Annotated in this window: 95 protein-coding genes; 45 read left to right on the forward strand and 50 right to left on the reverse strand. The window is 62.6% G+C overall.

Going from position 1 to position 115343, the window contains the following annotated elements; genetic code table 11:
* Positions 1-103 precede the first annotated feature (103 nt).
* Both AB4037_RS10945 and AB4037_RS10950 read right to left on the reverse strand, forming a co-directional pair.
* Positions 104-865: an ABC transporter permease gene (locus tag AB4037_RS10945; protein ID WP_434959868.1), complete on the reverse strand. Its 762-nt coding sequence runs from the start codon at positions 863-865 to the stop codon at positions 104-106.
* Entirely contained in the window at positions 865-1815 is a 951-nt protein-coding gene (locus AB4037_RS10950) for an ABC transporter ATP-binding protein (protein WP_441771537.1), read from the reverse strand. The genes AB4037_RS10945 and AB4037_RS10950 overlap by 1 nt, the downstream gene beginning before the upstream one ends.
* Before the next feature lie 93 nt (positions 1816-1908).
* Between AB4037_RS10950 and AB4037_RS10955 the strand changes: the two genes are divergently transcribed.
* The 11 genes from AB4037_RS10955 (at position 1909) to AB4037_RS11005 (ending at position 15860) form a co-directional block, all read left to right on the forward strand.
* On the forward strand, positions 1909-3720 hold the full coding sequence (locus AB4037_RS10955; protein ID WP_441771538.1) for an amidohydrolase: 1812 nt from the start codon (positions 1909-1911) through the stop codon (positions 3718-3720).
* Positions 3721-3874: 154 nt separating this feature from the next.
* Complete coding sequence (locus AB4037_RS10960) at positions 3875-4936, forward strand: ABC transporter ATP-binding protein (RefSeq protein ID WP_441771539.1); 1062 nt, start codon at positions 3875-3877, stop codon at positions 4934-4936.
* 240 nt (positions 4937-5176) lie between these two features.
* Positions 5177-6847 (forward strand): substrate-binding domain-containing protein, encoded by a 1671-nt coding sequence (locus AB4037_RS10965; RefSeq protein WP_434959872.1) that lies wholly within the window; start codon positions 5177-5179, stop codon positions 6845-6847.
* Between the two features lie 219 nt (positions 6848-7066).
* Positions 7067-8173, forward strand: coding sequence for a carbohydrate ABC transporter permease (locus tag AB4037_RS10970; protein WP_434959873.1), 1107 nt, complete (start codon positions 7067-7069; stop codon positions 8171-8173).
* 16 nt (positions 8174-8189) lie between these two features.
* Positions 8190-9110: a carbohydrate ABC transporter permease gene (locus AB4037_RS10975; RefSeq protein ID WP_441771540.1), complete on the forward strand. Its 921-nt coding sequence runs from the start codon at positions 8190-8192 to the stop codon at positions 9108-9110.
* Positions 9111-9250: 140 nt separating this feature from the next.
* Positions 9251-9556: a cupin domain-containing protein gene (locus AB4037_RS10980; RefSeq protein ID WP_434961305.1), complete on the forward strand. Its 306-nt coding sequence runs from the start codon at positions 9251-9253 to the stop codon at positions 9554-9556.
* A 179-nt stretch (positions 9557-9735) separates the two neighbouring features.
* Positions 9736-10902 (forward strand): phosphoserine transaminase, encoded by a 1167-nt coding sequence (locus tag AB4037_RS10985; RefSeq protein WP_441771541.1) that lies wholly within the window; start codon positions 9736-9738, stop codon positions 10900-10902.
* 115 nt (positions 10903-11017) lie between these two features.
* Positions 11018-12607, forward strand: coding sequence for a phosphoglycerate dehydrogenase (gene serA / locus AB4037_RS10990; RefSeq protein WP_434959876.1), 1590 nt, complete (start codon positions 11018-11020; stop codon positions 12605-12607).
* Between the two features lie 73 nt (positions 12608-12680).
* A complete protein-coding gene (locus tag AB4037_RS10995; RefSeq protein ID WP_441771698.1) occupies positions 12681-13022 on the forward strand; it encodes an ADP-ribosylation/crystallin J1 in 342 nt (113 codons plus the stop codon).
* A gap of 165 nt (positions 13023-13187) precedes the next feature.
* The gene (locus tag AB4037_RS11000; protein WP_434959878.1) at positions 13188-14045 is read left to right on the forward strand and encodes a type 1 glutamine amidotransferase; all 858 of its coding nucleotides are present in this window, start codon (positions 13188-13190) and stop codon (positions 14043-14045) included.
* Between the two features lie 183 nt (positions 14046-14228).
* The gene (locus AB4037_RS11005; RefSeq protein WP_441771542.1) at positions 14229-15860 is read left to right on the forward strand and encodes a mucoidy inhibitor MuiA family protein; all 1632 of its coding nucleotides are present in this window, start codon (positions 14229-14231) and stop codon (positions 15858-15860) included.
* A gap of 218 nt (positions 15861-16078) precedes the next feature.
* Here the strand turns inward: AB4037_RS11005 and AB4037_RS11010 are convergent, their stop codons facing one another.
* Positions 16079-17563 (reverse strand): mannitol dehydrogenase family protein, encoded by a 1485-nt coding sequence (locus tag AB4037_RS11010; protein WP_441771543.1) that lies wholly within the window; start codon positions 17561-17563, stop codon positions 16079-16081.
* A gap of 640 nt (positions 17564-18203) precedes the next feature.
* Here AB4037_RS11010 and AB4037_RS11015 point away from each other — a divergent pair.
* From AB4037_RS11015 to AB4037_RS11050, 8 genes are all read left to right on the forward strand, one after another.
* On the forward strand, positions 18204-18977 hold the full coding sequence (locus tag AB4037_RS11015; protein WP_434959881.1) for a ferredoxin--NADP reductase: 774 nt from the start codon (positions 18204-18206) through the stop codon (positions 18975-18977).
* A 37-nt stretch (positions 18978-19014) separates the two neighbouring features.
* Complete coding sequence (locus AB4037_RS11020; RefSeq protein ID WP_434959882.1) at positions 19015-19428, forward strand: MarR family winged helix-turn-helix transcriptional regulator; 414 nt, start codon at positions 19015-19017, stop codon at positions 19426-19428.
* A gap of 182 nt (positions 19429-19610) precedes the next feature.
* Positions 19611-20567, forward strand: coding sequence for a sugar-binding transcriptional regulator (locus tag AB4037_RS11025; protein WP_434959883.1), 957 nt, complete (start codon positions 19611-19613; stop codon positions 20565-20567).
* Between the two features lie 393 nt (positions 20568-20960).
* Complete coding sequence (locus AB4037_RS11030; protein WP_434961306.1) at positions 20961-22217, forward strand: ABC transporter substrate-binding protein; 1257 nt, start codon at positions 20961-20963, stop codon at positions 22215-22217.
* A 247-nt stretch (positions 22218-22464) separates the two neighbouring features.
* Complete coding sequence (locus AB4037_RS11035) at positions 22465-23331, forward strand: carbohydrate ABC transporter permease (protein ID WP_434959884.1); 867 nt, start codon at positions 22465-22467, stop codon at positions 23329-23331.
* Between the two features lie 3 nt (positions 23332-23334).
* Entirely contained in the window at positions 23335-24165 is an 831-nt protein-coding gene (locus AB4037_RS11040; RefSeq protein WP_441771544.1) for a carbohydrate ABC transporter permease, read from the forward strand.
* 35 nt (positions 24166-24200) lie between these two features.
* Positions 24201-25202 (forward strand): ABC transporter ATP-binding protein, encoded by a 1002-nt coding sequence (locus tag AB4037_RS11045; protein ID WP_441771545.1) that lies wholly within the window; start codon positions 24201-24203, stop codon positions 25200-25202.
* Between the two features lie 233 nt (positions 25203-25435).
* Positions 25436-26218: an SDR family NAD(P)-dependent oxidoreductase gene (locus AB4037_RS11050; protein WP_434961307.1), complete on the forward strand. Its 783-nt coding sequence runs from the start codon at positions 25436-25438 to the stop codon at positions 26216-26218.
* A 217-nt stretch (positions 26219-26435) separates the two neighbouring features.
* On the opposite strand, the gene AB4037_RS11055 is transcribed toward AB4037_RS11050, so the two are convergent.
* Together AB4037_RS11055 and AB4037_RS11060 are read right to left on the reverse strand one after the other, a co-directional pair.
* Positions 26436-27857, reverse strand: coding sequence for a mannose-1-phosphate guanylyltransferase/mannose-6-phosphate isomerase (locus AB4037_RS11055; protein WP_441771546.1), 1422 nt, complete (start codon positions 27855-27857; stop codon positions 26436-26438).
* Between the two features lie 188 nt (positions 27858-28045).
* Positions 28046-29563 (reverse strand): helicase HerA domain-containing protein, encoded by a 1518-nt coding sequence (locus tag AB4037_RS11060; RefSeq protein WP_434959886.1) that lies wholly within the window; start codon positions 29561-29563, stop codon positions 28046-28048.
* 89 nt (positions 29564-29652) lie between these two features.
* Here AB4037_RS11060 and AB4037_RS11065 point away from each other — a divergent pair, with 89 nt between their 5' ends.
* Positions 29653-31185: a hypothetical protein gene (locus tag AB4037_RS11065; RefSeq protein ID WP_441771547.1), complete on the forward strand. Its 1533-nt coding sequence runs from the start codon at positions 29653-29655 to the stop codon at positions 31183-31185.
* 60 nt (positions 31186-31245) lie between these two features.
* Here AB4037_RS11065 and hexR read toward each other — a convergent pair whose 3' ends face one another.
* Genes hexR through AB4037_RS11090 form a run of 5 tightly spaced genes read right to left on the reverse strand, consistent with a single transcriptional unit; the run spans position 31246 to position 35616 of the window.
* Positions 31246-32139 (reverse strand): transcriptional regulator HexR, encoded by an 894-nt coding sequence (gene hexR, locus AB4037_RS11070; protein WP_434959888.1) that lies wholly within the window; start codon positions 32137-32139, stop codon positions 31246-31248.
* Positions 32140-32182: 43 nt separating this feature from the next.
* Positions 32183-33058 (reverse strand): MBL fold metallo-hydrolase, encoded by an 876-nt coding sequence (locus AB4037_RS11075; RefSeq protein WP_441771548.1) that lies wholly within the window; start codon positions 33056-33058, stop codon positions 32183-32185.
* A gap of 1 nt (position 33059) precedes the next feature.
* Entirely contained in the window at positions 33060-33992 is a 933-nt protein-coding gene (locus tag AB4037_RS11080; protein ID WP_441771549.1) for a phosphoglycerate dehydrogenase, read from the reverse strand.
* 17 nt (positions 33993-34009) lie between these two features.
* The gene (locus AB4037_RS11085; protein ID WP_441771550.1) at positions 34010-34963 is read right to left on the reverse strand and encodes a shikimate dehydrogenase family protein; all 954 of its coding nucleotides are present in this window, start codon (positions 34961-34963) and stop codon (positions 34010-34012) included.
* Positions 34960-35616, reverse strand: coding sequence for a bifunctional 4-hydroxy-2-oxoglutarate aldolase/2-dehydro-3-deoxy-phosphogluconate aldolase (locus AB4037_RS11090; protein ID WP_441771551.1), 657 nt, complete (start codon positions 35614-35616; stop codon positions 34960-34962). The genes AB4037_RS11085 and AB4037_RS11090 overlap by 4 nt, the downstream gene beginning before the upstream one ends.
* A 242-nt stretch (positions 35617-35858) precedes the next feature.
* On the opposite strand from AB4037_RS11090, the gene AB4037_RS11095 reads away from it, so the two are divergent.
* Positions 35859-37367 carry a xylulokinase gene (locus AB4037_RS11095; RefSeq protein WP_441771552.1) on the forward strand — a complete coding sequence of 503 codons (1509 nt, stop codon included), beginning with the start codon at positions 35859-35861 and terminating at the stop codon, positions 37365-37367.
* A 143-nt stretch (positions 37368-37510) separates the two neighbouring features.
* Complete coding sequence (locus AB4037_RS11100; RefSeq protein WP_434959894.1) at positions 37511-38269, forward strand: SDR family NAD(P)-dependent oxidoreductase; 759 nt, start codon at positions 37511-37513, stop codon at positions 38267-38269.
* A gap of 197 nt (positions 38270-38466) precedes the next feature.
* Here AB4037_RS11100 and AB4037_RS11105 read toward each other — a convergent pair whose 3' ends face one another.
* Both AB4037_RS11105 and AB4037_RS11110 read right to left on the reverse strand, forming a co-directional pair.
* A complete protein-coding gene (locus tag AB4037_RS11105) occupies positions 38467-41271 on the reverse strand; it encodes a caspase family protein (protein ID WP_441771553.1) in 2805 nt (934 codons plus the stop codon).
* A gap of 176 nt (positions 41272-41447) precedes the next feature.
* Positions 41448-41810, reverse strand: a complete 363-nt coding sequence (locus AB4037_RS11110) for a hypothetical protein (RefSeq protein ID WP_434959896.1) — start codon at positions 41808-41810, stop codon at positions 41448-41450.
* A 101-nt stretch (positions 41811-41911) separates the two neighbouring features.
* Between AB4037_RS11110 and AB4037_RS11115 the strand changes: the two genes are divergently transcribed.
* The 4 genes from AB4037_RS11115 to AB4037_RS11130 all read left to right on the forward strand — a co-directional run bounded on the left by AB4037_RS11115 (position 41912) and on the right by AB4037_RS11130 (position 46065).
* Complete coding sequence (locus AB4037_RS11115; RefSeq protein ID WP_441771554.1) at positions 41912-42376, forward strand: MarR family winged helix-turn-helix transcriptional regulator; 465 nt, start codon at positions 41912-41914, stop codon at positions 42374-42376.
* The gene (locus AB4037_RS11120) at positions 42369-43541 is read left to right on the forward strand and encodes an HlyD family secretion protein (protein WP_434959898.1); all 1173 of its coding nucleotides are present in this window, start codon (positions 42369-42371) and stop codon (positions 43539-43541) included. The genes AB4037_RS11115 and AB4037_RS11120 overlap by 8 nt, the downstream gene beginning before the upstream one ends.
* Before the next feature lie 97 nt (positions 43542-43638).
* The gene (locus AB4037_RS11125) at positions 43639-45213 is read left to right on the forward strand and encodes a DHA2 family efflux MFS transporter permease subunit (RefSeq protein ID WP_441771555.1); all 1575 of its coding nucleotides are present in this window, start codon (positions 43639-43641) and stop codon (positions 45211-45213) included.
* Positions 45214-45312: 99 nt separating this feature from the next.
* On the forward strand, positions 45313-46065 hold the full coding sequence (locus tag AB4037_RS11130; RefSeq protein ID WP_441771556.1) for a response regulator transcription factor: 753 nt from the start codon (positions 45313-45315) through the stop codon (positions 46063-46065).
* Between the two features lie 20 nt (positions 46066-46085).
* On the opposite strand, the gene AB4037_RS11135 is transcribed toward AB4037_RS11130, so the two are convergent.
* From AB4037_RS11135 to AB4037_RS11145, 3 genes are all read right to left on the reverse strand, one after another.
* Positions 46086-47189 carry a polyamine ABC transporter substrate-binding protein gene (locus AB4037_RS11135; protein WP_441771557.1) on the reverse strand — a complete coding sequence of 368 codons (1104 nt, stop codon included), beginning with the start codon at positions 47187-47189 and terminating at the stop codon, positions 46086-46088.
* Positions 47190-47297: 108 nt separating this feature from the next.
* Entirely contained in the window at positions 47298-48404 is a 1107-nt protein-coding gene (aguA, locus tag AB4037_RS11140) for an agmatine deiminase (protein ID WP_441771558.1), read from the reverse strand.
* A gap of 194 nt (positions 48405-48598) precedes the next feature.
* Positions 48599-49930, reverse strand: coding sequence for a glycoside hydrolase family 15 protein (locus AB4037_RS11145; protein ID WP_441771559.1), 1332 nt, complete (start codon positions 49928-49930; stop codon positions 48599-48601).
* A 266-nt stretch (positions 49931-50196) separates the two neighbouring features.
* Between AB4037_RS11145 and AB4037_RS11150 the strand changes: the two genes are divergently transcribed.
* On the forward strand, positions 50197-52326 hold the full coding sequence (locus AB4037_RS11150) for a glycoside hydrolase family 3 N-terminal domain-containing protein (RefSeq protein ID WP_441771560.1): 2130 nt from the start codon (positions 50197-50199) through the stop codon (positions 52324-52326).
* Between the two features lie 119 nt (positions 52327-52445).
* On the opposite strand, the gene AB4037_RS11155 is transcribed toward AB4037_RS11150, so the two are convergent.
* Both AB4037_RS11155 and AB4037_RS11160 read right to left on the reverse strand, forming a co-directional pair.
* Positions 52446-53594, reverse strand: coding sequence for an alpha-hydroxy acid oxidase (locus tag AB4037_RS11155; RefSeq protein WP_441771561.1), 1149 nt, complete (start codon positions 53592-53594; stop codon positions 52446-52448).
* A gap of 134 nt (positions 53595-53728) precedes the next feature.
* Positions 53729-54157, reverse strand: a complete 429-nt coding sequence (locus AB4037_RS11160; RefSeq protein WP_441771562.1) for an RES family NAD+ phosphorylase — start codon at positions 54155-54157, stop codon at positions 53729-53731.
* Positions 54158-54415: 258 nt separating this feature from the next.
* Between AB4037_RS11160 and AB4037_RS11165 the strand changes: the two genes are divergently transcribed.
* Complete coding sequence (locus tag AB4037_RS11165) at positions 54416-54817, forward strand: DoxX family protein (RefSeq protein WP_441771563.1); 402 nt, start codon at positions 54416-54418, stop codon at positions 54815-54817.
* A gap of 13 nt (positions 54818-54830) precedes the next feature.
* On the opposite strand, the gene opgC is transcribed toward AB4037_RS11165, so the two are convergent.
* Positions 54831-56327: an OpgC domain-containing protein gene (opgC, locus tag AB4037_RS11170; RefSeq protein WP_434959908.1), complete on the reverse strand. Its 1497-nt coding sequence runs from the start codon at positions 56325-56327 to the stop codon at positions 54831-54833.
* A 567-nt stretch (positions 56328-56894) separates the two neighbouring features.
* On the opposite strand from opgC, the gene AB4037_RS11175 reads away from it, so the two are divergent.
* Positions 56895-57935 carry an alpha/beta hydrolase-fold protein gene (locus AB4037_RS11175; protein WP_434959909.1) on the forward strand — a complete coding sequence of 347 codons (1041 nt, stop codon included), beginning with the start codon at positions 56895-56897 and terminating at the stop codon, positions 57933-57935.
* Positions 57936-58012: 77 nt separating this feature from the next.
* Here AB4037_RS11175 and AB4037_RS11180 read toward each other — a convergent pair whose 3' ends face one another.
* Both AB4037_RS11180 and AB4037_RS11185 read right to left on the reverse strand, forming a co-directional pair.
* Positions 58013-58798 carry an SDR family NAD(P)-dependent oxidoreductase gene (locus AB4037_RS11180; RefSeq protein WP_441771564.1) on the reverse strand — a complete coding sequence of 262 codons (786 nt, stop codon included), beginning with the start codon at positions 58796-58798 and terminating at the stop codon, positions 58013-58015.
* Positions 58791-59303: a hypothetical protein gene (locus tag AB4037_RS11185; protein ID WP_441771565.1), complete on the reverse strand. Its 513-nt coding sequence runs from the start codon at positions 59301-59303 to the stop codon at positions 58791-58793. Before AB4037_RS11185 ends, AB4037_RS11180 begins: the two co-directional genes overlap by 8 nt.
* Positions 59304-59348: 45 nt before the next feature.
* Between AB4037_RS11185 and AB4037_RS11190 the strand changes: the two genes are divergently transcribed.
* The 4 genes from AB4037_RS11190 (at position 59349) to AB4037_RS11205 (ending at position 65907) form a co-directional block, all read left to right on the forward strand.
* Positions 59349-60473 (forward strand): efflux RND transporter periplasmic adaptor subunit, encoded by a 1125-nt coding sequence (locus AB4037_RS11190; RefSeq protein WP_434959912.1) that lies wholly within the window; start codon positions 59349-59351, stop codon positions 60471-60473.
* Between the two features lies 1 nt (position 60474).
* Positions 60475-63669 (forward strand): efflux RND transporter permease subunit, encoded by a 3195-nt coding sequence (locus AB4037_RS11195; protein ID WP_434959913.1) that lies wholly within the window; start codon positions 60475-60477, stop codon positions 63667-63669.
* A gap of 853 nt (positions 63670-64522) precedes the next feature.
* Positions 64523-65584 (forward strand): hypothetical protein, encoded by a 1062-nt coding sequence (locus AB4037_RS11200; RefSeq protein WP_441771566.1) that lies wholly within the window; start codon positions 64523-64525, stop codon positions 65582-65584.
* Positions 65585-65697: 113 nt separating this feature from the next.
* Positions 65698-65907: a hypothetical protein gene (locus AB4037_RS11205; protein WP_441771567.1), complete on the forward strand. Its 210-nt coding sequence runs from the start codon at positions 65698-65700 to the stop codon at positions 65905-65907.
* 207 nt (positions 65908-66114) lie between these two features.
* Here AB4037_RS11205 and AB4037_RS11210 read toward each other — a convergent pair whose 3' ends face one another.
* The gene (locus AB4037_RS11210) at positions 66115-66933 is read right to left on the reverse strand and encodes a chorismate mutase (RefSeq protein WP_441771568.1); all 819 of its coding nucleotides are present in this window, start codon (positions 66931-66933) and stop codon (positions 66115-66117) included.
* Between AB4037_RS11210 and AB4037_RS11215 the strand changes: the two genes are divergently transcribed.
* A complete protein-coding gene (locus AB4037_RS11215) occupies positions 66887-68290 on the forward strand; it encodes an amidase family protein (protein WP_441771569.1) in 1404 nt (467 codons plus the stop codon). The two genes, AB4037_RS11210 and AB4037_RS11215, sit on opposite strands and share 47 nt — an antisense overlap.
* 96 nt (positions 68291-68386) lie before the next feature.
* On the opposite strand, the gene AB4037_RS11220 is transcribed toward AB4037_RS11215, so the two are convergent.
* Both AB4037_RS11220 and AB4037_RS11225 read right to left on the reverse strand, forming a co-directional pair.
* Complete coding sequence (locus AB4037_RS11220) at positions 68387-69499, reverse strand: branched-chain amino acid ABC transporter substrate-binding protein (protein WP_441771570.1); 1113 nt, start codon at positions 69497-69499, stop codon at positions 68387-68389.
* A 23-nt stretch (positions 69500-69522) separates the two neighbouring features.
* Complete coding sequence (locus AB4037_RS11225; protein WP_441771571.1) at positions 69523-70722, reverse strand: DmpA family aminopeptidase; 1200 nt, start codon at positions 70720-70722, stop codon at positions 69523-69525.
* 436 nt (positions 70723-71158) lie between these two features.
* On the opposite strand from AB4037_RS11225, the gene AB4037_RS11230 reads away from it, so the two are divergent.
* Positions 71159-71971 carry a response regulator transcription factor gene (locus AB4037_RS11230; RefSeq protein WP_441771572.1) on the forward strand — a complete coding sequence of 271 codons (813 nt, stop codon included), beginning with the start codon at positions 71159-71161 and terminating at the stop codon, positions 71969-71971.
* A 363-nt stretch (positions 71972-72334) separates the two neighbouring features.
* Positions 72335-73417 (forward strand): LacI family DNA-binding transcriptional regulator, encoded by a 1083-nt coding sequence (locus tag AB4037_RS11235; protein WP_434959921.1) that lies wholly within the window; start codon positions 72335-72337, stop codon positions 73415-73417.
* A gap of 15 nt (positions 73418-73432) precedes the next feature.
* On the opposite strand, the gene AB4037_RS11240 is transcribed toward AB4037_RS11235, so the two are convergent.
* From AB4037_RS11240 to AB4037_RS11270, 7 genes are all read right to left on the reverse strand, one after another.
* On the reverse strand, positions 73433-74509 hold the full coding sequence (locus AB4037_RS11240) for an extracellular solute-binding protein (RefSeq protein ID WP_441771573.1): 1077 nt from the start codon (positions 74507-74509) through the stop codon (positions 73433-73435).
* Between the two features lie 105 nt (positions 74510-74614).
* Positions 74615-75481, reverse strand: coding sequence for an ABC transporter permease (locus AB4037_RS11245; protein WP_441771574.1), 867 nt, complete (start codon positions 75479-75481; stop codon positions 74615-74617).
* 4 nt (positions 75482-75485) lie between these two features.
* Positions 75486-76355, reverse strand: a complete 870-nt coding sequence (locus AB4037_RS11250; RefSeq protein WP_434959924.1) for an ABC transporter permease — start codon at positions 76353-76355, stop codon at positions 75486-75488.
* 5 nt (positions 76356-76360) lie between these two features.
* Positions 76361-77437, reverse strand: coding sequence for an ABC transporter ATP-binding protein (locus tag AB4037_RS11255; protein ID WP_441771575.1), 1077 nt, complete (start codon positions 77435-77437; stop codon positions 76361-76363).
* A 77-nt stretch (positions 77438-77514) separates the two neighbouring features.
* Positions 77515-78594: an extracellular solute-binding protein gene (locus tag AB4037_RS11260; protein WP_441771576.1), complete on the reverse strand. Its 1080-nt coding sequence runs from the start codon at positions 78592-78594 to the stop codon at positions 77515-77517.
* 129 nt (positions 78595-78723) lie between these two features.
* Positions 78724-80205, reverse strand: coding sequence for an aldehyde dehydrogenase family protein (locus AB4037_RS11265; RefSeq protein ID WP_441771577.1), 1482 nt, complete (start codon positions 80203-80205; stop codon positions 78724-78726).
* Positions 80202-81305, reverse strand: coding sequence for a mandelate racemase/muconate lactonizing enzyme family protein (locus tag AB4037_RS11270; protein WP_434959928.1), 1104 nt, complete (start codon positions 81303-81305; stop codon positions 80202-80204). The genes AB4037_RS11265 and AB4037_RS11270 overlap by 4 nt, the downstream gene beginning before the upstream one ends.
* A gap of 375 nt (positions 81306-81680) precedes the next feature.
* Between AB4037_RS11270 and pdxR the strand changes: the two genes are divergently transcribed.
* Positions 81681-83174 (forward strand): MocR-like pyridoxine biosynthesis transcription factor PdxR, encoded by a 1494-nt coding sequence (gene pdxR, locus AB4037_RS11275; protein WP_441771578.1) that lies wholly within the window; start codon positions 81681-81683, stop codon positions 83172-83174.
* Between the two features lie 27 nt (positions 83175-83201).
* Here pdxR and AB4037_RS11280 read toward each other — a convergent pair whose 3' ends face one another.
* The 11 genes from AB4037_RS11280 to AB4037_RS11330 all read right to left on the reverse strand — a co-directional run bounded on the left by AB4037_RS11280 (position 83202) and on the right by AB4037_RS11330 (position 96203).
* Positions 83202-84818: a GMC family oxidoreductase gene (locus tag AB4037_RS11280; RefSeq protein ID WP_441771579.1), complete on the reverse strand. Its 1617-nt coding sequence runs from the start codon at positions 84816-84818 to the stop codon at positions 83202-83204.
* Between the two features lie 736 nt (positions 84819-85554).
* Positions 85555-86199 carry a LuxR C-terminal-related transcriptional regulator gene (locus AB4037_RS11285; RefSeq protein WP_434961309.1) on the reverse strand — a complete coding sequence of 215 codons (645 nt, stop codon included), beginning with the start codon at positions 86197-86199 and terminating at the stop codon, positions 85555-85557.
* 472 nt (positions 86200-86671) lie between these two features.
* Complete coding sequence (locus AB4037_RS11290; RefSeq protein ID WP_434959931.1) at positions 86672-87499, reverse strand: alpha/beta hydrolase; 828 nt, start codon at positions 87497-87499, stop codon at positions 86672-86674.
* A 79-nt stretch (positions 87500-87578) separates the two neighbouring features.
* A complete protein-coding gene (locus AB4037_RS11295; protein WP_441771580.1) occupies positions 87579-88031 on the reverse strand; it encodes a cupin domain-containing protein in 453 nt (150 codons plus the stop codon).
* Positions 88032-88093: 62 nt separating this feature from the next.
* Positions 88094-89257 carry an aminotransferase class V-fold PLP-dependent enzyme gene (locus AB4037_RS11300; protein WP_441771581.1) on the reverse strand — a complete coding sequence of 388 codons (1164 nt, stop codon included), beginning with the start codon at positions 89255-89257 and terminating at the stop codon, positions 88094-88096.
* Positions 89258-89480: 223 nt separating this feature from the next.
* Positions 89481-90452 carry a 2-hydroxyacid dehydrogenase gene (locus AB4037_RS11305; RefSeq protein ID WP_441771582.1) on the reverse strand — a complete coding sequence of 324 codons (972 nt, stop codon included), beginning with the start codon at positions 90450-90452 and terminating at the stop codon, positions 89481-89483.
* A gap of 292 nt (positions 90453-90744) precedes the next feature.
* Positions 90745-91641: a succinate--CoA ligase subunit alpha gene (gene sucD, locus AB4037_RS11310; protein ID WP_434959935.1), complete on the reverse strand. Its 897-nt coding sequence runs from the start codon at positions 91639-91641 to the stop codon at positions 90745-90747.
* 12 nt (positions 91642-91653) lie between these two features.
* Complete coding sequence (locus AB4037_RS11315; protein WP_434959936.1) at positions 91654-92838, reverse strand: malate--CoA ligase subunit beta; 1185 nt, start codon at positions 92836-92838, stop codon at positions 91654-91656.
* A 13-nt stretch (positions 92839-92851) separates the two neighbouring features.
* A complete protein-coding gene (locus AB4037_RS11320) occupies positions 92852-93817 on the reverse strand; it encodes an HpcH/HpaI aldolase/citrate lyase family protein (RefSeq protein WP_441771583.1) in 966 nt (321 codons plus the stop codon).
* A 215-nt stretch (positions 93818-94032) separates the two neighbouring features.
* Complete coding sequence (locus AB4037_RS11325; protein WP_441771584.1) at positions 94033-95223, reverse strand: aminotransferase class V-fold PLP-dependent enzyme; 1191 nt, start codon at positions 95221-95223, stop codon at positions 94033-94035.
* A gap of 227 nt (positions 95224-95450) precedes the next feature.
* Positions 95451-96203, reverse strand: a complete 753-nt coding sequence (locus AB4037_RS11330; RefSeq protein ID WP_434959939.1) for a DUF899 family protein — start codon at positions 96201-96203, stop codon at positions 95451-95453.
* Positions 96204-96787: 584 nt separating this feature from the next.
* Here AB4037_RS11330 and AB4037_RS11335 point away from each other — a divergent pair.
* From AB4037_RS11335 to AB4037_RS11345, 3 genes are all read left to right on the forward strand, one after another.
* The gene (locus tag AB4037_RS11335) at positions 96788-97564 is read left to right on the forward strand and encodes a LuxR C-terminal-related transcriptional regulator (protein WP_441771585.1); all 777 of its coding nucleotides are present in this window, start codon (positions 96788-96790) and stop codon (positions 97562-97564) included.
* Between the two features lie 104 nt (positions 97565-97668).
* On the forward strand, positions 97669-97932 hold the full coding sequence (locus AB4037_RS11340) for a hypothetical protein (RefSeq protein WP_434959941.1): 264 nt from the start codon (positions 97669-97671) through the stop codon (positions 97930-97932).
* 606 nt (positions 97933-98538) lie between these two features.
* Complete coding sequence (locus AB4037_RS11345; RefSeq protein ID WP_441771586.1) at positions 98539-99813, forward strand: porin; 1275 nt, start codon at positions 98539-98541, stop codon at positions 99811-99813.
* Positions 99814-99995: 182 nt separating this feature from the next.
* Here the strand turns inward: AB4037_RS11345 and AB4037_RS11350 are convergent, their stop codons facing one another.
* Positions 99996-100604 carry a CGNR zinc finger domain-containing protein gene (locus tag AB4037_RS11350; RefSeq protein ID WP_441771587.1) on the reverse strand — a complete coding sequence of 203 codons (609 nt, stop codon included), beginning with the start codon at positions 100602-100604 and terminating at the stop codon, positions 99996-99998.
* An 80-nt stretch (positions 100605-100684) separates the two neighbouring features.
* On the opposite strand from AB4037_RS11350, the gene AB4037_RS11355 reads away from it, so the two are divergent.
* From AB4037_RS11355 to AB4037_RS11375, 5 genes are all read left to right on the forward strand, one after another.
* Positions 100685-101494: an alpha/beta fold hydrolase gene (locus AB4037_RS11355; RefSeq protein ID WP_434959944.1), complete on the forward strand. Its 810-nt coding sequence runs from the start codon at positions 100685-100687 to the stop codon at positions 101492-101494.
* Positions 101495-102314: 820 nt separating this feature from the next.
* Positions 102315-103526, forward strand: a complete 1212-nt coding sequence (gene repA / locus AB4037_RS11360; protein ID WP_434959945.1) for a plasmid partitioning protein RepA — start codon at positions 102315-102317, stop codon at positions 103524-103526.
* Between the two features lie 79 nt (positions 103527-103605).
* A complete protein-coding gene (gene repB, locus AB4037_RS11365) occupies positions 103606-104598 on the forward strand; it encodes a plasmid partitioning protein RepB (RefSeq protein WP_434959946.1) in 993 nt (330 codons plus the stop codon).
* A 154-nt stretch (positions 104599-104752) separates the two neighbouring features.
* A complete protein-coding gene (gene repC, locus AB4037_RS11370) occupies positions 104753-105979 on the forward strand; it encodes a plasmid replication protein RepC (RefSeq protein WP_441771588.1) in 1227 nt (408 codons plus the stop codon).
* Positions 105980-106345: 366 nt separating this feature from the next.
* Positions 106346-107440: an RHE_PE00001 family protein gene (locus AB4037_RS11375; RefSeq protein WP_434959948.1), complete on the forward strand. Its 1095-nt coding sequence runs from the start codon at positions 106346-106348 to the stop codon at positions 107438-107440.
* Positions 107441-107490: 50 nt separating this feature from the next.
* Here the strand turns inward: AB4037_RS11375 and AB4037_RS11380 are convergent, their stop codons facing one another.
* From AB4037_RS11380 to AB4037_RS11415, 8 genes are all read right to left on the reverse strand, one after another.
* Complete coding sequence (locus AB4037_RS11380) at positions 107491-107928, reverse strand: acyl-CoA thioesterase (protein ID WP_434959949.1); 438 nt, start codon at positions 107926-107928, stop codon at positions 107491-107493.
* Entirely contained in the window at positions 107921-108664 is a 744-nt protein-coding gene (locus AB4037_RS11385) for a glutathione S-transferase family protein (RefSeq protein WP_434959950.1), read from the reverse strand. The genes AB4037_RS11380 and AB4037_RS11385 overlap by 8 nt, the downstream gene beginning before the upstream one ends.
* Positions 108665-108848: 184 nt before the next feature.
* The gene (locus AB4037_RS11390; RefSeq protein WP_434959951.1) at positions 108849-109802 is read right to left on the reverse strand and encodes a LysR family transcriptional regulator; all 954 of its coding nucleotides are present in this window, start codon (positions 109800-109802) and stop codon (positions 108849-108851) included.
* Between the two features lie 188 nt (positions 109803-109990).
* Positions 109991-111160 carry an acetylornithine deacetylase gene (argE, locus tag AB4037_RS11395; RefSeq protein WP_441771589.1) on the reverse strand — a complete coding sequence of 390 codons (1170 nt, stop codon included), beginning with the start codon at positions 111158-111160 and terminating at the stop codon, positions 109991-109993.
* 62 nt (positions 111161-111222) lie between these two features.
* Positions 111223-111900, reverse strand: a complete 678-nt coding sequence (locus AB4037_RS11400) for a DUF1028 domain-containing protein (RefSeq protein WP_434959953.1) — start codon at positions 111898-111900, stop codon at positions 111223-111225.
* An 11-nt stretch (positions 111901-111911) separates the two neighbouring features.
* Complete coding sequence (locus AB4037_RS11405) at positions 111912-112331, reverse strand: RidA family protein (protein ID WP_210249950.1); 420 nt, start codon at positions 112329-112331, stop codon at positions 111912-111914.
* A 23-nt stretch (positions 112332-112354) separates the two neighbouring features.
* A complete protein-coding gene (locus AB4037_RS11410; protein WP_441771590.1) occupies positions 112355-113809 on the reverse strand; it encodes a 4-hydroxyphenylacetate 3-hydroxylase family protein in 1455 nt (484 codons plus the stop codon).
* Between the two features lie 186 nt (positions 113810-113995).
* Positions 113996-115129 carry a branched-chain amino acid ABC transporter substrate-binding protein gene (locus AB4037_RS11415; protein ID WP_441771591.1) on the reverse strand — a complete coding sequence of 378 codons (1134 nt, stop codon included), beginning with the start codon at positions 115127-115129 and terminating at the stop codon, positions 113996-113998.
* Positions 115130-115343 lie beyond the last annotated feature (214 nt).

A 115343-nucleotide genomic window follows, 5' to 3' on the forward strand; every position in this document is an offset into this window, starting at 1 on the left:
CGGGCTTGCGCAAGAGCAGGCGCGGCGTCTCAATCATCGTAAAATCTCGCTCTTCTATGAAATCACCCTGTGACGCCACTGCCGACCGGCGCCCGAAAACCCGTCAAACCTTGATCCGCCACCCGGTACGGAAGATCACCGCGATCGCGACCAGGCACAGCAGCATGAAGACCAGCGTCATGCCGAGGCTGAGCCCGAAGTCGACATCCGAGACACCGTAGAAACTCCAGCGAAAACCGCTGACGAGATAAAGAACCGGATTGGAATGGCTGACCCCCTGCCAGAAGTCAGGCAGCATCTTGATCGAATAGAAGCTGCCGCCCAGAAAGGTCAGAGGCGTGATGATCAGGGTCGGCACGATCTGCAGCTTTTCCCAGCCATCCGCCCAGATGCCGATGAGAAAGCCGAACAGGCTGAAGGTCACCGAAGTCAGCACCAGAAAGGCCAGCATCCAGAACGGGTGCTGGATGGAATAATGCGAAAAGGGCCAGGCGGTGATCAGGATGATGCAGCCCAGCAGGATGGATTTGGATGCCGCCGCGCCGACATAGCCGATGACGATCTCCACCACCGAGACCGGGGCCGACAGCACCTCGTAAATGGTGCCGATGAATTTCGGCATGTAGATGCCGAAGGAGGCGTTGGAAATGCTCTCGGTCAGGATCGCCAGCATGACCAGGCCGGGCACGATGAAGGCGCCGTAATTCACGCCGCCCACCGTGGGCATGTGGCTGCCGATGGCCGAGCCGAACACGATGAAATAGAGCGAGGTCGAGATCACCGGCGAGGCGATCGACTGCAGAAGCGTGCGGAAGGTGCGCGACATCTCGAAGACGTAGATCGCGCGAATGGCGTGAATGTTCATCAGTGCGCCCCCACCAGGCTGACGAAGATGTCCTCGAGCGAGGACTGGCTGGTCTGCAGGTCCTTGAAGCCGATGCCGGCTTCGCCGACGTCGTGGAGCAGGCGCGAGAGCACTTCCGGATCGTCCTTGGCATCGAAGGTGTAGATGAGCTGGTTGCCATTGTCGGCGATATCGAGGCGATAGGCGGCGAGATCAGCCGGCACCGCATCGAGAGGCTGCTGCAGGCTGAGGGTGAGCTGCTTCTTGCCGAGCTTGCGCATCAGCTCGGCCTTGTCCTCCACCAGGATGATCTCGCCCTTGTTGATCACGCCGATGCGATCGGCCATCTCCTCGGCTTCCTCGATATAGTGGGTGGTGAGGATGATGGTCACGCCGTTCTCGCGCAGCCCGCGCACCATCTCCCACATGTCACGGCGCAGCTCGACGTCGACGCCCGCCGTCGGCTCGTCGAGGAAGAGGATGGTCGGCTCGTGCGAGAGCGCCTTGGCGATCATCACGCGGCGCTTCATCCCGCCCGACAATGCCATGATCTTGCTGTCTTTCTTCTCCCACAACGAGAGGTCACGCAGGATCTTTTCCAGGAAGGCGGGGTTGGGTGGCTTGCCGAACAGGCCGCGCGAGAAATTCACCGTCGCCCACACCGTCTCGAAGGCATCGGTCGACAGTTCCTGCGGCACCAGGCCGATCTTGGTGCGGGCGGCCCTGTAATCTCTGACGATGTCGTACCCGTCGGCACGGATCGTGCCGCCCGAGGGATTGACGATACCGCAGATGATCGAGATCAGCGTGGTCTTGCCCGCCCCGTTCGGGCCGAGCAAAGCGAAGATCTCGCCGCGGCGCAGGTCGAGATCGATCCTTTTCAGGGCCTGGAAGCCGGACTTGTAGGTCTTGCTGACGCCGGACACCGCGACGATGACGTCCGCAGCGGACGGTGAATTGTTGGCTTTCATGAGTGCCTCCCTGCGGGGAAATGGCGCCTTTCCAAACCAAGCGCAACCATGTTTCTTGAAAGATAGTGCGGAGTGGGAGGGGTCTTAGGGGGAATGAAGATGGTTAGCCATGGCCTGAAGGCAGGCTTGTTCGGCGCGGCTTTCACCGCGATTTCAGTGTTCGGCTCAGCGGGCGCCCGCGCCGAGGGGAGCGCCCCTGCCGACACGGTTTATCTCAACGGCACGATCTATACGGCGGACAACAAGGACAGCGTGGCCGGGGCCCTGGCCGTGCGCGAAGGGCGCATCGTCTTCGTGGGCAGCGGCGGGGATGCCAAGCCCCATATCGGCCCACAGACCAAGGTGATCGATCTCGGCGGGCGCATGGCCATGCCCGGCCTGATCGACGGCCACATGCATCCCCTCGGCGGCGGCAAGAGCCTGACGGGCTGCAATCTCGCCTATGCCGCCCTCACGCTGGAGCAGACCCTGGCGGCCATCCAGGCCTGCCTCGACCAGGAGACCAAAGCGGGAGACGATGACTTCCTGATCGTCAACAACTGGTTCCGCCAGAAGATGCTGCCCGCAGGCACCGACATGGCCCACGGCGAGCTCGACAAGCTCAAGACCAAGCGTCCCATCCTGGTGATCAATTTCGACTATCACTCCAAGCTCGCCAACAGCCGGGCCCTGTCGCTCGCCAAGGTTAGCAAGGACACGCCGGATCCCAAGGACGGCAAGATCGTCCGTGACGCCGCCGGCGAGCCGACGGGCATGCTGGAGGATGGCGGCGACGCACTGGTGATGGCGGCGATGCCCAAGCTCTCGCCCGAACAGGAGGCGGAGCAGAATCTCGCTTTCGGGCGCACCGCCCTCGACGCCCTGCGCAAGGGTGGCATCACCAGCTTCCTCGAAGCGGCGGCCGAGCCGGGTGAGATGAACGCCTGGGCCACCTTGCAAAAGCGGGGCGAACTGACCGCGCGTGCCCATCTGGCCCCGAAAATTGCTACCGATACCGACCAGACGGCCGAAGCCCTGGTCAAGACCGTCAGCGACTACGCGGCTCGCTTCGATCAAGGACCGCTGCGGCCAGAACCGGGTATCACGCTGCGCAACGCCAAGATCTTCATGGACGGCGTCATCCAGGCGCCGGCGCAGACGGGCTATACGTTGGCTCCCTACTTCGTCAACAAGGGCAACGCCGACAAGCCGGACTGGCAGCCGGGCACGGTGAGCGGTTCGCTCTATGTCGCGCCCGACCGCCTCTCGCCTTTGCTGATCGGCCTCGCCGAGGCGGGAATCGATCCCCATCTGCATACCGATGGCGATGGCGCCGTCCATGTCACGCTCAATGCGATCGAGGCGATGCGCGCCAAGGTGCCCGGCAAGGACATCCGGCCGGCGCTGGCGCATAACGAAATGGTCGACCCGGCGGACCTGCCGCGTTTCGCCAAGCTCGGCGCCATTCCCGTCCTCTCCTTCCAATGGGGTGCGGCTTCGCCCGACCAGGTGGCCTCGATCAAGGAACAGGCCGGGCCGAAGCGCCTGCCCTTCGTCGAACCCTATGGGCAGATCTACAAGGCGGGCGCCCGCGTCGCCTTCGGCAGCGACTGGCCGGTCGATCCGCTCAACGAATGGTATGCCTTCCAGATCGCCGTCACCCGCAGCGACCCCAGCAATCCGGGCCGGCTCAATGCCGATCCCGGCCTGACCATCGGCCAGGCGCTCAGGGCGGCCACCATCGACGCCGCCTATGAGCTGCATCAGGACGAGGTCACCGGCTCGCTGGAGCCGGGCAAGTTCGCCGATTTGATCGTGCTCGACCGCAATCCGCTCAAGATCGCGCCGGAGGAGGTCTCCAAGACCAAGGTGCTGCTGACGGTGGTCGGCGGCAAGGAAGTTCATCGGGCAGAGGAGTTCAAATAGGCGGCGGTCGTGGCGGATTAGCCAGGCAGCTCCCGCAGGGAATGGTGCCATTCTCTCCCGCACATGGGAAAGAATGGCACCGACCTTGCCGAATGGCGAAGCATTCGGCTACCAATCTTCGTCCGACAAATCCAGGCAGAGGAAACCCCGCCGCATGGCCTCCGTTGATGTCATCGACGTCAAGAAATCCTATGGCACCCAGAAGGTCATTCATGGCGTGTCTGTCAGCATCGAGGACGGCGAATTCGTCACCTTGGTCGGGCCTTCCGGCTGCGGCAAGTCCACGCTGCTGCGCATGATCGCCGGCCTCGAGCCGATCACCGAGGGAAGCCTCAAGATCGGTGATCGCTTCGTCAACGACCTGCCGCCGCGCGATCGTGACATCGCCATGGTATTCCAGAGCTATGCGCTCTACCCGCATAAGACCGTGGCCGAAAACATGGGCTTCGCGCTCAAGATCCGGAAGACGCCGAAGACCGAGATCGACGAACGGGTGAAACGGGCGGCTGAGATCCTCGATCTCGGCCCCTATCTGGCGCGCTATCCACGCCAGCTCTCCGGCGGCCAGCGCCAGCGCGTTGCCATGGGCCGTGCCATCGTGCGCGCGCCCCAGGTGTTCCTGTTCGATGAACCGCTTTCCAATCTCGACGCCAAGCTGCGCGTGCAGATGCGCGCCGAGATCAAGGAACTGCATCAGCGCTTGAAGACCACCACCATCTATGTCACCCACGACCAGATCGAGGCCATGACCATGGCCGATCGCATCGTGGTGCTGCATGACGGCATCATCGAGCAGATCGGCTCACCCCTCGAGCTCTATGACCGGCCGGCAAACCTGTTCGTTGCCGGCTTCATCGGTTCGCCCGCCATGAATTTCATCAAGGGCCGGCTGGAAACCAGCCCGACGCCACGCTTCGTCACCGATGACGGCATGGAGTTGCCCGTATCAGCCGTTCCGGCGGGGAGCGAGGGCCGGCGTGTCGTCTACGGCATCCGCCCCGAGCATTTTTCCCTCGGCGGCAGCCTGCAGGCCAGGATCAGCGTGGTGGAGCCCACCGGTGCCGAAACCCAGGTCTTCGCCCAGCTCGGCGAACAGCGGGTGCTCGGCGTCTTCCGCGAACGGGTGACGGCCGGCTCGGGCGAAATCCTGGCGCTCCAGCCCGATCTTGCCGCCGTGCATCTTTTCGATGCCGAGACCGGTTTGAGGCTGAACTGAGATTTCCGGGTGCACGGACGTCCCGTCCGTTCTTGGAGCGATCGCGCTCGTTGCAGAAAAAGAACGGGCAAGATGCCCGTGCACCCGGAATGGTCTGACCTTTTTGTTGACGAGCAAACGAGGCCTTCCTAGCATCCGCACACTTCGCCACAACCAAGCGTTGTCGGAGCGGTTCGAAGAAACGTCCCTGCTGCGAAACAGCCAAGAATAAAACAAGCCATTCAGAACGGGAGAATCGACGTGAGAACGGAAGACTACAAGAATCTCCTCGCCCTGCAGGCGAGCCGCCGCGGGCTGCTCAAGGGCGCCGCCAGCGTCGGCGCTCTGGCTGCGATGGGCAGCCTGGGCGTCACCGCCGCCATCGAGCCGGCCCTGGCGGACGAAGCCAGCGACCTGCGCGCCAAGATCCTGCAGATCCCAGGGGTCGGCAAGGGTTCGCCCACCGATGCGGACTGGCAAAAGGTCGGCGAACTTTGCCTCAGCGCCACCAAGGCCTCCATCAAGGAAGGCGAGTTCAAGGGCGTCGAGCTCTCCTTCATGGGGCTCAACAACCAGAACCTGCACAACCTCCTGTTCCGCGGTTTCCTCAAGCCCTGGGAGGCCTATACCGGCGCCAAGATCAACTGGATCGATCTCGCCCAGGCCGACTACAATCCTCGGCTGCAACAAGCCATCGCGACAGGCACGGTCGATTTCGACCTGCTCGAGATGGGAGCGCCCTTCGAAGGCGACGTCTGCGGCAAGGGCCTTGCTTCAGAAATGCCTGACTGGGTGAAGAAGCAGATCGACATGGACGATCTGGTCTCTTACCTCAAGCCGCCCGTCGGCACCTGGGACGGCAAGCAGTATCGCGTCACCATCGACGGCGACACCCACAATTTCAACTACCGCACCGACTACTTCAAGGACGAGGCCCTGGCCAAGGCCTGGAAGGAAGCCGGCAACACCACTGAATGGGCCGCGCCCCGCACCTGGCAGCAGGTGCAGGCGGTGACCAAATTCCTCAAGGGCAAGCAGGTCGACGGCCAGGATGCCTATGGCTATCTCGACGCCTGCAAGGCATGGGGCGGCTTCGGCTTCTATTTCCTCGGCAGCCGCGCCACCGCCTATGCCAAGCACCCCGACGACAAGGCCTGGCTGTTCGATATCGACACCATGAAGCCGCGCATCAACAACCCGGCCTGGGTGCGCGCCATCCAGGACGTGCTCGACGCCCTACCCTCCGAGCCCGCCGACCAGCTCAACGCCGACCCCAACACCACCGGCTTCCAACAGTTCCTCGGCGGCACCGGCTCGATGTGCGTGTGGTGGGGCGATATCGGTTCCAACGCCAAGACCAATGATTCCTCGGTCATCGGCGACAAATGCGGCTTCGACATCCTGCCGGGCTCGGACGATGTCTACAATGCCAAGACCGGCAAGTGGGACAAGCTGGCAAGCGGCCCGAACTTCGCACCCAACCTCGCCTATCTCGGCTGGGGCGTCTATGTGATGGCGCGCGTCGACAAGGACGAAAAGAAGCACAAGGCCGCCTGGAGCGCCGCCGCCCATCTCGGCGGCAAGGACCTGGCGCTGTGGACGGCGGTCTATCCCTCCGGCTTCCAGTGCTACCGCAACAGCCAGCACAATATCGAGGAGTGGGTGGCGGCCGGTTACGACAAGACCTTCATCTCCAACTATCTCGACTCGCAGTTCAACTCCTACAACCACCCCAACGGAGCGATCGAGCCGCGCATCCCCGGCATCTTCCAATATTACAGCCTGGCCGAGGACATCCTCGCCAAGATCTATGCCGGCCAGCTCAAGGCCCAGGAAGGCGCCGACCAGATCGCCGCGGCCTGGGAAAAGCTGACCGACCAGATCGGCCGCGAGAAGCAGATCAAGCTCTACAAGGCCTCGCTGGGACTGTAGGGTTAAGCACCCCCACGCCGATAAGGTACCTTCTCCCCTTGCGGGACCTGGCACTTTCCATGAAAGTGCCTTGGGTCCCGGCAGGGGGATGAAGGGTCTTACGACCAATCCTGAGTCTGGCGGAGCTACCCCTCATCCGGCGCTTCGCGCCACCCTCTCCTGCGAGGGGAGAAGGCGGGAATCGCGCTTTTCAATCTCGTTTCGCGTCCTGGGGATCTGATGCCGCCGACCTCGTCTGCAACCGCCACACGCGCCTCCTCCTCCATCTCAGGCAGCCGCATCCTGCTTGGCCGGCTGCTGATCGGCCTGGCCTCCGTTCTCCTGGTCGTTGCCGCCCTGGTGCAGTTCCTGCATGAAAAACAAGGCTTGGCTTTCGGCTTCGACAATTGGCGGCCCGTGCTCTACGCCTTCGTGCTGTGGTCGATGGCGCTCGGCGTCGGGCAGGTACTGATGCGAGGGGAAGCGGGCGAGCGCGCTTTGTTCATCCTGCCAGCCGTGCTGTTCACCGTGGCGATGGTGATCTTCCCCACCATTTTCGGCTTCTACATCGCCCTGACCGACTGGAACCTCTCCTCCTTCGCCGGCCAGCGCTTCAACGGCCTCGACAATCTCGTCGCGCTCTTCCACGACGCCGATTTCTGGAACGCCCTCGCCAACATGGTGTTCTACGTGCTGATGGTGCTGGTGGAATATGCCATCGCCTTCGGCCTCGCCCTCCTGCTCAACGCCGAGATCAAGGCCCGCAAATTCTTCCGTGTCGCCTTCCTCCTGCCTTTCATGCTCAGCCCCGTGGCGGTGAGCTGGATGGTCGGCAAGTCGATGATGGAATATCGCTACGGCCCGGTAGCCAAGCTGATGCGCGAACTGGGCTGGAAGAGCCCCTCCTTCTTCACCGATCCCTGGATCGCCCGCCTCTCGATCGAGGCTATGGACGCCTGGGTTTCGATTCCTTTCCTGATGATCCTGCTGCTGGCTGGCCTGCAGGCCCTGCCCAAGGAAGTGATGGAAGCCTCCAAGATCGACGGCGCCTCCGGCTGGCAGCAGTTCAAGGAGATGATCTTCCCCCTGATGCTGCCCGTCTCGATCACGGCGATCGTGCTGCGCATCATCTTCAAGCTCAAGCTCGCCGATATCGTGATCAACACCACCTCCGGCGGGCCCGGCGGGGCAACGGACACGGTATCGAGCTTCATCTACCGCGAGTATCGGGACCGCTCGAATGTCGGCTACGGCACCATGCTGGCGATGTTCTATCTGGTGGCGATCATCGTCTTCGTCACCCTGCTTTTGAACGTCGCCAACCGCTTCATACAGCGCAGCAGTTGACCGGGAAGAGACCGACATGACGACGACAGCCATCCCGACCACCGCGCCCCGCGACACCGCCTTCCGCCTGACCACCGTGCTCAGCCGCGTGCTGATCTATGGCGCGCTGATCGCCTGGGCCTTCATCTGCCTGTTTCCGATCTACTGGACGCTGACCACCTCGATGAAATCGGCTGTTGATGTCACCCAGGGGCATCTCATTCCCTGGCTCGACTTCCAGCCTGATTGGAAGGGCTGGCGCTCGCTCGGCCTTTCGCCTGATACGCTCGGCTCGACCTCGACGGTGCGCTCGGAATTCCTGTCGCGCTTCTTGAACAGCGTGATCACCTCGCTCGGCGCCTCGCTGCTCGCCGTGGTGATCGGCTCCCTGGCCGCCTATGGCCTCAGCCGCTTCCAGTACAAATTCGGCTGGATGCGCAACCGCGACATCTCCTTCTTCTTCCTGTCTCAGTTGATCCTGCCGCCGGTGGTGCTGGCCCTGCCCTTCCTGGTGCTCTACCGCGAGCTCGCTTTGCTCGACACCCGCATCGGCTTGATCCTGCTCTACACCCTCACCGTGCTGCCGATCGTGATCTGGATCATGCGAGACCAGTTCGACACCATCCCCACCGAACTCGACGAGGCCGCTTTGGTCGACGGCCTGTCGCTCTGGGGGGCCTTTTGGCACATCATCCTGCCGATCGCCCTGCCCGGGATGGTAGCGGCCTTCATCCTCGCGCTGGTGCTGACCTGGAACGAATATTTCTTCGCGGCCTTGCTGACCTCCTCGGATGCCAAGACCCTGCCGGTGATGGTGGCGAGCCAGACCGGCTCGCAGGGCATCAACTGGTGGTCGATGGCCGCGCTCGCCACCACGGCGATCGCCCCGCTCGCTTTGATCGGCATCTTCCTGGAGCGCTACATCGTCAAGGGCCTGACGGCCGGCTCGGTGAAGTGACGGGCAGTGCCCGGCCGAAATCCGTCGCTTTGCGATAAGGGCGTCACCGGTGGTCTGGTAGCTTCCGACCATCCACAACAGGAGTAATCGATTTGGCCCATCCCACCGTTTTCAAGTTTCCCGCTCCCGGCGCCGACCCCATGACCACCGACCTCGAAGGTTGGGTCGTGCGCGCCGGCTCGCCGACGATGAAGACCTGGGTGCAGCACACCTCGGCGGATGGAAAGATCATTTCCGGCACCTGGGCGGCGACACCGGGCACCTATCACGCCACCTATTCGGCCTATGAGTTCGTCCATCTCATCGAGGGCGAGATCATCATCACGCCCGACGGCGGCGAGGCAGTCACGCTCCGTCCCGGCGATGCCTTCGTCATCGAGGCCGACTTCAAGGGCGTGTGGGAGATCACCAAGCCCGTGCTGAAGCATTTCGTGGTGCAGGTCTGACAATACCAGGCGCGACCGCGGCGTTTCTGCCACGGCCGCGCCGTCGAAAGGCTTACGTCAAAGTTTCCTGTATCCGACCATCAAAAGTCTCTTGACGCCATCCTCGCCGCAGCGCATACGGGCTGCGGGACATTCCTCCCCAACGAGGAACGCCCATCTGCGAGGATGGAGACATCGCGATGACACTACCAGTGCCAGCGGCCAAGCCCGCTGTAGTCAACTTTTCGTCCGGCCCCTGCGCCAAGCGCCCCGGATGGAGCCCCGACTCCCTCAAATCCGCCGCCCTCGGCCGTTCGCATCGTGCGAAGCTTGGCAAGACCAAGCTGGAACAGGCGATCGAACTGACCCGTGACGTGCTCGGCGTGCCGGCGGACTACCGCATCGGCATCGTGCCGGCTTCCGACACGGGTGCTGTCGAGATGGCGCTGTGGTCGCTGCTCGGCGCACGCGGCGTCGACGTGGTGGCCTGGGAATCCTTCGGTGCCGAATGGGTCACCGACGTCGTCAAGCAGCTGAAGCTTGAAGATGCCCGCATCTTCAAGGCCGGTTATGGCGATATCGTCGACTTCCGCGAGATCGACGCCAGGAATCGCGACATCGTCTTCACCTGGAACGGCACCACCTCCGGCGTGCGCGTACCGAACGCCGACTGGATCCCGGCCGATCGTGAAGGCCTCACCATCTGCGATGCCACCTCGGCCGCCTTCGCCCAGCGCCTCGACTGGGCCAAGCTCGACGTTACGACCTTCTCCTGGCAGAAGGCCCTCGGCGGCGAGGCTGCCCATGGCATGCTCGTCCTCTCCCCTCGTGCCGTCGCCCGGCTGGAGAGCTATACACCGGCCTGGCCGCTGCCCAAGATCTTCCGCCTGACCAAGGGCGGCAAGCTGATCGAGGGCATCTTCAAGGGCGAGACCATCAACACGCCGTCGATGCTCTGCGTTGAGGATTACCTCGACGCGCTGAACTGGGCCAAGGCCACGGGCAGTCTCGACGGGCTGATCGCCCGCGCCGACGCCAACCTCGCCGCCATCGAGCGCTTCGTCGAGAAGACGCCTTGGATCGACTTTCTGGCCAAGGATCCGGCCACCCGCTCCAACACCTCGGTGTGCCTGAAGGTGGTGGACGAGAGGGTGGCGGCGCTCGCTCCGGACGGACAGGCTGCCTTCGCCAAGGCGCTTTCTTCGGCCATCGAGGCGGAGAAGGCCGGGCTCGACATCGGCTCCTATCGCGACGCCCCTCCGGGCCTGCGCATCTGGTGCGGCGCCACGGTGGAGGCCGCCGACGTCGAGGCCCTGATGCCCTGGCTCGACTGGTCGTTCCACAAGGCGATCGCCACACTCGGCTGATACTGGAGCGCGGACATCTCAGCGACATGCTGGCATGTCGTGATATCCGCTCTTCCTTGGACCCTCTCCGTTTCAAAATGCGGACAAGATGTCCGCGCTCCGCAGGAGCCTCCCCATGACCGCCCCCAAGGTTCTCATCTCCGACGCCCTGTCCCCCGCCGCCGTCCAGATCTTCAAGGATCGCGGCATCGAGGTCGATTTCCAGCCTGCCCTCGGCAAGGACAAGGACAAGCTCGCCGAGATCATCGGCAATTATGACGGCCTCGCCATCCGCTCGGCCACCAAGGTCACCGCCGCCATCCTCGCCAAGGCCACCAATCTCAAGGTGATCGGCCGCGCCGGCATCGGCGTCGACAATGTCGACATCCCGGCCGCCACGGCCCGCGGCGTGATCGTCATGAACACGCCCTTCGGCAATTCCATCACCACCGCCGAGCACGCCATCGCCATGATGTTCGCGCTGGCCCGCGAGATTCCCGCCGCCGACGCCTCCACCCAGGCCGGCAAGTGGGAGAAGAACCGCTTCATGGGCGTCGAGATCACCGGCAAGGTGCTCGGCATCATCGGCTGCGGCAATATCGGCTCGATCGTCGCCGATCGCGCCGTCGGCCTGAAGATGCGCGTGATCGCCTTCGATCCCTTCCTGAGCGCCGAGCGTGCGCTGGAGCTCGGCGTCGAGAAGGTCGAGCTCGACGACCTGCTCGCCCGCGCTGAAATCATCACTCTGCACACGCCGATGACGCCGCAGACCCGGAACATCCTGTCGCGCGAGGCGCTGGCCAAGACGCGCAAGGGCGTGCGCATCATCAATTGCGCCCGCGGCGGCCTGGTCGACGAGGAGGCGCTGGCCGAGCTCCTGAAATCGGGCCATGTCGGTGGCGCTGCCTTCGATGTCTTCATCGAGGAGCCGGCCACGGCGAACCCGCTATTCGGTCTGCCCAACGTGATCTGCACGCCGCATCTGGGCGCCTCCACCTCGGAAGCCCAGGAGAACGTCGCCTTGCAGGTCGCCGAACAGATGTCGGACTATCTGTTGCGCGGCGCCATCTCCAATGCCGTCAACTTCCCCTCGATCACGGCGGAAGAGGCCCCGCGCCTGAAGCCCTATATCTCGCTTGCCGAAAAGCTCGGCTCCTTTGCCGGCCAGCTCACCGAGACCGACATCAAGACCATCCGCATCGTCTATGAGGGCGATGTCGCCCATATGAAGATCAAGGCGCTCACCTCCGCCGCGGTGGCGGGTCTGCTGCGTCCCGCGCTGGCCGACATCAACATCGTGGCTGCTCCCAGCGTGGCGCGCGAACGCGGTATCGTCATCGAGGAAACCACGCGCGAAAAGACGGGCGACCACGACAGCCTGATCACGCTCGAGGTCGAGACCGAGAACCTGACCCGAGCCGTGGCCGGCACCATCATCGCCGGCACCAAACCGCGCATCGTGCAGATCAAGGGCATCAATGTGGAGGCGGACCTCCTGCCGCGCATGCTCTACATCACCAACCATGATCGCCCCGGCTTCATCGGCCGCATCGGCACGCTGCTCGGCGAGAACGGCATCAACATCGCCCATATGCAGTTCGGGCGCGATTTCGAGGGCGGCAATGCCATCGCCCTGGTCGGTATCGACCAGGTGGTGAGCGAAACCCTGCTCAAGGAAATCAACACCATCCCGAACGTGGTGCAGGTGAAGGCGCTGACCTTCTGAGGCTACGATAGCCATCTACGATCGGCCGGTGCCCACTGTGTTGAACGGGGGCATCGGCAAGGATGGGGACGACATGGCTGGGGTAACATTGTGGCGTCCCGTCGGTCCGGCGGAATTGGCGCTGATCCAGGCGAGCGGCATGAAGACGTTTCCTCCGCGCCTGCCCGATCAGCCCATTTTCTATCCGGTAACGACGCGGGCCTATGCCGTGAAAATAGCGCGAGACTGGAATGTGCCGGCCAGCGGGTCCGGCTTCGTGACCCGTTTTGAAGTCGACCAGGCCTTCCTTGAACGCTATGCGATCCAGGATGCCGGCGGCAAGGATCATCAGGAATACTGGATCCCGGCGGAGGATCTTCCCGCCTTCAATGCCGCCATCGTCGGTGGAATCGAAATCGTCGACTCCTTTCCCTGAGCGAAGCCCCGCTCAGGCGGGTTCGTGCCGAGAAATGTTCGAGGCACGCATACCAAACGCTTCATTTTGCCGCCCCAATCCCCATCTTGTATGGATCATTACTCTTTCCCGCCGGCCCGCGGACTGCTAAACCCGGTCGCGGCAAAATGTGATCACAGGTGAGCGATGCGTCTCCTCGTCGTCGAAGGCAATGTCCGTGCAGCGCGTGAACGTCACCGCGCGACCTACGGCCTTACGCCGTCGGAATCCTATGCGGCAGTGCTGAAGAGCCTGGCACCGGATGCAGTCTGCGACATCGCTATGCCCGCCGACGAAGGCACCAACCTGCCAGATGCCGCAGGCCTGGAAAGCTATGACGGCGTCGTCATCACCGGCTCCGGCCTCAACATCTGGAAGGCCGAGCCGGAATCGATGCGCCAGGTCGAACTGGCCCGCGAGGTCTACAAATCCGGCACGCCCTTCTTCGGCTCTTGCTGGGGCCTGCAGGTCGCCACCGTCGCCGCCGGCGGTTCGGTGCGGGCCAATCCCAAGGGCCGCGAGGTCGGCATCGCGCGCGACATCACGCTGACCGCCGAGGGACGCGACCACCCTCTCTACACCGGTAAGGCACCTGTTTTCACCAGCCCCTGCGTGCATGGCGACGAAGTCGAAGCCCTGCCCGAGGGCGCTATTGTGCTCGCCAGCAATGCGGTGAGCGACGTGCAGGCTGTTGACATCAGCCATGACGGCGGCCGCTTCTGGGGCATCCAGTACCATCCCGAATTCTCGCTCAACGAGTTGACGGTGATCATGCGGCGCTACAAGCCGACTTTGCTCGCCGAAGGCTTCTTCCGCGACGACGAGGCTGTTGATCGCTGGGTGGCCGATCTGGAGGCGCTGGTCTCCGACAAGCGCCGCACCGATATTTCCTGGCGCTACGGCATCGGCCCCGACATCCTCGACGCCCGCCGCCGGCTGAGGGAGATCGAAAACTTCATCGAGCTGCGCGTGAAGCCGGTGATTTCCGAGCGCGGTCGCGGCTGACCTGAAATTACCGCATTCGATCGGTGCTGTGTCTCCGATCGCAATGCAACTTTGGTGTGCCGATCTCCTGATCGGCACACCATGCTTCCGGCGCCCTTGTTCCCGTCGATACAGCCTAACGTTGCGGCCGCCATCGCGCCGCAATCCTGCTTTCCCATGGCGGTCCCGCAATGGAGATCCGCCATGTCCGCCGTCCCTCGCCTCGCTCTTACCGCCTTTCTGCTACTGGGCACCACGCCGGTCTTCGCGGGAGATCTGGGGGTGCAGTCGAAGATCGATGCCGTGGCTGTCTATCCCGACGGCGCGACGGTGACGCGCATCATCGAGTTCGACATTCCGGCAGGCGAAACCGTGCTGGTTACCAAGGACCTGCCCGTCGGTCTCGATGCCGCCTCGATCCGTGCCGACATGCGCGAGGCCGCCGGCGTCTCGCTCTCGGGAACCGATCTCGCCGACGCTCTGCTTGACGGTCCCGTTCCCGATGCCGCTGCCACCGGGGCCCTGCGCGATCTCAAGGACAAGCGCGAAGGCCTTGCCGGGATCGGCAAGGCTCTGCTGGCCAAGCGCGGCCTCATCGAGCGTTTTGCCAATGGCGCCACCTTCAATGCCACAAAGGAAGGCAGCAATGTCACCGCCCTGCGCGGTGCCTGGAATGCGGTCGGCGACGATATGACGGAGGTCAACGAGGCGCTACGCCAGAATGCCGTCAAGATCCGCGACCTCGACGAGGAGATCGCCAAGCTCCAGAGCCAGCGCGACGGCCGCCCGGAGGGCCAGAAGCGCACGCAACTTCGCCTCTCAGTCAATGCCGAGCAGGCCGCGAAAGGCCGCATCGCCGTCTCCTATCTGATCGGCAATGCCGGCTGGTCACCGCTCTACGATGCCCGGCTCGACAGCGAGAAGGGTGAGCTCGAACTCGTCAGGCGAGCCAAGGTCACGCAAGCGACCGGCGAAGATTGGAGCGACGTTGCGCTCACCATCTCGACCGCCCGAGCCACTTCGGGCGCCGCGCCTCCCAAACTCGCCAGCTATGTCCTCAATTTCCAACCCGACTATTTTGCACTGCCGGTCGACGCCCTGGCCCGCAATCGCGCTGAAGAGAGCGAGGCGCGCCCAGCGCCGCCGGCTGCCGTGGCAAAGCAAGCCCAACCGAGGCCGGGACGGGAAACCGAGGCGAAATTGAACACGGCCGGCTACCAGAGCGTGTGGACCCTTCCCGCCCGCGCCAGCGTGCCCTCGGGCCCCGGCTCGAAGGCGCTGCCTCTCGCCTCCGCCAAGCTCACCCCGGACATCGTGGCGCGAGCCGTGCCCTCCCTGCAGCAGACGGCCTTCCTCGAAGCCAGTTTCAGCAACGGCGAGGACACGCCGCTCTTCCCGGGTTCCGTCTCGATCTATCGTGACGGCCTCTATGCCGGCCAGACCGCCATGCCGCTCGCCACCAAGGGAGAACCCGTCCGCCTCGGTTTCGGCGCCGACGATCGCATCAAGGTGGAACGGGCCGTGATGCGCAAGGTGGAAAGCAATACCGGCATCACCCGCCCCACCACCAGCGAAAGGCGCGACTACAAGATCAGCCTGCGCAATGGCCGCCCCAACGCCATCAAGCTCTCGATCGAGGAAGCCCTGCCGGTGGCCGAAAACAAGGACATCAAGGTGGAGGCCTCAGCCCAGACGACGCCGCCGACCCAGCGCGATGCCGACAATCGTCGCGGCGTGCTGGTATGGACGGTGGATCTCGCCGCTGGTGCCACCAAGGATATCAATTTCGGCTACAAGGTCACCTGGCCGGGCGCCGAAACGATCAACCTGGATTAGGCCCTATAAGAATAGAGCGCGGACCAGCCTTCTCCCCTTGCGGGTATCGTCCACTCCACTTGGAGTGGACCGGGTGCCCCGAAGGGGCGGATAAGGGGAGATACACCACTTTGCAGAGGACGAGCTGACACCCCCTCATCCCCCTGCCAGGATCCAAGGCACTTCCGCCGGAAGAGCCAGGTCCCGCAAGGGGAGAAGGAGAACGCCATAATTTACTCTCAAGCCGTCTCGACCAGCAGCGCGTCCAGGGTCTGGCCGGCGGAGGTCGCCTGGATGGAGGCGACATAGCCGGCATAGAGCTTGGCGAATTCCATATGCTCGGCAAGGCCAAGCTTGGCGAAGGGGCTGGTGCGCAGGAGGTCGAGCGGATTGCCGCCGCGGACGAGCTCCCAATCTTGCTCGCTGAGGCGCGGCTCCACCACATCAAACGCCTCGCCCCTGTCGTCCTTGCCGGTCAGATAGGCCCCGAAACAGGCAAGGAAAAAGGCTTCGCGCCGGAGATCGCCGCCGTCGGCCAGCAGCATCTCCAGCGTCCTGGAGTGGAAGACCGGGATCTTGGCCGTGGTGTCGAAAGCGATGCGCAGCAACTGATCGTTGATCGCTGGATTCGAGAAGCGCTCGAGTACCGCGTTCTTGTAGTCCTCCAGCGAAACGCCCTTCGGCCCCTCGATGCGTGGAATGGCATCGCGGTCGAGGAAAGTCTCGAGCAACCGATGGAGGCGCTTGTCGCCGAGCGCCTCATGCACGATGCGATAGCCCATGAGAATGCCGGGCATGGCGAGCAGGATGTGCGAAGCGTTGAGCATGCGCCCCTTCATGAATTCGAAGGTCGGCACGTCGTCGCGCATTTCCACCCCGACTTCCTCGAAAGGCGGGCGTCCGGCGCGGAAGTCGTCCTCCAATACCCATTGGCTGAAGGTTTCACCCAAGGCCGGCACGGCGTCGTCGATACCGCTGCGCTGGTTGAGGCGATCCTTCACCTCGGGCGGGATCTGGGGCGCGATGCGATCGACCATCGAGTTGGGGAAGTCGACCTCGGCCTCGATCCAGGCCGCGAGTCCGGCATCACGGGCGCGGGCGAAGGAAACGATCGCCTTGCGCGCCGTATCGCCATTGTGCCGGAGATTGTCGCAGGACATCACCGTGAAAGGTCCTGTCCCCTGCTCGCGCCGGCGGCGCAAGGCCTCGACGATGAAACCGAAAGCCGTGCGCGGGGCGCCACCGGCCAGGTCGAGGGCGACCTCCGGGGTATCGAGCTTGAACACACCGGTGGTCTCGTCGAGATTATAGCCGCCCTCCGTGATCGTCAGCGAGGCGATGCGAGTATCGGCATGGGTGAGGCGCATCAGCACCGCTTCGGGATCGTCGGGCGCATGCAGATAATCCACCATGGCTCCAACAACCCGAGTGTTCGCCGAACCGTCGGGTGCATATTCGGTGACGGTATAGAGGCAGTCCTGGCCACGATAGGCCTCGGCCTTGGCACGGGTGGCCGGGGCGTCGATCAACTCGACGCCGCAGATGCCCCAGCCCTCATTGCCGGGCCGATGCAGGCAGCGATCGACATAGACGGCCTGGTGGACCCGATGGAAATTGCCGAGGCCGAAATGCACGATACCCGGGCGCACGGCGGAACGATCATACCCGGGAACGGCGATGGCAGCGCCGAGGTTTCCAAGGGTTTTCAAGGAAAGCTTCTTCAAGATCGTCTCCATGATGGCGGCGGCAGCCGCGACCCGGCGCCGTCTGACGTGAGGTCGAGCCGGCAAGACGAGCCTGCCCGAGCCTCCATGCTGGGGTTGGTGGATCCCGGATCGGGAACGGGGCTGCCCCTCCTGTTCTCGTCCGGCCGTAGCGTTTTGCGATTTGGTGGAATCACCAAGAATCGCAAAGATGCGTTCAAGCAAAGAACTAGGGCAAACCAGCGTTTCCGCCGAAACGCCCCTTGCTCTAGGAGCGGCAACGCCTGACCGCAATTCGAAGGCGTGCCTGCAACAACGCCATACTTGGCCTTGCTTCCCAGATTTTGGCAAGAGCTTGTTGCAGGCAATCACTTTATCCGTGTCGAAAATTCGTTTGCACACTAACGAATTTTCCCTAAAATTATCACCTCCACCGTGGATCGGTTCTAATTCACGCAATTCCTTGTTTATTTATTTGATTGCCAGATTATTTGCGGATATCTCCACGGTGAGAATGAGTGACGACCTAGGCAGAGTTTCCTGGCGAGGCCCCCGGATGGGCCTCGCCAGGAAACTCTGCAGATGTTTGATACCTTGCAGCTCCTCCTGATCGTGGCCATGCCCGATCTGGAGAAAGCTGCTTAGCGGCGAGGCAGCCAGGATGAGCAATTTCAACGAAGAACGGGTTCTGAGCGTTCATCACTGGACCGACAAGCTGTTCAGTTTCACCACGACGCGTGATCCGGGCTTCCGCTTCGAGAATGGTCAGTTCACCATGATCGGCCTGCCGGTCAATGGCCGCCCGCTGCTACGCGCCTATAGCCTGGTCAGTGCCAATCACGAAGAGACGCTCGAATTCTTTTCCATCAAGGTGCAGGACGGGCCGCTCACCTCCCGCCTGCAGCATCTCAAGGAAGGCGATGCCATCATCGTCGGCCGCAAGGCCACCGGCACGCTGCTGCTCGACAACCTCAAGCCCGGCCGCCACCTCTATCTCGTCGGCACCGGCACCGGCCTTGCTCCCTTCCTCAGCCTGATCAAGGATCCAGAGACCTATTCCCGTTTCGAGAAGATCGTGCTGATCCATGGTTGCCGCCAAGTCCAGGAACTGGCCTATGGCGAACGCATCACCCATGAGCTCCCCGCCCATGAATTCCTGGGCGAGTCGGTCCGCGAGCAACTGATCTATTACCCCACGGTGACGCGCGAGGCCTTCCGCAACACCGGCCGCATCACCGACCTGATCAAGTCCGAAAAGCTGTTCGAGGATATCGGCTTGCCCCCGCTCGACATCGAGCAGGATCGCGTGATGATCTGCGGCAGCCCCGAAATGCTGCGTGATCTCAAGGTCCTGCTGGAGGAGCGCGGCGCTGTCGAAGGCAATCATGGCGAGCCAGGCGATTTCGTGATCGAAAAGGCCTTCGTGGACAAGTAGGCTCGGCGTCCGACACCCGATTCGCCGCCAGGATGCCATGACCGATTACAGACTGGACGATCAGATTGGCTTCATTCTGAGGCAAGTCTACCAGAGGCATGCCGTTCTGTTTTCCGATGGTCTGGGTGAGGATCTGACGCCGATGCAATGGGCGGTGCTGGCCAAGCTCGCCGAGCTCGGCACCTCCTCCCAGAATCTCCTGGGCCGGCTCACCGCCATGGATGTCGCCACCGTCAAGGGGGTGGTGGAGCGGCTGTCTCGTCGCGGCCTGATTGAAACCAGGCCCGACGCCGAGGATCGCCGCCGCCTCGTCGTCTCCCTGTCGGCCTCCGGGCAAGCCCTTTATGCCCAATTGGTAGCCCGGGCAGCAAAGGTAACCGACCAGACCCTGGCACCCTTGAGCGAAACCGAGCGGGACGCCCTGCTCGGCCTGCTGGGTAAACTGCGCTAGGCCGCCGCCCGCCCGCCAACACTGCCTGCACGCATGCCAAGGCTCGCTTCCATCGCCGCCGGAATCAAAATCGTACCTCTGAGCGACAGCAAGCTTGCGTTGGTGGGCGATGAATGCATTCTAGGTTATAAAACTGGGCGTTCGCAACCAGCCTGGGCAAATACTCGGAGGTATGGGACATCATGAGCGACCTGGGAGACCTGCAAAACCGCAAGCTCGACCTCGCCACCCGCGCCGCCTGGCTCTATTATATCGACGGAGCGACCCAGGACGAGATCGCTACCCAATTCGACATTTCCCGCCAGAGCGTACAGCGTCTGGTCGCGCTCGCGGTCTCGGAACGGGTGATCGAGTTCCGCATCCAGAGCCCCATCGCCGAATGCACAGCCCTGGCCAAGCAATTGCGCGAACGCTACGGACTGACCATCTGCGAGGTCGTGCCGAACGGCCTGCACGATCCCCTGGCGGCCGTGGGCCTGGCCGCCGCGCAGATCCTCGAGACCCAGTTCGGTCAGCGCGGTTCGGGTGTTTTCGGCTTTTCGACCGGCCGTACTCTGCTGCGCATGGTCCGCGAGATCTCGGCCAAGCCGCGCCCCGATCTCAAGATGGTGTCTATCGTCGGCAACGCCGCCCGTGATGGCTGTGTCAGCCCCTTCGAGATCGCCATGCGCCTAGCCGACAAGCTCGACGCCAAATGCTACCCGCTGCAAATGCCGGTGCTCGCCGACACCATCGAGCATTGCCAGTCCCTGCGAAGCCAGCCGGTACACACTTTGCTGCAGGAACTGGTGGAGACGGCGCGGGCCGTCTATGTCGGCGTCAGCGACGTCAGCTATGGCTCTCCGATTCACCAGGACGGTTTCGTCCTGGAATCGGAGATGCATTATCTGCTTGAGAACGGCGCAATCGGCGAAATCGCCGCCTGGCCCTTCGATCGTAACGGCCGCATCTTGCAGAATGATTATACCGAGCGCCTCCCCGGTTTCCGTCCCGACCGGCTCGCCCGCCTCGTGCCGGTGGTCGGCGTCGCCGCCGGCCAGCGCAAGATCGCCCCGATCCGCGCCGCCCTGAACGGCGACTTGCTTTCCGGCCTGATCACCGATGAACAGACGGCCGCTGCCCTGCTCGAGCAGTCCTAAAGCAAATCGCGTTCAGGCTTAACGCTTTTTCGCGCTACCCCTGCTTCCAAGCCAAGCCAACGGATTGGCTCGAGCGTCTTTACGATTCTTGACGATTCCGGCACATCGCCAGCCCCCCCTGCTCCCACCCAACACCAGCGACAGCACGAGCGCACGGAACGCTTCCGCGCCCGCTGGCACCTGTCTGCCCACTAGGTGCGATCCTGACGCATGAGGCGGCTTGACATTAAGCTGCGTCGCTGAGAATATGCCCTCGTATTGGGCGTCTGCCCACGCCCACAAGCCGTGACAAGCGGCGCGCATTTTTTACGGGAGGTTCTGGTGCAAACGGCAAAATCACTGATTGCGCTTGCAGGCGCGCTGGCCTGCGGCGTTTCCCTCGCCTGGTCCCCAATGGCCGGGGCCGCCGAGACGTTGACGATCGCCACGGTGAACAATGGCGACATGGTTCGGATGCAGAAGCTTTCGGAGGATTTCACCAAGGCCAATCCGGACATCACGCTGAACTGGGTCACGCTCGAAGAGAATGCCCTGCGCGAGAAGGTGACGACCGACATCGCCACCAAAGCGGGCCAGTTCGACGTCCTCACCATCGGTACCTATGAAGTGCCGATCTGGGCCAAGAAGGGCTGGCTGGTTGCGCTCGACAAGCTCGGCGACGGCTATGACACCAATGACCTGATCAAGCCGATCCGCGACGGCCTGACCTATGAAGGCAAGCTCTACGCCGCTCCCTTCTACGGCGAATCCTCGATGATCATGTATCGCAAGGATCTGTTCGAGAAGGCCGGGCTGAAGATGCCCGACAGCCCGACCTGGGACTTCGTGGCCGATGCCGCCAAGAAGCTGAAGACCGCCGACACCTACGGCATCTGCCTGCGCGGCAAGGCCGGCTGGGGCGAGAACATGGCCTTCCTCACCGCCATGTCCAACTCCTTCGGTGCCCGCTGGTTCGATGAAAGCTGGAAACCCCAGTTCGACCAGCCCGAATGGAAGGCGACGCTCACCTTCTATGTGAACCTGCTCAAGGAGGCCGGCCCGCCGGACGCTTCCTCCAACGGCTTCAACGAGAACCTGACCCTGTTCAACCAGGGCAAATGCGCCATGTGGATCGATGCCACGGTGGCGGCCGGCTTCGTGACCGATCCCAAGCAATCGACCGTGTCCGACAAGGTCGCCTTCGCCCTCGCCCCCAATACGGGCATGGGCAAGAATGCCAACTGGCTGTGGGCCTGGTCGCTCGCTGTCCCCGCCGGCTCGCAGAAGGTGGAAGCCGCCGAGAAGTTCATCGCCTGGGCGACCAGCAAGGACTACTCGGCCCTGGTCGCCAAGGTCGAGGGCAATTGGGCTGCGGCACCTCCCGGAACCCGCGCCTCGCTTTACAACAATGCCGATTACCAGAAGGCTGCGCCCTTCGCCAAGCTGACGCTGGATTCGATCATGTCGGCTGATCCGACCCATCCCACCGTCAAGCCAGTGCCCTATGTCGGCGTACAGTTCGTCGCCATTCCCGAGTTCCAGGGCATGGGCACCTCGGTGGGTCAGCAATTCTCCTCCGCCCTGGCCGGCTCGACCTCGATCGACGACGCCCTGGCCGCTGCCCAGAAACTGGTGACCCGGACCATGACCAAGGCCGGCTATATCAAATGACCCGTTCCTCCCGGGACGGGGCTCATCGCCCCTCCTGAAACTTGGCTGTCCCGGCTCTTCGTCACCGGGACAGCCACCTTCAAGACTTGAACGAAGCGTCTTGCGATTCGAAGAGATCACCATGTTTTGCGGGATTGCCGAGAATCGCCGGGACGTCGCAGCAAAGTACCCGATCAAATAGGCGTTCGGGCTTGAACGCGCTTTGCTCAGGAACATTCAAGATTTGGTCTGTGGGGAGGACCTCAAGATGGCAACGCAGCAGACGCGCGTGCTGGCCAGGGTGGCTGTCGCGCCCTCGGTCATCATGCTCTTCATCTGGATGATCGTTCCACTCATCCTGACGATCTACTATTCATTGAACAACTACACGCTCGACGACCCGACGAATTTCTACTGGAACAGCTTCGCGAACTATACCTATTTCCTGACGGACCCCACCTTCTTCAAATCGCTGGGCGTCTCGCTGCTGATCGTCGGCTCAGTGCTCGCCATCACCATCGTCGGCGGCATCCTGATCGCCCTTCTGATGGATCAGCCCTTCGCCGGCCAGGGCATCGTGCGCCTGATGGTGTTGGCGCCCTTCTTCGTGATGCCGACCGTGGCGGCGCTGATCTGGAAGAACCTGTTCATGAACGCCGATTCAGGCCTGCTGACCTGGGTCTCGCAGACGCTGCATCTGCCGGTGGTCATCTGGTTCACCAACTGGCCGCTCCTGTCGATCATCATCATCGTCGCCTGGCAATGGCTGCCCTTTGCCACCCTGATCCTGCTCACCGCCATCCAGTCCCTGGACGAGGAGCAGAAGGAAGCGTCCCAGCTCGACGGCGCCAAGCCGCTCTCCTTCTTCTTCTACATCGTGCTGCCGCATCTTTCGCGCGCCATCACGGTGGTGATCCTGATCGAGACCATCTTCCTCCTCAACATCTTCGCCGAGATCAAGGTCACCACCAATGGCAGCCTGAATACCGCCAACCTGCCCTTCCTGGTCTATCTCACCGAAGCGGGCGACCACGATATCGGAGCGGCCTCGGCCGGCGCACTAGTCGCCGTGGTGCTGGCCAATATCGTCGCCTTCTTCCTCGTCCGCATGATCGGCAAGAACCTGGAGGCTTGAGCCATGGCACGCGCAGTTTCCACCCGGCGCAAGGTCGCCGTTACAACCGCCGCCTGGATCGTCGGCTTTCTGATCTTCTTCCCCATCCTGTGGATGGTGATCACCAGCTTCAAGACGGAGGGCGAGGCTGGCATTCTGCCTCCCAAATTCGTCTTCTTCGAGTGGACGCTGGAGAATTATCGCAACATCTTCACCCAATCCAATTATGGCAGGGCCGCACTCAACTCGATCTTCCTGTCGGTCGGCTCGACCCTGCTCGGCCTGATCTTCGCGGTTCCCGCAGCCTGGGCCATGGCCTTTGCGCCCGGCAAGCGCACCAAGGACCTGTTGATGTGGATGCTCTCCACCAAGATGATGCCGGCTGTCGGCGCCTTGATGCCGATCTTCCTGCTCTTCAACCGCTGGGGCCTGCTCGACAGCCGCTGGAGCGTGATGGTCGTCTTGTTCCTGCTCAACCTGCCGATCGTGGTGTGGATGCTCTACACCTACTTCAAGGAGATCCCCGGCGAGATCCTGGAAGCGGCCCGCATGGACGGGGCTTCGCTCTGGCGCGAGATCGTCTATGTGCTGACGCCGATGGCCATTCCCGGCATCGCCTCCACACTCTTGCTCAACACCATCCTGGCCTGGAACGAGGCGTTCTGGACCCTGAACCTGACCACTTTCGATGCCGCGCCGCTGCCGCAGTTCATCGCGGGCTATTCGGCCAAGATGGGGCTGTTCTGGGCGACACTGTCGGCCGCTTCCACCCTCGCCATCCTGCCGATCGTGGTGCTCGGCTGGTTCTCGCAAAAGCAACTCGTGCGCGGCCTTACCTTCGGCGCCGTGAAATGACGAGCCAAAACACTTCAGAATGGGGAGCTGCGTAAATGGGGCGCTTCAATCTTCGCAATGTGCGCAAGGCCTTCGGTGAAGTCGTGATCATTCCCGATCTCGACCTCGACATCGAGGATGGCGAGTTCGTGGTCTTCGTCGGCCCCTCAGGCTGCGGCAAGTCCACTTTGCTGCGCCTGATCGCCGGCCTGGAGGACACCACCTCCGGCGAGATCAAGATCGACGGCGTCGACATGGCGCAGGCGCCGCCCTCCAAGCGGGGTCTGGCCATGGTGTTCCAGTCCTACGCGCTCTACCCGCATATGAGCGTGCGCAGCAATATCGCCTTCGCCCTCAAGATGGCGGGCGAAAGCAAGGACGTCATCGACCAGAAGGTCTCCAAGGCCGCCGCCTCGCTCAACCTCACCAATTACCTCGACCGCAAGCCGCGCCAGCTCTCGGGCGGCCAGCGCCAGCGCGTCGCCATCGGCCGCGCCATCGTGCGCTCGCCCAAGGCCTTCCTGTTCGACGAGCCCTTGTCGAACCTCGACGCGGCGCTCCGCGTCAACATGCGCATCGAGATTTCCCAGCTCCACAAGGACCTGAAGACCACGATGATCTACGTCACCCACGATCAGGTCGAGGCCATGACCATGGCCGACAAGATCGTGGTGCTCAATGCCGGCAATGTCGAGCAGGTCGGCTCGCCGCTCGAGCTCTACAACAAGCCCAGGAACCTGTTCGTCGCCGGTTTCATCGGCTCGCCCAAGATGAATTTCCTGAAGGATGCTTCGGCAGCAAACTACAACGCCACCACCATTGGCATCCGCCCCGAGCATCTCAACCTGTCTCCCACCGAAGGACAGTGGAAAGGCAAGATCTCGATCTCCGAACACCTAGGCTCGGACACCTTCTTCTACATCGATCTTGACGAAGGCACCCGGGTCACCGCGCGAGCACCGGGCGAATTCAGCCTGAGCACCGGTGACACCATCTATCTCACGCCTCAGCCAGATCGCCTCCATCGCTTCGACGACAAGGGCTTGTCCCTGGCCTGAGCATGGGTCTACCATCTGCGAGGCGGGTCCCCGGACCCGCCTCGCAGCCCGGCGCCTGCAGGGCAGCCGGTCGCGTCCGAATTCCCGCAAAAATGCCCGTCAATTGTAGGGCCAATGCAGGATTGACTTCGTCGAATCAGCATGCCGCATTAGATTGACCGTAGCTGCACGGGCTTTTGTTCCGTTTGCAAAATCGATGCAGCAAACGGGAGCGACGCATGAAAGGATCCGCGATGTACAAGAAGAAACTCGATCTCACGGGCCGCCACGCCCTCGTCACGGGCGGGGGGCGCGGCATAGGCCTGGCCTGCGCCGAAGCATTGGCCGAATTCGGGGCCGAGGTCGTCATCGCCGATTTCGACATGAAGGTCGCGGCCGAAGGACAGGCAGCCCTGGCGGCCAAGGGCTACAAAGCCGAAACGGTGCAGATGGATGTCACCAAATCCGATCAGGTGACCCAGGTCGCCGATGAACTCGCCGCCAAGGGCCGCACCGTCGAGATCCTGGTCAACAATGCCGGCATCGCCCGCTCGATGACGCCGGCCGAGGACGTCGCCGACGAGCATTGGCTCAACGTGCTCGACGTCAACCTGAACGGCGTGTTCTGGTGCTGCCGCGCCTTCGGCAAGCATATGCTGGCGGCCAAGAAGGGCTCGATCATCAATATCGGCTCGATGTCCGGCATCATCGTCAACAAGCCGCAGGAACAGTCCTACTACAACGCTTCCAAGGCCGGTGTGCATCACCTCACCAAGTCCCTGGCGGCCGAATGGGGCCTGCGCGGCGTGCGGGTGAACTCCGTCGCTCCTACCTATATCAACACGCCGCTGACCGCCTATGCCGCGACGGACCCGGCCAATACGGCGATGTTCAAGACCTGGCTCGAGATGACACCGCAGGGGCGGATGGGCGAACCGGAAGAAATCGCCTCCGCCGTGCAGTTCCTCGCTTCGGACGCCGCGAGCCTGATGACCGGCTCGATCGTCGTCGTCGATGGCGGCTACACCTGCTGGTAGGAGCAGCACGCAAAGACGGACCTTAACCTTCTCCCCTAGCGGGAGAAGGTGTCCCGAAGGGACGGATGAGGGGTCTTACGGCCCATCCCAGAGCTACCTCCTGAGAGGCCACCAAGAGTTGTGAGGTTCCGTCAACCGCTCATCCGGCGCTGCGCACCACCCAAGGCACTTCCCTTGGAAGTGCCAGGTCCCGCAAGGGGAGAAGGTTTTTCGCGCCTCAAGACGCGGCGCGGTTGTAGATGTCCTCGATCCGGATGATGTCGTCCTCGCCGAGATAGGAGCCGGTCTGCACTTCGATCAGTTCGAGCTCGATCTTGCCGGGATTCTCCAGCCGGTGGGTGGAGCCGATCGGAATGTAGATCGACTCGTTCTCATGCAGCGTCTTGATCTGGCCATTGATGCTGACATTGGCGACGCCGCGCACCACGATCCAGTGCTCGGAGCGGTGATGGTGCTTTTGCAGCGAAAGCTGCCCGCCGGGCTTGACCACGATGCGCTTGACCTGGTGGCGCGCACCGAGATCCAGCGATTTGTAATGCCCCCAGGGCCTGTAGGACTGCAGGTGGTCCTGCGTCAGCCCGTTATGGCTCTGCTTGAGTTTCTCGACCAGCGCCTTGATGCCGGCGGCATCGTCGCGGCGGGCCACCAGCACGGCGTCGCCCGTGGTGATGACGGCAAGGTCGTCCAGGCCGACGACACAGACGAGTTGGCGTTCCGAGGACACCAGATTGTTGCGGGCATTGACGAACAGGGCCTCGCCGAGCTTGGCATTGCCGGCCTCGTCTTGCGGCGAGAGCTCGCGCACCGCGCCCCAGGAGCCGACATCCGACCAGTCGAAGCTGGCCGGAACCACGGCGGCGGCCTGGGTCTTTTCCATCACGGCATAGTCGACCGAGCGCTTGTCGCAACGGGCAAAGGCTTCGGCATCGAGACGCAGGAAGCCGAGATCGAGCGTGGCCTTGGCGACCGCCTCGTTCACAGCTTCGACCGTTTCGGCATCGCAACGGGCATATTCGGCAAGAAAGAAGCCGGCCTCGAACAGGAAATTGCCGGAATTCCACAGATAGCCTTCGCGCACATAGCGCGTGGCGGTCTCGGCGTCGGGTTTTTCGACGAAGCGGCGCACCTTCATGACGCCCTCGACCAAGGGCTCTCCGGCCTCGATATAGCCATAGCCGGTGGCGGGCTGGTTGGGCACCACGCCGAAAGTCACGATGCTCTTCTTGGCTGCCCCGCGACGCGCCGCCGCGCAGGCGGCCCGGAAACCTTCGATATCGCGCACGCGGTGATCGGCGGCGAGGGTGAGGACCGGCGTCCTGGCGCCGTCCCGCGAGGCAATGAAGGCCGCACCGGCCGCAATGGCCGGACCGGAATCGCGCGCCTCGGGTTCGAGCACGATATCGGCCTCGACGCCGATCGACAGCAATTGGTCGGCAACCAGGAAGCGATGGTCCTGGTTGGTGACGATGACGGGGCGACCGAACAGCTCGGCGCCGCTCACGCGCCGCATCGTTTCCTGGAAGGTGGAGAGATCGCCGAACAAAGGCAGGAACTGCTTGGGCCGGCTGGCACGCGAGGCCGGCCACAACCGCGTTCCGGAGCCGCCGCAAACGATCAGGGGAACGATCTGGGTAGACATCATCCGCTCATATTTGAATTGGAGGAGCCATCGACTGAATAGCTCTATGCCACGATTATACGGGCAGAGGCAGGTGATTTTCAGGCCTGCTTTGGTTTATTTCGCTTCTCTTAGAGGGGGCATCGCCACCGCGACGCTAATGCTTCCGGATAGGGCGAGGTCTCCTGCGGCTGATGCAGCGCCCATCCTCATTCCGCGGCAGCCAGGCCGTCCCTGTCCAGCACCGGGCCATTGGGGTCGCCCGGCGCCGTTTCCCAGCCGAGGTCCGGAATCACCGCGATGCGGGCGCCGCGCATGTCGACGCGCGTCATCACGAAGTCGGCATTCTGCAGATGGCGGATCTGGCTGCGGGCGCGCCCAGCCGAATGACTGCCGCAGCGCCTGGCGATCTCGGCGTCCGGCGGACATGGCAGCCCCGTCATCGCAGCAGCGGCAAGGATCAGGAACACGGCCTGGAGATCGGCGGGAACCAGGCGGGCATGGTCGAGCGCGCCCCGCCACTGTTCCTGGTCGACGCTATCGGGATCGAGACCTGCCCGGGCGGCGTTGAGCAGGAACTTGAACTCGGCCATGGCCGGCGGCGAACCGCCCAGCCGCTCGATGCGGCAGCGCACGATGAAGTCCTGATAGAGCACGGCATCGGTGCGGAAACTGGCATCCGGCTCCTCCATGATCGCAAAGGCGATACGGGCATGAGCCTGCTGCAGTTCGGCTGGCGCTATGGCGGGCAAGGCCTCCTCGCCGGCAGCCTCGGCTGGCCTGTCGCGCACGAGCTGTTCGAGAATCTCCGTGGTCGACATCGGCGGCGGCGTCACCACGCGGCGCTCGGGACGGGCGCGCGGCGCTGCCACGGGTACGGGCGCCAGGATGAGATCGCGCGCGGCATCGCCCCCTTCCGGCAGCGGCGTCAGCTTCGGCGTTGCCACCTTGGGCCGCGTCTCCACCGGGCCGACCTTGATCGGCAGCGGGCGGCGCGACAGGGCCGGTCCCAGCGCCACGAACTGGCCGCGCTGCAATTCCCGGAAGGTCTCGGCCTGGCGCCGGTCGAGGCCGAGCAAATCGGCGGCACGGGCCATGTCGATATCGAGGAAGGTGCGCCCCATCAGGAAGTTGGACGCTTCGGCAGCGACGTTCTTGGCGAGCTTGGCCAGGCGCTGGGTGGCGATGATGCCGGCGAGGCCGCGCTTGCGGCCGCGGCACATCAGATTGGTCATCGCCCCGAGCGAGACCTTGCGCGCCTCTTCGCCGACATCGCCGGAAGCGGCAGGCGCGAAGAGCTGGGCCTCGTCGACCACCACCAGCATCGGGAACCAATGGTCGCGCTCGGCATCGAACAAGGCATTGAGGAAGGCCGCCGCCGCCTTCATCTGCATTTCGGCATCGAGGCTCTCCAGCACCAGCACGGCCGAGACCCGGTGCTGGCGCACGCGTTGGGCGATGTGTTCGAGTTCGGCCAAGCTGCGTTCGCCGTCGATGACGACATGACCGTAACGATCCGACAGGCTGGCAAACTCGCCCTCGGGATCGATGATGACCTGTTGCACATGCGGCGCGCTCTGTTCGAGCAGCCGACGCAGGAGATGCGACTTGCCGGAACCCGAATTGCCCTGCACGAGCAGGCGCGTGGCCAGCAACTCCTCGATGTCGAGCATTGCAGGCGCACTGCCGGCGGCAGACGCGACGCCCATCTCGATTTCGATCTTCATCTCAAGCAGTGATTCCGGTTTCGCCCCAGCCATAGCGCCCCTGAGGGGCTGCTCACAACCCCCACCCACCCCTCAGCAGGGATTTCCACATGCGTGGCACGGTGGGGTTTGAAATCCGTTCCGTCACACCCCGGGTGACTCTTGCTTTCGTCCTCACTCTACGGAAGGATGAACGTGGGCGGGCTTTCTCCAACAAAATTTGTGCGATGAAGACATTGTTGCTCATCGTCGGCCTTCTGGCTGCCATACCGCATTCGGCAAGCGCCGCCGCGAACCATCCTTGGCGTCTCGAACCGGAGATACCCGCGTTTCCGGCATTCACACTGCCGAATGCCCTGCCCGATCCTCCGTTTCTTCCTGCCGAGCCGCCTTCGTTCTGGACATCGACCGGCCTTGCCAATCTGATCGACTACCCGGCCCCCATGCTCGACACGCATCCCAGCAGGGAGCCGATGCAGATCACGGTCGTCCACAGCAGCACGCCAAATTGTGACGATCATTGCGCCGAATGGATTTCGGCCGAGGGGATGATCACCGACGACACCCCGCTCCTGTTTCGTATGACCTTGGCGCTTCTGGGAAAGCGCAAGCTGCCTGTGGTGATCTCCTCGCCCGGCGGGTCGGTTCGCGCTTCCTTTGCAGTGGGACAAATGATCCGCATCAGGGGGCTTGACGTTATAGTGGGCAGGACGGTGAAGGAGGCCTGCCCGGAAGGAGACAAGGCCTGCAACGGCCAATCCGCTGATGCGCGTCGCGGCACAGCCGTGGGCTTCGACGCGATCTGCGCCTCAGCGTGCGTCTACGTCCTGTCGGGGGGAGTCCAGCGCATCGTGCCTCCTCTCGGTGCACAGATCGGCGTACATGAGACCGTTCAAACTGGAACTTCGGTATGGATCGAGAGATCCCCCGTCAAAGATTCATTCGGGCGGGTCATCGGCTTTCGTTCGCAAATGCATGCGGTCGCCAACACCCTTCAGCAGGCCGCACCGCCCGCCGCCTATGTAAAGGCTGAGTCCTACCTGACTGCGATGGGCATCAGCAACGAGTTGATCAGCCTCATGCATCAAGCGGCTTCCAACCAGGTACGCTTTCTCACTGGCAAGGAGCTCGCAGATACCGGCCTTGCTACAAAGAGGCTGACGATCGACGAGTACTTTGCAACGGCAGGCCGCCATGGGGCCGATGCCGTTGCACCGGCAATGGAGCGTTTGCCATCCACCCCACTTCCCTTGGCCGTTGGCGCGAACGACAAGGCCCCTACAGCCTCCCAGGACGGGCAACGGTCCGCAACCCCTTGCCCGGCATCCTTCGAGGCCCTTCCTGTCGACGGAAAGCGGGCAACCGGCCTGGTGGATGCCGTGATGCCGCCAGACGCTGCTTCCGTGATCCTGCATGGCGTGGAAGAAACCTCGCATCTGCAAACACAGGCGAAATATTTCGAATTCAAGCGTATCGGCCTGCGTGTTTTCGCAAGAGGCAGAACTTTTGCGCCATCTGTGCTGGTCCCATCCGGCATGGCGGTGAAACCTGGTGACATCGTGACTTTTATCACCCGCCACCGAGATTCTACCCATCGGTGCCAGTTCGTGCCCAACCTGGCGGTCGCCGTTCGGCATTCCTGACGAACCGCTATGTAATGGCGCCTTGGAATATCCGAGCGTTCAGCCTCACAGGTACGGCGACTACTCGCCGATGCGATATTCGGCGAGCTTGCGCTTCATCGCCTGGAAACGCCGGACATGGGCCTCGTCGCGACGCAGGGCGACCGCGGTCGACAGCACGTCGATCACCACCAGAGCGGCAATGCGCGAGGTGGTGGGCGTATAGATGTTGGTATTGTCGAGCGTCTCCACCAGCAAGGCCACGTCGCAATGGCTGGCAAGGGAAGTCTCGAATCCGGTCAGGCCGATGACCTTGGCCCCGTTCTCGCGCGCGGTACGCGCCACCTCGATGATCGAGCGGCTGCGCCCGGTGTGGGAGATCACCACCGCAACATCGCCCGGCTTCATCATCGAGGCGACCATGATCTGCTGGTGAGTGTCGTGCTGGGCCCCGCAGGGCACGCCGAACAGCGGGAATTTTTGCTGGGCGTCACGGGCCACCACGCCCGAAGCACCCAGGCCGAAGAATTCGATGGCCTTCGCCTTTTCCAGAATGTCGATCGCCCGGGCCAGGGCCGCCTTGTCGAGGTGATGGCGCGCCCAGTCGAGGCTGGTGATGGTGTAGTCGAAGATCTTCTCGACCACGGTTTCCGGCGTATCTGTATCGAGCAGCACCGAATGGGTGGCCGGGGTGCCCAGCGCCAGGCTCTGGGCCAGGCGCAGCTTAAAATCCTGGAAGCCGGTGCAGCCGATCGCAGCGCAAAAGCGGATGACCGTCGGTTCGCTCACCCCGGCGGCCAGCGCCGTCTCCGCCACCGTCGCGTTCAGGATACGCTGGGGATCGGCCAGGATGAGGTCGGCAACCTTGCGGTCGGACTTGCGCAATTCGCCCAATGTCAGCCGGATCACCTCGAGCACGTTCTGGATCGTGGTCCGAGGCGCGGGCTGCGATGCGGTATGATCCGGCAAGGTCATGGGCGGCTTCCCTTTTTCTGGCTCCCTCTTCGGGTCGGAGGGCTCAGACCGTCATCTCGGACGGACCTGCCAGCCTATACTCGATTCCCGTCCCGGCCCGAAGCAGACGGGTCGGCCCCGTCATCGCGGCGACCCTGGCGTCAATCGTTTCAGGTGCGAGCGTGTTGAAGGCAAACAGGCCGTAGTGGTGGGCGAGCACGGCACAGATACCGCAGGACGATGCCAGTTCGACGGCCTCATCCAGGGTGAAATTGCCGGCAATGCCGGCCGCAGCCAGGGCTGGCGAACGGCCATTGACCGGCAGCAGCGCCAGATCGGCGGCCAGTGCCCGCACCTCTTCAACCTGTCCAGCATAGGGGATGGTGTCACCGGAGTGGAAGACGCGGATGCCGTTCACTCCAAGACCATAGCCGAGGAAGAGATGATGCCCCTGCCCATCCCGCTGCAGATCTTCGTGAGCGGCCCGCACGGCCTGCACTTCGATCGCATCGTCGAGGATCAGGGTCTCGCCGGCATCCATGCCGATGAAACGCTCCGGGTCGAGGCCGGTCCTGTCCTGCGCCAGTTCGAGCGAGGCCCTGGGCACCACCAGGCGCAGTTGCGCAAAGCGCCGGGCAAGCGGACCCAATGTCGCCGCATCGAGGTGATCGGTGTGATGATGCGTGCACAGGATGAAATCGAGCGGCGGCATTTCGTCGATCTCGATTGGCACCGGCATCATGCGTTCATGTGAAGGGCCGCGATCGCGATATTTCTGGGCCAGGGAATCCGAGAGATAGGGATCGATCAACAGGCGATGCCGGCCGCTGTCGAGGAGGAAACCGGCCTGCCCGAGCCAATAGAGCGAGAGACCGGTTTCAGGCCGGCTCGCAAGCTTTCCGGCCAGCAGGCCGGCAAAAGGCAGGACTTCCAGCGTCACCTCATGCCCTCCCCCGCAAGGCGTCCATCAAATTGGCGATGGCGACCTCGGCGGCCCTGTCGACGCTTTCCTGGGTGAAGCCGCCGATATGGCTGGTGGCAATCACCCGGGGATGGCCGGCGAGAGCGAGGTTTGCCGGCGGCTCTTCCTCGAAGACATCGGTGGCGTAGCAGCCGATATGCCCGTCTTCGAGCGCTTGGCGCAGGCCCTTCTCGTCGACCAGCGACGACCGGGCCGTGTTGACCAGCACCGCGCCACGCCGCATCGCTGCGAATTCGCTGGCGCCGAGGAGCGGGCGGCCATCCGCCGGCGCCGGGCAGTGGAGGGTGACGACATCGGCCTCAGCCAGTATGTCCGATATCTCGACCCAGCGCAGGCTGTTCGCCTCGACATTCACGGCAGGGCGCTGCGGATCGTAGGCGAGAATCTCGGCCCCGAGCGCGGCAGCCAGGCGCGCGACCTCGGCACCGATGGCTCCGCAGCCGACCACGCCCACCTTGCGCCCGCGGATCTCGGCACCGATCCGGCGCGGCCAGGTTCCCTGCTTGATACCGGCATCGCAAAGCGGGATCTGCCGGAGCGCTGCGAAGATCAGGCCGATGGCAAGCTCGGCCACCCCGGCTGCATTCGCACCGGCTGCGATGCGCACGGCGATCTTGCGCGCGAGCAGCGTGTCGATCGGCAAATTGTCGGTTCCGGTGCCGTTGCGGCTGATCGCCCGGAGCGAGCCCGCCGCGGCGATGACGCGCGGCGAGATCTTTTCCACGCCCGCCAGCCAGCCGGTCACGCCGGGCACCAGAGCGAGCAAATCCTCCTCGTCGGGCAATTTGCCGGGCGCCGGCATGACGATCTCATGGCCCTCGGTCCTGAGGCGCTCGACCAGGGGATGGGCCGTCGACGTCAGCGAGCGCGGCGTGACCAGAATGCGTTCCATATCTTCGGCTCTTCTCCCTACCCCTTGGAAGCGGCGATGGCGATCTCGCCCAGCCGCTCGAAGGAGGGACCGGAGGTGGGGATCTTGATGTCGAAGACCTCGGCGATTACCTGGGTCCAGCCATGCAGGAAATAGGTCCAGCCATCCTCGATCTGGAGATGCCGCACCGCCTGCTGGTGCCGGGCCTGGTCGAGGAAGACCAGATCGCCGCGATAGTTGAGATCCCACACGATGGCGCGCTCCGGAAAGACCGCCGCATAGGTGAGGGGCGAACCAGGAGCGTCCTTGCCAAGGCCGGTGGCATTGATCACCACCGAGCCCGGCTTGAGCGCGGCGGTGACCGCATCATTGTCAGCAGGATCGGGGGCGAGCACATAGTCGACCGGCACGGGCATGCCAATCTCTTCATGAATGCGCCGGATCTCGTCGAGGCGCGGCTGGCTGCGATTGGAGACCACGATGCGCGACGGCCGGTCGGCGCCGCGCTCCTCACGCACCATGTGCCAGGTCAAGGCAATGGTGGAGCCACCCGCCCCCATCGAGAAGAGTTCGGCGCCGGTGCGTTCGAAATGTCCCTTGGGAATGAAATTGTCGAGGGCAAGCCCGGAAGAGATCGGGTCCTTGGCGTGGCAGATCAGGCGCCCGTTGCGTTTGGACAGGCAACTCGTCTCCTCCATGCGCAAGGCAAAATCGTCGACTTCGTCGAACAGGTCCCGGCAGGCTTTGTAGAGGTCTATCTTGTGGGTGGTGACCAGCGCCCCCAGTGAGAAGGGATCGGCCTTGATGAAGGCGACCGCTTCGCGATAGGCGGCCGGGTCGGCATGAAGGGTAAAATCGATGCCCTTGATCACGGCATCCTTCAGGCCCAGGTGCTCTGCCCAGGCCGGGAAGACGCGCATGATCGAGCTTTTGGTCGTGGTCACGCCAATGAAATAGAGCGTCGGCTGCGTCGCCGGCTGGTAGCCGCTCATGCTGCACCCGCCCGGATCGCTTTGACACGCTCGACGGCAGCCTTTGCCTTGGCGGTGATCTCCGCGAATTTGCCGCCATTGATGTCTTCGGGCTTGGCGATCCAGGTCCCGCCGACGGCCGCGACGAAGCGATGCTTGAGCCAGTCGCTCATGGTCTCCAGCGTGACGCCGCCGGTCGGGATGAAGCGAACGCCGAGATGATTGAAGGGAGCGGCGATCCCCTCCAAGGCCTTCGGCCCCCCCGCGACACCGGCCGGGAAGAACTTGCACAGGCGAAGGCCGGCACGCGTCGCCAGCGTGAGATCCGTCGGCGTCATGATGCCGGGGGCGAAAGGCAGGCCGATGGCCTTGGCGGCAACGACGATCTCGGCATCGAAGCCGGGAGACAGGGCGAAACTCGCGCCATTGTCCTTGCAGGCCTGGACCGACTCCAGATCCAGCACCGTTCCGGCGCCGGCCAGGAAATCCGGCCTCTGGTCGCGCAGGATGGCCAGCACTTCTGCAGCGGCCCTGGTGCGGAAGGTGATCTCGGCGATCGGCAAGCCGCCAGCGGTCAAGGCGTCGGCCAAGGCAACCGCATGGGCGGGATCGTCGATCGCGATGACCGGCACCACGCCGATCGCCTCGATCTGCTCAATGGGATTGTTGGCCATGTCCGCGCTCTCCTCAGGGCTTGCCGACGATATCAGCATAAGTGGCAATTTTGTAGCAATGCTACATATTTCATCTCGCCTCGGCAAGATACCTGGGATATTTTGCTGCAGCGCAGCATGAATTTGTCGGAATTTTCGGTTGACCCGCCGAAAAACGTGTAGCATCACTCCCAAAAATGCACAGGCGATGGCCGCGCCATATCCCGCCCGTCCCTTTTAAAAAGCGAGCCGAGGACACACCCATGACGCAGGATCTCATCCTGGCCATCGATGTCGGAACCGGCAGTGCCCGGGCTGCCCTGGTCGAGGCCGGCAATGGTGCCATCCTGGAGATCGCCGCCAGCGAATATGACCAGATCGTACCGGCTTTCGGCTGGGCCGAACAGCGCCCCGCCGATTGGTGGGCCGGCACCGTCTCCGCCATCCGCACCGTGCTCGAACGCCATGCTGGCGCCGCCGCCAGGATCCAGGCCGTCGCCGCCTGCGGCCAGATGCATGGCACCGTGCTGGTCGACGGCCACGGCAACCTCACCCGCGACACCGCGCCCTTGTGGAACGACAAGCGCACGGCAGGCCTGGTGGCGGCCTTCGAGCGGGACAACCCGCCCGCCTCCTATCTTTCCGAAAGCGGCAATCCACCGACGCCGGCTTGGCCCGGCTTCAAGCTCGCCTGGCTGCGCGACAACGATCCGGATGCCTATCGGGCGGCTGCCACCGTGCTGATGCCGAAGGACTACATCAATCTGCGGCTCACTGGCGAAATCGCCATGGACGAGGGCGACGCCTCCTGCAGCTTCCTGATGAATCCGACAAGCGGGACCTGGTCGAACGCGATGATCGATCGCCTCGGCCTCGACGCCGCCAAGTTGCCGCCGATCCGTTCGCCGCTCGACATTCTCGGGCATGTCACCGAGGGCGCCGCCCTGGAGACAGGCCTTGCCGAGGGAACGCCCGTCCTGGTGGGCGGGGCCGACTATCCCGTGGCGGTGCTCGGCTCGGGCGTCGTCCATCCCGGTACGGCATCGGACGTGATGGGCACCTCCTCCATCATCACCCTGGTGACGGGCGAGCCGCTGCTCGATCCAGAGATCTGCAATGTCCGCACCGTCGAGGGTCATTGGGGCCCTTTCACGCTGCTGGAGACCGGCGGCGATGCCATGCGTTGGGCCCGCCGCGCCTTCCACGAGAAAAGCCTGTCCTATGGCGACATCGTCGCCAAGGCAGCCGAGGCCCCGGCCGGTGCCGAAGGCTTGTTCTTCCTGCCCTTCCTCGCCGGCGAGCGGCTCGGCGCGCATCGCAATGCCCGCGCCCAGTTTTTCGGCATCGGCGCCAAGCATGGCCTTGCCCATCTCCATCGCGCCACGCTCGAAGGTGTGGCTTTCGCGGTCAATCGCCATATCCGCGTGATGGAGGCCTCCACCGGCCAGAAGCTCGAGCGCGTGGTCGCTTCCGGCGGCGGTGCCAAGACCGAACTCTGGCTCAAGATCAAGGCGAGCGCCTATAACGTGCCGATCCTGGTACCCGAGGAAACCGAATGCGGCCTCGTCGGCTGTGCCGCGATGGCGGCAACCGCCCTCGGGCGTTTCGGCAAGGTCGAGGACGCCGTCGCCCATTTCGTACGCTATGGCGCCGAGGTCCTGCCCGACCCGGCCTGGGCGGAAACCTATGCCCGCATGCAGCCGATGTTCGACCGCCTCTATCGCCATTCCCAGGCGCTCTACGACGATCTCGACCGGCTGCAGCAAGGCTGAACCGCCGCCTGGTCCCCCCTCCCCAGAGCAAAATGACTTTTCTCCAATCGTCATTTTTCTCTAACTCTTTGTTTTGACGCGTTTTCTTAATCGAAAAGTCGATCAACTTTTCTGGAAAACTCTCTGGCTTGAAGGAAACAATCATGCAGGACGTGCTCTCCGCCTTCCGTCCCGGCCTATTCGAAGGCAAGACCGTCGTGGTCTCCGGCGGCTCCAGCGGCATCGGCCTGGCCATCGCCCAGGGCTTTGCCGGCCTCGGTGCCAATGTCATCGCGACGGGGTCCACGCAGGCGCGCCTGGCGGCGGCCAAAGCCGCCAATGGCGACCGCTCCATTCGTTTCGAACAGCTCGACGTCCGCGACAAGGCGGCGGTCGACCGCTTCTTTGCGGCCCTGCCGGCGCTCGACGTGCTGGTCAATGCCCAGGGCATCGCCCGCCCCGAAGCCGAATGGACCGAGGAAACCTATCTCGAAGTCATCGACGTCAACATGAACAGCGCCATGCGCCTCGCCATGGCGGCCCACCCCCTGCTGGTGAAATCACAAGGATCCATCATCAACTTCGCCTCGATGCTGAGCTATCTCGCCGATGACAGCGTGCCAGCCTATTGCGCCAGCAAGACCGGCATCATGGGGCTCACCCGGGCCCTCGCCCACAAATTCGGGCCCGAAGGCATCCGAGTCAACGCGATTGCGCCCGGCTATCACCGCACCGACATGACCAAGCCCCTGTGGTCCGACCCGGTGCCGGCCGGAAAGATCGCCAATAAGGCGGCGCTCAAGCGCTGGGGCACCGTCGACGATCTCGTTGGCACCGCCCTGTTCTTTGCCTCCCCCGCCTCGATCTTCGTGACCGCTACTACGCTGCCGGTCGATGGGGGCTATGTCGTCAGCGGCTTCTGATGCCAAGAGTTCGATGACCCTTGGTTCCGTCTGATGGTTTTCGCCAAATCTTTGATTTGGTATCGAAAATCATCAGGTGTCCAAGGCCAGGGCGCACCAGTATCTTCGAGACTTGGCATGACAAGGCTGCATCGCAAGACGCATTGGCCAGAAGCAAAACCGCCCGGCGCGAGCCGGGCGGTTTTCCTTGTCAGGCTTCATTCACAGGGCGGCGCCCCTGGCGTGCCGCACCGACGCTGGCGCCCGCCGCCGGCGGGAGCCGGGCCGCGTTCGCCCGGCGGCGGCCGCATCTGTTGCATCGGCCGGGGGGCCTGCCCGCCGAATTCCGGCTGGGCGCGCGGTGCGGGCGGCTGCCGGTTCATGCGAGGCTGCGCATTCATGGCCGGTGCCATTTCAGGCGCGGATGCCGGATTCAGGCGCTTCTGGCGCGGTGGCGGCGCGCCATTGTCACCAGACCCGCCATCCGGCTGGGTCTGAAGGCGCGGGCGGCGGCCAGCCGGCTGGACCGGCGCATCCGGCTGGCCGGGACCGGCATCGGGTTGCCGGTTCTGCGGACGCCGACGCCCCGGCAGCGGCTGCATCTGCCCGCTGCCATCCGGCAAGGCTTGGCCAGCGGGCGGTAGCGGCTGGCCGAAGCCCTGACCGTCCTGCGCTGGACGACGCTTGCGGCCGGCCGGCTGCGGCGGCGCACCGCCTGCATTGGGCAAGGCCTGCCCGTCGGGTGCGGCACCAGGCACCGGCGCCGGCGCGCCGCCATCCTGGGGCTGGCGCCCTTGTGGCTTCTTGCGGCCGGGACCCGGCTGCTGCTGACTGCCTGCCTTCGGCAAAGGCTTGCCGAGCTGGTTCTCATCGGTGGCCGGTGGCTGTCCCGCGGGCAAGGCCGTGCCATCAGGCTGTTGCCGGCCGCCGGGACGCAGGCGCCCCTTCTGTCCGGGGAGAGGCTGGCCGGGCTGCGCCTGGTCAGGCTGTCCTTCGGGCTGGGTGCCCGGCAAGGGCTGGCCCAGCTGGCCGGGTTTGGCCGCCTTGCCGCCAGGTTGCAGACGGCCCGGCAGCGGCTTGCCAGCGAGCGGCGGCTTGCCGTTGTCGAGCGGCAGGGCCTCGCCGTTCATGCCGGGCAGCGCCTTTCCAGGCTGAGCCTGGCCGGGTTTGAGGCCAGGTTGGGTCTGCCCCGGCTTGAGTTCTCCAGGCTGTGCGGCCTGGCCCGGCTGGGCTTGGCCCGGCAGGAATTGTCCAGGCTGGCCTTTTCCGGGGAGAGCCTGACCTGGGAGTGCTTGCCCTGGCTGGGTCCGCCCTGGCTGAGCCTGACCCGGCAGCAGGCGCCCAGGCTGTTGCGGTGCACCTGGTACCGGCGGCACGCCGACCTCACCCGGCTGTGGCGCCACGACTGGCTGCGTCATCCCAGGTTGCCCACCCCGTCCCCCGCGATTGCGCAGGAAAGGCGGCAGGGCAACGCGAGCGGCGGCGGCCGCTGCACCGATGGCGATCGCCGCACCGGCTGCCTTCTCCCCGGTCGTCAGGCCACCCTCGCCCTCTTGGGGCCGCATGCGCTCCGGCGGAGCCTCCAGCGTCTCGTTGATGATGGTGGCATTGTGGATGTTGTTGAAGATGAAATTCTGCGGCGGCGGCTCGACATAGCGCGGCGGCCGTACCCATTCGGGCATCGCCACATAGCGCGGCGACGGCAGCACATAGTCGTCGATCGGTGGGGGCGGTGGCGGCAATTCCACGAAATCGCGGGGCGGCGGCGGCAGGAAGATCACCGGCGGCGGTGGAGGCGGCGGCAGATCGAATTCGGGGTCGGAGAAAATGATCACCGGCCGTTCGACATAGACCACCTCGACCTCGGGCGGCGGCGGCACGTCATATTCGATCACGTCGAAGGTCGGCGGCGGCTCGATCGCGGCGGACAGATATCTCAGCCGGCGGCGGGCATCCCAGGCATGGGGGCCGCGCGGATAGCGCTTGAGATAGGACCAATAGGCATTCGGCGTATCGCGCTTCCAGGTCTCATGCCAGGTGATGGCTTCGCGCCGGGCCGCCACGATGGCGCGCACGCGCTTGGCCATGGCATCACGCGGAAAGGCGGTCAGGAAATCCTGGTAGCCCTGCATAGTATCCCGGTCGACGGCGGCGACATAGGCATCACGCGCGTCGAAATCGGCGATGCGCTTGGATTGCATCGCCCTGTCTTCCTCAAGCGAAACCTGCGGGGCCGGTGCATCAGCCGCACGGTCGAAGAAACTGAAGGGGGCGCCGAGCTTCGACGCGCTCCAGGGCAGCACCGCGCCGTTGGTCTTCTCGCTCACCCGCAACCGGGTGCGGTCGAATACGTCGTTAATCGGCAGCCCCCCCGTGCGCATCATTTCGGCGAGAGCCTGCGCATAGGCGCCATACGGCCCCTGCTCGGGCGGCGCCGCCGTGCCGGGGGCCGCGTTGAAGGCGATCAGGGCATTGGGCTCGGCATCGACGAGCGCCAGGCCACCTGCGAGGGGCTGGTCACCGCGGGCAAATTGGTTGGCACGCGCACCATCGACCACCACGATACTGGCCTTCAACTGCAAGGCACCAAGCGGCCGAATGAAATCGGAGAGCCGCACCGCCTCGGCTGGTATGGAAGCAGGCGTCTGAATGGCGGAGTCGACGGGCACGAAATAATTCTGCCCTTCCGACTGCAGGCCATAACCGGCGAGATAAACGAAAGCCACCGTGTCGGGTCCCGATGCGGAGGCTTTGTCGAGGAACTCGCGGAACGCCTTGCGCAGCGAATCCTGGTCGAGATCGCGGGCGCCGGTGACGTCGAACCCGGCAGCCTGCAGGGTCTGGGCGATCAGGCCCGCATCATTGGCGCTGGTCGCCAACGGCCCGGCCTTGTAGTCGGCATTGCCTATGACTAGGGCAATGCGCTTTTCACCCTGGCTTTGTGCCCGGGCTGGTTGCAGCGGCAAACTCGCTGCAAGCAGAATGAACAGGAGCGCACAAGCGCTGCGGAATGTCGCGGACATTGATCTGGCCCTCTTGGTTTCCACCCGGCGTGGGCCGAGCTCGAACGGCTCATGGCCTGTGAGTACAACCTAAGCGATAGCTTGGCCGACTTGTATGGCGTGTGAACCAAAGGGGGCTGTTTTGGGGCGTTGTGGAGGCAATAGCGAGGCCAGCGCCCGAAAGCGGACCGGGAACGCTAGTTTTGGTCCTGGCATAGGATGATCGGCGATGCCAGGGCGGCGACATAGCCGGCGCCCTGATAGACCTGGGCGTTGTTGGCGCCGGGCGGCAGGAGGAAGGATCCGCTCACCACCTGCGGGACGTTGCCGACCTGCAGGAGGCTCCAGCTGAAATTGCACAGTTGCGCCGGCTTGGTCGGCGCCAGGTGAGAGCAATTGAGCAGCGCTCCTCCCAGCATGGCCGCGCCGCCGCAGCTGACGAACCGCGGGGCAGCAACCGCCGGATCGGTGCCGAGCGCCAGGGCAAGCAAGGCCGCGCAAAACAGGCCAGCCCCTGTCAGTACCCGGCTTCGATCAAATCTTGCGTGATCAGCAGGCATTTTGCGGTTCGTACCCATCTGCCCGATTGCATTTGAGGCATCCTTGTTATAATCATACACAAACATAAGCAAGCTTATAATTAGAACGGCATGCTCTAGATATGCTCAACCCGCCCACCCTCGGCTTCATCCTGCATGACGTCGCCCGCCTGATGCGCAAACGCTTCGAACAGCAAGCCGGCGATATCGGCTTGACGCGCTCGCAATGGCAGGCGCTCGCCTTTCTCTCCCGCAGCGAGGGTATCCATCAGAGCGGGCTTGCCGAACTGCTCGAGATCGAGCCGATCACCCTGGTGCGCATTCTCGACAAGCTGGAAGCGCGTGGGCTGATCGAACGGCGCCAGCATGCATCCGACCGCCGGGTCTGGCTGCTTTTCCTGACGCCGGCCGCCCATCCCATTCTCGCCGAGATGCGCGCTGTCGGCGACAGGACCCGGGCCGAGGCCCTGGCGTCCATCCCGGACGAAGACCGCGTGAAATTACTCGACACCCTGACGCAGATGAAGGCCAACCTTCTCGAAGCCTGCCGCCAGCCGGTCGACGACAAGGAGGCAAATCATGGCTGATGGCAGTAACCAGGCCCAGAAACTCGAAAGCCCTGTCGAGATCGACCGGCTCGCCGGCGACAAGGCCAATCAGGGCACATCCACGCCGCAGCCGGCCAAGATGCGCAAGCGCTCGCTGACCCGTCCCCTGCTGTTTGCCTTGCTGCCGATCGCCGTCGTGGCTGGCGGCTACTTCTATGTCACCGGCGGGCAGGTGATGGAGACGGACAATGCCTATGTGCAGGCGGCGATGGTCGGCATATCGACCGATGTCGCGGGCACGGTGGTGGAGATCGACGTCGTCGAGAGCCAGGCCGTCAAGAAGGGAGACGTGCTCTACCGCATCCGTCCCGACAGTTACCGCACGGCGCTGGAAGGGGCGGAAGCGCAGCTCGGCACCGTGCGCAACCAGGTTCTGACCCTGCAGGCGAGCTACGCCCAGGCCGAGGCCCAGATCGTCCAGGCCAAGGCCGACATTCCCTTCTACGAAGCCCAGTTCAAGCGCCAGCAGGATCTGCAGGCTTCAAGCGCCGCCTCCAAGCAGACCTTCGACCAGGCCAAGCACGATCTCGACGCGGCGCGCCAGAAGGTCATCGTGGCCGAGGCCAATGCCCAGGCCATGCTGGCCCAGCTCGGCGGCGACGCTTCCCTGCCGGTGGAAAAGAACCCCTTCTACCTCCAGGCCCAATCGGCCGTCGACAATGCCAAGCGCGATCTCGGCGACAGCGTGGTGCGAGCTCCCTTCGACGGCATCGTCACCAATGTCGACGCCCTGCAGCGCGGCGCCTATCTCAACGCCTCCCAGCGCGCCTTCAACCTGGTCTCCACCACCAATGTCTGGGTGGATGCGACCCCTAAGGAGACCGAGCTCACCTATGTCAAACCCGGCCAGCCGGTCGAGATTTCGGTGGACACCTATCCGGGCGTGACCTGGACCGGCAAGGTCGAGACCATCAGCCCGGCCTCCGCCTCGAGCTTTTCCCTGCTGCCGGCACAGAACAGCTCCGGCAATTGGGTGAAGGTGGTCCAGCGCATTCCCATGCGCATCAGCATCGATCCTGCGCCCGACAAACCAAGCCTGCGTTTGGGCATGAGCGTAGTGGTCGGTGTCGACACCGGCCACGCCCGCGGCCTGCCCAGCTTCGTGACGAGCTGGTTCGGCCAGGCCAAGCCGAGCGCCGGCTGACGACAGAGCCGCCGCGCCTTCCTGCGCGCCGGCCCGCCCTTTGAGCACCTAATTATTTCATCACCATAGTCCCATATCGTTGCGAACGAGGCCCGCCATGAGCGCATCCGCCACCGCGAGCGCCGGCCCGATACCCAGCCCTGCCCGCCCGGCTCCCACGGTCGCCAATCGCGGCGCCATCACCGCCTGCGTCATCCTGGCAGTGATCATGCAGGCGCTCGACACCACCATCGCCAATATCGCCCTGCCGCATATCCAGGGCAGTGTTTCCGCCAGCCAGGACCAGATCAACTGGGTGCTGACCTCCTATATCGTGGCGGCGGCGATCATGACGCCGCCCTCCGGCTTCCTCGCGGCCCGTTTCGGCCGCAAGCGCCTGCTGCTCGTCTCCATCATCGGCTTCGTGGTCGCCTCCATGCTGTGCGGCATGGCCCAGTCCCTGATACAGATCGTCGGTTTCCGCCTGATGCAGGGCGTGTTCGGCGCCGCCCTGGTGCCGCTGGCCCAGGCTATCATGCTCGACATCTACACGCCCGAGGAGCGCGGCGGGGCCATGGCCGTGTTCGGCGTCGCCGTGATGGTGGGACCGGTACTCGGCCCCGTCATCGGCGGCTGGCTGACCGACCACATTTCCTGGCGGTGGATCTTCTACATCAACCTGCCGATCGGCCTCGTCGCCATGCTCGGCGTGATGGCCTTCGTCACCGAGACCCGCAGCAGCACGGCCGTCAAGCTCGACTGGCTCGGCTTCGGCATGCTGTCCATCGCCATCGGGGCCCTGCAGGTGCTGCTCGATCGCGGCGAACAGCTCGACTGGTTCTCCTCGGGCGAGATTCAGCTCGAGGCCCTGATCTGCATCGGCACCTTCTACATCTTCCTGGTCCACACCTTCACGGGCAAGGAACCCTTCGTGAAGCCGCGCCTGTTCGTCGACCGCAATTTTGCGGTCGGGGTGGTGCTCATCTCGGCGGTCGGCCTGACCTATTACGCCGCCATGGCGCTGATGACGCCCTATCTGCAATCACTGATGGGCTATCCCGTGGTGACCGCCGGCCTGGTGATGGGGCCGCGCGGCATCGGCACCATGGTCTGCATGTTCATCGTCGGCCGCCTGGTCGGAAAGCTCGACACGCGCGTGCTGTTGCTGATCGGCTTCGGCCTGACCGCCTGGTCGCTCTACGACATGACCGGCTGGACCCCCGATATCTCGCAATGGCAGATCATCGTCACCGGCTTCGTCCAGGGCGCCGGCCTCGGCTTCCTGTTCGTACCGCTCACCACAGTGACCTTCCAGACCCTGGATGCCAGCCTGCGCGGCGACGGCACCGGCCTCTACAACCTTTCGCGCAACATCGGCTCCAGCGTCGGCATTTCCATGACCGCCGCCCTGCTGACCGAAAAAACCCAAGCCAATCACGCCGATATCGTCGCCCACATCACCCCCTACAACCAGACCCTGCAGGACATGACCCGGGCGAAGGTGATCGATCCGATGAGCGCCGCAGGGCAGACCATGCTCGACGGGATGGTCACCCATCAGGCGACCATCATCGCCTATATCGACGATTTCAAGCTGATGATGCTGCTGACGCTGGCTGCGATGCCGCTGGTCTTCTTCCTGAGAAAGGCAGCAAAGCCGCCGGAGATGGACCACAGCATGGCAATGGAGTGAGGGCTTGCCGAGGCCAGCCGGCTCATCCGCACCGATTTGAGCCCGCAGGACTTTATGCCATGTTCTTGGCAGACTCGAAGAACATGCGATGGCCATCCCATGGAATCAGGGCTCCCCTTCTCCCGCTTTGCGCAGTGGAACCGCGGCCTCGCCGAGGCGATCGTCGCGACGTCCCCGGCGCAACTTGCGGGTCGCTTTGCGCCGACTGCCCGTGATCTGCTGGCTGCGGACAGCTGCCATGTCGGCCTCTATCTGCGGGAAGGCGCCTGCGTGACCATAGACGGCGAGCGGCCCGACCGCTGGAACCGCCAATATGACAGGGGCCTCTTTCGCGAAGATCCCTTCTTCCAGAAATTCGCCGCCACGCAGGACGACTTCCTGCTGCCGCTGTCCAGCTTCGACGCTTTCCACTTCGAGAGGACGCCCTATTATCGGGACTTCTACCTGCCGTCGCGGACCATCGACGAGATCACCGGCGTGTTCAATCTCTCCCCCGGCGTCGCCGGCTACGTGACCTTCTTCCGCCATATGGGCAGCCCCGGCTTCATCCCTGCCGACCTTGCCCTCGCTGAAGGCGCCGGCGATGCCGTCCGGCTCGTGCTGGGGCGGCTTTGGCAGCTCTGGCAGTCTGGCGCTTCGATCAGGGGAACCGCCAACCGCGTCGAACTCAGTCCCCGGGAGGGCCAGATTCTCGACCTCCTCATGGATGGCGGCTGCGCCAAGACCATCGCCCGCACGCTCGCCATATCGCCGGGCACGGTGCGCAATCACATCAAGAGCGTCTATGCCAAGCTGGGCGTCCATTCCCAGGTCGAACTGCTCGCCGGCGGGGGCGACAGACGCATGCTTTGACGCGGCGTCTCAAGCCAGGCTCACTGCCCTGTCAGGATCCGCGTCCACGCCCTGGTTTGACGGCGAAGCACCGCCACGTCGGAATTGGTCACCACGAACAGCCGGGCCTTCACCTCCTCCGGCGGATAGATGCCAGGGTCCTTGGCAATCGCCTCGGTGAGCAGTGGCCGCGCTTCGGGCACCGCATTGGCATAGGATATGAAATTGGAATTGGCGGCCGCGATGTCGGGCCGCAGATTGAAGTCGATCCAGCGCATGGCATTGTCGGGATGCCGCGCATCCTTGGGCACGGCCATGGTGTCGAAATTCACCAGCGTGCCCTCTCGCGGAATGGCATAGGCCACCGTGACCGGCTTGGCCGCCGCCGCACCACGCGTCTTGGCCTGCAGGATGTCGCCGGACCAGCCCAGCGCCAGGCAGATGTCGCCATTGGCCAGGTCATTGATGTAGCGCGAGGAATGGAAATAGCGGATGGAGGGCCGCACTTTCTTCAGCAGAGCTTCGGCTTTGGCGAGGTCATCGGGTGCGGTGGAGTGCGGATCGAGCTTGAGATAAGCCAGCGCCATGGGAATCACCTCCGTCGGCGCGTCGATCATGGCAACGCCACAATCGGCGAAACGCTGGACGATCGCCGGGTCGAAGATCATGGCGAAGGAGTCGACGGGCGCATCCGGCATCCGGCGCTTGATGGCCTCGATATTGTAGCCGATGCCGTCCGTCACACCCATATAGGGCATAGCATGTAGGTTGCCGCGATCGGCCTGCGCGATTAGGGCCAGCACCTTCGGGTCCACCTTGGCGGCGTTGGGCATGGCCTCGCGCCGTAGAGGCTGCAATGTCTCGGCCTTGATCTGGTTCCTGAGGAACGGAAAGGCGGAGGGATAAACCACGTCATAGCCGGAGCGGCCCGCGAGCAGTTTGGTCTCCAGCATCTCGTTGCCGTCGTAATTGTCGTAGACGACCTTGATCCCAGTCTCTTTCTGGAATTTCTCCACCGTGTCGGGCGCGATGTAATCCGTCCAATTGTAAACGTTGACGACTTTCTCCTCCTCCGCCCGGACTGGAGCCAGGCCGATAAGGGCGAGACATATGACAAGGACGACCGAACGAAGCAGGGAGCGCATGCGAACCTCCTTTGCAGTCTAGGGAGCGTTTCCGGTCCGCTCAGACCGGAAAGGTGCCCATCTCGTTGAGATCATGACGAGAATTATCCAGGCAGACCGAAGCCGGCTCTAGGCGCGACGACCGGCATAAACAGGCAGCGTGATGCAGGCGACATTGCCGCCGCCGAGCAGGATCTCGCGCGAATTCTCGATTCCGACGATGGCATGGTCGGGGAAAAGCTCGGCCAGGATGGCTTTGGCCGGGCGATCGAGAGCGCAGCCGAATTCGGGAACGACCACCACGCTGTTGCCGGGATAGTAATTGATGTAGCTCGCCGCGATGCGATTGCCCGCCGGCCGCGCCCAGCTCAATTCGACCTGGTCCACCCCCTCGCTTTCCTCCGTCGTGGTCTCGATCGGCAGGGGATGGGGCAGCTTGTGCACTTTCAGCGCTCTTCCCCGGGCGTCGCGCGCCGAGCGCAGCACGTCCTCGGCCTCGCGCACGATCTCATATTGCGGATCGTCCTTGTCGTCGGTCCAGCTCAACACCACCTCGCCGGGGCGCACGAAACAGCAGATGTCGTCGACATGGCCGTCGGTCTCGTCGAAGGCGAAACCCCGCGGCAGCCAGACGATGGTGTCGATGCCGAGATAGTCGGCGAGTTGCTGTTCCACCGCCGCCTGGCCGACATGGCCGTTGCGGTTGGCATTGAGCAGGCATTGCGCGGTGGTGACCAGCGTGCCCTGCCCGTCGCATTGCAGGCCCCCGCCCTCAGCGATCAGGCTGGAACGGTAACGGTCCATCCGCTCGATTTCGAGGACCTTGTGGGCGAGCTGGTCATCGAGATCCCAGGGGAAATAGAGCCCGCCATTCAGCCCGCCATAGGCATTGAAGGTCCAGTCGACACCGCGCACCTCGCCCTGGTCGTTGACCACGAAATTGGGGCCGCTGTCGCGCAGCCAGGAATCATTGCTCGACATTTCGACCAGCCGCACCGCATCGGGCAGGCATGCTCGGGCATGGCGCCATTGCCGCGCCGAGACGATCACGGTGACGGGCTCGCTTGCAGCAATCGCCGCGGCGACACGTACGAACAGCTTTTGCGCCGGCTTGGCTCCAAGCCGCCAGGTGTCGGGCCGTTCGGGCCAGATCAACCAACAACCGGCTTTCGGCTCGAACTCGCCGGGCGCGCGGAAACCATCCTGTCGCGGCGTGGTGGTGAGCGTTTTCGACAAGGCGTTCCCCTCCGATGCGAAGCTATCTCAGCGGCTTGCCCGATATCGTAGAGGTCCTGCCGAGGCCGGCGCCATGTCCCATTTGGGATAGAGCGTTTTCCAGAAAAGTTGATAGACTTTTCGATTAAGAAAACGCGTCAAAACAAATAGTTATAGCAAAATGTGATTCAGGGAAATCGCATTTGCTCCAGCGCTCACCCAGCCTTCCGCCTTGCCTCCACCGCCGTGATGAAGCCGGCATAGCTCCAGGCCAGATGCTTGGCCGAGGTATGCTCGCCGGTCACCCGGTCGAACTGCTCGGACATTTCGCCGTCATCGGGCGTGAAGGCACGGATGGTCTCCAGATAGGCATCTCCCCGCGCCTTCAGGCGATCGGCTGCTTGTGGGTCCTCCGCCCGCAGGGCGGCCGCGCGCAGATAGCAGAATTCGGCTGCCGCCTGCGTCGAGAAATAGTAGGCCCCGCCGGAGTAATATTCGTCGCCCCGGTAACGGCCGAGGGCAATGCCGCGCCCTTCCGGCCGGCCACGGTTGATCGCATACTCCTCTTCGAAGATCGCATCGAGGCGATCCAGCGTCGCTTCCATCCGGGCATCGTGCGGCGAATGGGTGGGCAGGGCACCGCCGGCATGGATAGAAGCGAGGATGACGGCGATATCGAGGTCCTTCGGTGTCGGCTTGCCGTCCTCGGTCAGGCGCGAACGGTAGAACCCCTCCTCGGGTTGCCAGAAATGGTGGAGACGGCCCTGGATCTCGGCGGCATCCGCCCGGGCGCGCTGCGCGGCCCCGGCATCGCCCTGCGCCGCCAGCCAGGAGGCCCCCTCCTCCAGTGCCGCCGCCTCGATGCGCAGCGTGTAGTAGTGATGCGCCTTTTCTTCCTCCCAGATGTCGTAGCTCGGCTCACGCCAATGGGCGAGGACGAAGCGGATATCCTCGTCCAGCAAGGTTGCGATGTTCGCATCGTGCCGAACGCCGAAACCACGGTGGTTGCTCCAGCGCAGCACCGTCAGCACTCGGGCTGCGATGCCATCATATTGCGGACGGTTCCAGCGTGAAATGTCGAGGCGGCCGTCCGGATTGACCCGCGTCTCGCCCCGCACCGTATGCGCGGCGAGATCGGCGTCGTCGCGCAGGAACTGTTCGAAATCCGGACTGACGCGGTCGCGCCAGCCGGGTTGCAGCGCCCTGCCCGGATCGGTGCGGATATCATCGAGACCCAGGCTGAAATCCACGAAATCACAGAAATGGGCCGCTGCCGTCTCGCTGTCGAGCCAGCGGGGGTCGATCTGTCGCAGCGCGTCGATCACCACGGCCGAGTCGCGATACCAGTGGAAGAAATAATCGGGATCCGGATCGTAGGAGGCCGGCACGGGCGATGCCACCACCGACCCTCTTTTCGGCGTGATGCTTTGGCCGAAGCCCGGCCGTTCCTTCACAGTGGCCGTGGCGGAGATTGCAAGCTGCATGTTCCTGACGGCAATGGGATATTGCCGCTCGATCCAGCGATCCAGGTCCGTGATCACACTCATCTGCTCTCTCCGATTCTCGGAGCAAAATGCGTTAATCGGAAACGGCATTTTGCTCCAACTCTTTGTTTCCACGCCAATCCAACCGATTGGCCAGATCGTCTTTGCGGTTACTGGCGCTTCCGCCAAATCGCAATATCTCTGGCGATGCTAACCAAGGTAGGGATTGAACAGAAGCCGCGAGGCGTTAAGCAAGGAGCAGAAGCTGATTTGCTCATCGGCCCCGCCGATCCCGCGATCAGCAAAAGCCTGCCGAACGAGGAGTTGTGATGAGCCGCATCGAAACCCTGCTGTCCAAGATGACGCTGCGAGAAAAACTCGGCCAGCTCAATATGGTTGCCTCGGGCTATGCGGTGACCGGCCCGTTGCTCGGTGGGGACTCGCCCGATGCCATCCGCTCCGGCGATATCGGCAATCTTCTCAACATGGTCGGCGTCGATCACGTCAACGAGGTCCAGCGCATCGCCGTGGAGGAATCGCGCCTCGGCATTCCGCTGCTGCTCGGCTTCGACGTCATCCACGGCCACAAGACGGCGTTTCCGGTGCCGCTGGCTGAGGCCGCCATGTTCGATCAGGCCGCCTGGGCCCGTACGGCGCGCATCGCGGCGGTGGAGGCCTGGAATGATGGCCTCGCCTTGACCTTCGCTCCGATGATCGATGTCTCCAGGGACCTGCGCTGGGGCCGCATCGTCGAAAGCGCAGGCGAGGATTCCTGGCTCAACGCCGAAATGGCGATCGCCAAGATCAAGGGTTTCCAAGGCTCGGATCTCTCGGCCGTCGGTTCGATCGCCGCCACCGCCAAGCATTTCTGCGCCTATGGCGCACCGGTGGCCGGGCGTGAATATGCTTCGGTCGATGTTTCCGACCGCGCCTTGCACGAGATCTATCTGCCGCCCTTCGTGGCCGCCGTGAAGGCGGGCGTTGCGGCAATCATGCCAGCCTTCAACAGCCTGGCCGGCATGCCGATGACGGCGCATGAGCCGCTGCTCAAGGGCTGGCTGCGCGACAAGCTGGGCTTCGACGGCGTCATCATCAGCGACTACAACGCCGTGGCCGAACTGATGAACCATGGTGTGGCCGGCAACCTGGCCGAGGCCGCTGCTCTCTCCCTGCGGGCGGGTGTCGACATCGACATGGTCTCCAACGCCTATCGCAAGCACCTGCCCGAGGCGCTGTCATCGGGCCTCATCACCATGGAAGAGATCGACGCCAGCGTGCGGCGCGTCCTCGGCCTCAAGGAGCGGCTCGGCCTGTTCGATCAGCCTTATCGGCGCGGCACGGCTCCACTGGCCGCCATGGCCGGCAAGATCGACCATCATGAAGTCGCCCGTGACGCGGCGCGCAAATCCTGCGTCCTGCTTACCAATTACAACGAAGCGCTGCCGCTCACGCGCACCGAGCGCATCGCACTGATCGGCCCCCTCACCGACGCCCAGGCCGATATGCGCGGCCCCTGGGGCGGCGCATCGGTCGCCGAGGACAGCATCACCCTGCGCACCAGCCTCGGCAAGGTCGCCACTGTCGTGGTGCATGCCGAAGGCGTGAAGATCAACTCAGACGACACCTCCGGCATCGCCACCGCGGTGGAGGCGGCGCGCCTCGCCGATACCGTGGTGCTATGCCTGGGCGAGGCGGCACCGATGAGCGGGGAAGCCGCCAGCCGCGCCCATCCGGAGCTTCCGGGCAAGCAGCGCGAACTCGCCGAGGCCATCCTGGCGCTCGGCAAGAAGGTGATCGTCGTGCTCTTCGCCGGCCGGCCGCTCACCTTGCCCTGGCTCTTCCCCAAGGCCTCGGCCGTGCTGATGGCCTGGTTTCCCGGCGAGCAGGCAGGCCCGGCCATCGGCGACCTCCTGATGGGGCAGGAATCGCCCTCCGGCCGCCTGCCGATAAGCTGGCCCGACACGGTCGGACAGGCGCCGCTCTACTACGAGCAATATCCGACCGGACGCCCCTTCAACCCGAACGACCACTACACCTCCAAATATATCGACGCCCCCAATGCGCCGGCCTTTCCCTTCGGCCATGGCCTCACCTATGGCGCCTTCAGCCTGTCCGGCCTGAAAGTGAGCAAAACGATATTCGGCCCCGACGATACCATCGAGGTCAGCGCCACGGTTACGAACACCGGCAAACGCGCCGCCTGGGAGACCGTGTTCCTGTTCACGCATGACCTGGTGGCGAGCCTGTCCCGGCCGTTGCTGGAGCTGAGGGGCTTCGCCAGGATCAGCCTCGATCCCGGCCAGAGCGGCACCGTCACCATCACCTTGGCAGCCAGGGACCTCGCCTTCCCCGGCAAGGACCTGCAGCCGGTTCTGGAAGCCGGCGACTTCGAGATCAAGCTGGGCTCGAGCGCCAGGCGCAGTCAACTCCTGAACACCAGGGTGACGCTCAAACTGTGAGACGGACTGGCATAGGTTGCGATTGCCGGACCGTATTGTGGGTTTGAAAAATCCCGACGATCTGCGCGAGAAACTGGCCGCGGCGACACGCGTCGGGCAGTCCTTCGCGTGGGACAGGTTCAGGAACGCAGGCGAATGTTCTGGCGCGTGAGCTGTGCAATGGTGGTGCAGCCCATCAATTTCATGCCACGCTCGATCTCGATCCGCATCAGCTCCAGGGCGCGTTCGACGGCGGGCTGCCCGCCGGCGGCAAGCGGGAAAAGGTAGTAGCGGCCCAGCCCGACGGCCTTCGCTCCCAGAGACAAGGCCTTGAGGACATGCGTCCCGCGTTGCACGCCGCCATCCATGATGACGTCGATCCGGTCGCCCACCGCATCGACGATCTCCGCCAGCTGGTCGAAGGCGCTGCGCGAGCCATCGAGCTGGCGACCGCCGTGATTGGACAGCACGATCGCACTGCAACCGATCTCGGCCGCGTGCCGGGCATCTTCGACCGACATGATGCCCTTCAGGCAGAACGGCCCGTTCCAATGTCTAATCATCTCGGCCACGTCATCCCAGGACATGGAGGGGTCGAGCATCTCGGTGAAATAACGGCTGATCGACAGCGCTCCGCCGTCCAGCTTGAGGTGCTCTTGCAGCTGAGGCAGCTGGAAGCGTTCATGGGTGAGGTAGTTGACCGCCCAGGCCGGCTTGATCGCGAATTGCAGCATGCCGGCAAGTGTGAGCCTGAAGGGAATGGCAAAGCCCGTCCGCTTGTCGCGCTCCCGATTGCCGCCCGTGATGCTGTCGACCGTCAGCATCATCGCCTGCACGCCGGCGCTTTTGGCGCGCGCCATCATATCGCGATTAAGGCCGCGGTCCCTGTGGAAATAGAACTGATAGATTTGCGGCCCATCGCTGATCCGCCGCGCTTCTTCCAGGCTGACCGTGCCGAGCGAGGATACCCCGAACATCGTACCGTATTTTCCCGCCGCGGCCGCGACGGCCCGCTCGCCCTGGTGGTGAAAGAGGCGCTGGAGAGCAGTCGGCGAACAATAGACCGGCATGGCCAGCTTCTGCCCCATGACCTCGACCGACATGTCCACCTCGGCCACCCCGCGCAGCACGTTCGGCACCAGGTCGCAGGCCTCGAAGGCGGCCGTATTGCGCCGATAGGTCACTTCGTCATCGGCACCGCCGTCGATGTAATCGAAGATCGGCCCCGGTAGACGCTGCTTGGCCATGCGACGAAAGTCGTGAAAATTGCAGCATTGCCCGAGGCGCATCTGGTTGCTCGCTTGGTTCGGCCCGGGCGCACTCTAGGACATGGCCCGAAACATTGCCCAGGCCCTGCCATGCAGTTCGATGCAGAAAGCTGAGGATGACGGTTCGCGGTCCGGTCACGGGCGTTCCACTGGCGCTACACAGGCAAGGGAGGCAGGCTGAGGCATTGCTCGAAACTGAAGGGGCGCACGGTCAAGGGCGCGATCGAACTCGCCCTGGGATGTCTCGGATTCATCAAGATCAGCCTGGCTTCCGGCAGGACGGCTGATGGCACCGAGGCAAGCAGGGAGCGGCTGGAGGACAGCCAGTCATCGCCTCTCGCCCGCTTTTCGATCGGATCCGGCGTAAAGGGGATCGCCTCCGGTTCCTCGTCGGTCTCGGTCCAGCCCAGCAGATAATCCTGATCAATTCCTTCAAGATCACGCGGCAGATAGCGCAAGACGATGAGGACCGCGAGAGCCGCCTCCGAAGCGAAATTGACCACGGGCCGCCCCGGGGAGGTCCAACGGGCGCCATGGCGCTCCGCGCCGCTGCCATCGAGAGCCAGGAAAGGGCGCCGCGCCAATCGCCATAACCGCATGCCGGTCCGAAGCCTCATCGTCGCAAGAATTCAGCGCAGGCACATACTCTCGCAGCCGATTTATGCAACGGAAAAGGCATGGAGTTCCAATCGGCCGCTCACCCGCTGCCTGCCTGCCAGCGTCGACAAGCCCCGTAACACCCGTTCTGAAATTTTTCGGCCGTCTTGTCGGCTCCCCGCTCTGATCGACGTCCTTGTGGCAACGGGCGGATATCCCGCCCCCGCCAACACAGAGGACCGATCATGTCGAGCCAGACTGCCTCCATCTCCAGGGGTGCCTATTGGACGGGCATCGTGCTCAGCACCCTGGTGGTGCTTTTCCTCATCTTCGACGGCGCCATCAAGCTGGCGCCCTTGCAGGTGGTGATCGACACCATGCAGGGCCTGGGCTATCCGCCCGAGCATGCCCGCACCATCGGCGTGATCACCCTCGCCGCCACGGTGCTCTACGCCATTCCGCGCACCTCGATCCTGGGAGCGGTACTGCTGACCGGGCTTCTCGGCGGCGCCATCGCCACCAATCTCAGGGCGGGCACGCCGATCTTCAGCCACCTTCTGTTCGGGGTCTATCTCGGCGTGCTGATGTGGGGCGGCCTCTATCTGCGCGATGCCAGGGTTCGTGCCATCCTGCCCCTGCTGAGCTGAGGCGGGGGCTGGTTCAGCCCCGCACCATCACCGGGCCGCCGGCCGCCTTCTCGGCCTCGCTGAACTTGGCGGCGGCGCACAGGAAGGCGATGCCGCCGCAGACGAGGGCGATCTGGATCCACAGCGAATCGTGGCCCGTCATCAGCACCACCTGGCCGGCCCCGGCCAATAGCGAGAGCAGGAAGAACACCAGCAGGCTATGGCGTCCCAGCATGATCAGAGGCTGCATCACCCGCAATGAAGCGAGTTTCGGCGAGATGCCCAATCCGTAAATAAAGCTGGCCATGCCCAGGAAGTGCACGAGGCGGCCGAGGCCGAGATTGGTCTTGTCGAGGTCAAGCCAGCCATAAACAGCCTCACGCACGCCGAAAGACAGGCCGAAGCCGTTGGTGACCACGAAGGCACCTGCGAAGACGATCAGGCCGCCAAGGGCGAACAGCGGCTTGGAGATCGCAAGCCGGCCCTGCTGCAGCAGCAGGCCGACGGCGATGCCGATCGCCATCATGAACTGCCAGGTGAAAGGATTGAAGAACCAGCCACCGGCGATCGGCCAGGACGGCAGGTTCCAGCCATAATAGCGGGCCAGGCCGTAGAGCAGAGCCGAGGCGGCCAGCATCACGCCAATATGCAGCCGCGCCAGATAGAACAGAGCAGGCACCAGGGCGATAAGGGCGATATAGAGCGGCAGGATGTTGAAATAGCCGATCTGGTGGCCAAGCGAAAGCGTGCCGAGCAGGAAGGTGCTGGCATCCTGGGTATAGAGGTCACGTCCATGCATCGCCATGAGATCGGGCATCCGCCAATGCAGCGCACCGGCTGAGAAGATCGCGATGCCGGCCAGCGTCATCAGGACATGGACGCCATAGAGCTTCAGGGCGCGCTTGCCGAGCGCCAGGGAGACGTCGGCCTCCTTGCCGGCGTTGAACTTGCGGCCATAGGCCAGCGCCATGGCGACACCGGACATGAAGACAAAGGCCTCAGCCGAATCAGACAAGCCGAAATTACGCGAGGTGATGACCTCGAAGAGGTTGCCGGGCATGTGGTTGATGAAGATCGTGCACAGCACGAAGCCGCGCCACATATCGACGGAGATGGCGCGCTGATTGGGCTTCACCGCCGGGCTGGCAGCGACCGGGCGCGGCGGGTTTTGCCGGCGATCGGCGACATAGTCGATCAGCAGGCGCACCGCCTCGCAGGCACCGAAGATCAGGATTGCGGTGAGGGCAAACAAGGCCAGCGCCGGAAGCTGGGCGGGCGCCAGCCACAACGTATAGAAGGGCTGGATGAACAGGAAGGTGACGACGGTAGCCGTCAGCAGGATGGCGAACAGGCCGATCCCGAAGCCGAACAAGACCTCAGCAAGTACAACCGCAGGTAGAAAAACGAAATATGAATAGCTATGCCAGCCCAGATAGGCCTGCAGGAAATAACACGGCACGAACAGAAAGGCCGTAAGCAGATAGGGGCGGATCGTCTTCACCAGTTGGGAGGGGCTGGATTGAATGTTCATGACACGCGCCTTCCACTTCCATCAAGTCGTCTCGCCGCGACGCGCTCGGATTGCCGCGACCGGCCACCAACACTTTGGTACCCTTCTTTCAGCGCCTCGCTCAACTGAGTCCTGGAGCTTGGGGCATAGTGGCGGTCTCATCCTGTACGGGGGATGAACGAGTTGGGAGCAAAAAAGTTGCCAGAAAAATTGTCAGAAAAGCTGCCTGGCGTGTTGCATCATCGCCACGCCGGTCGACAAAATTGACGTCAAACCGCTTTTGATTGGAATTTTGTGATTGTTTCCCAATTTGTGACACAGCTTGTCGGCATAAGCGCTCCGTCAAGCAGCCTCAGCGCGCGGCGTGTTCCGGCATCGATCCCGTCTTTCAGCGGCAACGATGCAACGGATGTGTCCAGCGATTGCCGGCTTTCGACGAATTCGCTTGTCGCACGGACACAATACGAGCTTGAAATGCGCATGGCTTGGCCGGAATCCGCCAGTGTCTTTTCTGTTCTCCGCAGGATCTCAAACGCTTGCGGAGTTTCCCGATACTGCCCGCGAATGGGCAGTATCGGGAAACTCCGCTTGGCCGCGGCGCTTTGCCTCGGCCTCCTGGCCGGACTGGCGGGCGGCAGTCACGGTGCACAGGCCAGCACGCTCGAGGAAATGTCCTTTCCTAGCAAGGCCTTGGGCAGGCCTTTGACCGTGTCGGTCTATCGGCCGGACCTGCCGGCCCCGGAAACGGGTTGGCCGGTGCTCTATCTCCTCCATGGGCGCGATGCGAACAATCGCGACTGGTCCTCTCTCGCCACAATCAAGGCCACGCTCGATCGCCTGATCAAAAGCGGGCGGATCAACCCGATGCTGGTCGTGATGCCGTCCGCCGGCAATAGCTGGTATGTCGATTCTGCCGATGTGAAGGGCCCGGGCAACTACGAAACCGCGCTCCTCAACGAGTTGCCGACCGCTTTCGAGAAGCGCTTCGCGCCCCATTGCACCCGCAAGTCCCGCGCCATTGCCGGCATTTCCATGGGTGGCTTCGGCGCGTTGCGCTTTGCCTTCAAGCGGCCGGATCGCTATGTCGCGGTCGCCAGCCTGTCCGGCGCCCTGTGGCAGAACATTCCGACCTCCCAGACCATGACGGCATGGCCGGGAGCGAGCGGCAGCTATTTCAAACGCATCGATCAGGCAACCGTGGTCGGCGGGCCCGACTTGCCGCCGGAGGGCGCCCATTTTGGCGGCGCTTTCGGCACGCCCTTCGATGCCAGGCGCTTCAATGACGCCAATGTCTTCACCTTGCTCGCCCGCCAGATCGAGGCCGGTAGCGAACTGCCGGCGATCTACCTTACCGTCGGTGACCATGACGGCCTCAATTTCTGGCGCGGATCCATGGCGCTCTATGAGACGCTGATGGCCGATAAGCTCAACATCGAATTCCGCGTCACCGATGGCGACCACACTTGGTCGCTGTGGCGCAAGACCATCGAGGACGCCCTCGAATTCGTGGATTCGAAATTCACCCCGGTGACAGCTCCGCCCCTGGTGGCCGTGAGCCCCGCCATGCCGAGCGCCGCCAGCGGCGAACCAGCGCCCAAGATGGCCGGCGGCGAGACCGTGGTGAAATAACCCGGCCTCGGCCTCAATATCCTGATACCTCCATAAATCGGCGAGTTGAGTGCGCCGGTCCCGCGCACTCGCACGCCTCATTCCGGCAAGACAATGCCGAGCTTGGCCATCACGCCGCCATCGATCTTGAAATCGCTGCCTGTGATGAAGCGCGCCTTGTCGCTGGCCAGGAATGCGACGGCCTCGGCAATCTCCCAGGGCTGGCCGATGCGTCCGATCGGGTGACCCTTGCCCCAGGCGGCAAGCATGGCTTCCGCGGTCGAATCGCCCTTGTGGAGATCGGCGGCCCAGCGCAGCATCGGCGTGTCGACAGAAGCCGGACAGACGCTGTTGACGGTGATGTTCTCGCCGGCATGGTCGAGCGCCATCGCCCGCACCAGGGCGTTGATGCCGCCTTTGCTGGCGGTGTAGGCGGCGACGGAGGTCTGCGACGCGAAGGCCTGTACCGAAGAAATCGCCACGATCGCGCCGCCACCGCGCCGGCGCATTGCGGGAATGGCGTATTTGGCTGCCAGATAGATGCCCTTCAGATTGACGTCGAGCACGTCGTCCCAGACCTCCTCCGGCGTCTCGACCACCGTACCGTAACGCTGGATGCCGGCGCAGCACACCAGGATGTCGACGCCGCCGAAGGCGCTGGCCGCCTCGGCCGCGGCTGCCTCCATGTCCGCCGCCTTGCGTACATCGCCTGTGAAGCCACGGGCCTTTGAACCGAGGTCCGGGAGCGCCGCTTCGATGGATGCCTTGTCATTGGCCACGATCAGCACCTCGGCTCCACCCTGCGCAAAGCGCGTGGCGCAGGCCAGCCCCATGCCGAGGCTGCCACCGGTTACGATCACGGACTTGCCGGCAAAGTCACTCATGCATTCCCCCTTGCGTCGTCGGCCCCTGCAGGACTGACGCTTCCTTTTCTGTTGTCGAGCGTCTGTAGGAAGATTCTGCCGCACTGTCCCGTTTTTTGAAAGCCATGCGGGACTCTCGCCATTTTGCGATTTTGTCGGCCTCAAGAATCGCGAAGACGCCCCGAACCATAGAACTGGAGCGAAGAAGCGTTGAGGCTTGGACGCATTCTCCTCGAAAGCGCGCCTGTGCTGTTGCAAAAATGTCCCATTTCAGGCAGGAGCGGCACTGGCTGACCGGTTTGTGCCGCAGCGGCCATTGATCTGCCATAATGGAGCTTCCAAAAAGGCAGTTCATTCTACTAAATTGTTTTTGTTTTTTTATTTTGATCCAGTTGGTCTCGTGGCGCCACATCGCTCGGATGGGGATGCCAAGCGCCGCAGCGGCTGGCATCTTGCGATAGGGCGCGTGATGATAGCAGCAATTATTCGGCGTTTTCTTCCTTCCAATCGAGTCGCCCAGCGTCATCAGCTGCCAATATTCGCCCTCGCGGCTTTGCTTGGCTCGACCGCCATGGTGCCTGTGCTCGTCTCGCCGGCCGCGGCGCAGATGCCCAATGCGGGCCCTCCCGCTGTGGGATTCATCGTTGCCGCCAAGATGCCGATCACCCAGACACAGCAATTCATCGGCCGCGTCGAGGCGATCAATCGCGTCAGCGTGGTGGCGCGCGTCACCGCCCAGCTCGAGGAAACCCCCTTCACCGAAGGACGCGAGGTCAAGAAGGGCGAGGTTCTCTTCCGGCTGGAACAGCCGCCCTACCAGGCCGCCCTCGACGTCAACAAGGCCCTGATCGCCCAATATGAGGCGCAGCTTCGCAACGCGAAGCTGACGACCGAGCGCGCCCAGGCACTGCTCAAGACGCCTGCTGGCCAGCAATCGACGGTCGACACGGCGATCGCCTCGCAGCAGGCCCTCGAAGCCCAGATCCTGGGGGCCAACGCCCAGTTGCGCACCTCGCAGATCAATCTCGACTACACCACCATCGCCTCGCCGATCGACGGCAAGATCGGGCGCTACGCCGTCACCACCGGCAATATCGTCGGGCCGACCACCGGAACCCTCGCCACCATCGTCAGCCAGGATCCGATGTATGTCACCTTCCCGGTCCCGTCGCCGCAATTCCTGGAAATGTCGAAATATTACGGTAGCCGCGGTGGTTTTGCCGCCGTGCGCATCAAGCTGAAGCTGCCCGACGGATCGACCTATGAGCAGGACGGCAAGCTCAATTATGTCGACCCGACCATTGCCAACGGCACCGATACGGTGACCCTTCGCGGCGAGATCGCCAACCCGACCATCGCCGGCGCCCAACCCGGCGAAATCAACCGCCGGCCGCTGATCGACGGCGAGTTCGTCACCGTCCTGCTCGAGGGCGTCGAGCCGATCCAGGTTCTCGGCATCCCGCGCGGTGCCGTACTGACCGACCAGCAGGGCAGCTATGTCTATGTCGTCGGTCCCGACAACGCCGTCGAGCAACGGCGCGTTCAGCTCGGCCAGACAACGCCGGCAACCGCCATGGTCTCGGCCGGCCTCAACGAGGGCGAGAAGGTGATCGTGGACGGCATCCAGAAGGTCCGTCCCGGCATCAAGGTCGCCCCCTCGCCGGCCCCCGCCTCCAACAATGGGGCGGCCAAGTAAGATGTTTTCATCCGTCTTCATCGACCGGCCGCGTCTTGCCGTCGTCATCGCCATCGTCATCACGCTGGCGGGCGCGCTCGCCATGGGCTTCCTGCCGGTCGCCCAATATCCCGACCTGGTGCCGCCTCAGGTCTCGGTCAGCGCGACCTATCCGGGCGCCTCGGCCGCCGTGGTCGAATCCTCCGTGGCCCAGCCGCTGGAAGCGCAGATCATCGGCGTCGACAAGATGCTGTACATGCAGTCGAACAGCGGCAATGACGGCAGCTACGGCCTCACCGTCTCCTTCGCGCTCGGCTCGGATCCCGACATCGACACGGTGAACGTCAACAACCGCGTGCAGGCGGCGCTCGCCAAGCTGCCGGATACGGTGCGAACCCAGGGCGTGACGGTGCAGAAGCGCTCGTCCTCGATCCTGCAGTTCGTCATGTTCTCGTCGGACGATCCCAAGCTCGATCCGCTTTTCATCACCAATTATCTGGCGATCAACGTGCTCGACCGGCTGTCGCGCACGCCCGGCGTCGGCCAGGCCAGCTTGTTCAGCCGCCAGAACTACTCCATGCGGATCTGGTTCGATACCCAGCGCATGACCAATCTGGGGCTGCAGCCCTCCGATATCGCTAGCGCGATCCAGGCGCAGAACGTCCAGGCGCCGGTCGGGCGCATCGGCGCCCAGCCTGCAGCCGCGGACCAGCAATTGCAGCTCAATCTGCAGACTCAGGGACGCCTGGCCACGCCCGAGCAGTTCGGCAATATCGTGGTGCGCGCCAATCCCGACGGCTCCGTGCTGCGCGTGCGCGACGTCGCTCGCGTCGAGATGGGAGCCCAGAATCTCGATCAGACCGCTCGCCTCAATGGCAAGCCGGCCGTCGCCGTCGCCATCTATCTGTCGCCTGGCGCCAATGCCGTCGCGACCTCCAAGGAAATCCAGAAGACTCTCGCGGAGGTTCAAAAGAACTTTCCCAAGGGGCTGTCCTCCACCATCGTCTATGACACCTCGACCTTCGTCTCCGACACCATCGGCGAGGTGATCCGGACGCTGATCGAGGCCTTCATCCTGGTGGTGATCGTCGTCTTCCTGTTCCTGGGCAGCCTGCGGGCCACCATCATTCCGGCCATCGCCGTGCCCGTCAGTCTGGTCGGCACCTTCGCCGTCATGCTGGCGCTCGGCTATTCGGCCAACACGGTGTCGCTGCTGGCCCTGGTGCTCGCCATCGGCATCGTCGTCGACGACGCCATCGTCGTGGTCGAGAACGTCGAACGCGTGATGGAGGAAGAGCCAGACCTGTCGCCGGTCGCCGCCACCAAGAAGGCGATGAGCCAGATCACCGCGCCGATCATCGCGATCACCCTGGTGCTGCTGTCGGTGTTCGTGCCGATCGCCTTCATCCCGGGCTTGACGGGAGAGCTCTTCCGCCAGTTCGCCGTCACCATCTCGGCCGCCATGCTGATCTCGGCCCTCAACGCCCTGACGCTGTCGCCCGCTCTGTGCGCCGTCTTCCTGCGCCACAGCAAGAAGCGCGGCATCATGGCCTGGGTGATGCGGCGGATCGACAATGTCCGCGACGGCTACGCCGCCGTGGTGACGAGGCTGGTGCGCGTCTCCGTGCTTAGCCTGGTCGCCGTCGCCGCCTTTGCGGTGGGCACCTATGTCCTCTCGCAGAAGACGCCGACGGGCTTCGTGCCGGAGGAAGACCAGGGCGCCTTCTTCATCGTTCTGCAATTGCCGGACGGCGCCTCGGTCAACCGGACTACCGCCGTGGTGGAGCAGGTCGAAGGCATCCTCAAGCAGATGCCGCAGATCCAGGACAATCTGGCGATCGTCGGCTTCTCCTTCCTTGACGGCGCCGCCCAGTCGAACAGCGCCTTCATGGTGGCGCGCCTGAAGCCGTTCGAGGATCGCAAGAAGGCGACGGACTCGGCTCAAACGGCGATTGGCAAGGTCTTCGGCGCGACGCAGGCGATCAACACCGCCCAGGTGCTCGCGCTCAACGTGCCCCCGATCATCGGCCTCTCCACCACCGGCGGCTTCCAGTACATGCTGGAGAATCTGGAAGGTGCCGAGCCGGTAGCCATGGCCGGCGTCGCGCAAGGCCTGATCGCGGCCGCAAACCAGGATCCGAAATTGTCGCGCGTGTTCACCACCTTCAGCGCGAACAATCCCTCGATCTTCCTCGATATCGATCGCGACAAGGCGCAGGCCCTGGGCCTGCAGATGTCGGACGTGTTCGCCACATTGCAGGCGACACTGGGCTCGGCCTATATCAACGACTTCAACCTTTACGGCCGCACCTGGCAGGTCAACATCCAGGGCGAGATCGGTGATCGCAACGATACCGAGGCGTTGTGGAAGATTTATATCCGCAACAACAAGAACGAGATGGTGCCACTGCGCTCCATCACCTCGATCTCGACCCAACTCGGGCCGCAGACGATCGCGCGCTACAACAATTATCGCGCCGTGAGCGTCAACGGTTCACCCAAGCCCGGCATTTCCTCGGGCGATGCCATGACGGCGATGGCCGAGGTCTCGGCCAAGACCCTGCCACCCGGATACGGTTTCGAGTGGACCGGCACCTCCTACCAGGAAAGCCAGGCCTCCGGCCAGACGGGCATCATCCTCGGCCTCGCCGTGCTGTTCGCCTTCCTCTTCCTGGTGGCTCTCTATGAGAGCTGGGTGATTCCGATACCGGTGTTGCTCTCGGTGGTGGTGGCGGTGTTCACCTCCTTCCTCGGCATTCTGTTCATCCCGCAATTCCTGGCCTGGGTCGGCTCCATAACGGGCATGCCCGTCGCCACGCTCTCCCTCGACGTCTACGCCCAGATCGGTCTGGTGGTGCTGATCGCGCTCGCCGCCAAGAACGGCATTCTGATCGTCGAGTTCGCCAAGGAGCAGCGCGAAGCCGGCTTGCCGATCCGGGATGCCGCCATTCTCGGGGCCAAGATGCGGTTCCGTGCGGTGATGATGACATCGATCGCCTTCATCCTCGGCCTGGTGCCGCTGGTGATCGCCACCGGCGCCGCCATGGTCAGCCGCCGCGCCGTCGGCACCGCCGTGTTCGCCGGCATGCTGGGCGCCTCGATCCTCGGCATCTTCCTGATCCCGATGCTCTACGTCTTCTTCCAGGGCTTGCGCGAATGGGTGAAGGCCCGCTTCGGCGGCAAGGCCCATGCGTCGGGGGATACACCCTCCCACTAAGCTGGGCCTTTCCGCAGCGCTACATCCCCCGCCACGGCAACGTGGCGGGGTTTTTCATGCCTGAATGGGCAAAGGAAAGAACGGATCTGGCAACTTGGGGCACGCCTTACTCTATTGCGGGGGAGCTTTGCGGCCTCAACCAGGAAATATACGACCCGTTTTGCCAATGCGCCCCCGCCGCACCGTTTGCAAGGATTGGAGGACATGACGGTCGGTGCAAGCGAATCCGCGCCGCGCAGGCGGAAAAAACGAAATGGCGAATGGCGAAGGAGCTGAACGCGGCCGGTGCATCAAGCAGTCCGGTACACCTGGCTAGAACAGGATCTACAAAAGAAAACGGAGGAATGAGCCTGCAACTCAATTCCTCCGATCCTGAATTCATCAACGTCGAGTTCTCACAGGTAAAATCTACGCTTGGATGCTACGTGAAGCACCGCCCGGCAGAAGAACACCCACAACCCCGCAACGCAGTCGCTAGCCTTGGCGCCTCTGCTAGCTTGGGTAGGATCTTACGGCAACACGCTCACAAGTCTACCCGTCAAAAATGCCGGGGTCTTTGCGAGAACATTCTTCCCGGCGTTTTTCGCTAAGAATTTCTCATTGAATTTCAACAAGATAGATCTTCAGGCCAATTCCGTCCCGGCGACCGGTCAAATCCATCCTCTGCGCCAAACTCGTCCATTGTTGTTCTTGCATGCGACAGCACGCGCAGACGAGTCCGCAAGTACAGCATCTGGAATCTATGGAAAGGACGAATGTTTTTTCTTTTCTCCTTTGCATGAATGGAGCAACCATGTAGAAAATATGGCCAAAATAGGGCTTTCATAGGTTGAGTTGGCCAAACACGATCCAGATGGAAACAATGACGGATAATTGTTCTGCGATTGCCTATATCGATACGGAATACAAAAATCCGCTGCGCGACAGAATTGTCCGAGTCGAGGGATGGGTGTCGTCAGATCAGCCGATTGATTCATTTTCGGTCTTCGTCAATCGGCAGCAGCTCGGTTATGTCGATACCTGCGAGCGGCCTGACGTTCCCGTTGCAACCAACCGCCCGCATGCACTCGGCTGGAATGTCTATTTCGAACCCCGTAAACATTTGATCGGTGAACTCGGCACGATTCTGGTCGAGGTTGCGGTCAATGGCAACGTCGTTCAGCGCCGTTATCATCGCTATGACCCACGCCCCAATTCGGCGCGGCCAGCCATCTATTTCATGCATATCCCCAAGACGGCGGGAACCAGCACGCGGCGAGCCCTGCAAAGCGACCCGGATATCCAACTACTGCAGGTCTATCACCAGTACCCATGCCTGCATGAAGAGCAGTTCGCCACCTTCACCAACGGCGCCCTTGATGATGTCGACATCGTATTCGGCCACTATATGTATGGGCTTCACAGACATTCCGGCCGGGCCCACCAATATGTCTCCGTCGTGAGAGATCCGATCGACCACGCCATCTCATGTTACCTCTACATGAAGTATGTCGTTGGGGATACGCGGATCGTCACATGCTCGTCGATCTTCGATGCATTCGACAATGTCGACGACGTGACATTCGATAATTACATCACGCGATATCTGGCCGGGTATGCAGACCAACAGAAAGTGGGCCCAGCGCAGTTCGAGACAGCCCTGAAAAACGTCAACAATGACTTTGCCTATATCGGTACGGTCGAAAATTACAGGCAAAGCCTGGAGGCAATCAGCTTCTACCTCGGCAAGGAGCTGCCGCATCATGTCGACAATGTCACACCGGCGTCGGATGAGATGGCGGCGCTCGACAAGAACGAGGTCGCAGAGCGTCTCGGCCCTCGACTGGCCCATGACCTGAAGCTTTATCAGGCGATACGCCAGAGATTTCCGAGCAACTATTTCTTCGAGACGCGTACGCAATCCCACGCGGGATAGGCCAATCAAGGACGGCGGTCCAGAGGCGGCTCGCTCATCGGCGCGGGCTGACTTGACGACCCCCGGCGTCCGGTTCAGGTTCTCCGATGCGTCGCGAAAATGAAGGACTTTCCATGCGCACGAAACTGATTCTGGCCGCGATGGCCGCCAGCCTGGCAATCGGACTGAGCGCCTGCGCGACGGAGCGCAGCATCCCCTACAGTGCCACCGATTGCGCCCGCGCCGGCCGACTGCCCAAACACTGGACGCCGAGTGCCGGCAATTGGTGTCAGCATTTCAAACCGGGATGGCAGTCGAACCGCCATTGGCGTCAACGGGCCTGAGCCCGAGCGTTCGCGCCGGGAGGCGTCGTGCTCACCGCGATTTCGCGGAAATCGCGGGCGCTTTCTGTCGCATCGGGCCGAATTGCGGCATCGGCCCGATGCCGCCGGTTGTTGTAGCAGCATCATTTTTGCCGAAAATCGGGCGGCCCCTTTTCGACACGGTGCTCTAACGCCGCTCCACGAAGTCCTGCGACCTTGCCCTGCGACCTACTTCGCCAACCTTATCGCCAGCAACGTACTGAACAGTTGCTGCCTGTCCGATTCCTTCAGATTGGGCTCGTGAACGACCTTGAAGAAGCTGGCGCGTTCACTCGGCGTGAACGGCCCGCTCTTGAGGTCTTGCGCCACCTGTTGCAGAATCTCCTTGCCCAACCGGGCAATGTCCTGACGCACCTTGTCGAGCGGACGCGGTTGCCATCCCGCCTCCGGCTGCGCAAGCCAATCTGCCAGATAGCGATATTCGACAGCCTTGGCGGCGTTGATCTGGGCAATGATAAAGGGTTCCACCGTGACGGGATCCAGTCCCAGCTTCGCAGCCTCCGACTTGGCGCTCTCGAGCACCTTGGCCTCCTGCGCCAGATCTTCTATCGGCAGATGATTTTGCGCTTTATACCCAGCAACGTCCTTCATGTAGAAGAGACGATGGCTGACCTTTTCAGCCAGGGGCGTGATCTCGGCGGCAAAAGAGCTTGTCTGAGCCGCCAAGAACAGGCTCACAAACAGCACTGGCAACAGCCGCGCCATTGCCTGGTTCAATCCGATAGGTGACTTGTTCAATCCAGGATCCTCATGGTGATTGAAGCTGACCGTCCGAATGGCGCTGCGACCTATCCACACGATCGTGGAGGCGACTTCGCGGATCGCGTGAAGCGCACTCGCCCGCTGCCGGCGCGAGATGCCATGATCCTCTTGCTCCACGCGCATCGAGCCGACACTCTTTGTGCGTTCATGCCATGATTGAGGGAATCGGAAAACCGCGATGAATGAACTCTGGCGCTTGGACGCGATGAAAATCGCCGCGCTCATCAAATCCCGGCAGGTGTCTGCGCACGACGTCGCGATGGCGGCACTTGAGCGGCTGTCTGCCGTCAACCCATCGATCAATGCCGTGGTCGACATGCGGCCTGAAGACGTCCTGGTCCAGGCCAGCCGGATAGACGCCGCCATTGCCCGCGGCGAAGAAACCGGAGTGCTCGCGGGCGTTCCGGTTACCGTCAAGGTCAATGTCGACCAGAAGGGATATGCCACCACCAACGGCGTGACCTTGCAGCAGGATCTGCTGGCGACGGATAACAGCCCCGTGGTCGATAGCCTGATCGAGGCCGGGGCGATCCTTCTCGGTCGCACCAACACACCCGCTTTTTCCTATCGATGGTTCACGAACAATCGCCTGCACGGCCATACGAAGAACCCGCATGATCCCACGCTGACGCCCGGCGGCTCGTCCGGTGGTGCGGCCGCAGCGGTCGCGAGCGGCATCGGCCATATCGCCCATGGCACGGATATCGCCGGCTCGATCCGCTATCCCGCCTATGCCTGCGGCGTTCACGGCTTGCGCCCCTCGCCCGGACGCGTGGCGGCCTATAATTCCTCGTCCCCCGAGCGTGATATCGGCGGCCAGATCACGGCGGTATCCGGGCCGTTGGCCCGCTCGATCGACGACCTCGAGCTCGCGCTCAGAGTGCTGTCGCGCCGGGACGCGCGAGATCCATGGTGGACGCCCGTCCCCCTGAGGGGACCGGAAGTGGCAAGGCGCGTCGCCCTTTGTCTCGATCCGGGCAAGATCGGCACCTGCGAGCCGATCCGCGTCAAGTTGCGCGAGGCCGGCCGGTATCTGGAGGCGGCCGGCTGGATCGTCGACGAAGTCGAGGATCTGCCGCCGCTGCGCGAAGCAGCTGAGTTGCAGATCCGGCTCTGGATCGGCGAAGGCTACGAAGCCAAGCTTGCCGCCGCCGAAAAGGAGGACGATCCGGGGGCGCTTGCCGTTTTGCAGGGTCACCAGGCGCTTGGACGCTCCACGACCCTTGCCTCCTTTTCCCAGGCGCTGACCAGGCGCGCCACCCTGATCCGGCAGTGGCAGCTCTTCATGGAGACCTATCCGATGGTGCTGCTGCCGGCATCGGCCGATCTACCCTTTGAGGATGATCTGGACCTCAAAGGCCGGACCGCGTTCGAACGGGTCTGGAACGCTCAGATCCCGCAGATCGGCGTGCCCTTCCTCGGCTTACCGGGGCTCTCGGTCTTTACCGGATTGAACGGGCGGACCCCAACCGGGGTTCAATTGGTCGCGCCGCGCTTTCGCGAAGATCTATGCCTTGCGGCCGGCGCGGTCATCGAGGCTGCCTTCGGACCACCATCCGTCGTCGATCCCGTCGGCAGTTGATCCTTCCTGCTGCAGCCTGGGAAGCTGCTCGCCCGCGCCATTCGCAGGAGCGGCACGGGCCATGGCGGAAAGGCCGATCAAAAGACCGGCCCACCATCACCGCGTGTAGTCGAGCTTGCCGTCCGCACCCTTTTTCCAGGTGTAGAGGACATAGCCTGCCTTGGTCAGGTCGCCTTTCTTGTCATAGGAGAGTTCGCCCAGCACGGTCTTGAAGGCCTTGCCCGAATGCATGACCTCGGCGATCTTCTGCGGATCGACCGACTTGGCTTCATCGGCCGCCTGCTTGAGGATCTGCACGGAGGCGTAGGCATAGAGCGTGTAGGTTTCCGGCCTGAAGCCGGTCGCCTCGAACTTCTTGACCAGGCCCGCATTAGCCGGGTCTTCTTCGGGCCTCGGCTGGAAGGTCATCAGCGTGCCGAGCACGGAATCACCGCCGATGGTGGCGAATTCGCCGGAAGCGACGCCGTCACCGGTGAGCATCACGGTGTTGGAGCCCTGATCGCGCAGCTGCTTGAGGATGAGGGCTGCTTCGGTATAGAGCCCGCCATAGATCAGAAGGTCGACACCGGCGGATTTCAGCTTGGTCGCGATCGCCGAATAATCTTTCTCCCCGACATTGATGCCCTCGAACACCGCTTCCTTGACACCGGCGGCATTGAGATTCTTCTTGGCGACGTCAGCCAGCCCCTGGCCATAGGTCGTCTTGTCGTGGACGATGGCGATCTTCTTGCCCTTGTAGTTGGCCAGCGCGTAATCTGACCAGACCTTGGCCTGCTGGTCGTCGCGGCCGCAGGTGCGGAAGATGTTCCACAGGCCGCGTTCAGTCACCACTTCAGCCGTGGAACCGGGGGTGATTTCGATGACGCCATTGTCGGCATAGACATTGGAAGCCGGCGTGGTCACGCCGGAATTATAGTGACCCACCACCCAGGTCACGCCGTCGCCGACGAATTTGTTGGCGACCGACACACCCTGCTTGGGATCGGAGGCATCGTCGCCGATGGCAACCGACAATTGCTGGCCCTGTACGCCTCCGGCGGCATTGATATCCTTGACCGCCATGTCGACGCCGTTCTTGAACTGGGCGCCGATGGCGGCGTTGGGGCCGGTCATCGGACCAGCCACGCCAAGCTTGACCTGCGCCTGCGCGCTCGCACCCAGGGCCAGGGAGGCTGCAAATACTACGCCAATCAGTAAAGATTTTCTCATGGAAAAATACCCGTTTCGTTCGATCAATTCGTGATTCGATTGTATTTCTTCAGGATATCTCTGAGACGATCATGCGGAATGGCGAAGGAGACATTGTCGTCGCGCCCCTTCATGGTTTCCGCTGCGATCATGGCATTGATGATCGCCTCCTCGGTTGCCTCTACAGTTGCACGCATCAACGGGTCCATCTTGTCGTTGGACATCGTCTCGACTGTGTTTATCTTTTCTCGTGAGAAGGCACCAGAGTTCGCAGTGGAGAAGGCGATGAAGATATCGCCGTCGCCATTGCTGCCGAAACCGCCGGTCCTGCCGATGCCGACCGGCACGCGGCGCGCCAGCCGCTTGAGCTGATTGGGCAGCAGCGGTGCGTCGGTGGCGACGACGACGATGATCGACCCGTCCGATTCCTTGCGCTGCCAGGACACGTCGGGCATCAGGTCGGTGATTTCCTTGCCGACCGGCACGCCCGCAATGGTCAGATCCGGACGGGATCCGAAATTGCCCTGTACCAGCACACCGAGCGTATAGCCGCCGTCTTCCTTGGACAATTTGCGCGAGGAGGTACCCGTGCCGCCCTTGAAGCGGAACAGGTTCATGCCCGTACCGCCGCCGACATTGCCTTCGGCAATCGGCCCGGATTTCGCCGAATCCAGCGCGGCATAGACATGCTCTTTCTTCACATGCATGCCGTTGATGTCGTTGAGGATGCCGTCCCAGGTCTCGGCGACCACGGGCAGGACCCAATAAAGGTCGCGCAGCAGCGGGGCAACGAGCTTGTTCTCGGCGGACCAGGAGATCACCGCGTCACGCACCACGCCGACGCTGTGGGTATTGGTGATCATGACGGGGCCTTCGAGGAAGCCGCTTTCCTCGACCCAGGTCGTTCCGGTCATCTCGCCGTTGCCGTTGAGGGAGTACCAGCCGGCGTAGACAGGATCAAATTTCTTGCCGCGCGGCAGGATTGCCGTCACGCCGGTGCGGACCGGCCCCTTGCCGACCTCGAGCTTGCCATGGCCCTCGATGATGGTGGAATAGCCGACGGTTACACCCGCGACATCGGTGATGGCGTTGTTCGATCCGGGCGTACCGTTGAAAGGAATGCCGAGATCGCGAGCGCGGGGCTTTTCGGCGGCGAGGGCCGTGCCGAGGCTGAATGCCAGGGCAATCGCGCCTGCCGCACCCAAGAGGCGTTTCGCAAGGAGCCGTTTCGTATTCTGTGCCATGAGGTTCCTCTCCAGTGAGAATGAGCGTGCCGTCGCAGGCGCAATCGTGCATGGCCGGCCCCTGCCGGCGGCAATGCAATCAGCGGTGATGGTGAGCGGATCCATCTCGGCGGCCGACGGCTACCCCAGCCAGCCAACCTGTCTTTTTCGGCTCGACGAGAACAGGAGGGGTCTAAGACGCCTTGCGCCTGGGCCGAGTGACCTGAAATTGCAAAGGCGCGTTGAAACAAAGTATTGGAGCAAACGGGCCTTCCGACATGAAGGCGCTTTTCCCGAGACCCGACGGGGCGTGCATGGTTCCCCCTTGTTTTCTTGCTATGGCCAAGCTTATGAGCTGGTTGTAGTTTCCGGGGGAGGATGATCGAGCTCTCGGTGGAATACCATGCCACAACCAGGGTATTTCCCGGCTCAAGCGATACCCTGAAGTGGGTAGACTATGCGATTCACCACGCAAGATTTGTCTTTTCATCAGCGTTTCGGCCATCTCCTGGAGCAGGTGGAGAGCGAAACCTTCTGGCCGCGATTCGCCGCCTTCCTGCGCGAGAGCGTGCGTTTCGATTCCTGGGTGGTGCTGATCTTCCGCAAGGCCCATTCTCCCCTGCTCGTGCATGAGGGCGACCTCGACAATGTCGTCGACGAGCTGTTCGGCAGCTATCTGCGCCGCTATTTCACCGATGACCCCTTCTATCGCTTCGCCTTGGGGGGCTTCTCGCCAGGGATCTATCGGCTTGACGAGATCACCAGCCCGCAATTTCGGTCGTCCGCCTATTTCCGTGACTATTTCCGGTACAATGTTGTCGAAGATGAATTGCAGTTCCTCATGCCGTTCGGAAAAAGAGAAGAACGTCGTGGGGTCTTGTCCCTCTCGCTGGGATCGGAACAACGCTTTTCCGAACAGGATTACGGCCTGCTCTCGTTGATGAGTCATTGGGTGCTGCCGCTGATCGGCATGGCCGCGCGCAGCGCCCTCGCAGACACCCAGGTGCCGGCCGACAGGCCGGACATCTCCTCGACCGCCGATCTGGAGCAGCGCTTGCGCGCCCATGACGGCCCCCACTTGACGGAGCGCGAAATCCAGGTCGCCTTGCTGCTGCTTTCAGGCCAGAGCAACAAGGGCATTGCCATCCATCTCGGCATCTCGCCGGAGACGGCCAAGGTCCACCGGCGCAACCTCTATGAGAAACTCGGCATTTCCAGCCAGGCCGAGATCTTCACCCGTTTTCTCGGCACGGGACGCCTTCAGGCCTGACGAAACTCGCTGGTCGTTTGGTTTCGGAATGAAGCGCCGCAAGTTAATTTTGCCGGCTAATAAATATCTTGGGCTGCCGTCGACGGAACTGAAGCCGGCGATCCCACCCATGGCGAACGCTGGGGCGCCGCGACATCGGCAAGCAGGTTCCAATCAGCCCCGATCCCGCGGATTCCCGATCATGGCGCGCAAATCCGGGGCGCGTTCGAGCGATACACCCTCTTCGTGATGATCGAAGTCAGCGCACAAGTCCTGCCAGCGGATTGACTCGCGGCTATTCTCGGCCTTCCTGAGCAGGCATTGGCGATTCACCGGCGGGCTGGCGGCGCCCCCACGATTGATCCGGCATATGAGTAATGTTTCTTGACTGACGATCCCAAGGCCCCTGGCGAGGCGCGACAATCGGGAGGCCAGAGCTTCCACAGGCCCGGGCGCCGGCCCACGGTGGCCGATGTAGCGCGCGCCGCCAACGTCTCCTCGATGACCGTGTCGAACGTGGTCAACGAGCGGTTCGGCTCGATGACCAAGGAGACCCGGGCGACCGTGGAGCGGGCTATCCGCGAGATCGGCTATCGCCCCCATGCCAGCGGCCGCAGCCTCAAGCTTGCCAAGCGCTTCTCGATAGGCGTGGTGGTGATCGATGAATCGCCGACCTTCCTGGCCGATCCTTTCATCACCTATCTGATCGCCGGCCTCAGCAACTATCTCAACCAGCGCGACTACGGCCTGGTCGTCCAGGGCATGTCTGCTGAGCAGTTGCAGGAAGCCGCTCTGATGAAGCGGCATGAGACGGATGCGCTCTGCGTGTTTCTGTCGGGCCCGCAGGCATCGCGCCGCAAGCTGATCGCCCGCTTCGCGGCGCTCGATCAGCCCGTGGTGGTGTTCCAGGAACCGGCTCCTGACAAGCCCTTATTGCACTCCATCCGCCAGGACGATTTCGGCGGCGCCAGGGCATTGGCCGAGCATATGCTCGAGCGCGGCGCCGAACGGATCGTCTTCCTCGCACCGGAGGTCTCCTGGCCGGCGATCGAACAGCGCGTCGCGGGTGCGCGGGCTGCCATGACCGATGCCGGCCGCGCCGAGGCGTACAAGGTCGTCATCTGCGGTGACGGCGGCTTTGCGGCCACCCACCAGGCGCTGGCGGAGGAGACCGCCGCCTCCGGCTGGCCTTCGGCCGTGATGGGCGGCAACGACCAGATCGGCATCGCGGCCCTGAAATGGCTGGCGGGCCGTGGCCTGCGCGTACCGGATGATATCCTTGTCAGCGGTTTCAACGCCTTCGACGCCTGGCAATATACCGATCCGGTACTCACCACCGTCTCCTCCCCGGCCTATGCCATGGGCGCCAAGGCCGGCGAGATCGTGCTCGATACCCTGCACGGCAACCCGCCCGCCACGCGCGAACATCTGTTCCCGGTGGCGGTGCAGATCGGCGGTTCAACCTGAACGCCGGCCCGGCTTTCAGTTCGCCGCCTTGATGCGCTCGAGCGCCTTGCCTTCAAGATCTTCCACCCCCGGCTGGATCGGGGCGGCAAAACGGATATTGGCAAGATCCTGCTTGGCGAACGAGCCCTTCACGGAGGCCCTGACATTGTCCGGCAGCAGATCGATCCCGTCTTTCACGGCGATGATCGACCCCGTGGAAGCCGAGAGCTTCTTCACGATATCCGGCCGATAGACGAAGTTTATCCACTTGTAAGCGGCCTCGTCAGCCTTTCCCTTGCGCGGAAGCGAGAAGGTATCGATCCATCCGAGCGCCCCCGATTTCGGCGGCACATAAACGATATTGGGATTGTGGGTGACCAGCTTGAAGGCCGTGGAGTCCCAGGTTTCGGCCGCGACCACTTCGCCAGAGAGCATCAGGGCCGAGAGGTCGTCCCCACCCTGCCAATAAGCCTTGAGATTGGGCTTGCAGGCAATGAGCTTGTCGGCGACCTCATCGAGGATCTTCCTGTAGGCATCGAGATCGGAATAGGCTGCGAAAGGGTCTTTGCCGAGCGCAAAAGCGGTGCCGACCAGAATGGTGCGCTTGAGCCGCATCGAGGTGCGGCCCTTGAACTTCGGGTCGCACAGGTCGAGCCAGTCGCGGACTTCCGCGGCCTTGGTCTTGTCGACCATCAGGCCGGACGTGCCCCAGTCGAACGGCACGGAATAGACCTCTCCCTTGAGGGCGGCATCGGCCTTGACCTTGTCCAGCAGCATTGGGTCGAGTGCGTCGACATTTACTTTCGACAGGTCTATCGGCTTGTAGATGTTGTACTCGGCCTGCGCGGCGGCGACCCGGTTGAACCCGGGCTGGACGAGATCGAAGCCCGAACCGCCCGTGGCGCGGAGCTTGGCGATCATTTCCTCGTTGTTGGACAAGGTCACCTCGACTTCGATGTCGGGATATTCCTTTTCGAACAGCGAGATCACTTCATCCGGAGCATAGCCGCCCCATGTCAGGATACGCAATTTCTCCGCCTGGGCCCCGGCGACCGAAATGGTCGTCGCCGCGAGCGTGGCCATCACCAGTTCTGAAACCCGGCGTATGAACATTTTTCCCCTCCCCAATGAGAAAACCATCAAGGAAGAAGGGTGGGATGGCGGCCAGCGCCATTCCCGAAAGTTTGGATATCCACTTTGGACCGTGGCGCGGCTCGCTTAGCCTTTCCGTTCCTTGTCTCGCTGCACGAGAATGCTGAACAGCGCCAGCACGCCCGATCCAACCATCAGGAAGACGGAGACGGCATTCAACACCGGCGTCGAGCCCACCTTCACCATGCGATCATACATGGTGATCGTCAGCGGCGCATCGGATCCCACCAACATCAAGGTCGTGTTGAAGTTCTCGAAAGAGACGAGAAAGGCCACGACGAAGGCAGAGAACAAAGCTGGCGCCAGATAGGGCAAGGTGACGGTGCGAAGCACCCGCAGGCGCGATGCCCCCAGATTGAGCGCCGCCTCCTCCAGGGCCTGATCGAATTTGCGCAGGCGCGCCGCAATCACCAGCGAAGTGATGGTGACCAGAAAGGAAAACTGGCCCAGTATGACAAGGAAGGTGCCCGGTCGGAGGAAATCCCACTCCAGGCCAAGCGCATCCTCCAGGCCATTGGCGATCGCACTCGCAAATACCAGGATGGAGATGCCGAGGATCACGCCTGGAATGACCAGCGGCACGATCATCAGCACATAGAGCAGGCTTTTGCCCGGGAACTGCTTGCGCTCGAACAAGAAGGCATTGCAGGTGCCGACCACGACCGACAAAGCCGAGACGGCCAGTCCAATATAAAGTGAATTCCACAGGCCTTCCATGAGCCGGCGATCGTGGAACATGCCTAGCTTCGGCCCGCTTGTGCCGAAGAACCACTCCAGCGTGAACCCTTTCCAGGGAAGCGCCGGAAAAATCGAATCGTTGAAGGCAAAGATGGCTGCTGCGGCCAATGGCGCGGCGAGGTAGAGGAAAAAGGCGAGCATATAGCCGCCATAGATCCAGCGCAGGAGGAGAGATTGCGGCGCGGCGACGTTCATGGGTTCAATCTTTCGCCACGGTGGAAGCCAGGCTCTGTCCGGTCAGGCGAAGCCCCAGCCAGACGACCAGCGAGGTGAAGACCAGGAGAAGCACGCCGAACGTGGCGCCGGATTCCCAATTGTAGCGGGTCACGAACTGCTCGTAGATCTGCTCGGTGAACCACATGCTGTTCTTGCCGCCGAGCAGGATCGGGGTCAGATAGCTTCCCGCCGTCAGCATGAAGACGATGATGCAGCCGGCGACGATGCCCGGCATGGCATAGGGCACGACGATGCGGCGAAATACGGTGAAGCGGCTGCCGCCCAGATTGTAGCCGGCCTCGATCAACGAGTTGTCCATGCCGTCCAAGGTCGAGACCAGGGGAACGATCATGAACAGCACGACCGTATAGACCAGTCCGATCACCACGGTGATGTCGTTGTAGAGCAATTCGATCGGGCCGCTGACCAGACCCGTATGCTGCAACAGGACGGAGATCAGGCCGGTCTCGCGCAGGAGCACGATCCAGCCGAAGGCGCGTACGAGGTCACTGACCCAGAGCGGGATCAGGCACATCAGGAACAGGGCGGCGCGTGAGCGCTGTCTGGCGATCTTGGCGATGTAATAGGCGACCGGAAAGCCGACGACCAAAGCCAGGGCCGTCACCAGGATCGACATCCAGGCGGTCCGCAACAGGGTGTTCCAGTAGACCGGCTCGCGCAGGAAGTCGGTGTAATTGGCGAAACCGAAGCTATATTCGCCCGGGCCCAGCTTCTCGCGCAGCGATAGATAGCCGATGCCGAGCTGTGGCAGGACGATGAGCAGCACCATCCACAGGGCAAACGGCGTGAACAACAGGATCAGTGACAATTTGCCGGCGTCGGAACGGGGCATCACGTCTACCCCGCCTGGCTGAAGCAGAGGCAGTGATCTCTCCGCCAGGAAATGTCGGCCTTGTCGCCGGGCTTGACCGGTGAGGAACCGTCCATGACGGCATGGCCGACTTCAACCAAGCTGCCTCCCGCCAGCCGCACCAGCACGCGGCTGTTGGCGCCGTTGAACAACAGGCTGTCGACCGTGCCAGGGAGCCGGTTACCATCCCGAGATTCGCCCAGGGCGATGGTCTCGGGACGAACGAAGACCTCGACCTTCGCGCCGGCAGCCACCTTGTCGTCTCGCGCCATGGCGATGACCTCGCCGCCATCGTCGAGCTCGACACGGGCCTGGCCATTGCTGAAGGCCGTCACTCGGCCGGGCCAGCGATTGGCATCGCCGACGAAGCCTGCAACGAAACCCGTTTTTGGATTGTTGTAGAGCTCTTGCGGCGAACCAATCTGCTCGAAGCGGCCGGCATTCATCACGGCCACGTTGTCGGACATCACCAGGGCTTCGGACTGGTCGTGCGTGATGTAGAGGAAGGTGGTGTTGAACTGGTTTTGCAACTGCTTCAGTTCGATCTTCATCCGTTCGCGCAGCTTGAGGTCGAGCGCGCCGAGCGGCTCGTCGAGCAGCAGGACATCGGGTTCCAGCACCATGCAGCGCGCGATGGCGATGCGCTGCTTCTGGCCGCCGGACAATTGCGAGACCTGCTTTTCGGCTACACCCGGCAGGCCGATGCGCTCCAGCACCGACCCCACCTTGCGCGAGATGTCGGCCTTGTTCTCGCCGCGGCAGCGCAGGCCATAGGCAATGTTTTCGCCGACATTCATCATCGGGAACAAGGCCAGATGCTGGAAGACCATCTTGACGCTGCGCCTGTTCGGCGGCGCCGAGAGAACCGACTTGCCCTTGATGCGAATGTCGCCATTTGACGGCGCTTCGAACCCGGCGATCATGCGCATGAGCGTGGTCTTGCCGCAGCCGGACGGCCCCAGGATCGAAAAGAACGAGCCGCGGGGCACCTCGAACGAAACATCGTTGACCGCAACATACCGGCCGAACTTCTTGGTCAGGCTCTCGCATTCAAGATCGTGCATGGAAGCTCGTCGGTTTGGGCTGAATTGCCGGTCCGCAGGGCACTAGCCCATGCGGACCTCTTCATTGTGGGTGCGTCTCAGTTGGAGGCGGCCGCCTTGATGCGTTCCAGCGCCTTGCCTTCCAGATCCTCGAGCCCCGCCGGGATATTGGCGAAGAACTTGAGATTGGCCAGCGCCTTGTCGTCAAAGGCCACCTTCACGGCTGCCTTCTTGTCATCCGGCAGGAGATCGACACCGCCCTTGACCGCCGAGATCGCGCCTGTCGAGTCCGACATCAGCTTGACGATGTCGGGACGCAGGACGAAGTTGATCCACTTATAGGCGGCTTCATCAGCCTTGCCCTTGCGCGGAATGGCAAAGGTGTCGATCCAGGCCAGGGCCCCAGTCTGCGGCGGCACATAGACCAGGTTCTTGTTCTGGCTGTAGAGCTTGAAGGCGGTCGAATCCCAGGCTTCCGACGCAACCACCTCGCCCGACAGCAACAGCGTCGACAGATCGTCGCCACCATTCCAGTAGGTCTTCACATTGCTCTTGCAGGCGATCATCTTCTCGGTCACCTCATCCAGCATCTTCTGGTAGGCGGCCTTGTCGCCATAGAGCGCGAACGGATCCTTGCCGAGCGAAAAGGCCATGCCGAGCAGGATGGTGCGCCTCAGCCGCATCGACGTCCGCCCCTTGTACTGCGGATCGCAGAGGTCGCCCCAGCCCTTGATGCCGGCAGCTTTCGAGGCGTCGACCACCAGGCCGGAAGTGCCCCATTGATGGGGAACGGCATAGACCTTGCCGTCGATCGTGGCGTTGGTCTTCACCGCTTCGAGCAGATTGTCCTGCATAGCGGCGGTATCGATCTTCGACAGATCGAGAGGCTTGTAGATGTTATATTCCTGCTGCGCCGCAAAGATGCGATCATGGCTCGGCTGGGCAAGGTCGAAACCGGCCCCGCCGGTCGCGCGCAGCTTGGCGATGATTTCCTCATTGTTGGAAAGCGTCACCTCGACATCAATGTCGGGATATTCCTTCTCGAACAGCTGGATGACATTGTCGGGCGCATAGCCGCCCCATGTCAGAATTCGAAGGGTTTCGGCGCTGGCAATGTTCGAAACGACCATGGCGGCGGTGGCGCCGACAAGCGCGGCGATAAGTTTCTTCAAGATCACAACTCCCTCCAGATTTGTCAGCGGCCGATCGACCCGTCAGCCTGCCTCCTGGCACGACTATGAAAGGCTTGGCTGCGGCGCATAAGGTCCACTCTCGATCAATGATGAGGCCGCTTGCTGGAAAGGCGATCAGATCCGAAGCGTCACGGTCTTGGTCCTGGTATAGGCGGAGAGCGCAAGCAGGCCTTTTTCCCGGCCGATACCCGATCGGCGGTTGCCGCCGAAAGGCGTTTCGATGCCGCCTGCGAAATACTCGTTGACGAACACCTGGCCGGCATCGACATCGCGGGCGATGCGATGCGCCTTGGCCAGATCGCGGGTAAACAGGCCGGCAACCAGTGCATATTGGGTACAATTGGCCGCTGCGATGGCCTGCTCGACGCCATCGACGACCTGCACAGCCAGCACCGGCCCGAAGATCTCCTCCTGGACGATGGGATCGTCCCAGTCTGCGCCGTCCACGATGGTCGGCTCGAAGAACCAGCCCTTGCCGGTCGCCGGATCCACGGTCACCTTGCCGCCGGTGACGATCTCGAGCCCTCTTGCCTTGGCTCCCTCGACATAGGAGGCCACCTTGCCCAGATGCTCAGCCGAATTGAGCGCACCGAAATCGACCCCCTCGGTCAGGCCGTGGCCGATCCTGAGGCGACGGGCGCGTTCGACGAGCCTTTCGATGAACTGGGCATGGATCGAGCGCTCGATGACCAGCCGTGAACCGGCCGAGCAGATCTGCCCGGCATTCTCGAAGATCGCGCCGACGACATTGTCGAGCGCCAGATCGATATCGGCGTCGGCCAGGACGATATTGGGCGACTTGCCACCGAGCTCGAGCGTGACGGAGGCGATGTTCTGGGCTGCCGCCTTCATCACATTAATGCCAGTGACGGTCGAGCCGGTAAAGGTGACGTGCCTGATATCAGGATGCGAAACCAGCGGGGCGCCAGCCGCGATGCCGGTGCCGGTCACGACGTTGCAGGCCCCATCGGGCAGTCCAGCCAGGACCAGGATCTCGGCCAGCAGCAGCGCCGTCATCGGCGTCTGTTCCGCCGGCTTCACCACGGCGGTGCAGCCAGCGGCCAGGGCCGGCGCGATCGAGCGGCAGGTGGTCGACAGCGGGTAGTTCCAGGGCACGATATGCGCGGTGACGCCGACCGGCTCCTCGATCGAATAGGAGGTGTAGTTCGGCCCGAGCGGATAGGCCTTGCCCTCATGCTTGTCGGCGGCGCCGGCATAATATTCGAAGGCCCGCGCCGAGCCGCGCACGTCGCCGCGGGCTTCGGCGAGGGTCTTGCCGCTGTCCAGCACTTCGGCAACAGCCAGGCGCTCGATGTTCTCGCGGATCAGCTCTGCCGCACGCATCAGCACACGCCCGCGCTCGGCCGGCGTCGCCCTGCCCCATTCGCCATGCTGGGCCTGCCTGGCGGAGGAAACCGCTTCGGCGACGTCCTCGGCCGTTCCGGCAGCAAATCGCGCATGCGGCTCCGCTCGCCCGGGATCGAAGGTCTCTATCGCCTGTCCGGAGGCCGACTGGCGCCAACCGCCATGAACGAAGTGCTGGGACGGCAGCGGTTCGAGTTCCGCCGCAACAGTTGCGAATGCGTTGGTCATCATGCCACCTCGCTGACCTGGTAGCTCGATCGGGCAAGCCATTCGGGATCGATTTCCACGCCCCAGCCCGGTTCGTTCGAAACCGTGACCATGCCATCCTCGACCGCATAGGGCGATTTGACGAAAAGTCCTTCCTGCCAGGGATAGTAGTCCGGCCCCTCGATCGAAAACTCCAGATATTTGCCCGCCCCCTCGATGGCACGCAGCAAATGCATGGTGAACAGCGTCACCAGCCCGAGATTGGCGCTATGGGGCGTCACCGGCAATCCTGCGGCTCTCGCCATGGCGCAGACGCGCAGGGTGCGGCTGATGCCGCCGAGATAGAGGATATCGGGTTGCACGACATCGACGGCCCGCATCTCGATCATGTGCCGCCAGGTCGGGATCTCGCAATCCTGCTCGCCGCCGGTCACGGCGATGTCGAGCGCGTCAGTGACTTCCTTGGTCTGCTCGAGCTCCCAATAGAGGCAGGGTTCCTCGAAATGCTCGATGCCATTGTCCCTGAGCAGGGACCCGACTTCGATCGCCCGCTTGGGCGAGAAGCCGCTGTTGGCGTCGACCAGCAGGGACACCTTGTCGCCGAGCGCCTTGCGGATGGTCGGAACGATCTCCTCGGTACGTCCCGGCCATTCGTCGACGTCATGGCCATATTCGGCGGCGATGCGGAACTTGAAGGCGTCGAAGCCGAATTGGTCCCGCAGGCGCTTGAAACGTTCGGCTTCCGCGGCCGGGGTGATGTCGCGTTTCATCGAGGAGGCATAGGCACGCAATTTCCCCGGTGTCCCACCGAGCAGGCTGACGACGGGCAATCCGGCCGCCTTTCCGCGCAGGTCCCAGATCGCAGTGTCCAATCCGCCAAGGGCCCGCTTCATGTAGGAGCCAGGAAATTTGTGCTCGCGCTCGATCACCCTGTCGGTCAGCGCATCGATATCGTCGAAGTCGACGCCGAGCACATAGGGAGCAACCTGCCGGTGCAATACGGTCGAGGTGATGTCGGAATGATAGGTCGAAACCTGGCCGAGCCCTTGGGTTCCGTCCTCGGCCGTGATGCGGACGAAGCCGACATATTGGGTGGAGAATGTCTCGATGCGTTTGATCTTCAAGTCCGCTCTTCCTGAAAATGCCAGCCAATGCGATCGAGACTGACCTATCAAACCGGTCCGTGGGTCATAAGGTCCACTTTCGAAAAACCTGAAAGCCGGTTATGGCGGATCGGTGAACCAAATGTTCACCGGGGCCGAAGCGAAACCGCTAGAGCCTGTGCTTAAGCGTTTTGCGATTAGGCGGAATCACCTCGAATCGCAAAGACGCTCTAGCCAATCCTTTAGATTGGCTTGGAAACAAAGAGTTAGAGTAAACAAGCGTTCACGCTTGAACGCATTTTGCTCTAGGAAGCCGTAAGAAAAAGCGAGCGCGGCTGCCGGCATTTGTCGCGGTGTGCCGCGGCCTTGCGCTCCAACCGTCGGGAAATATGGTCAATGGTCAAGCGGTCTTCGGGCGAATTGCTGTTTTCGATCGCCGTCGACCGTTCTCTGGACAAATCCATCACCACCCAAGTCTATCATGCGATACGCCAGCTGATTGCGGCGAGCCATCTGCCCGCCGGCAAGCGACTGCCGTCGAGCCGCACGCTGGCAAGGGAGTTGGGGATCTCGCGCACCACCGCGATGACGGTGTTCGAACGCCTGACCTCGGAGGGGCTGATCGTTTCGCGAACTGGGTCGGGCTCCTATGTTTCGGAGCTTGCCGAAACCAGAAAGCCGGAACAGGCCCTGGTGGTGCATTCTCCTGGCGCCGTCTCCGCCAAGCTCGCCGACATCATTGCCGATGCCTCGCCGCGCTTCTTCCAGAGACTGTCCCATCCGCATCACATACGCGCCTTTGTGACAGGCCTGCCGGATTATGCGGCATTTCCGATGGCGGTCTGGGCCCGCCTGACCGCCAAGCATTGGCGCGAGCCCCGCGAAGAGGTGATGGGTTATTCCGACGCCAACGGCCATCCGCGCCTGCGCCTGGCGATTGCCGAGCACCTCCGCGCCAATCGCGGCCTTTCCTGTGACGTCGACCAGATCTTCATCGTCAACGGCGCCCAGCAGGCCTTCGACCTGATCGGCCGCGTCCTGCTCAATCCGGGCGACCATGTCTGGTTCGAAAATCCCGGCGCCATCGGCGCCCGCAACAGCCTGGTTGCCTGCGGCGCCTCGATCGTGCCCGTTCCCGTCGACCAGGAAGGGCTCTCCGTGGAGGCGGGGCTCACTCTGGCGCCCGACTTCCGCCTTGCCTTCGTCACCCCGTCGCACCAGCATCCCACGGGGGCGGAGATGAGCCTCGCACGACGAGCGCAATTGCTGGCGGCAGCTAACCAGAACAATGCCTGGATCATCGAAGACGATTATGATGGCGAGTTTCGCTACGATGGCCGCCCCCTCCCCACCCTGAAAAGCGGCGATACCGGCGAACGCGTCATCTATGTCGGGACGTTTTCCAAAACGATGTTTCCGGCATTGCGTCTGGGCTTCTACATCGTGCCCAAACCGTTGGTGCCGATCTTCCAGCGCATCTGCGGCGCGTTCCTGCAAGGCGTGCCCTCGAGCATCCAGGCGGTTCTGGCCGCCTTCATCGACGAAGGCCATTTTGCCACCCATCTGCGCCGCATGCGGGAGATCTATGCCGGTCGCCATGCCGTCTTCCACGAAGCGGCCGAAAGATATCTCAGAGGGCTGTTACACACGAACCGCTCGGTTGCCGGATTTCACGCGGTCGGTCGCTTTGCAGCCCCGTTCATGAATGACGAGACTGTCGCGGCGGACGCAGACACAGCCGGTCTCCAGGTCTCCCCCATCAGCCGGTTCTGCCTCGACCAGGCGCATATCCATCGCGGGCTGGTGCTCGGCGTGAGCGCCATCGACGAGCGCACCATACGCAAGGGCGTGGAGACGCTCGCCGGCGTCCTGGCAAAGCAGCGCCCCTGAGCATTTTTAAGTTCCCGGGAAGATGCCTTAGCCATTGTCCCGGAGAATCATTCCCGCCGCCTTTTCGGCCACCATCATGGTCGGCGCATTGATATTGCCCGAGGTGACATTCGGGAAAATGGAAGCGTCGACCACACGCAGCCCCTGCAACCCATGCACACGCAAGCGATCGTCCACGACATTGGTTCCGTCGTCCGGCCCCATGCGGCAGGTGCAGGAGGCGTGAAAGACGCTGCCTGAGCGGGCGCGAATATCCGCGACCAGATCAGCTTCGTTGCGGATGTTCGGGCCAGGCTTCATCTCATCGAGGATGACGGCGCGCATGGCGGGCTGTTCGGCAATCGTCCGGATGAGGCGCACGCCTGCCAGCATCTCCTCGATATCGCCGGCCGTCGACAGATAGTTCGGCTCGATGACAGGCGCAGCCATTGGGTCGGGCGACCCGATGGCAATTGAGCCACGACTCTCGGGCCTGCAGGGCTGGACCCCGATGAAGAAGCCGGGAAACGGATCAGGCAAGGTCAATCGCCGCACGCCCGGCGTCGGCTTGCTGTAGCTGACTGGCGAAAAGTAGAGCTGCATGTCCACCCGCCTGGCATCGGGCCTGGATTTGACGAAACCGCCAGCCTGGTTGACGCTGAGCGATAGCGGTCCGTCGCGAAACAGAAGGTAGCGTGCGCCGAGCATCGCCCTGCCCCACCACGGACGCAGCAGGGAATTGAGCGTTGGCTTGCGCGAGCGATAGAGATAGTCGATGCCGAGGTGATCCTGCAGGTTCTGCCCGACCGCGGCGATGTCCTTCACGACAGCCTTGTCGAATTTCCTGAGCAGGTCCCCAGGGCCGACCCCCGAATGCTGCAGCAGGATGGGCGAGTGCACCGCGCCGGCCGCCAGGATGATCTCGCGCCGGGCCTGAACGGCATGCTTTTGTCCGTCGCACTGATATTCGACCCCGCTCGCCTGCAGGCCGTCGAACAGGATGCGGGTGGCAAAGGCGCCGGTGACGATCTTCAGTTTGGAGCGCCTGGCAACCGGATGCAGGAATGCCGTTGCGGATGACGCACGAAAGCCCTTCCTGGTGGTGATCTGGTAGACCGAGACACCTTCCTGGTTCAGGCCGTTATAGTCCGGTGTCCGGGCAAAGCCGGCCTGCTCCGCGGCCTGAAGCCAATCCTGGCAAAGCGGGTGCACGGATGGCGTCATGTCCGTGACATCAAGTTCGCCCGATCCACCGCGCCAGGCATCGCCTCCCCGTTCGAACGTCTCGATCGATTTGAAATGGGGCAGGACATCGTCCCAGCCCCATCCGGGATTGCCGGCGCTTTTCCAATCCTCGAAATCGTTTCGCTGGCCGCGGACATAGACCATGGCGTTGATGGAAGACGAGCCGCCCAGAACCTTTCCGCGCGGCCAATAGCTCGTGCGTCCCGCCAGGGCTTCCTGCGGCCGGGTCTCGAACTTCCAGTTCACCTTCGGATTGTAGAAGCTGTGGCCATAGCCGATCGGCATGCGGATCATGAACCGTTGATCGCTTCCGCCAGCCTCCAGGAGCAACACGCTGAATTCACCCGTGGCGGTCAGACGATTGGCAAGCAGGCAACCGGCAGATCCTGCCCCGACAACAATGAAATCGAAATCCGCCACGCACCGTCTCCCAGAGCGTCTTGCGATTAGACGGAATCACCCAGAATCGCAAAGACGCGTCGAAACAAAGAGTTAGAGCAAACAAGCGTTCAGTTGTGAACGTGCTTTGCTCAAGACCTCACGAGCGGGTTTTTACATGGTGTCACCGGGCGGGGCAGGAGCCATTGCCACAATAGGGTAGAGCCATTGCCGCGGCTTCTTTCATGCGGGCGAGCGAAGGAGGCCCCGAGGTGCAAGCTCCCGAGGGCGCGCATGGAAATGCGATAGCTGACTGGGCAGCGCCTCTTCATCGAAGGCCTTGAACCGCCCTCATCCGGATGCCCGCGCGATCTTGCGGGCTCCTTTGGGCGAGATCGACAGCGAGCCACGATGGATGTTTCGATCGTCCATTCTCGATGTGATGCACAGCCCGGGCTTCAACAGCACATCTGAACTGGACAGAAGCAAATAATGGCTCTGCGAGGCCGCGATGGCCCTTGAGCAAAACCCCTTAGCGGCGTTCGCGCAGGCATTCGATCCATTCCGGCCCCATGACGAAGCGAACAATGCCCGCCCCCGCCACGAGCCCAGCAAGGGGTAGAACCAGAAAGGGCCAAAGTTCGATGGTCATTACGTCGCTCTCCTCACACGGGCGGCCTTCTGCCCTGCCGGCATGACAGGCCGATGACGCGAGCCCTTGCGATCGCAGTCGAGCATGCGGAACTGGGACCCCAGCGAGCCAAGCGCCGCCCTCGCTTCAGGAATTGGCTTGCGGCCCTCTGCTCTTCTCGGTGGCGTAGAGCGCGACCGCCATGGCGCGATTGCGCACCTCGAGCTTGTCGTAGAGATTTTTGAGGTGATATTTGACCGTGTTTTCCGAGATCCCCGTGCGTGCGGCGATCTGCAGATTGGTCCAGCCATCCGCCAGCACGGCAAGCAGTTCGCGCTCGCGGGTCGTCAGGCGCGAGAGTGGCGTGTCATTGATCTTCGACACGTCCAGATAAGGGATGCAGATCCGGCCATGGGCGACCGCCACCAGCGTGTCGAACAAGATGGCGGGATCGTCGAACTGATAGCAATAGCCTTGCACACCCAGGCGCACGCATTGCTTGAGAATGGCGACGTCGTGGTCGTTCGAGAACATGACGACACGCACATGCAAGCTGCGCTGACGCAGTTCTTCCAGCACCTCGGCGCCGTTCATGTCGGAGAGCTTCCAGCCAAGGACGGCCACGTCGAATTTTGGCTCGGCCGCAGCCGCGAGAAAAGCCTCACCGGACTGCATGCTGCCGACCAGCTCGAAGCGCACATCATTCTTGATCATGTCGCCGAGGGCAGCCACCACCAGTGGGTTGCGCTCGGCGATCAGCACCCTGAACAGGCCTTCCGGAGCTCCCCGCATCCTATCGACCTCGATGCCCTGACGCTGGCGTTTCCCCTCGGCGTTCATATGCCCCCCGATTTGCGGCGCGCGCCACCTCTGATCCGACGTCTTCTGTTTTGGGCCTTCTGTGTTTCGGGGCGTTTCAAGCCACGACGACGATCCAGTTCCTTCCGCCTCTCATATTCATACAGTGAAACATTTTTTCATTCCAGTTCATTCTTCGATTTCAGGGTGCCGGAGCCGTTTCATTCCCCCATTGGTTGTCCGCAATGAACCAATCTTTGTCCGCAAATCGCAACATAGTTTGTCCTTAGACAAAAAATCCGCTCCGAGGGCGTCGTATCGTTTTCGCGACCGCCGGTCGGTCAAGGACGGAATTCATCCCCCGGATCTGATTGCATCGCGTTGCATCCGATCGGTCTTTCTTCGGCCTTGCCGCCACGCGTCGCTTCGGCGCCTGGGTGCGCAACTGCAGGCCGGGCCGCGCGTTTCATAGGGAAAACAGGGCGCGTGTCATCGCGTGGTCGGGGTCCGCCAACCCATCCAGGATGTTGAAATGGTGGCGGTCCGGTTCTTCGACGACGTCCGTCTCGACGCCGAGTCCCCGCCAGATATTGCCGAGCAGCGCGTTCTGCCGGAGGAATTCGGACGTTTCCCGCGCACCGGCCCAGCAGATCAGCCGGCTTCCGGGCAATGGCTCGAGCAAGGCCGGGCTCTCGCTTTTCGCCTCGGTCATGTCGATCTTCAGCGTCGCATTGCGCGCGATATTCATCAGCGGCCGAAGATCGTGCAGGCCGGATACAGAGAGCGTCCCAGCGATCCGGCCATGCAACTCGTCCGGGAGGGGCGTCGTCTGGCTGATCATGCGCGTCACCAGTTGGCCGCCGGCGGAATGACCGACCAGACGGATCGGTCCGGGGACGATGCTGGCGGCAGCGCCGATGGCCTGACCGATAAACCTCGTAATGTCGGAGATGCGCACATTCGGAGCAAGCGGGTAGCTGGGTATCGCCACCGCATATCCGTGCGCCAGCGGTCCCCCTGCAAGATGCGACCAGAAGCTCTTGTCGAGTGCCATCCAAAATCCGCCATGGACGAAGACGACCAGGCCCGCCGGGCTCCCTTTCGGATAGAACAGGTCGAGGCGTTGGCGGAGATCGCTGCCATAGGTGAGCTCCAGCCGTGCACGGTCGTCAGCAACCAGCGCGTCGCGAGCCACCCGGGCTGGCTCCACCCAGGCGTTCGGCCACGCTTCGCTCTTGGGGATGTTCGCGGCGTTGTCGTAGGCCCAGGTCCAGTCGACCACCCGGTATTGCATCTCTCTCTCGCTTTCAGGCCCGCACCCGGACAGCGGGCACTTGCGACACCCCGCTCCTGCTTTCCGGAATGGCCAACGCTCAGTCGTTGGCCTCTGGAGGCAGGAAGTCGACGTCGTGTTCAGCGGAAGCGCGTATGACCGCTTCGACATCGGACATGTTGTGCAAAGTCTTGAACAGGTCACGCAGCCGGCCGGCAGGAGACACCCAGAAAAGCGCTCGAGCGGGCTGGTCCGACTTGTTGAAATAGCCATGCGGGATGCCGCGGGGCAGGCGCACCAGGTCGCCGGATTTCGCCGTCAGCCATTTTCCGTCGAGTTTCAGCTCCAGTTGGCCTTCCAGCAGAAAGATGAATTCCTCCTGTGTCGGGTGGACATGGACCGGCACGAATTGGCCGGGTTCGGAATTCGTCTCGAAGGCGAAGGCCGACCCGCAATCGGCCTTCGGAAAATACCGCTGGCCAAGAATGTTCCATTCGACCTGCTCATACCCCTCGCCGTGCGGCGTGATGCCGCCATCCAATTCCATCGTCATGACGATCCCTCCCCTCTTGTCTCATTGTTTGCAGGAAAAGCTTGCGCTGCTCGGCTTTGCAACTACCGCACGTTCGCCGTGCCCACGACCTCGCCCAGAGCCCGTTCGAGATTGCCCACCGTGCGGTCGATATCAGCGAGCTTGTCGAGGCCGAAAAGGCCGATACGGAAGGTCTGGAAGTCAGCGGGCTCATCGCACATCAGCGGTACCCCGGCTGCCGCCTGCACGCCGACGGCAACGAACTTGGCACCGGACTTGATGCCAGGATCGTCGGTGTAGCAGACGACGACGCCAGGTGCCCCGAAACCCGACGCGGCAACACTGGCAAAACCGCGTTGGGCGAAGAGCTGCCGCACCCGAGCGCCGAGTTCGAGCTGGGCCGCCTTCACCTTTTCGAAGCCTCTCGCCTCGGTTTCCAGCACAGTGTCGCGGAAGCCGCGCAGAGCATCGGTCGGCAAGGTGGCATGGTAGGCATGGCCACCCTTCTCATAGGCTTCCATGATCTCCAGCCACTTCTTGAGGTCGCAGGCGAAGGAAGAGCTGGTGCTGGCCTTCACCTCGGCTTTGGCGGCTTCGCTCAGCATGACGATGCCGCTGCAGGGAGAAGCGCTCCACCCCTTCTGTGGCGCCGAGATCAGCACGTCGACGCCGACCGCTTTCATATCGACCCAGACACAGCCAGAAGCGATGCAATCGAGGACAAAAAGCGCCCCGACCTTGTGAGCCGCGTCAGCAATTGCCTTCATGTACCCGTCGGGAAGCATGATGCCGGAGGCGGTTTCCACATGCGGCGCGAAGACGAGATTCGGACGCTCGGCCTCGATGACGGCCACGGCCTCCTCGATCGGCACGGGCTGGAAGGGTTGCTGGCGTGCCCCAGATTCCGATTGCGTCTGCCGCGCCTTCAGCACGACGCTCTCGGCAGGGATGGCGCCCATATCGAATATCTGCGTCCAGCGATAGGAGAACCAGCCATTGCGGATGACCAGCACCTTCTTGCCGTGGGCGAGCTGGCGCGCGACCGCCTCCATCGCATAGGTGCCACCACCGGGCACCAGGGCCACGCCCCCACCTTCTTCCGTGTTGTAGACCCGGCGCAATGTTTGCGAGATGTCCCGCATCACACCCTGGAAGACCTGCGACATGTGGTTGAGCGCGCGATCGGTGAACACGACCGAATATTCGAGGAGACCATCGGGGTCCACGGTCGGCAGCAGGGCAGTCATCATCCATTTCCTTTTGGCGCAATGTGCATCCGGATGGCGAGACACTACAGCAATTGGGCCAGCCGCCAAGCATGCTCGAACGAAGGAATCGGCGGTTCTTCGGGGACATCGATCGCTTGCTGCGATCAATCAGGCCAAAACGAAAATTCCCGGCTCGCGAGAGCCGGGAATACCAATGCCGTTCGTCAAACCGCAGGCCGCGCTTTTCCTAAAACTCCCTGCTTCAGGCAACCTTGTCGAGTACCGCCCTGCCATCGAAAAAGGCGGTGAGATTGTCGACTGCCCGCATGCCCATCGCGACCCGGGTTTCCTCCGTGGCGCTGCCCAGATGCGGCAGCAGAACTACATTTTCCAGGCGCATCAGCGCGGCAGGAACGGCCGGTTCGCCGTCATAGACGTCGAGGCCCGCGCCCGCGATCGTCCCGCTTTCGAGCGCGTCGACCAGGGCCTGCTGGTCGACGACGTCGCCGCGCGCGGTGTTGATCAGGAAGGCGCTCGGCTTCATCGCCCGCAACCGGGCCGCATTGATGAGATGCCGGTTCTCGGCGCCGCCGGGGCAATGCAGGGAGACGAAATCCGCCTCGGCCAGCACCTCCTCGACGCTTGCCAGCTGCCGTGCGCCCATGGCGCTGACAGCCTCGTCGTCGACTTTCGAGCGGTTGTAGAAGACGACCTTCATGTCGAAACCGAAATGGGCGCGCCTGGCCGCTGCCTTGCCGATCCGGCCCATACCGATGATGCCGATCGTCTTGCCGCTCACCTTGGCGCCGATCATGTGGGTAGGGCACCAGCCCGTCCATTGGCCGGCGCGCAATTGGCGCTCCCCCTCCCCGGCCCGGCGCGCCACGGCGAGCAGCAGGCTGAGGGCGATGTCGGCGGTGCAGTCGGTAAGCACGCCCGGCGTATTGGTCACGGTCACGCCGCGGGCGCGCGCCACGTCGATGTCGATATGGCTGAAGCCGACTCCGAAATTGGCCAGGAGCCTGGTGCGCACGTCCACCTCGGGAAAGACCGAAGCGGGCAGCCTGTCGCTGACCGTGGGCAGCACGGCATCGAACTGGCCAAGCGCATCGCTCAATTGCGATGGGCTCAGCGGCGTGTCGTCCCGATTGAACGTCGTGTCGAACCTATCGGCCAGAATCCGTTCGACCGAGGCGGGCCAACGCCGCGTCACGAGTATCCGAGGTTTCATCACGCTTCCCCCTTACGACACCCTCGATTCGACGAGGATGGGCGGCGCAGAGCAATTAATAAGCCAGCAAAGTATAATCAGACCTCACCCTGCTCGCCATGACGGCCTCGAAGCGGCCCGCAATCGAAACAAGATGGCACCGGGGCACGCGCGGTCGCCGAGATGGCCACGGCCACGCGTCCCCAGGAGCAAAGCGCGTTCATGTCTGACCGCTTGTTTGCTCCAGCTTCTCGTTCCGACGCGCCTTTGCGATTCTTGGCGATCCCGCCTCATCGCAAAGCGCTCTGGAACCTGTTCAGGCCGCTTTCCTGTTCTCCAGCACGCTTGCCACGACTGGTCCAAAGGCTGCCGGCGTCGGCACGATCGCGACACCGGCCTCGCGCAGGATCTCGACCTTTTCCTGGGCCGACTCGCCGAAGGCGGAGATGATGGCGCCGGCATGGCCCATGCGCTTGCCCTTGGGCGCCGACAGGCCAGCGATATAGGCGATCAGCGGCTTGCGCATATGATGCTTGGCCCATTCGGCGGCTTCCGCTTCCTGCGGTCCGCCGATCTCGCCGATCATCACCACGGCGTCGGTATCCGGATCTTCCTCGAACAACTTCAGGATATCCTTGAAGGACGAACCGTTGATGGGATCGCCGCCGATGCCCACGCTGGTGGAAACGCCGATGCCCAGCGCCTTCATCTGCGAGGCCGCCTCGTAGCCGAGCGTGCCCGAGCGGCCGACGATGCCCACGCGACCCGGCAGATAGATATTGCCGGGCATGATGCCCATCAGTGCCTGGCCGGGCGTGATCACGCCGGCACAGTTCGGGCCGATCAGACGCATGCGGTCCTCATAGCGGAAGCGGCGCATATAGCGCTTCACCCGCATCATGTCCTGGGAGGGAATGCCGTCGGTGATGCAGACGCAGAACTTCAGGCCGGCATCGGCGGCTTCCATGATGGAATCGGCCGCAAAGGGCGGCGGCACGAACACGATCGAGGCCTCCGCGCCCGTCTCCCGCACGGCGCCCTTGACCGTGTTGAACACCGGAATGCCGTGATGGTCCTGCCCGCCCTTGCCGGGGGTGACGCCGCCGACGACATTGGTGCCATAGCGCTTCATGTCCTGGGCGTGGAAGGAGCCGATCTTGCCGGTCAAGCCCTGGACGATGACACGCGTTTTGCGGTTCAACAGAACTGCCATTTCGCTTCCCCCTCAATGCTTCTTGGATTTGGAAAAGGCCTGCATCGCCTCGACCGATTTTTCGGCCGCTTCCGCCAGGGTGTCGGCCACGATCACCTTCTCGCCGGACTCGGCGAGGATGCGCCGCCCCTCTTCGACATTGGTACCGGCGAGGCGCACCACCAAAGGCACGTTCACGCCGACCTCGCGCATCGCCTTCACCACACCCTCGGCCACCCAGTCGCAGCGGTTGATGCCGGCGAAGATGTTGACCAGGATGGTCTCGACATTCTTGTCGGCAAGCACGGCGCGGAACGCCTTGGCGACACGCTCGGGCGAGGCGCCGCCGCCAATGTCGAGGAAGTTCGCCGGCTCGCCGCCGGCGATCTTGATCATGTCCATGGTCGCCATGGCCAAGCCCGCACCATTGATGATGCAGCCGATATTGCCGTCGAGCCCGACATAGGACAGGCCGCGGTCGGAGGCGAAGGTCTCGCGCGGGTCTTCCTGCGACTTGTCGCGCAGTTCCGAAATCTCGGCGCGGCGGAACAAAGCGTTCTCGTCGAAGGACATCTTGGCATCGAGGGCGATCAGATGTCCGTCGCGGGTGACGACCAGCGGGTTGATCTCCAGCATGGAAGCGTCGTAGTCGCGGAAGACGCGATAGCAGCCGAGCAGCGTATCCACCGCCTTGCCGATCAGATTGTTCTCCAGCCCGAGGCCGAAGGCGATCTCGCGGGCTTGAAACTGCTGCATGCCCGCCCCAGGATCAACGATGGCGCGGATGATGGAGTCAGGCTGCTTTTCAGCGATTTCCTCGATCTCCATGCCGCCGGAGGCGGACGCCACGATCATCACGCGCTCGGATTTGCGATCGAGCACGATGCCCAGATAAAGCTCCTGGCGGATGTCGACGGTTTCCTCGACATAGAGGCGCGAGACGAGCTTGCCCTTCGGGCCGGTCTGGTGGGTGACCAGCTTGCGGCCGAGCATGGCCTCGGCAGCATCAGACACCTCGGTGTCGGACTTGCAGATGCGGATGCCGCCGGCCTTGCCGCGGGCGCCGGAATGGATCTGGGCCTTGACCACCCATTTGTCGCCGCCGATCTCGCTGGCGCGATAGGTCGCCTGCTCGGGGCTGTAGGCAAGACCGCCGCGCGGGATCTGCACCGAATAGCGAGAGAGCAGTTCCTTGGCCTGGTATTCATGGATATCCATGTCGGTAACCTCGTCAGTTGGGCAGGCCGGCGCGCGGCTGGGTCGACTGTTGGATGGCCTCGTGCATGACCAGGACATTGCGAGCCATGCGTTCGGACGCGGCATCGATCATCTTGCCGTCGAGCGCAGCGGCACCCTTGCCCTGCTCCTCGGCCTCCCGGAGCATCTCGATGATACGGCGGGCACGGTTCACTTCCTTTTCGGGCGGCGAGAACACCTCATTGGCGAGCGCGATTTGCGTGGGGTGGATCGCCCACTTGCCCTCGATGCCGAGTGCTGCAGCGCGCCTGGCCGCCGCGACATAGGCTTCCGGATCGGAGAAATCGCCGAACGGACCATCGATGGCGCGCAGGCCATAGGCGCGGCAGGCCACCGTCATGCGCGACAGGGCCGCATGCCACTGGTCACCGGGGTAATCCGGGTTGAGGCCACCGATCGAGACCGTTCGCGCCTTGCAGCTCGCAGCATAGTCGGCCACCCCGAAATGCAGCGCCTCGAGCCTTCCGCCATAAGCGGCGATCGCCTCGACATTGGCCATGCCGAGCGCCGTTTCGATCAAGCCCTCCAGGCCAACACGGGTCTTGAAGCCCTTGGCCGTCTCGATCTGGTTGACCATGGCCTCGACCATGTAGAGATCGGCGGGCACGCCGACCTTGGGCACCAGGATGGTGTCGAGCCGGTCGCCCGCCTGCTCCATCACGTCGACGACGTCGCGATACATGTAATGGGTATCGAGCCCGTTGATGCGTACCGAGATGGTCTTGCCGCGCGCGCGCCAGTCGATCTCGTTGAGCGCCTCGATGATATTCTTGCGCGCCCGTTCCTTATCGGGCGGTGCAACTGCGTCCTCGATATCGAGGAAGATATAGTCCGCCCCGCCATCGGCGGCCTTGCGGATCATCTCCGGATTGGAACCCGGTACCGCGAGTTCGCTGCGCTGCAGGCGCAGTTTTCGCAGGTGATGGATGGTATGGCTCATGATGGGTGTCCCTTGGGATGGCGGCGGCCCCTTTACCTTCCCCTCGATGGGGTCGACCGTTCCTCTTGGAATGGTCTGGGGTCGGCCTGAAAGGCCGGGGTGGGGTGAACGAACTCAGGTCCTGACGAGAGGAGCGACCAATTCCTGCGAAAGGGTCACCCCACCCCGAGACTGCGTGTCGACCCTCCCCATCAAGAGGAGGGTAAGGTTGGGCCTCAGGCCGCCTTGGCCAGGCTGGGCTGAGCCGACAGGCGATAATGCTCGAGGGCCGCGCCGACACCGGAACCGGGCTGGACCTTCACGCCGCAATCGCGCAATGCCATTTCGGCCGCCGAGATCGCACCGCACATCATTACGTCGTTGACCCAGCCGAGATGCCCGATCCGAAACACTTTGCCGGCAACCTTGTTGAGGCCGACGCCCAGGGAAGTCTGGTAGCCATAATGAGCCCGCCGCACGATCTCGGCACTGTCGATCCCTTCGGGCACTAGCACCGCGCTCACCGTATCGGAGTTCCATTTGGCTTCCTTGGCGCAGAGCTTCAGCCCCCAGGCCTCTACCGCCTTGCGCACGCCGGTGGCCAGTCGGTTATGACGCTCGAAGACATTGTCGAGGCCTTCCTCCTGGAGAAGATCGAGAGCGGCGCGAAGCCCGCGCAGCAGCTGCACGGCCGGCGTGTAGGGGAAATAGCCGGTGTCATTGGCACGGATCTGGTCCTCGAAAGAGAAATAGCAGCGCTTGTGCCCGGCTGCCTTGGCCGCTGCGAGCGCCTTCTGGCTGACCGACAGAAAGCCGAGGCCCGGCGGCAGCATGAAGCCCTTCTGCGAACCCGAGACGGCACAATCGACGCCCCATTCCTCCTGGCGAAAATCGATCGAACCGATCGAGGAGACGCCATCAACGAAGAGCAGGGCCGGATGCCTGGCGGCGTTAAGCGCGGCGCGCACGCCGGCGACATCGCTGGTCACACCGGTGGCGGTTTCATTGTGGGTGACGAAAACAGCCTTGATGCGGTGTTCCTTGTCCTGGAGAAGCCGCTCAGCATAGATCTCCACCGGACAGCCTGTGCCCCATTCGACATCGACCACGTCGACGTCGAGCCCGAAGCGTTCGGCCATATCCACCCACAGATGCGAGAACTGGCCGAAGCGCGACATCAACACGCGGTCACCGGGGCTCAGCGTGTTGGTAATCGCCGATTCCCAGGCACCCGTGCCTGAAGAGGGGAAAATGAAGACGCGGCCGGTCTCGTTGCGGAACACCTTCATCAGGTCGGTGAACAGGCCGCGGGTGAAGGCCGGGTAGTCCGGGGCGCGCATGTCCTCCATCGGCATGTTCATCGCCTGGCGGACGATTTCCGGGACATTGGTCGGTCCTGGAACGAAAAGCTGGGTGAAGCCGGCCATCTAAATCCTCCCGAAATGTGCGGCGGGTCCTGAGCCTGCCGATTGCTTTCGAGGGTGATGATCGGTTGAGGGGGGTCCTGCCCACAACACCTGTCGGGATAGATTCATGAGCCTGAGGGCGTTGGACGCCCCCTACACTTTCAGAGCCTCGGGCGCCCCATAGGATAGGCGGAATCCTACCCGAACCGCCCCAAAGGGGTTTTGCCAAACCAGCGAGAGGGCGCGCCTCAGTGCCCTGCGGATCCCAGATCGTCTGAATGGCCGGCCTTGAGACGGGACCATTGGGCCGTAGGGCGTCCATCGACACGTACCCTTTCAACCCCTTCGAGGCGGCGCGGCCATCCGGCCGGCGAATCCTCCCATGCCTCCTGCCGCCCGTAGACAGTCAGGTCGAGCAGCCGGTAATTGTTGTCCATCGCCTCGACGCCTCGCCGCGTCGTCCAATAGGTCTCGAAGACATCCGATCCCTGCCGCAGATAACAGCCGATATACATCAGGCCTAGCCGGCGCCCGACCAGGAGCGCATCGAGCGAGGTGCGAGGCGCCGAATACCAGGGCATTTGCCAGCCCATGAAGTCCCGGTAACGGGCGCTTTCTGCATAGGGGCCCTGGCAGAAGGTGGCATAAGTGACATCGCGCGAATGCACATAGGACAGTTCGCGGATTTGCGATGTGACCCAGGTACAGCCTTCGCATTGCTCCGGCGCGGGGTGGCCGGTATGCCACATGAAGTAATAGGCGATGAGCATGCGGCGCCCCTCGAAGGCATCCAGCAAGGTCACTGTCCCCTGGTCGCCGATGAGAGGGAGTGCGCCATCCATCTTGACCATGGGCAGCCGTCGGCGGGCAGCGGCAATGGCGTCCCCCTCCCTGGTATGGGCCTTTTCCCGGACCTGCAACGCCTCCAGCTTTGCCTGGAATATATCGCGATCGACTATTTCGGGGGCTCCGAGCCGATCTCCGGTGCTGTCGTTGATCATCGTTCTCGCCTTCGCTGATTGCGTCGATGGCGACAAGGCTAGCGCCGGATTTCGAAACGCCGCGAGTTACAAGTGTGACGGGATTTCGATACGCTCGCCTGTCCACGATCCGCACCTGATGTGTCAGCGCACCATGATCTGCTGGAATTGGATATTGAGAGACATTCGCCGCGCTGATGGCACTGCCCACCGCAAGGCGATTTCTTGGCCGCCCGTCCCATTACGGCATGATGATACCGATATTCTCGTCGCCACAGACGAGGCTACGCATCCCTGGAACGAGCCGACCAGAAGATCGACGATGAAGGCGGCGCCGGCCATTGCAAGCTCCCCAGAGCTCAGATCTCGCAGACCGCTATAATACCAACGTATAGGAGCGACAGAAACATTCAGTAAAAGAAGCTGGCATAAATTTGATGAGATGACGGAGGGAGCGCAATCCTCGAATGAGATGATTTGGCTTGGGGGCGAGCCGCACTTTCGGACTGATTTGCCGGAGGAAGCACCAAGATGGTTTCAAGGCCCGCATGACCTTATCGCCGACAGAGATTCTAATCGGGGTTCGCGTGGATGAAGGACGTTGCTTGCRAGCCCTGCAGGCTGAACGCACCTTCTATTCATATGGTGTCACCGGACGAGCATCTGCTCGAACACACACCAACATACCTCCGATCTCTATTGATCTGATCGGCGGCTGCGGCCTCAACCGCACGGCTCTGATGCGCTGCCTCGTGGGGTCGGAAACAGCCCTTGCGGCGGAAGGCTTCAAGGATGTCGAGGCCTGGGCGGCAGCTGCCGTTCGTGCCACCGATATTCTCTTGATTGCCTCGGAGCATCCACTCAGCATCACCGCGATCGGCCGAGACATCGGAGCAATATTGGAGACGGCACCTGCAGCCCGCATTCTCGTGCTCGCCGACGTCACCACCCAGGCCATGCTGATCGCTCTTCTCAAGCAGGGCGCAAAGGGTGTCGTCCCCTCCGAATCGACGATCGACAACGTCATCTTTGCCGTCCGCCTCGTCCGTCGAGGGGGATTGTTCACTCCTCTTCTGGAAGCGGGTCGAAGGAAAGCCGGTACACGTGATCCTGAGGTGCAGGAGCAATCTTGGCAGGCGCTAGTGACGCCGAGGCAACTCGAAATCATCCACGAATTGCGCAAGGGCTCGTCCAACAAGGACATCGCCCACGAGCTGCAGATGAGCGAATTCACCGTGAGAGTACACGTCCGCAACATCCTGCGCAGGCTGAAGGCGCGCAGCCGCGCCGAAGTCGTGGCGAGAACGAATGATCTCCAGTTCCCACCTGCTCGGCCCCATGCGTTCATGGAAGCGCCTGCGACCGCCGATCAAGCTCGCTAGCCGGCTCATCCCGTACTGTTCATTCGCCATTGCCCGGGATGGAAAGCCGGATGCAGCGGGTCTGCCCCAGCGATTACCCCCCGCCACACAGGCCAGAAGCGCCCATGCCCCACAAGCTCTATTCATTGCTGCGAACACTGGAGCGGCATCGCCTCTGGTTCATGATGGATCGTCTGGGTTCTGATTCCGTCACCCTGACGGTGACGATCGAGGAAAACCGCCTGGAGATCGACGTCTTCGAAGACGAGCGGGTCGAATACACCTGTTACAAATCCGATCAGAAGATCGCCGGCGGAGGCAAGAATCTCGACGCTCTGATCTCCGGCCTGGCAGCCATCGGGCGGCAATGGCCGCCTGCCTCGCGATAGAGCGAAGGACGCGGCAGCTCCCACAAGCACATTGGCGACGGGCGCACCGGGGATCGGCCTGAGACTTCTGTCCCGGACCTCCTGTATGCACCGACAAGTCATGCGTTGCATTTGTCGCCGATAACAAGGGGACTCGCCTCCTGTAACCGGTAGCAGGAACATTGGCTCAGCGCCCCTGGCTCTGTTGCGCTCCGCCTGGCCCCTGAATTCCTCGCCCAAAGCGAAACCCGACCGGGGAGGTCAATTCCCGGCCGGGCTCCAATAGCTCAGGGTCTCGCGAACCCAAGACGATATTAGGGAATCACTCGGCGTGGCACCACAAGCACGAGGTTGTATTAATTCGTAATTGGATAGATATCGCGTGTAATTATCTTTGACTATAACACAACCAGAGGTCGTTTTTTGTAGTTTAATTTCTAAGTTTTGGTTGTAATTTTAAAGATATCTTCTTAGTTTCTTGCTCGAACACTGATTAAATTGTGGCCTTTTTGTTACACAAACATCCAAAAAGGCTACATCAACTACCATATGGCTTGGATTCCTTTTGCGGTGACTCAGGAAGTGTCGCAAGCTCACTCCCGGTAACAACCTCAACGGGGGAGTCGCATGACGACCAAATCTCTGCTTCTAGGAACCATCGCCGGCATCGCTGTCATCGGCGCCGCCCAAGCCGCCGATCTGCCCATGACCAAGGGCGAGGCCGTCGAATATGTGAAGGTCTGCACAGCCTTCGGCCCGGGCTTCTTCTATATCCCCGGCACCGACACCTGCCTGAAGATCGGCGGCGAGATCCGCGCCGACTATCGTGCCTTCGGCGGCAAAAATTTCAGCCGCAACGATAATCGGTCGGCCTTCAACACCGAGGCGCGTATCTGGTTCGACGCCCGCACCCAGACCGATTGGGGTATGCTGCGTTCCTATTTCCAGATCGACGCTGACTCGCACCCCATCTCGAAGCAGGGCCGGGCAAGCGGTGGGTATAACGGCAACACCTTCACCATCGACAAAGCCTTTATCCAGTTTGGTGGCTTGACGGCCGGCTATGCCCATTCCTTCTTCGGCTTCTACGACAACGAATATGGCGATACGATCTGGGCGCCCTATTACACCGAAGTCAACACCGTCAACCTGCTTGCCTACACCGCCCAGTTCGGCGGCGGCTTCAGCGCCACACTGTCGATCGAAGATGGTCGCGACCATCGTGTAAACGGCTTTGCCACAACGAACACCTACTATGCGGCACAAGGCGGCCAGCAGGTTCCGGACGTTGTCGGCCAGTTGCGCTGGGATCAGAACTGGGGCTCTCTGGCTGTTCAGGCAGCCGGCCATCAATTCCGTTCGGCTCAGCTTTTTGATACGACCGGCGCTCCGATTGCCTCGCCAAATAAGAGCAAATATGGCTGGGCAGCCGGTGGAACGGCTTTGATCAAGCTCCCGTTCATTGACGGTGGTCATTTCATTGTTGAAGGTCAGTATGCCGACGGTGCCCTGGATTATCTCGGCGCAGGTAACACCTGGTATGCCAACAGTGATTACTTCTTGAACTCCAATGCCAATATCCGTTCTGGCAAGGGCTGGTCCGTCACCGCTGAACTTGGTGGCAATATCACGCCTGTCCTGAATGCCAATCTGGTTGGAGCGTATATTGACACCAAGTATGATGATTTGCTTACGACGGATGCATCATCTTCCCTAAAGGAATACACCCTCGCCGGTAACCTCACTTACACGATCGTCAAGGGTCTGACGGCAGCCGCCGAGGTTGCCTACACTCATGGAAAATTCGACAATTGGTCGGGAGTTTCAACCGGAACGAATACAGCTCCTGTGAAGGACTACAATGTCTGGCAGGTGGGCATTCGTTTGAAGCGCGTGTTCTAAAGCTTTATCTTCAGTCAACGATGAAGAGGGCCCGGCTTCGTCCGGGCCTTTTTTGATAGGCACCGCCGAAATCGCGACGCAGAGAAAAAACTCGCCGATCGGATCACAACCCCACGAATCCAACGTTGGCGTAACTTCAGCAGCATATAATAGCTGGCTAATTATCATGGATAAAGTTCTTGTCATCGGCAGCGAAAAGCTTCGGCCTTGGCGCGATTGCCACAAGTGCGCATGTCGCACCAGCGCCGGCCGGCACCCCGCCCGCGATCGACGAAGAACCAGGTGCAGCGAGTGCATTGGCGCAGGCGCGTGACGTCCTCACTGCGCAAGAACTCCTCGAAGCATAAGGCGACGGCATCCAGCCAGCGCTGAGGGCTGCGGGCGTCCGGCTGCCAGCGAAATTGCCGCCCCTCCTCTGAAAAAGCGCCTCGCCCCATGGCATCGCGGATCGAACGCTCCAAGTCGATCACGCTCTGGGAACCGGTATCGGTCCGACCGACAAGGCCAAGCATCGCTTCATAAGCCTGCTCCCGGAACCGATGCAGCCTGGCCAGTTCGTCATCATCGTCGAGGGACGCGTCCTGGAAAAAAGCAGCAAGTTCCGGCCTCGGCAACAGGCCTGCCCCACCAGCCCACTTCCGCACGCCATCCCAGTTGCCGATCTTGTCGCTCAGGCGGGTCTTGCCGGTGTCGGCGACGGTGTTGATGAAATCGAGCGCAGGGTGGCCGCCGACATAATCGGCCTCGCTCCACCCTTCGGCATATCGGCTCTGAGACTCAGAAATAACCATTAATTGCAGTTTAGGGGTTGCGCCCTGAAAAATCCAGCGTAACCTATAATTATATCAAAAATGGTTATTCGGAGGACACCATGCTTGAGCTCGCGAACCGTTTCAGCTTCGAAGGCAATCAGATCGCCTGGGACATGCTGGGTGATGGGCCACCGCTGGTGATGGTGCACGGCACGCCCTTTTCCTCGCAGGTCTGGCGCCGTATCGCGCCCTGGCTCGCAAGGAAGCGGCGCGTATTTTTCTATGACCTGCTCGGCTACGGCCAATCCGATATGCCTGACAAGGATGTCTCGCTCGGCATGCAGAACCGCCTTCTCGGTGCCATGCTGCGCGAGTGGGGCTTGGAACGGCCCCAGATGCTGGCGCATGATTTCGGCGGCGCCACCGCGCTGCGTGCCCATTTTATCGACGGCGTCGCCTATTCCGATCTGACCCTGATCAATCCCGTCGCGATCGCTCCGCAAGGATCTCCCTTCGTCATGCATGTCGGCCGCTATGAAGCCGCCTTTGCAGGGCTGCCGGCCTATGCCCACCACGCCCTCCTCTCGGCCTATATCGGCAACGCCGTCGCACGGCCACTCAGCGAGGAAGTGCTGTCGGTCTATCGGGACCCCTGGCTAGGCGACATCGGCCAAAGCGCCTTCTATCGCCAGATCGCGCAGATGAGCCAACGCTATATCGAGGAAGTCGAGACGCATTATCGGCGTCCGGATTTTCCCACGCGTATCCTGTGGGGAGAGGATGACGCCTGGATTCCCATCGCCCAGGGACGCAAGCTCGCTGACCGCCTGACGGGTGGCACCCTCATCCCCGTGCCCCGGGCCGGCCATCTCGTTCAGGAGGACGCGCCGGAGGCCATCATCGCTGCGGTCCTGGACGATCGCCCTTGAGCAAAGTTGGCGCCCCCTGGCCGAAGCGAGGACTTGAAGGAGGGCGGAAACTGTAACGCATGGCTGGATGTCTGGAGGCGACGGAATCAGCCTGTCCCGGAACATCCAGCATCGATATCCTTCTCTGCAGCTCCCTCTCTGCATTTTCCGAGAGCCAAGCCGACGCTTCTGCAGCCATACACGCTCGGGCTGCCAAGCTCGCCTGCACATTGCGACCATCGGCGATCGACCAGCCGGGCCCTTTCAGCGGGGCGTACCTTACTCGACAGAGGGTCCTGGACGCCTCCCTTCCAACCTCCGGTCCGAGATTGGCATTGCAGCTATGGGCCTGCCCTGCCCCGCCCACTCCCTCGCGTCTCAGAAAAGAGAGTTCGCGAGCGAACCTTGTCGCCTGCAGTCGATCGATGGTCGTGCTTGCTGCAGATCGTGGAATCATAGTTCCCGCGGTCGAAAGCCCCTCGGCAAAACGACTTTGGCTGAGGCAAGCACAAGGCGCCCACTCATTTCGAGATATTTGCCTCGGAGAGGATAGAATCCCTAGGAGTCAGACTTCGATTCCCGTCAATAGGTAGTGGCGCAAATCTTTTATTTTTCTTCCCCGGCCCAGCCCTCGTTTTGACAGCCGTGCAAACCGCGAAAAACAAGCGATAATACAAAAAGTTAGAATCAAAACGGGCGATGCCGAAAGTGATTCGAGACACTATTTCGGCGTTAACCTTTCATTAACCTAAAATTCATTGCCGCTACGCGAGAATCGGGCATAATTCCCGCTTGAAATGTTGTTTCACGCGAAAAAGCGTTATTCCGAGAATCGTAGTCGATGAACATGTCGATTTCTAACCAGGACCTGGAGGCGTTCAGCTTTCACGAGACCATTCTCCAGCAGGGGGAATTGATCTCGGACAAGCTCAACATGCTTCGGGTCGAACACTATCCGCCAAATGCGATGAAGAGCCTGCGCTCCTTCTCGCTGGCGGAGGTCGCCTATTTCCTCGGCGTTACCCAATCCAACGTCAAGAAGCTGCATCTGGAAGGCAAGGGCCCGATCCCGACCACTTCCAGCTCCGGCCGGCGCAGCTATACGGCCGAGCAGATGCTGGAATTGCGGCAATATCTCGACCGGCATGGCCGTGCGGACTTCAAGAAGTATGTTCCCCATCGCCGGGCCGGCGAAAAGCTTCAGATCATCTCCGTGGTGAACTTCAAGGGTGGCAGCGGCAAGACCACCACAGCCGCCCACCTCGCCCAGCATCTGGCTCTCACCGGGCACCGGGTGCTGGCCATCGACCTCGATCCGCAGGCATCGCTTTCGGCCCTGCATGGCATTCAGCCCGAGCTCGACAAGAACCTCTCGCTCTATGAGGCTCTTCGTTACGATGACCAGAGGAAGCCGATCACGCAGGTGATCCGACCGACCAATTTCCCCGGCCTCGACATCGTGCCGGCCAATCTGGAGCTGCAGGAGTACGAGTACGACACGCCGCTTGCCGCCTCAAACCGTGCTTCACCGGACGGGCGCCTGTTCTTCACGCGCATCACCAACGCGCTGAAGGAGGTGGAGGACCGCTACGACGTCGTCGTGATCGATTGTCCGCCACAGCTCGGTTATCTCACCTTGACGGCGCTGACGGCATCGACCTCGGTGCTGATCACCATTCACCCCCAGATGCTCGACGTCATGTCGATGAGCCAGTTCCTGTTGATGCTGGGCGGCGTGCTGCGCTCGATCAGCAAGGCGGGGGCGGAAGTGCGCCTGCAATGGTTCCGGTATTTGGTTACGCGTTTCGAACCCATAGACGGGCCGCAGACCCAGATGGTCGGCTTCATGCAGGCCCTGTTTCCCCTGCAGATGCTGAAAAGTCCGATGCTGAAATCCACGGCGATTTCGGATGCCGGCATCACCAATCAGACCTTGTACGAGGTCGACCGCTCCCAATTCATCCGATCGACCTATGACCGTGCGATCGAGGCTCTCAATGCCGTGAATGAGGAGATCACCACTCTGGTCCACAAGGCATGGGGTCGGCGATGAACCTGATTTTTGACAGCCGTGCAGATCGGCAAAAAAACGCATATTTTCAACATGTTGAACGAAAGCAGGGGAGGGCGCGTTGGCACGCAAGAATCTTCTAGCGAGCATTACCGGCCCCGCTGCGGATCGTACAGCGCATGAAACGCGTTCCGACTACGCTACACGCGGCGCATCGCGCTCCATGATGCTGTCGATCGAGGAACTGGCCGAGAGCGCCAAGCGCCTCACCGCCGGCGAAACCATCGTGGCGCTCGATCCCCATCTTCTCGACGCCTCCTTCGTCTCCGATCGCATCGAGGATGATGAAGAGGAGTTCGCCCTGTTCCGCCAGGGAATCGAAAAGGAGGGGCAGCTTCAGCCCATCCTTGTCCGCCCCCACCCGGACAGCGACGGGCGCTATATGATCGTCTTTGGCCATCGGCGGGCGCGCGCAGCGCGGGAACTCGGCATCAGCGTGCGTGCTGTGGTCAAGAATGTCGAGGAAATCGCCCATATCATCGCGCAGGGCCAGGAAAACACCCGCAGAGCCGATTTGTCCTTCATCGAGAAGGCGTTGTTCGCCGCCAGGCTGCTGGCCATGGGGCAAAGCAAGGACACGGTCAAATCGGCCCTTACCGTCGACGATACGCTGCTGTCGCGCATGCTATCCGTGGCCGAAATCGTGCCTTCGTCAGTTATCGAAGCAATCGGGGCCGCCAAGACGATCGGCCGCGATCGCTGGGAAGATCTCAAGAAGCTCCTTCTTCGGCCTGGTGCCACCAGCCAAGCCGAAGAGCTTCTCGCTTCCGAGGACTTTCGCCATCTCGATACGCCTGCCCGTTTCAACCGGCTGCTGACGCATCTTCAGCATGCACGCAAGCCAGCCCGATCAGCACCGACACCACAATCGGTCGGCAATTGGTCCCCGCAGGACAAACGCGTGGCAGCCAGCTACCGAAACACCGGCAAGGCTTTCAGCCTATCGCTCAAATCGAAGGATGCGGGCGAGTTCGGCCACTACCTTTCGTCGAACCTGGAGGCGCTTTACGAAGCCTTCAGGGAAGCGAAACAACGCAACCAAGCAGGAGATTAACCCCGCAAAAGAAAAAAGCCCCCGAGCGTCGCCGCGCGGAAGCCTTTTCTGTCGTAAGCAAACAGAGAATCTCATTTCCGCGAATCACTGTCAAGCGTTTCAGGCGTCGTACTTCGACGAGCGGATTTCTTTTGCCTGGATAAGGTGAAAGAGAGTGCAGATTCATCGTGCAACGTCGCCCTTTGGGCGGCGAACGCTGTCGCTTGCCCAGATTGCAAGCCAGTCGATCGCCAAGACGCGACCTACAACGCGCGCATTTCCGAAGTGGGAAATCTACCAGGCACTGTGCACGGCACGGGCGCGTCTCGGTATCTCCGAGCGCGCACTGGCCGTGCTCAATGCGCTGCTGACCTTCCATCCCGAAACCACGCTCTCGGGTGAGGCCATCATCGTCTTTCCTTCCAACGAACAGCTCAGCCGCCGTGCGCACGGCATGCCAGCCTCGACGCTGAGGCGCCATCTCGCCATCCTCGTCGAAGCCGGCCTGATCATCCGGCGCGACAGCCCCAACGGCAAACGCTATGCCCGCCGAGGCCGCGGTGGCAGCATCGAACTCGCCTATGGCTTCGACCTCGCCCCGCTGCTCGCCCGCGCCGACGAGTTCATTCGGCTCGCCACACAGGTGGAGGACGCCGCCCGATCCCTCAAACTCGCACGCGAACGCATTACCATCTGCCGGCGCGACATCTCCAAGATGATTGCCGTTGCACAGCGCGAACTCATGGCGGAGAACCCAGCGGAGGAGCAGAGCCAAATCTGGCTCGACCTGCACGCCCTCTATCGCGATCTCATCGAAGGCATGCCGCGGCGCGCCACGCTCGAACAGCTCGAAATGCTGGCAGACCAGCTCTCCACGCTCGCCGACGACATCCTCAACCGATTGGAATTACAGATCAAAACTGCACAAGTGAGCACCATTGAGTCCAGCAATGAGCGCCACATACAGAAATCAAATCCAGAATCCCTTCTTGATTCTGAACCGGTAACCCCAACTAGGCTCGATGCGGAACCGACACCTGCAAGCCGCACCGCAGCGCTCGGTAGCAGCTACACGCTCGGTACTGTCCTGCAAGCCTGTCCCGGCATCCTCGATTATACCCGCAACGGTATCGCCAATTGGCGTGATTTCCTCAGCGCCACAACCTTGGCCCGCTCCATCCTGCGTATCAGTCCGAGCGCCTGGGAGGAGGCGCAAACCGTGATGGGCGAGGCACAGGCCGCCGTCATCATCGCCTGCATTGTGCAGAGAGCCGCCAACATCAACTCAGCCGGCGGCTATTTGCGCAGCCTCACTCGCAAGGCCGAAGCCGGACAATTATCGCTCGGGCCCATCCTGATGGCGCAAATCCACACACGTGAACCACAAAAGCCAAGGGCCTAGATGGGTGCCAAAATCTCAACGGGACTGACGATGTCCACTCCAAAAAAAAACGGCAGGAAAACCGGCCGTTGCTTGGATAGGCATCCAAGAAGTTTCTCTTGGGAGGAAACCCCGGGAACCCATCGACCCACCGGGGAAGATTGGGGACGCGTTCCCGACTATTCGGATATGGAGAAGGGCAACTCTCGGTTCAAGGCCGGATGGTGTTAAATATCGGCAAGGTTGGAATCGACGCCCCTTGAGTGACGAAGGCTGAAAATTACGCTTCCCGATGTGGCGGAAGCTAGAGCTGTGTTAGGTTCCGTTATTTGATTTTTCATTAGGGTTATCAGGACTTTGAAAATAGCTGGTATAGAGCTCGACAAGTTGCCCTGGAGCGAAATCGCGGTCCCGCTCGCGATCGCCGAGGACAGGCTCGCACGGCTTGATGAAAGGTTACGCACCAGCTCCATCCGGGAAGGCTGGATCGCGCGCACCCACTTCTATGACGCGGCCGGCAGCCTGTGGCTCGATGGCGAACTGGTTCATCTCGAGGACCTCGTACTGCATGACGCCGCGATGGACGCTCGCACGCCGACCCATGAGCTGACGCGTGCCCACACCGTGTTACGGGCCCGACGACGCATTGCTTCCGCACCTGCCGATTGGGCTCTCACGCAGGAAGGGCTGGCGGGTCTTTTAGGCAGGGAGTTGCCCACCCAAAGCGGATCGGCCCCCACTTCTTGGGAACCCGGCGACCAAAAGCATCGGGAAAGGGACCCTGCGTTCGTCGAGCCCGATGAATCGGCAGCAGACCAGGCCTGGGCCGCCGAGCTCGCCGCAATCGATGCCATCGTCTCTCGATCAGCGGCAGTGCTGGCCGGAGAGGCCGCATCGCCCTCCAATCGCAAACCAGACATCGATGATGCCGACTGGAACGAGGAAGCCCGCCTCGAGGAATGGCGCGACGATATCCAGCGCCTGGACAATCTGCCGCCGGTACTGGCCGCGGCGGCGGCGATCATCGCCTGGGAGAACATCGAACCCTTGCAGTCCGCGGCTTGGCTGGGGCGCGTGTTGGCGGCTGCGATCCTCCGGGCCCGGGACAAGGCTCGCGCCCATCTGCCCTGCCTGTGCGTGGGATTGCGCGCTTTACCGCGCGAGACCCGATTTGCTCGTGGCACCGGGCCGCGCCTCCTGACATTCATTGAAGCCATTGCGGCCGCCGCTGAACAAGGACTGAAGGATCACGACCGCTGGATCCTGGCTCGGCACCAGCTCGAACGCCATTTGGCCGGCCGCCGCTCCACCTCGAAATTGCCGGCCTTGATCGAGCTGATGCTGACAACCCCGCTCGCCTCGGCACAGCTCATTGCCAAGCGGCTCGATATCACGCCACGAGCGGCCCAGGATCTCATCGCGGAACTGGGCGTGCGAGAGATCACCGGACGAGGGCGCTATCGGGCCTGGGCGATCATCTAGGCGTGGTCAGCAGCCATTTATCGGCTGCAACCGCAAAGTGCCTGAGTTCCCTAAAACGATCGAGACCGAGGAGTACCCAGCTCTTGCAGGCGTTTGACGGCATCTTCAGAAAGAGGGCGCGAGCGACGGGTACTGTTATCGATGAGCACCACGACACTTTGTCCCTGAGCGACACAGACCCCATTCTGGAACACCGCCTGATCGAGCGTGATCGAACTGCGGCCGATAGTGCTGACCTTCGTTCCGATTTCCACCGTACCGGGCCACAGCACCTCGGCCCGGAAGTCGATGACGACACGGGCCAGCACGAAGGAGCTTTCGGCGTCCGCCACGGGGGAGGCAAGATCATGAAGAAGCTCGACCCGGCCTGTTTCCAGGAAGGTGGCAAAGACCGCATTGTTCACATGGGCCTGCCGGTCCGTATCACCATAGCGCAGCTTGTCTGTGGTCATGAAGTCGTAGTCCGCCGGAACTGGCAGGTCAGGCATTGGGCAACTCCGGATTGGCCTTGTGGTGAGGAGCCTGGCGCGCGAGGCCGTCGAAGAGGTCGAGCAGGCGCTCGCGCCAGGCGTAGATCGTATCGTCAGCCGCCAGGAACTCGATAGCACTGGTGCAGCGGGCCCACATGAACATGCCGAAGACGCAATAGTCGGCATAATTGGGCTGCTTGCCCCCGAGATAGGCCTGTCCGCCTAGTAAATGGCGCAGGGGCGTGAGCGTGTGACGCAGCCGTTCGAGATGGACCTGCTGGTCCTGGACGACCTGCTCCAAGGTCTTTCCGAACCGCTGTTCCCGGGTCGCGCGGAAATAATCCCGGTCTTTCTGGTCGAGGACATTGTAGATGTCGAGCAGGATCAGGCGGGAGACAGCGGGCAGCAAGGCCGTATCGGCCCAGCTATTGACGAAACGCGTCACGGTAGCTGCTTGCGGCGCGCCGAAGAGGGCAGGGCTGTTGGCAAAGCGCTCTTCGAGGTGAAGTGCGATACGCCAGGAATCGGAGACGACATGGGCGCCGTCGATGAGGACGGGCACCAGCCCCTGACCAGAAAAGGCAATGGCCTCCTTGTCGGTGAAACGCCATGGCCGCCGGTCGGCCTGAAGACCCTTATGGGCCAGGGCCATGCGGATCTTCCAGCAATGCGGGCTGAAGCGAAGCTGCGGGTCGGATCCGGCGAGTTCGTAGAGAATGAGTCTTGGCTCGTTGGCAGGTCTTGGCTCGTTCATGCCATCTCCCATGCACAAGATTGCATCCAGTCGTTTCGGGACGAGCCGGACAGGCGTCGGCGGAGAATCAGGATCGATTACACCCAGAGATAAGCGCGTTCATGATTGAACGCTCGTCTGCTCCAACGTCGCATTTAGACGCGTCTTTGCGATTCTAGGTGATTCCGTCAAATCGCAAAACGCTTCAGTCGGCTATAACATGGGACGGCCCTGAATCGGTTCCGCGCATGCCCGGAATATGATCGACCGTGATGACCTCGCGGCAATGGGCTTCGAAGGCGTCGACGATGCGCGGACGTCGCATGTCCTTGAGGCAGGCCAGCCCCATCACCATCGGGGCCGTATTGCCTTCAAGTTCGATATAGGCGAGGGGGCGGCCATTTTCCGCCATCATATTCACCGGCCGCACCGTCAGCATGGAAAAGCCGAGGCCCGCACCGACATAGGACCGCAGGGTCGAGGGGCTGGCCGTCTCGGCAACGATCCGCGGGGTGATGCTGCGCTGCTCGAACATCGACAGGAAATATTGGCGGCTGAGGGGAAGGTCGAGCAGGATGAAGGGTTCGTCCGCCAGTTCCTCCAGCCTCACGCTCGAGCGTGAGGCAAAACGGTGGTCGGCTGCCAGCAGCACATAGGAGGGCATCTCCGCCAAAGGCTGGAAGCTCATATCCGGCGTCAGGTTGAGCTGATAGGTCAGCGCGATGTCAATCCGGGCCGAGCGCAGGCCCTCCAGCAACTCGGCCTCACTTCCCTCCGTCACCACCATTTGCGCGTCAGGATATTTCGACACAAAGCCGCTCCAGAGCTCGGGCATGATCAGGGAGGAGAAGGTGCGGAACGAGCCGACATTGATGGGCCCCGACACGATCGAGCCGGCGGCATTGGCAACATCGTAGAGTTCATAGGCGGCGCGCAAGGACTCTTTGGCAGCCCTGAGCAGGCGTTTGCCCGGCGTGGTCAGCGACAGGCCCTGGGCATGCTGGCGCACGAAGATCTGCACGCCCAATTCGGTCTCCAGATGCGAGATCGCCGCCGATACCGAGGGCTGGGAGATGTTCACCAGCTCTGCCGCCCGGGTGACGCTGCCGGTCTCGCCGGCGGCGACGAAATAGCTCAACTGTCGCAAGGTAAAACGCATGGGTTGCTCCTCACGCGGCCTGCAATGGCATGGGCGCCAGTTCTGCAGGTCCTGGATCGCGATTATACTGCCTGACAAAATTCCCTGTTCGGCGCGGCAGGTCAAAGCGGCAACTGGCCGCTCGGAAGGGGAGGCGATAGCCGTTGATCCCGCTCCGCTCGCATGCTGCTCCGGAAACTGGACTAGGATCAAAGACCGACGGCAAGGCGATCAACCAGCGCGGCGAGCATGGCATCGCAACGGCCGAGTTGATCGGCGCTGACATATTCGTCCGGCTTGTGGCCTTGTGTCATGAAGCCGGGGCCGCACACCGCCGTCGCCAGGCCGAGCCTGTCCTGGAACAGCCCCCCCTCCGTGCCGAAGGCCACCTTGAAGGCTGGCTCCCGGCTTTGCGTGATCAGGCGCAGCAGTGCCACCACCGGTGAATCCATGGGAGTTTCCAGCCCCGGATAGGCATTGATCTCATCGATTGCGATGGCTACTTCCGGAAAGGCGGGACGCAGGGGGGCGACGATCGCCTCGGCGTCGCCCTTCAGATCGGCGATGATGGCCTGGGGGTCATCGCCAGCGACATTGCGGATCTCGAATTCGATCTCGCAGCATTCGGGGACGATGTTGAGGGCCTGGCCCCCGCTCATGCGCCCGGCATGGAGGGTGGTGTAGGGGATTTCATACTGATCGTCGCGCCTGCCGGTCTCGGCGAGGTCGCGCTGTCGCGCCCGCAGCCTGCCGAGAAAATCCGCGCCCAGATGCAGGGCGTTGAGCGCCGTCGGCGCCAGGGCCGAATGGCCGGCGCGGCCGGTGCAGCAGGCTCGCAAAGCCACTTTGCCCTTGTGCCCGGTCGCAATGCGCATGCCGGTCGGCTCGCCGACGATGCACAAAGCAGGGCGGATCGGGCTGGTCGCCAGCCGCTCGATCAGGCTGCGCACGCCGACACAGCCGATTTCCTCGTCATAGGAAAAGGCAAGATGAAGCGGCGTTTTGAGATCCCGCCTGGCCGCATAGAGGGCAGCGGCGAGGGCGGCCGCCACGAAACCCTTCATGTCGGCGGTGCCCCGCCCGTAATAGCGGCCGTCTTGTTCATGCAGCCTGAATGGATCCGTGCTCCAGGCCTGGCCTTCGACCGGCACCACGTCGGTATGGCCGGAGAGGACGACCCCGCTGCCGGTGGCGGGACCGATGGTCGCGAGCAGATTGGCCCGGGTGCCGTCCGGGCTCTCGACGAGGTCCCAGCCGACGCCGGCCCGGTCGAGCAGGCCGGTCACATAGCCGATCAGGTCGCGGTTGGGTTGCCGGCTGAGGGTCGCAAAACCGATCAGGCGCGCGAGAATGTCCAGAGTCGTCGGTTCGGCTGCCATGCTGTCATCGCCAAATGCAGGAGGCCCGGTCCTGTGGACCGAGCCCCGATCATCATATCCGGTCAGAGATCGCCCGGTACGCCATAGCTCGGCGCCCGGCTCGGGTCGAGGGCCCGCGAGACATAGGCTTCCATCTCACCCTTCCAGCGCTGCCAAAGCTGGTCGAGGTCTTCGATCGGATCGCCCTCGCTCCAGTCGACCCTGAGGTCGGCGACCGGCCAGGCGACGTCCCGCACCAGCAGCATGCCGATCGAATGCACCGGCCCTTCTTCGCCGCCTGCCTTCACGGCGGCACGCATCGCGCCGATCAGGCGATCGCCGAGCGAATGCTCTGCCATCTCATTGAAAGCGGCGACCATGGCGACCGGCACCTCCGGCGACGATAACAGGTTGCCGGCCGCAGCGACTCCGGATCCTTCGACCACCCGATGGGTACCGAGCGTTCGGCTGCCCGAGAAGGAGGCGGTACGGCCTTGGCTGTCGACCAAAGCGAGCTGGCGAAACTCGAGATGCGGCGCATTCGCCTTGAGCCGCTCGAGCGCCTCCGCAGCCGACAGTCCCTCCGCCATCAGATCGAGGCCCTTCGGCCCGAGCCGGGGATCGGTGATGTTCTGCGTGGCGACGACGCCGACGCCGGCCCGCGCATGGGCGCAGCGGGCGGCGACACAGGGCGAGGAGGAGGACACGGCAATGCCGAACATGCCAGTCCGGGCGCAGTGTGCCGAGATCGAGAAGGTCATCGGGCTCTCCCTCAGGCGGCGTCGGGGATGACGGCCGTCACCTCGATCTCGACCACCCATTCCGGCCGCGCTAGGGCAGGCACCACAAGGCCGGTCGAGCAGGGATGGACGCCCTTGAACCACTCGCCCATCTCCAAATAAACGGCCTCGCGATAGCGGATATCGGTCAGATACACCACGATGCGGCAGATATGGGCCATTTCGCTGCCGGCCTCCTCCAGCAGCATCTTGATGTTTTCCATGGACTTGCGGGCCTGGGCCCGGGGATCGCCGACATGCAGGCTCTCGCGGGTGTCGAGGTCCTGGGAGACCTGGCCGCGCAGGAACACCATGGTGCCGCGGGCGACCACGCCCTGGCTGAGATCGGTGTTGAGCTTCTGCTCGGGATAAGTGTCCTTGGTGTTGAAGGGACGAAGACGCTTGTGGATCATGATTGGGTACTCCGGGTGCCGAATTAGCGCTGGGCGGTGAGGATGCGGTCCGACAGGCCGGCAGATTTCTTGGTGAAGCGCAGGGCGTCGTTCCAGTCGAAATTGCGGTAGACGGCACCGAGATGGGCGAAGGGTGGCGACTGGGCGAAGAGCTGGAAGGTGAGACGGTGGCCGGCATAGTCGGAGTTCAGCAGGTCGCGGGCAAAAGCCAGCAGCTTGCGCCGGTCGTTGCTGTCCCAGTTCTCGTTGAGCGTGTAGTACTTCTTCAGCCAGACGCCGGCTTCCTCGTCGGCGAAGCTGGCGGCATCGGGCGTGACGCAGATCTGGCCGCCGCAGAGCTCGCGGGCGATGTGCATCATGTGGTGGAGCTGCGAGCAGGCATGCACGCGCCCCGTCATCAAGAGGGACTGGTTGGGCATCATCAGGCCGCCCGGGCTCTTTTCGGCATTGGTGATCGAGGCGGTCAGATGTGCGTTGATGCCCTCGCGGTAGCAGGCGAGCGTCGCCAGCTTTTCCTGGACCGCCTGCTGGTTTTCCAGGCCGGTCTGGCGCACGTTCCACAGGGCCGCGCCGATCAGCATGTCGGCGAGCTTGAGATTGCGCTGCACGAAGGCGAAGGCCGAATAGCGATGCAGCGTGGCGCGGATGAAGGCGGCCGCCTTGGTGTGCTGGTAGAACAGCACGTTTTCCCAGGGGATCAGCACATTGTCGTAGATGACGAGGCAGTCGACCTCATCGAAGCGATTGGCGAGCGGATAGTCCTCGGCCGGGGCCCGGCCGGCAAAGCCGGTGCGGGCGATGAAGCTCAGATTGGGGGAAGAGAAGTCGCATACGAAGCCGACGGCATAGTCGGACAGTTCCGAATTGCCCCAATTGGCGATGGTCGGCTTGGTGAAGGCCTGGTTGGCATAGGCTGCCGCGGTCTCGTATTTGGCCCCGCGCACCACGATGCCGGCATCGGTCTCCTTGACGACATGCAGAAGCATGTCCGGATCCTGGTCCTGTGGCCGCTTGGAACGGTCGCCCTTGGGATCGGTGTTGGCCGAGACGTGGAAGGGGTCCCGGTCGACGACGCGCTGGATGTGGTTGCGGATATTGACGGAGAAGCGCGGGTCGACCTCGTTCAGGATGTCCTGGCCGTCATAGAGCGACCACATCTCGCCGGCCGTCTCGTCGCCGACGCGGGTGACGACCCCGCCGACATCCTCCAGGATGGTGTCGGTAGCCAGGCGTTTGGCGTGCCAATCGCTTTGGCTGTGGGGCAGCTTGAGGCCGATGGAATAGCGCTCGCCGTTTTCCTCATAGCTGAGGATGTCGCGGGTGGCGTCCTCATGCGCGAGGTCGTAGATGCGCGCGCGGATGTCGACCAGCGGCTTGAATTGGGGGTGGACGGTGACGTCTTTGACGCGCTCGCCATTGATCCAGATACGCCGGCCGTCCCGGATCGAATCCCTGTATTGCTGCCCCGTTCTGAGCATCGTCTTTCCTTCGAAGTTTTCAGCGACATGAAGGCATGTCGCGAGGTGTGCGGCGGGTGAGACCCGCTTTGCTTGGGCGCCTCGTTGAAGGCGCGAACCGTCGATCAGGGCAGGCAGGGCTCGCCCCGTGATGCGGCAGGTTGGTGGTGCCGGCCATTGCGGCCGACACCGGTGAGCGACAGCCGGTTAATTGGTCTTGGTGGTCCAGGCGCCGTCCTTGACGACCTTGATCTCGATCTCGACCGGGATCTGGGTCTGGCCGTGATCGTCGAACGAGGTGGTGCCCAGCACGCCGTCATGCTTGATCGAGCGGATGGCCTGCGCCAGCTTGGCCTTGTCCTCGATGCCGTTGTCGGCGATCACCTTCAAAAGGATCTGCGTCGCCTCATAGGCATATTTGGTGTAGGGGCTGGGCGCCTCGGCGTAGTTCTGGGCCTTGTAGTCGGCCTCCATCTTGGTCAGGGCAGGGTTCGACTGGGAAGCCGGATAGCTCACCATGGTGCCCTCGGCGGCCTTTCCGGCAACCGCGATGAATTCGGGGTCGTAGAAGCCGGAGATGCCGATCATCGGCGTGGTCAGGCCGAGTTCGGCCATCTGCTTGCGCAGGATGCCGGCCTCGGTGATGACGCCGCCAAAATAGATGGCATCCGGCGCCTCGCCCTTGATGCGGGTGAGGATGGTGCGAAAATCCGTGGTGCCGACAGGCAGCAGGTCGGTCGAGGAGGTCTGGCCGCCGGCATCGCCGAAGAACTTCTTGAAGACATCGGCATTGGAGACGCCATAGTCGGAGGTATCGGCCACGATGGCGATCTTCTTGGCGCCCAGCGTCTTGAAGGCCCAGTCCGCCAGCGGTTTGTTCTCGGCCACGAGCGTGGGCGTGACGCGGGTGATCTCGGCCAGGTTCTGCTCGGTGATCTTCGGGCCGATGGCGCCCCACACGATCATCGGCATCTCGAAGCGATGGAAGACCGGGATGGTGGCGAGCGCCACAGGGCTGTTCCAATGGCCCGTGGCCGCCACCACCGCTGAATCGTTAGCCAGCTTCATGGCGGCCGACACGCCGGTCTGCGGGTCGGACGCATCATCGAGCGCCACGCCTTCGACCGTATAGGGATAATTGCCCTCATTGGCCTGCTTGATGGCGAGCAGGAAGCCATTGCGGGCGCCCAGGCCCTGAGGCGCGTTGCCACCGCTGAGCGGGCCGAGGAAGCCGAGCTTGATGGTGTCCTTGGCGAAGGCCAGCGTCGGCAGTGACGCCATGGCGGTCGCCAGCAGCACACTGCCGAGAAGGCGGCGCCGGCGTGCGTTGAAGATGGTCATGTCTATTCCCTTGCTCGATGGTACGCCGGACCACGGGTGGGATGCCTGGACTTGTCTTCTTGTTTGAGAGTCCGTGGCCGGTCGGCTTTGTCCGAGGACGAAGGCAAGGGTGCGAAGTTTTTGCGAAAGCGAGAAGTCGCAATTTTTGAAGCACTGCCTCAGAAATGCCTAAGCAGCGCCGGCTTTCATCGCTGCCCCGCCTATGCCTAGAAAA

This window comes from Labrys sp. KB_33_2 (assembly GCF_052114505.1).
Taxonomy (GTDB): Bacteria; Pseudomonadota; Alphaproteobacteria; order Rhizobiales; family Labraceae; genus Labrys.

What these genes read in the sequence shown, in the direction of transcription:
- AB4037_RS11110 (WP_434959896.1), bottom strand. Translation starts at nt 41,810, where the DNA reads ATGCCTGCTGATCACGCAAGATTTGATCGAAGCCGGGTACTGACAGGG.
- AB4037_RS10945 (WP_434959868.1), bottom strand. Translation starts at nt 865, where the DNA reads ATGAACATTCACGCCATTCGCGCGATCTACGTCTTCGAGATGTCGCGC.
- AB4037_RS11230 (WP_441771572.1), top strand. Translation starts at nt 71,159, where the DNA reads ATGCGATTCACCACGCAAGATTTGTCTTTTCATCAGCGTTTCGGCCAT.
- AB4037_RS11245 (WP_441771574.1), bottom strand. Translation starts at nt 75,481, where the DNA reads ATGAACGTCGCCGCGCCGCAATCTCTCCTCCTGCGCTGGATCTATGGC.
- AB4037_RS11090 (WP_441771551.1), bottom strand. Translation starts at nt 35,616, where the DNA reads ATGGCCAACAATCCCATTGAGCAGATCGAGGCGATCGGCGTGGTGCCG.
- AB4037_RS11390 (WP_434959951.1), bottom strand. Translation starts at nt 109,802, where the DNA reads ATGCGTTTTACCTTGCGACAGTTGAGCTATTTCGTCGCCGCCGGCGAG.
- AB4037_RS11030 (WP_434961306.1), top strand. Translation starts at nt 20,961, where the DNA reads ATGGCCGGGGCCGCCGAGACGTTGACGATCGCCACGGTGAACAATGGC.
- AB4037_RS10995 (WP_441771698.1), top strand. Translation starts at nt 12,681, where the DNA reads ATGGCTGGGGTAACATTGTGGCGTCCCGTCGGTCCGGCGGAATTGGCG.
- AB4037_RS11215 (WP_441771569.1), top strand. Translation starts at nt 66,887, where the DNA reads ATGAATGAACTCTGGCGCTTGGACGCGATGAAAATCGCCGCGCTCATC.
- AB4037_RS10985 (WP_441771541.1), top strand. Translation starts at nt 9,736, where the DNA reads ATGACACTACCAGTGCCAGCGGCCAAGCCCGCTGTAGTCAACTTTTCG.
- AB4037_RS10955 (WP_441771538.1), top strand. Translation starts at nt 1,909, where the DNA reads ATGAAGATGGTTAGCCATGGCCTGAAGGCAGGCTTGTTCGGCGCGGCT.
- AB4037_RS11350 (WP_441771587.1), bottom strand. Translation starts at nt 100,604, where the DNA reads ATGGTTATTTCTGAGTCTCAGAGCCGATATGCCGAAGGGTGGAGCGAG.
- AB4037_RS11415 (WP_441771591.1), bottom strand. Translation starts at nt 115,129, where the DNA reads ATGACCATCTTCAACGCACGCCGGCGCCGCCTTCTCGGCAGTGTGCTG.
- AB4037_RS11315 (WP_434959936.1), bottom strand. Translation starts at nt 92,838, where the DNA reads ATGGATATCCATGAATACCAGGCCAAGGAACTGCTCTCTCGCTATTCG.
- AB4037_RS11195 (WP_434959913.1), top strand. Translation starts at nt 60,475, where the DNA reads ATGTTTTCATCCGTCTTCATCGACCGGCCGCGTCTTGCCGTCGTCATC.
- AB4037_RS11120 (WP_434959898.1), top strand. Translation starts at nt 42,369, where the DNA reads ATGGCTGATGGCAGTAACCAGGCCCAGAAACTCGAAAGCCCTGTCGAG.
- AB4037_RS11125 (WP_441771555.1), top strand. Translation starts at nt 43,639, where the DNA reads ATGAGCGCATCCGCCACCGCGAGCGCCGGCCCGATACCCAGCCCTGCC.
- pdxR (WP_441771578.1), top strand. Translation starts at nt 81,681, where the DNA reads ATGGTCAAGCGGTCTTCGGGCGAATTGCTGTTTTCGATCGCCGTCGAC.
- AB4037_RS11250 (WP_434959924.1), bottom strand. Translation starts at nt 76,355, where the DNA reads ATGCCCCGTTCCGACGCCGGCAAATTGTCACTGATCCTGTTGTTCACG.
- AB4037_RS10950 (WP_441771537.1), bottom strand. Translation starts at nt 1,815, where the DNA reads ATGAAAGCCAACAATTCACCGTCCGCTGCGGACGTCATCGTCGCGGTG.
- AB4037_RS11150 (WP_441771560.1), top strand. Translation starts at nt 50,197, where the DNA reads ATGAGCCGCATCGAAACCCTGCTGTCCAAGATGACGCTGCGAGAAAAA.
- AB4037_RS11200 (WP_441771566.1), top strand. Translation starts at nt 64,523, where the DNA reads ATGGAAACAATGACGGATAATTGTTCTGCGATTGCCTATATCGATACG.
- AB4037_RS11165 (WP_441771563.1), top strand. Translation starts at nt 54,416, where the DNA reads ATGTCGAGCCAGACTGCCTCCATCTCCAGGGGTGCCTATTGGACGGGC.
- AB4037_RS10970 (WP_434959873.1), top strand. Translation starts at nt 7,067, where the DNA reads ATGCCGCCGACCTCGTCTGCAACCGCCACACGCGCCTCCTCCTCCATC.
- AB4037_RS11040 (WP_441771544.1), top strand. Translation starts at nt 23,335, where the DNA reads ATGGCACGCGCAGTTTCCACCCGGCGCAAGGTCGCCGTTACAACCGCC.
- argE (WP_441771589.1), bottom strand. Translation starts at nt 111,160, where the DNA reads ATGGCAGCCGAACCGACGACTCTGGACATTCTCGCGCGCCTGATCGGT.
- AB4037_RS11340 (WP_434959941.1), top strand. Translation starts at nt 97,669, where the DNA reads ATGCCCCACAAGCTCTATTCATTGCTGCGAACACTGGAGCGGCATCGC.
- AB4037_RS11345 (WP_441771586.1), top strand. Translation starts at nt 98,539, where the DNA reads ATGACGACCAAATCTCTGCTTCTAGGAACCATCGCCGGCATCGCTGTC.
- AB4037_RS11020 (WP_434959882.1), top strand. Translation starts at nt 19,015, where the DNA reads ATGACCGATTACAGACTGGACGATCAGATTGGCTTCATTCTGAGGCAA.
- AB4037_RS11240 (WP_441771573.1), bottom strand. Translation starts at nt 74,509, where the DNA reads ATGTTCATACGCCGGGTTTCAGAACTGGTGATGGCCACGCTCGCGGCG.
- AB4037_RS11190 (WP_434959912.1), top strand. Translation starts at nt 59,349, where the DNA reads ATGGTGCCTGTGCTCGTCTCGCCGGCCGCGGCGCAGATGCCCAATGCG.
- AB4037_RS11295 (WP_441771580.1), bottom strand. Translation starts at nt 88,031, where the DNA reads ATGACGATGGAATTGGATGGCGGCATCACGCCGCACGGCGAGGGGTAT.
- AB4037_RS11265 (WP_441771577.1), bottom strand. Translation starts at nt 80,205, where the DNA reads ATGATGACCAACGCATTCGCAACTGTTGCGGCGGAACTCGAACCGCTG.
- AB4037_RS11015 (WP_434959881.1), top strand. Translation starts at nt 18,204, where the DNA reads ATGAGCAATTTCAACGAAGAACGGGTTCTGAGCGTTCATCACTGGACC.
- repA (WP_434959945.1), top strand. Translation starts at nt 102,315, where the DNA reads ATGAACATGTCGATTTCTAACCAGGACCTGGAGGCGTTCAGCTTTCAC.
- AB4037_RS11285 (WP_434961309.1), bottom strand. Translation starts at nt 86,199, where the DNA reads ATGCGGGGAGCTCCGGAAGGCCTGTTCAGGGTGCTGATCGCCGAGCGC.
- AB4037_RS11055 (WP_441771546.1), bottom strand. Translation starts at nt 27,857, where the DNA reads ATGTCTACCCAGATCGTTCCCCTGATCGTTTGCGGCGGCTCCGGAACG.
- AB4037_RS10975 (WP_441771540.1), top strand. Translation starts at nt 8,190, where the DNA reads ATGACGACGACAGCCATCCCGACCACCGCGCCCCGCGACACCGCCTTC.
- AB4037_RS11005 (WP_441771542.1), top strand. Translation starts at nt 14,229, where the DNA reads ATGTCCGCCGTCCCTCGCCTCGCTCTTACCGCCTTTCTGCTACTGGGC.
- AB4037_RS10980 (WP_434961305.1), top strand. Translation starts at nt 9,251, where the DNA reads ATGACCACCGACCTCGAAGGTTGGGTCGTGCGCGCCGGCTCGCCGACG.
- serA (WP_434959876.1), top strand. Translation starts at nt 11,018, where the DNA reads ATGACCGCCCCCAAGGTTCTCATCTCCGACGCCCTGTCCCCCGCCGCC.
- AB4037_RS11185 (WP_441771565.1), bottom strand. Translation starts at nt 59,303, where the DNA reads ATGACGCTGGGCGACTCGATTGGAAGGAAGAAAACGCCGAATAATTGC.
- AB4037_RS11355 (WP_434959944.1), top strand. Translation starts at nt 100,685, where the DNA reads ATGCTTGAGCTCGCGAACCGTTTCAGCTTCGAAGGCAATCAGATCGCC.
- AB4037_RS11060 (WP_434959886.1), bottom strand. Translation starts at nt 29,563, where the DNA reads ATGAAGATCGAAATCGAGATGGGCGTCGCGTCTGCCGCCGGCAGTGCG.
- AB4037_RS11145 (WP_441771559.1), bottom strand. Translation starts at nt 49,930, where the DNA reads ATGAGTGTGATCACGGACCTGGATCGCTGGATCGAGCGGCAATATCCC.
- AB4037_RS11045 (WP_441771545.1), top strand. Translation starts at nt 24,201, where the DNA reads ATGGGGCGCTTCAATCTTCGCAATGTGCGCAAGGCCTTCGGTGAAGTC.
- sucD (WP_434959935.1), bottom strand. Translation starts at nt 91,641, where the DNA reads ATGGCAGTTCTGTTGAACCGCAAAACGCGTGTCATCGTCCAGGGCTTG.
- AB4037_RS11225 (WP_441771571.1), bottom strand. Translation starts at nt 70,722, where the DNA reads ATGGCACAGAATACGAAACGGCTCCTTGCGAAACGCCTCTTGGGTGCG.
- hexR (WP_434959888.1), bottom strand. Translation starts at nt 32,139, where the DNA reads ATGACCTTGCCGGATCATACCGCATCGCAGCCCGCGCCTCGGACCACG.
- AB4037_RS11205 (WP_441771567.1), top strand. Translation starts at nt 65,698, where the DNA reads ATGCGCACGAAACTGATTCTGGCCGCGATGGCCGCCAGCCTGGCAATC.
- AB4037_RS11065 (WP_441771547.1), top strand. Translation starts at nt 29,653, where the DNA reads ATGCGTGGCACGGTGGGGTTTGAAATCCGTTCCGTCACACCCCGGGTG.
- AB4037_RS11180 (WP_441771564.1), bottom strand. Translation starts at nt 58,798, where the DNA reads ATGAGTGACTTTGCCGGCAAGTCCGTGATCGTAACCGGTGGCAGCCTC.
- AB4037_RS11400 (WP_434959953.1), bottom strand. Translation starts at nt 111,900, where the DNA reads ATGACCTTCTCGATCTCGGCACACTGCGCCCGGACTGGCATGTTCGGC.
- AB4037_RS11025 (WP_434959883.1), top strand. Translation starts at nt 19,611, where the DNA reads ATGAGCGACCTGGGAGACCTGCAAAACCGCAAGCTCGACCTCGCCACC.
- AB4037_RS11095 (WP_441771552.1), top strand. Translation starts at nt 35,859, where the DNA reads ATGACGCAGGATCTCATCCTGGCCATCGATGTCGGAACCGGCAGTGCC.
- AB4037_RS11035 (WP_434959884.1), top strand. Translation starts at nt 22,465, where the DNA reads ATGGCAACGCAGCAGACGCGCGTGCTGGCCAGGGTGGCTGTCGCGCCC.
- AB4037_RS11115 (WP_441771554.1), top strand. Translation starts at nt 41,912, where the DNA reads ATGCTCAACCCGCCCACCCTCGGCTTCATCCTGCATGACGTCGCCCGC.
- AB4037_RS11000 (WP_434959878.1), top strand. Translation starts at nt 13,188, where the DNA reads ATGCGTCTCCTCGTCGTCGAAGGCAATGTCCGTGCAGCGCGTGAACGT.
- AB4037_RS11135 (WP_441771557.1), bottom strand. Translation starts at nt 47,189, where the DNA reads ATGCGCTCCCTGCTTCGTTCGGTCGTCCTTGTCATATGTCTCGCCCTT.
- AB4037_RS11210 (WP_441771568.1), bottom strand. Translation starts at nt 66,933, where the DNA reads ATGAGCGCGGCGATTTTCATCGCGTCCAAGCGCCAGAGTTCATTCATC.
- AB4037_RS10960 (WP_441771539.1), top strand. Translation starts at nt 3,875, where the DNA reads ATGGCCTCCGTTGATGTCATCGACGTCAAGAAATCCTATGGCACCCAG.
- AB4037_RS11405 (WP_210249950.1), bottom strand. Translation starts at nt 112,331, where the DNA reads ATGATCCACAAGCGTCTTCGTCCCTTCAACACCAAGGACACTTATCCC.
- AB4037_RS11220 (WP_441771570.1), bottom strand. Translation starts at nt 69,499, where the DNA reads ATGAGAAAATCTTTACTGATTGGCGTAGTATTTGCAGCCTCCCTGGCC.
- AB4037_RS11100 (WP_434959894.1), top strand. Translation starts at nt 37,511, where the DNA reads ATGCAGGACGTGCTCTCCGCCTTCCGTCCCGGCCTATTCGAAGGCAAG.
- AB4037_RS11300 (WP_441771581.1), bottom strand. Translation starts at nt 89,257, where the DNA reads ATGACTGCCCTGCTGCCGACCGTGGACCCCGATGGTCTCCTCGAATAT.
- AB4037_RS11050 (WP_434961307.1), top strand. Translation starts at nt 25,436, where the DNA reads ATGTACAAGAAGAAACTCGATCTCACGGGCCGCCACGCCCTCGTCACG.
- AB4037_RS11320 (WP_441771583.1), bottom strand. Translation starts at nt 93,817, where the DNA reads ATGAGCCATACCATCCATCACCTGCGAAAACTGCGCCTGCAGCGCAGC.
- AB4037_RS11130 (WP_441771556.1), top strand. Translation starts at nt 45,313, where the DNA reads ATGGAATCAGGGCTCCCCTTCTCCCGCTTTGCGCAGTGGAACCGCGGC.
- AB4037_RS11085 (WP_441771550.1), bottom strand. Translation starts at nt 34,963, where the DNA reads ATGAGCGGCTACCAGCCGGCGACGCAGCCGACGCTCTATTTCATTGGC.
- AB4037_RS11330 (WP_434959939.1), bottom strand. Translation starts at nt 96,203, where the DNA reads ATGATCAACGACAGCACCGGAGATCGGCTCGGAGCCCCCGAAATAGTC.
- AB4037_RS11380 (WP_434959949.1), bottom strand. Translation starts at nt 107,928, where the DNA reads ATGCCTGACCTGCCAGTTCCGGCGGACTACGACTTCATGACCACAGAC.
- AB4037_RS11105 (WP_441771553.1), bottom strand. Translation starts at nt 41,271, where the DNA reads ATGTCCGCGACATTCCGCAGCGCTTGTGCGCTCCTGTTCATTCTGCTT.
- AB4037_RS11255 (WP_441771575.1), bottom strand. Translation starts at nt 77,437, where the DNA reads ATGCACGATCTTGAATGCGAGAGCCTGACCAAGAAGTTCGGCCGGTAT.
- AB4037_RS11385 (WP_434959950.1), bottom strand. Translation starts at nt 108,664, where the DNA reads ATGAACGAGCCAAGACCTGCCAACGAGCCAAGACTCATTCTCTACGAA.
- AB4037_RS11155 (WP_441771561.1), bottom strand. Translation starts at nt 53,594, where the DNA reads ATGCGCCTCGGGCAATGCTGCAATTTTCACGACTTTCGTCGCATGGCC.
- AB4037_RS11325 (WP_441771584.1), bottom strand. Translation starts at nt 95,223, where the DNA reads ATGGCCGGCTTCACCCAGCTTTTCGTTCCAGGACCGACCAATGTCCCG.
- opgC (WP_434959908.1), bottom strand. Translation starts at nt 56,327, where the DNA reads ATGAACATTCAATCCAGCCCCTCCCAACTGGTGAAGACGATCCGCCCC.
- AB4037_RS11080 (WP_441771549.1), bottom strand. Translation starts at nt 33,992, where the DNA reads ATGGAACGCATTCTGGTCACGCCGCGCTCGCTGACGTCGACGGCCCAT.
- AB4037_RS11290 (WP_434959931.1), bottom strand. Translation starts at nt 87,499, where the DNA reads ATGCAATACCGGGTGGTCGACTGGACCTGGGCCTACGACAACGCCGCG.
- AB4037_RS11410 (WP_441771590.1), bottom strand. Translation starts at nt 113,809, where the DNA reads ATGCTCAGAACGGGGCAGCAATACAGGGATTCGATCCGGGACGGCCGG.